Source organism: Polaromonas glacialis (assembly GCF_000709345.1).
Lineage (GTDB): Bacteria > Pseudomonadota > Gammaproteobacteria > Burkholderiales > Burkholderiaceae_C > Polaromonas > Polaromonas glacialis.
This window is the reverse complement of sequence record NZ_KL448324.1, coordinates 210,369-324,659: the sequence shown is the minus strand read 5'-3', so window position 1 is coordinate 324,659 and position 114,291 is coordinate 210,369. Positions and strand designations below refer to the sequence as shown.

Genomic DNA, 114,291 nt, shown 5'->3' with positions numbered 1-114,291 from the left:
CAGATGGCGCTCAACGGTTACGCGATCTCGCTCAAGTCCTGGAACAAACTGACCCCGGACCAGAAAACAAAAATGCAGGCGGCATTCAAGACGCTGACGGACGATATCTGGACCTATTCCCAGGAACTGACGCAGGACGCGCTCAATTGCAACGCCGGCAAGGACCCATGCACTACAGGAAAAAAGTTCAATCTCGTCAATGTGCCCGTCAAGCCTGAAGACCTTACCACCTTGCGCAAGGCCGTGTCCACGGTTTCGCTGCCAACCTGGGCGGAAATCTGCAACAAGTCCAACCCGGGCTGCTCTGATGCCTGGAAGAAAACTGTCGGCAAGGCGATCGGCGTTCAGTAAACATCTCAGTGGTGGCGTGCTATTACGCGCTGCCCACTGAACTGCATTCAACAAGGATGACATGATGAAAGATTTCATCGAGCGCTGGCTCGGAACACTGTTTGGCCTGATTTTCATGGGCCTGTCGTTGGTGGTGACGGTGGAGACCGTGATGCGCAAGGTATTCACCGTGTCGCTTCAGGGGGCCGATGAACTGGGTGGCTACGCGCTGGCCATCGGGGCCACGATCGCTTTCAGTCTGGCGCTGATCGGCCGCACGCACATTCGCGTAGATGTCTTTCACGACCGCTTGCCGGGGTGGTTGCAAACAGCGTTGAACTGGTTGTCGGTCACATCCCTGGCCGCGTTCGCCGGCTTGATGGCCTGGTTGGCCTGGTTTGTGATCCGGGACACACAGGCTTACCAAAGTGTGGCGCAGACGCCCTGGGCGACCCCCTTGGTCTACCCGCAAAGCGCTTGGCTGCTCGGTCTGATCATGTTCGCCCTGGTCTCTGCAGCATTTGCGATCCATGCGTCGATCCTACTGCTGAGCGGCCGTACCGACGAGCTGAACGCCGATTACGGCCCGCGCTCGACCAAGCAGGAAGTCGATGAAGAGGTTGAAGATCTCAAGACGCGCTCAAGCGACGATGCGCCCCATGTCCATCACATTACCGCCCCGGGAGCCCGCGCATGAACGTCACTTACATCCTGCTCGCCTTTGGCCTCATGCTCGGCATGATGCTGCTAGGGCTGCCCATCGCCGTTGCAATGGCGGGGGTTGGAATCGTCGGCGGCCTGCTGGCTTACGGCATGCCATTCATCGACTCCATCGCCCCGGTGCTTTGGGGCGTGCACAACGACAACTTGCTGACGGCCGTCCCGTTGTTTGTGCTGATGGGCGAATTGCTGCTGCGCTCGGGTATCGCCGACCGCATGTTCGGCGCACTGGCTGCCTGGCTGGGCCGGCTTCCCGGTGGCTTGCTGCACACCGGCATCGGCTGCAGCGCCCTGTTCGCGGCCACCTCAGGCTCATCGGTGGCCACTGCAGCCACCGTGGGCACGGTGGCGTTGCCATCGCTGTACAAGCGCGGCTACCGGATGGACATGTCGCTCGGGGCGATCGCAGCCGGCGGCACGCTGGGCATCCTGATCCCGCCATCGGTCAACATGATCATCTATGGCTCGTTGACCGATACCTCTATCGGCAAGCTGTTCATTGCCGGCATCCTGCCTGGACTCTTGCTGACCGGGTGTTTCATGCTCTTCATCATGGGCCACGCGCTCCTGACGGGCAGCACCATCCGTGAGGAAAAGGTGCCGCTGGCGCAGCGCTTGCGCCTGCTGAAAGACCTGATTCCGCCAGCGGTGGTGTTCTTCATCGTGATGGGCAGCCTCTACACCGGTCTGGCAACGACCACCGAATCGGCCGCGCTCGGTGTTGTCACCTCAGTGTTCTTCGCCTGGCACGGCGGAAAGCTGAACTGGACGCTGCTGCAACACTGTTTTGTGCAAACCGCCAAGACCAGCGGCATGATCCTCTTGATCATCACCGCCGCGTTCATCCTGAATCTGGCCATCAGTCTGACGGGCGTTGCCGAGGCGATGACCACCTGGGTGACATCGTTCGGTCTGTCGGCCACCCAGATGCTGCTGGTGCTGGTCGTCTTTTATTTCGTGCTTGGCATGTTCATGGACGTGCTGTCGATGATGGTGGCGACCATTCCGATCACCTTTCCAATCGTCACCCACCTGGGGGTCGATCCGGTCTGGTTCGGCATCTTCATTGTTCTGATGTGCGAGTTGGGCATGATCACGCCGCCGGTGGGCATGAACCTGTTCGTCGTGCATGGCATCCGGCCGGACAAGGGCGGCATCCGTGACGCCATGGTGGGCGCCGTTCCCTACGTCATCATCATGCTCGTGTTCACGCTGCTGATCATCGCATTCCCGGGGATCGTCTCCTGGCTGCCCTCGAAGATGTGAGGCGAATGCAATGACCGAATCACCTGAACTCTGGCGTCTTTCCGCTGTGGAACTGCACCGCCGCTTTCGCGAGGGCTCATTGACGCCGCTGGCGGTGGCGCAGGACTGCTTGGTGCGGCTCGACGCGGTCAATCCGCACCTGAACGCGATCGTTGTCCGCCGCGACGAGCGGTTTCTAGAGGAAGCGGAGGCGGCTACCAGGCGCCACGCTCAAGCGCAGCCCTTGTCAGCACTCGATGGCATCCCCTTGACCGTGAAGGACAGCCTGCTGACGTCTGATATGCCAACGACCTGGGGCACACCAGCCCTGCGCCAGCACCAGACCGGGCACGACGAACTGGCGGTGGCCCGCGCCCGCGCCGGCGGGGCCCTCATCGTCGGCAAGACCAACGTGCCCGAGTTTGCGCTTGAAGGTTATACGGACAACCCGCTGTTCGGTGTCACTGGCAATCCGTGGGCGCCGGCGTTGACGCCTGGCGGCTCCAGCGGCGGCGCCGTGGCCGCCGTGGCCGCCGGTATCGCGCCGCTGGCAATTGGCCAGGACGGGGGAGGGTCGATCCGGCGTCCGGCTTCGCACGCAGGGGTGGTGGGCCTGAAGCCATCGCTCAGTGCATGGCCGCGTGAGCATGTATTGCCCAGTTTGCTGCTGGACTTCGAAGTGATCGGCCCGCTGGCGCGCACTGTGGGCGACGCGCGGCTGCTGTTCGATGCGCTTCGCGGACCGGCGCCGGTCGACCGGTCGTCGCTCGCTGCGGCGCAAGCGGCTGTGCAACCACGCCAGGCCGGGCCATTGCGCGTGCTGTATGTCGAGCGCATGGGAACGGCGCCGCTGGATCCGCAAATCGCCGTCAGCGTTGGCCGTGCCGTCGATCAGCTCGCTGCCTTGGGCCACCATGTCGACACGGGCACACTGCCGTTGGACCTGGACTTCTTCGTCGAAGCCTGGCCCCAGATTGGACAGATCGGCTTGGCCAGCATGTTTGCGCAGCATCCCGAGTGGGAAGCGCAGGCGTCACCCAAGTACCGCGAGTTGGCCGATGCTGGCAGATGCCTGCCGGCATCCCGCCTGTGGCAGATCCTAGAGCGGGTGAAGCAGTTGCGGCGCGACAGCGCGGCTCTGTTTGAGAACCTCGATGTGATCGTGATGCCATCCGCCGCAGCACTACCATGGCCGGCGCAAGAAGCCTTTCCGCGCCGTATCGATGGCCAGGACGTCGGTCCGCGCGGCCACGCCGTCTACACGGGCTGGGTCAATGCGGCGGGGCTACCGGCGCTGGCGCTACCGACTGCGCCATCGGCGGAAGGTCTGCCGATTGGTTTTCAGTTGATTGGCGGATTCGGCCGCGACACGGCGTTGTTAGAGCTTGGGGCTGCCTACGAGGTGATCGCTCCCTGGGCCGACCGCTGGCCCTCACTGTGATGAAAGGAAAATATATTCATGATTGATGAAACAGCGCGCCATCTGATTGAGGCGCGACGCACACAGGACGCGGTTTCTGCGGCAGGTTTGTGCCCGGCTGATGCTCAGGCGGCCTATGCCGCACAAAACGCTGTGGCCCAGGCCTGCGGTTGGTTTGGCAATGTATCGCCAGGCTACTGGAAATCCGGCGGACCCTCACGCCAGGCTGTGCTGACGCACGCGCCGCTGCCGCCGGATGGTGTGTGGTCCAGTCCGGCCGCAGCCGGCGCATGGCCGTTTCACATGCGGGGCATCGAGGCCGAGATTGCATTGCGTCTGGGATGCGACGTGGACCCGGCGCTGGCGCTGAAGCTGGACGTGAATGATGCGGTGAAACTGGTTGACGCCATGTGCGTGTCGATTGAAATCGTCGATTCGCGTTGGGTGGAGGGACTGGAGGCGCCCGCGCTGGCCAAGCTTGCCGACCTCCAGTCGCATGGCGCCCTCGTTCTCGGTCCCTGGGTTCCATTTTCGCAGCGGGACTGGCTTGCGCAGGTGTGTCGGGTCCAGATCGGCGTGCAGCCGCCGGTCGAGCGCCAAGGCACCCATTCGCTCGCCGATCCCGCTTTCCTGCTTGCGGCGTGGCTGCGTCACGCCACGCACGGCGGGCATAGCATCCTAGCCGGAACCGTAGTGACCACCGGCACCTGGGTTGGCATTCTGACCGCGTCAGCCGGTGACTTGGTGACCGCCGAATTTCCTGGAATTGGCAACGCAGCCGTCCAGCTTTAGGCTAGAAAACTTTGTACCTCCAACATCACCTCGCTTACAAGGAATAGAAATCTCCATGATCGCTTTGAACAACCATGCCAGTGGCCGCCATTTCCTGCAGATTCCAGGACCCAGCCCGGTACCAGACCGTATTCTGCGCGCCATCAGCATGCCCACCATCGACCATCGTGGACCTGAATTCGGCGCCCTTGGGACCCAGGTCATCACCGGTCTGCAGCGAATATTCCAGACGCAGCACCCCGTGGTGATCTACCCCGCTTCTGGCACAGGTGCCTGGGAAGCCGCACTCGTCAATATCGCCAGCCCAGGTGACGCGGTGCTCATGTATGAAACGGGTCACTTCGCCTCACTATGGCAAAAGATGGCCGTACGACTGGGTCTTGCACCCGAATTTTTGGCCTTGCCGGGGATCGACAGCATCACCGGATTGCCGCGCAGTTGGCGCCATGGCGTACAGGCTGACATGATCGAAAAGCGTTTAAAGGAAGACACGCTGCACACCATAAAAGCGGTATGTGTTGTTCACAACGAAACGTCTACTGGCGTGACGTCCGACATTGCCGCCGTGCGGCGAGCCATCGACGCGGCGAAGCATCCGGCACTGCTGATGGTCGACACAATTTCCGGGCTCGCCAGTGCCGACTATCGACACGATGAATGGGGCGTTGATGTCACGATCAGCGGTTCCCAAAAGGGATTGATGCTTCCGCCAGGAATCAGCTTCAATGCCGTGTCACCGAAGGCACTTGAGGCAAGTAAAACGGCCAAGTTGCCCAAGGCATTCTGGGCCTGGGACGAGATCATTGAGATGAACCGCACCGGTTACTGGCCCTACACGCCAAATACCAATTTGCTCTATGGCCTGAGCGAAGCACTCGACATGCTGCTGGAACAAGGCCTGGCGACGGTCTTCGCTCGTCACCAGCGGTGGGCTCAAGGCGTACGGGCCGCAGTCCAGGCTTGGGGCCTTGAAATTCAGTGTGCAGACGAAAGCGTGTATTCGCCGGTACTGACCGGCATCGTCACACCACAAGGAATCGACGCCGACGCCCTTCGCAAATCCATACACGGCAGGTTTGATTTGTCACTCGGTGCAGGCCTGGGGAAAGTCAAGGGTCGGATGTTTCGAATCGGACATCTTGGCGATTGCAACGACCTGACACTTCTCGCGGCGATTTCAGGCGTTGAAATGGGCCTCAAACTCGCGAACGTGCCATTAGCGGAAAGTGGTGTCGTGACCGCCATGGAGTATTTCGCGGCCACATCCAGGGTTTGAACTCCCTTGCAATCAGCTAAATTCGTGCATTTTTAGAAGGGAAGTTTTGCCATGAGTGGATCGATCCGGGATTTTGTGGGCTATGGACGAGAGCAGCCCCAGTTTGAATGGCCTGGAGGAAAACGAATGGCGCTCAGTCTCGTGGTCAATTATGAGGAGGGCGGGGAGAACTGTGTGCTCGATGGTGATGAGAGCTCGGAGGCTCTCAACAGTGATGTAGCCGGTGCTCAACCCCGTCGTGGCCGGCGAAATCTTGCGGTCGAATCTCACTACGAGTACGGTAGCCGAGTCGGCCACTGGCGGATTCTTGACCTTCTGCACGAGTGCAAAATTCCAGCAACCTACTTTGCGGTTTCAAGTGCTCTTGAAAAGCATCCTGAGGCGGCACGCTCTATCGTGCAGGAAGGACACGAGGTTGTCTCGCACGGAGCCCGGTGGATTGACTATGACACAGTAGATTGCGAAATCGAGAACCGGCACATGTCGCAGTCGCTGGATGTTATTGAACGATTGTGTGGCGTGCGACCTGTGGGCTGGTACACAGGTCGGGTTAGCCCAAATACCCGCTCGTTGGCACAAAAGCATGGGCTACTGTATGACTGCGATGTCTATAACGACGATCTGCCATATTGGACCCAGACCAACGATAGCCCCCATTTGGTCTTACCCTACAGCTTCGATTGCAATGACATGCGGTATGCGACTGCGCCAGGTTTCAACACCCCGGATGATTTCATCGGTCATTTGCAGCGCACACTCGATTGTTTGCGCAGAGAAAGCAAAACGCACCCCAAGATGATGTCAATCGGTTTGCATCTACGACTCGCGGGGCGCCCTGGCCGTGCGGAAGCATTGCGTGAATTCCTGATGAGGGCGACGAATCATGAGGACATCTGGTTCTGCCGCCGGGAGGATATTGCCCGGTTTTGGATTGAGCGCTTTCCAGCGCATCGGACGCAATCATGAAAACATTGTTTCTGAACCCCAATTCGAACGACGCGATCACAAAAACCTTGCGGCGCCAAATTGCCGCTCAGGGTTTGCCGCCAGCCAGCTTTGAAGTCCGTCAACTGGCTGGTGCACCAAAAATCATCGGATCTCTGCAAGACAACATGAAGGCGCAGAGAATTTTTAAAAAAAATTACAAACAACTGACGCAAGGATTCACACGGTTAGTGATGATGTCGTCTTTGGATACTGGCTTTGATGCTGCGCGTGACGTTGGTGTGATTGAAGTTTATGGTTTTACCCGTAGTGTTTTGGCTTGGCATCGAAGCCAAGCGCAACAGCTGCAGGCTATTACTTTCGACTCCTCTATGACTCCGCTTTATCAGGCGCTGTTTGCAATCAAGGAAAATCAAGGAGTTGTACTGCATATTTCGACACTTCCGCTTGCGCCGGGTGAGGTTGAAAGTGCTTGGGATGCTGTCCTGAATTCGCTGCGAAAGGTATGTCGTGAACTGACCGATACCTCGTCTGCGCCGATTTTCATCGTCGGTGCTGTTGGGCTGGAATTGGGTGAGGCATTGCGCCAAGAAGGGTTTCATCAAGTGATAGATCCAGTCGCCAATCTCATCGCTCACCTGCAGTCGACCGCATCTTCCATTAAGGCTCAATCAGTGAGTCATCCACTGAAGTCCGGCAGCAAGTAGCTTAAGGCTGCGGCACCAGTCCTCTTTGGTGGAACTGGAGTTGGGGGGTTGGCCCCATTTCATGGCCACTGAAGATGACCTCATTTCACGGCAGGAAAAGGTTCTGGTGACATTCGGTACGTGCGTTGTCGCAGTGAACTGACAGCGCCCAGCATCAGCAGTGCCGGCCCCAGCCACAGGCCCGCGCGAAGGGAACCGGTGAAATCCGATAACCAGCCGCCCAGTAAAGGTCCGATGGACTGGCCCAACGAAAACGCAGCTGTAAGCAGAGCCAGTCCCCAGGTCAGCGATGACGCAGGCAACAGCCGTTGGGCGGCCACGCTGACCGCTGCCGGCCCGGCCATAAAGCTGGCGCCGAAAATGAGGGCAGACGCGATTACCGCCCAGGACTCGGCCCAGATCAGCGCCGGCATGGTGCCGATGGCAACAAGCAAGCACACCAGCGCAAAGCCGTCCCCAGTCTTCAGCCGCCCCAGTAATCTGCCCCACAACGGGCTGGCCAGCATCGAAGCTCCGCCGATCAGTCCAAAAAAGACCATAGTGAGCGTGGCGCTGAATCCCAGCCGCTTGAGCAACGCAATCATGAAGGTCATGTAGCTTACATAGCCTGCACCGTAAAACAGGTTGGCTATCAAGCTGGGCCGCAGCGTGGCCCAAACCGGCCGTGCCGGAGCTGCGACGGCGCTGCCCGAAGACCGCATGGACGCGCGCGCCGCAGACCATGCCAGGGCCGACGCCAGCAGTGACGCCAGGCCCATGAATAGCCAGGCCTGGCGCCAGTCCAATGCATCGCTGCTTGCCTGCGCCAGCGGAATCAGCGTGCCCGCCAGCACGATGCCCAGCCCTGATCCAGCAAAGTAGATCGACAGCGCGGTGGCTGTGCGGCCCGGCATGGCGCTGGCAGCCAGCGAAGTGCCGAGTACGAATGCCACGGCGGTCGCAACGCCGCCGCAGGCGCGCACCGCCAGAAGCAGTGAAAAGCTCGATGGCCAGGCCGTCGCCATCAGGGCCAGCGCACTGAGCACCATCGCCCAGGTGAAGGTCTGCAGCGTTCCCCAGCGCCGACCCATCCATGCCGCCAGCAGCGCGCCGGCCAGGTAACCGATGGCATTACTGGTATTGAGCGCGCCTGCCTTGAAAAAGCTCCAGGCAAACTCGTCTTGCATGGGCGGCAGCAGCAGCGCGTAGGCAAAGCGTGAAAACCCGAGTGCCACCAGCGGCGCCAGCGCCAAGCCCAGCGCGGCTGGCAAACCCTGCCAGCGTGAAACAGACGATACGGACATGGCAATGCTCAGGACGGTATGGAGAAAAGCGCGACCAAATCAATCTCTGGCGGGCTGCTGTCGCGCTGCAGCTTGACCTGAGCGCCGTGAAGATGGTCGCCCATCAGCTTGCAGGCGTGCTCGTTGTCTCCTGATTCGAGGGCGTCCAAGATGTGGTTGTGCTCGTCGAAGGAGCAGACGTTGTGACCCAGCGAGTCGTACAGGGCGATCATCAGCGTGGTGCGGGCAATCAGGCTGCGCAGGATGTCTTCGAGTTCGGTATTGCCCAGCAGCCGCGCCACCTGCAGGTGGTATTCGCCGGACAGGCGCACCCACTTGGACCATTCGCCAGCCTTGTAGGCCGCGCTTTCCTGCGCGACCAGCTTGCGCACGGCTTCCAGCGCCTGAGGCGTGGCTTTTTTGCCGAGCGAGCGGACGATGCCGTTTTCAATCAGCTGCCGGGCTTCGAAAACCTGACGCATTTCTTCGGGGCCGGGCTGCGCAATGATCGCGCCCTTGTTGTGCTGCAGCTCAATCACTTTCTCGCCGGCCAGCCGTACAAAGACTCGGCGCAGCAGGGAACGGTTGACGCCGAAAGCTTCACACAGCCGCGTTTCAACCAGTCGCGTGCCTGGCGGCAGGCGGTGCGACAGCACGGCTTCCACGATGGCGTGGCGGACGCGGTTTTCTTCATCAACCTCAAGCTGCGAGGCATCGGGCTGGATTTCGCGGGGCGGTGCCGCGGACTTGTTTTTGCGTGGAGGCGGCATGGTGTCTCGCTTGATTCAGGTACCGATGGTGCCATAAATTTTTTTTAATCGTTACCAGAAAACTATTTATTGTCACAATCATGACAAAAACTGTGGCATTTATTTTTTTATAATTGCGATAAATTGATTGTTTTTTCGTGGTTTTCCCTATGTAGTTAGCTGTTCAATAATTGTCACAATTCATCGAAATGAAAATTCAACTAATCAATCCGAACACCAGCATGGCCATGACCGACAAGATGGCGGTGGCCGCACGCCAGGTCGCTTTCGCAGGCACGCAGATCCTTGCCGTGCAGTCGGCCACCGGGCCGGCATCCATCGAAAGCGCCAATGACGAAGCGCTGGCCTTGCCGGGAATGCTCGCGCAGATCCAGGCGGGTGAGGCGGCCGGCGTGGATGCGCATGTGATTGCCTGCTTTGGCGATCCGGGTTTGCGCGCCGCGCGTGAAATCGCCACGGCGCCCGTGATCGGTATCGCCGAAGCGGCCATGCAGATGGCTTGCCTGGTGGCCTCTTCCTTCAGCGTGGTGACCACCCTGGCGCGGACGGTGCCCACGGCCCAGCGCCTGCTGGTCGATTACGGCATGACCACCCGCTGCCGCAAGGTGCGCGCCACCGGCATCGCGGTTCTGGAACTCGAGGCGCAGTCAGATGGGCTGCTGCGCCAAAGAATTGGCGACGAATGCCGCCTGGCCTTGCGGGACGATGGCGTCGGCGCCATCGTGCTGGGATGCGCCGGGATGGCCGACCTGTGCACCGAACTGACCCGGGAGCTGGGCGTTCCAGTCATCGACGGCGTGACGGCAGCCATCAAGCTGGCCGAAGCCCTGCATGGCCTGGGCCTGCGCACCAGCAAGCGCGGCGACTATGCCGCGCCCGGCCCCAAGCGCTATGCCGGGGTGATGGCCCAGTTCGCGCCGGTCGCCTGAAGATCTTTATCTTCACACCCCTGTTTACCTTTCCAACCATGAAGGACTCCTCAATGAAGCTCTCAACATTCAGGCGCGCGGCCATTGGCCTGGCCACCTGCGCCGCCCTGTCGGCCATGTCCTGCGCCAGCGCCGCCACCTTCACCTGGTCTTCGGGAACGGATGCGCTGTCCATGGACCCACATTCGACCAACCATTCCTTTTCCAACGCTTTTGTCAGCAACATCTATGAGTCGCTGGTCCGCTTCAATGACAAGCTGCAGATCGAGCCGTCGCTCGCCACGTCCTGGAAATTGGTCAGCCCGACGGTCTGGCGGTATACCTTGCGCCAAGGCGTGAAGTTTCACAACGGCGAGAGTTTTGACGCGGACGACGTGGTGTTTTCATGGCAGCGCGTGAACACGCCTGGCTCCCTGGTCAAGGGCAACCTGAGCGACCTCAAGGACGTGCGCAAGGTCGATGCTTACACCGTCGATGTGGAAACCAATGCACCGCTGCCCACGCTGAACAACGAAATGGTGCAGCTGCTCATCATGGACAAGGGCTGGGCCGAGCAGAACCGTGCGGTGGAAGCCAGCGACCTGGGCCGGCAGAAGGAAAACTTTGCCAACCGCAATGCCAATGGCACTGGCCCGTTCAAGCTGGTGTCCCGCGAGGTCGATACCCGCACCGCACTTAGCGCCTATCCGGGCTGGTGGGACAAGCCGAAACACAACCTGACCGAGGTGCTGTTCACGCCGATCAAGTCAGATGCTACCCGCACCTCGTCGCTGATCAGCGGCGGCATTGATGCGTCCATCAGCGTGCCGCTGCAGGATGTGCCGCGCCTGAAGTCCAACCCGGCCCTGGACGTGGTGCAAGGGCCGGAGCTGCGCACGATCTTCATGGGCATGGACCAAAGCCGCGACGAGTTGCTGTACAGCGATGTCAAGGGCAAAAATCCGTTTAAGGACCTTCGCGTGCGCAAGGCGGTGTATCAGGCGATTGATGTGGAGGCGCTCAAGCGCTCGGTGATGCGCGGCGCCTCGTGGCCGGCCGGCAACCTGCTGTCGCCCTACCTCAACGGTTCGCCGGTTGCGTTGAACAAGCGGCTGCTGCCTTTCAGCCCCGACGCGTCCCGGGCGCTGCTCAAGGAAGCCGGCTATCCCAATGGGTTTACCGTGGGCCTGCAATGCCCGAACGACCGCTACGTCTATGACGAGGCGCTGTGCCTGGCCATGTCGTCGATGCTGGCCAAGGTCGGCATCAAGACCAACCTGATGATCGAGCCAACGTCCAAGTGGAGCGTGCGCCTGAATGCCGCCGATGTCTCGCTCTACATGGTGGGCCATGCCGGCCTGCCGATGGCCGACGTCTACGGCCTGCTCAAGGACGTGGTGGCCACCCGCACCGGCAAGGAAGGCTCGCTCAATGCGGGCAAATATTCCAACCCCAAGTTCGACGCATATTTGCCGCAGATCGCCAGCGAGATCGATCCCGCCAAACGCGCCCGGCTGGTGGAAGAGGCCGTGGCCATCGAGCGCGACGATGTGTCCCATGTTCCGCTGCATCAGCAGCCCGTGACCTGGGCGGCCCGCAAGGGCATTACGCTGGCACAGGCACCGGACAACCAGATGCGTCTGTGGCTGGTGAATGTGAACGGCAAGTGATGCAGGCAGGTGCCGTTCGACCCATCGTGCCGCGCGGCACCCCTTCACGGGAGAACAATCTATGATGCGTTTTCTTCTGGGCCGCCTGGCCAATGGCGCCATCGTGATGGTGCTGGTGTCCATCCTCTCGTTTTCCCTGTTCAACTTCATCGGCGACCCGGTCAGCAATCTGGTCGGGGAAACCGCCACGGTGGATGAGCGCGATGCCATGCGCCGTTCGCTGGGACTCGACCAGCCCTTGCCCCTGCAGTACCTGAAGTTTGTCGGGCGTGCGGTGCAGGGTGAGTTTGGCGTGTCCTACCGCAACATCGAACCGGTGTCGCGCGTGATTGCCAGCCGCCTGCCCGCCACGCTGGAGCTCAGCCTGGTGGCGGCCGTGCTGGCGCTAGGGGTGGGTATTCCGATGGGGGTGTATGCCGGGCTCAAGCCGCGCTCGCTGTTGACGCGCGGCTTGCAAGTCGTCTCGCTGATCGGAATTTCCGTGCCCTCGTTCGTGACCGGCATCATCCTGATCCTGGTCTTTTCGATCTACCTGAACTGGCTGCCTTCGTTCGGACGGGGCGACACCGTGCTGCTGGGCGTCTGGAGCACAGGTTTTCTGACGGCCAGCGGCTGGAAGTCCCTGGTGATGCCGGCCATCACGCTGGCGCTGTTCCAACTGACGCTCTTCATGCGCCTGACGCGGACCCAGATGATGGAAGTGCTGCGCAGCGAATACATCAAGTTTGCGCGGGCACGCGGCTTGCGTGAGCGCTCCATCAACTACCGACATGCACTGAAAAACACGCTGATTCCCATCATCACCGTGGCCGGGCTTCAGCTGGGCTCCATGATCGCGTTTTCCATCATCACCGAAACCGTGTTCCAGTGGCCCGGCCTGGGCCTGCTCATCATCCAGGCCATCAATTTCGGCGATGTGCCGGTCATTGCCGCCTACCTCTTGCTGATCGCCCTGCTGTTTGTGCTGATCAACATGGCGGTTGATCTTTTGTATTTTGCCGTTGACCCGCGCCTGCGCGCGCAACGCTAAGGAGCCGGCGATGAGCAACATGATGCTGACCCTGCGCCGGTGGCGCGAAACCGATCTGGTGTGGAGCCTGGGCCGCTCGCCCGAGGCCTGGATTTCTGCGCTGGTTCTGCTGCTGTACCTGAGCATGGCGCTGTTGGCGCCCTGGCTGGCGCCGCAAAATCCGTTCGATATTGCAGCGCTCGACCTGCTTGATGCGCGCCTGCCGCCGGCATGGACTGAAGGCGGCCAGCTGAAATACCTGTTGGGTACCGACGGCCAAGGCCGCGACATGGTTTCGGTGATGCTTTACGGACTGCGGGTGTCGCTACTGGTAGGCGTGATGTCCACCCTGCTGTCGCTGGTGGTAGGCGTGACCCTGGGGCTGGTTGCCGGGTATGTGGGCGGACGCATTGACAACCTCATCATGCGGGCGGCCGATGTGCAACTGAGTTTTCCGGCCATTTTGGTGGCCTTGCTGATCGACGGGCTGTCGCGCACAGTGCTGCCGCGGGCCCTGCACGAACAGCTCTCGCTGGCGATCGTGGTCATGGCGATTGCGCTGGCCAACTGGGTGCAATACGCCCGGACGGTGCGAGGCGTGACCATGATCGAAAAGGACAAGGACTATGTCAATGCGGTGCGACTGATCGGCATGGGCCGGGCGCGCATCCTGTTTCGCCATGTGCTGCCCAACATTTTGAGCCCGGTGCTGGTGATTGCCACTTTGTCCATCGGCCTGGCGGTGTTGACCGAGGCCACGCTGAGCTTTCTGGGCCTGGGCGTTCCGGCGACCTCGCCTTCACTGGGCACGCTGATACGGCTGGGCAACGAGGTGCTGTTTTCCGGCGAATGGTGGATCACCGTGCTGCCGGGCCTGCTGCTGATCGGCCTGGTGCTCAGTGTCAACCTGTTTGGTGACTGGCTGCGCGATGCGCTCAATCCACGATTGAAATAACCATGACCAATTCCAATACATCGCCCGGGGCCGGTCCCCTGCTTTCCGTGCGCGGCCTGCGCGTGCAGATTCCGACGCGACACGGCGTCCTGACCGCGCTCGATGACGTGAGTTTCGACATCGCCCGCGGAGAGATCCTCGGCTTCGTGGGCGAATCGGGCGCCGGCAAATCACTGACCGGCATGGCTGTGCTGGGCCTGCTGGACGCGCCCGCGCATATTGCCGCCGGTGAAATCATCTTCGACGGCCAGCCCCTACACCGGCTTCCGGCAGCGCAGATGCGCAAGCTGCGCGGCCGGCGCATAGGCGCCATATTTCAGGACCCGCTGCTCAGCCTGAACCCCTTGCTCACGGTCGGCGCCCAGCTGACCGAGACCATGCGCACCCACCTGCCCATGACAGGTGCCGAAGCGCGCGCGCGCGCCATCGAGTGGCTGCGGCAAGTCGGCATTCCTTCGCCGGCCGAACGGGTGGATGCCTATCCGCACCAGTTTTCCGGTGGCATGCGCCAGCGCATCGTGATCGCACTGGCGCTGTGCGCCGAGCCCGACCTGGTGATTGCCGACGAACCCACGACGGCGCTTGATGTGTCGGTGCAAGCGCAGGTGCTGGAATTGCTGCGCTCGCAATGCCGCGAACGCGGCACCGCCGTATTGCTGGTCACCCATGACATGGGTGTGATTTCCGAAAATGCCGACCGGGTCGCCGTCATGTACGCCGGCCATATTGCCGAGACCGGCCCGGTGGCCCAGATCGTGAACCGGCCGCGTCACCCCTATACACGGGGCTTGATGGGCTCGATCCCGCCGGTTGACCAGGATGTCCGGTGGCTGCAGCAGATTGACGGCGCCATGCCGCGGCTCGCGTCGCGGCCTACAGGCTGCGCATTTCACCCGCGTTGCAAGCATGCCAGTGCGCAGTGCGTGGCACATCGGCCGCAGCCGCACCAGCTGGATCAGGTGCTGGTGGCCTGCTGGCATCCTCAGCAAAGCCTCGCCATGACGGGAGTTGCCGCATGAGCACGCCTTACCTCAGTGTTAAAAATCTGTCGCGTGAGTTCAAGGCCCAGGGACGCAGGGTGCGTGCCGTCGACAACGTCAGCTTTGACATTCCCGTCGGCACGACCTTCAGCCTGGTGGGTGAGTCCGGTTGCGGTAAAACCACGCTGGCCCGTGTGGTGGCCGGGCTGGACCTGCCGAGTGCGGGCGCTATGGTGTTCGGCGCACCGTCAGACGGCCGCGTTCACCGTACCCAGATGATTTTTCAGGACCCGTATGCCTCACTCAATCCACGCTGGCGTGTTGGCGAAGCGATTGCCGAATCGATCACCTTCCAAAAGCTGCGCCCGTTCGCCGACGTGAGGCAGCGCGTCGAAGACTTGCTGGTCCGCGTGGGCCTGTCGGCGGCCGATACTGCCAAGTTTCCGCACGAATTTTCTGGCGGCCAGCGCCAGCGTGTTTCCATTGCGCGCGCACTGGCCGGTGAGCCGAGTTTTCTGGTCTGCGACGAGCCCACCTCGGCGCTGGATGTGTCGGTACAGGCACAAATCCTGAACCTGCTCAAGCGCCTGGAAAAAGAGGAGGGTCTGACCAGCCTCTTCATCAGCCATAACCTGGCGGTGGTGCGCTTTGTTTCTTCCATGATAGGCGTGATGTACCTCGGACGCCTGGTGGAGGTCGCGCCCACGGCCGAGTTGTTTGCCGCGCCGCGCCACCCCTACACCCAGCTGCTGCTGGAGGCCATTCCGCGCATCGGCCAGGGCCGCCGCGCCGTCAGCCTGCCCACGGGCGAGCTGCCCAGCCCGCTGGCGCCGCCGCCCGGCTGCACCTTTCACCCGCGTTGCCCCATCGCCATGGACATCTGCCGCAAGGAAGCCCCGGCCTTGCTGCCGGTGGCCAACGGCGCCTCCGCTGCCTGCCATGCCGTGGGCAGTGGCAGCCAGCCGGTGCGCTTCATGCCTGGCGCTGCCCATGCCGCCTCTTCCTTTTCACTTGCCTGAATGACCCCATGATTGAACACATAGATCTTTTGATAGAGCACGGCACCGTCATCAGCATGGACGCCGAGCGCCGCGTCATTGAAGACGGCGCCGTGGCGGTCAAGGCTGACCGCATTGTGGCCGTCGGCACCACCGCCGAGTTGCGCGCGCGTTTTACGGCCGCCAAGACCATCAACGCCTACCGCAAGGCGGTGTTGCCGGGCTTGATTGACAGCCATGCCCACGCCGGGCACGGCATGCTCCGCACCATGGGCGCGGGTGATCCGAACGCGTGGATGGCCGCCTGCGCCGTGATTTACACCTCGGCATCGGATGAGCAGTTCTGGCGCGCCGAATCGGCCATGACCTCGCTGGAGCGGCTCAAGGCCGGCGTGACGACGGGCGTGTCGCTGTTTGGCGGCGGCGACTCCATCATGCGTGTTGACGATCCCAAATATGCCAAAGCGCATTGCGATGCGGTGGCGCGTTCCGGCACGCGTTCTGTGGTGGCGGTGGGGCCTTCACGTCCCTCGGCACCCACACGTTACGTGGACTGGGCCACCGAACCGCCAAGCTCGCGCGATATTGATGCGGCCACCATGCTGGAAGTCTGCAACAAGATCATCGATGAGAATCATGGACGGGCCGACGGCCGGCTGAACATCGCCGTGACACTGCCGGTGTTTGCGCCCATGCACGAGCCCGATCACGGCCTGCTGCGCGAGGAATTTCACCGTCAGGCCGGCGATTATTTCCGCCTGGCCAAGGAGCGCGGCCTGACCTTCACCCAGGACGGCCACCGCACCGGCACGCTGGCGCTGGCGCACAGCGAGCTCGGCCTGCTGGGCCCGACCTCCTTCATGTCGCACTGCATCGACCTGAGCGAAGAAGACATTGCGGTGACCCAGGACACCCACACCCGCATAGTGCACAACCCCAGCGCCATCATGTCGATTCGCGGCCGCTGCCCGGTGCCCGAGCTGATCGATGCGGGCGTGATCGTGGCGATTGGCTCCGACGGCTCGGCCCCGGATCGCGGCTACGACATGTTCCGCCACATGTTCCAGTGCATGCACTACCATCGCCGGCATTTCCGCGACGCTGGTGTGCTGCCGCATGGCAAGGTGCTGGAGATGGTGACGATTGATGCCGCGCGGGCGCTGTCCATGGATCATGAGATTGGCTCGCTGGAAGTCGGCAAGAAGGCCGACATCATCCTGGTGGACCTGTTCAAGCCGCACCTGATGCCGCTGAACATGCCGGTCTACCGCATCACCTGCTTTGCCAATGCGGCCGATGTGAGCACCACCATCGTCAATGGCCGCATCCTGATGGAAGACCGCCAGGTGCTGAGTGTCAACGAGGGCGAAATCCTGGAAGAGGTGAATGTTGCCGCCGAGCGCATGCTGGACCGCAGCGGGCTGCGCCATCTGACCGAGTCGCCCGCCCGCTTGTGGGGCGCCAGCCATTATTGAAATTGTGAAGGATTAAGCATGCAAGACCTAGTCATACGGGGCGCTCGCCCCTGGGGCGGCGAGACCACCGACATTGCCGTACGCAATGGCCGCATCGCCGCGATCGGCTCCGATCTTCCGGCCGCGCCGGGCGACGAAATGATTGACGCGCGTGGCTGTCTCGCCATTCCCGGCCTGGTGGACGCGCACGCCCATATCGACAAGACGCTCTGGGGTACGCCCTGGCATCCGCACCAGGCCGGCCCCAGCCTGATGGAAAAAATCAACAACGAGCGGCAGGTACTTGCGGGTCTCGGTCTGTCGCCCGAAGTTCAGAGCGCCCGACTGCTCAGGCGCCTGATCGCCTGCGGCACCACCCATGTGCGGACTCATGTCGATGTCGGCCCCGACGTCGGCCTGGCGCACCTGCACGGCGTCCAGGCGATGCGCGAAAAACACCGCGACTGGATAGACATTGACATCGTGGCCTTCCCGCAAACCGGCGTGATGATACGGCCTGGCACCTTGGACCTGCTGGAGCAAGCCGCGCGCGATGGTGCGGAAGTGATAGGCGGACTCGACCCCGTGGGCGTAGACCGTGACCCCAAAGGCCAGCTCGACGGACTCTTCGCCATTGCCGGCAAGCACGGTTGCGGCATCGACATCCACCTGCATGACCGCGGCGACCTGGGTGCGGTGACGATGGAGATGATTGCCGAACGCACGCGCAGCCTGGGTCTGGCCGGCAAGGTCGCCATCAGCCATGCCTTCTGCCTGGGCGGCGTCGAGCCCGCGCGTCTGGAGTCCCTCATCGCGCTGCTGCTGGAGAATGACATCGCGATCATGACCCACGCACCCGCGGGCGCCACACCCTTCCCGCCGATACGTCTGCTGCACGAGCGCGGCGTGCGGCTGTTCTCGGGTTCGGACGGCATTCGCGATACCTGGAGCCCGCTCAACAACGGCGACATGCTGGAGCGCGCCTTTCTGCTGGCCTACCGCAGCGGATTCCGCGACGATACCGGCATTGAAATCGCTTTGCGCATGGCCACTTATGGCGGCGCGCAGGTGATGGGCGTGGCGAACTATGGCCTGACGGTCGGATCGGCCGCCGACCTGGTGCTGGTCGAGGCCGAAACCGCTGCCGAGGCCGTCGCCTACCACCCGGTGCGCCGGCTGGTGCTCAAGCGCGGCCGTGTGGTCGCCCGTGATGGGCGCTCCTTGTTGCCAGAGAGTGAATGTTTCCCTTCCTGCTTCAACGCGATAGCTTCTTCCCCATCTTGAACACCATTACCCCTGCTTACCTGAGAGGCCCCCTTGTCATCTTTTTTTTCCTCCAAGCGTCATGTTTTGATTCGCGCCTGCATTCTCGCGACCATGACGGTAGCTCCGGCGCTGACAGTCCTGTCCCACGCGCAGGAATGGCCGGGCAAGAAACCCATCACCCTGGTACTGGGGTTTCCTGCAGGCGGCAGCGCCGACATCGTGGCGCGCACCATTGCCGAGCCACTGGGCAAGCGCCTGGGCGCCACCATCATCGTGGAGAACCTCAGCGGCGCTGCCGGCACGATTGCCGGCCAGAAGGTCGTGAATGCCGCGCCTGACGGCTATACCCTGCTCATGGGATCAAGCAGCGAGGTGACGATTGCGCGCATGTTCAATCCCGCCGTCAAGTACAACGGTGAAACCGACCTCTCGCACATAGGACTGATAGGTGTGCAGCCCTTGATGCTCGTTGCCGGCCCCAAGTCGGGCGTGAAGACCCTCGAGGAGGCCTTGGCCAAAGCCAGGCGCGAACCGAACACCATGAGCTTTGCCTCCTCGGGCGTTGGCTCGGCCCTGCATGTGGCCGGCGAGCTGCTGAACCAGAAGGCCGGCATCAAGATCGACCATGTGCCCTACCGCGGCGCTCAGCAAATGACGATAGACATCGCGGGCGGCAACGTGGACTTTGGTTTCCTGGGGCCACCGACCGCCATGCCGCATATCGAGTCGGGCAAGATGATTGCGCTGGCCGTCACGTCCGCCGGTCGCACCCGTGTCGCCCCGCAGGTTCCGGCCCTGTCGGAAGCAGCCGCACTCAAGGGTTTCGAGATCACGCTCTGGAACGGACTGTTCGGCCCGGCCAAGCTGCCGGCACCGATGGTGGCGCGTCTGAACAAGGCGCTAAATGAGGTGATTCAGGAGCCGCAGGTGTGGCAGAAGCTGCAGAAGGCGGGTGTCACGACCGAAGGCGGCACACCGCAGGAATTCAGCCGGCGCATCCGTGATGAAGCGCAGCGCGTGCGCAGTGTGGCGCCGTCGACCATGCCCGCCGGCGCGGGTGCCTGAGCCGGCACAGGGAATGAGTGAACGGATTCGAGGTTTTTTTGTTATTTTTTGAATTCAGGAGTTTTGTATGAGTCAATTTGTTTTCACCAAAAGGCGCTTGCTGCAGCTTGCCGTTGCGAGCGCCGCGCTGGCCAACTCGATGGTCTGGGCGCAAGCCTGGCCCACGGGCCGTCCCATCACGATGGTGGTGGGTTTTCCGGCCGGCGGCAGCGCCGACATGATTGCGCGCACCATTGCCGAGCCCTTGGGCAAGCGCCTCGGTACGCCGGTCGTGATCGAAAACGTCAGCGGCGCGGGCGGCACCATCGCCGGCCAGAAGGTGGTCAATGCCGCCGCCGACGGTTACACCCTGTTCATAGCCTCGGGCAGCGAGGTGTCGATCGCCCGCTTGTTCAACCCGGCCATCAAATACAACGGCGAGACCGACTTCACGCCCATCGGCCTGATCGGCGATGTGCCCTTGGTGCTGGTGGCCAGTCCCAAGTCTGGCCTCAAGACCACGCAGGAGGCGCTCGCCAAGGCCAAGCGTGACCCGGGCGCTCTGAGCTATGCCTCCTCCGGCATTGGCACCGTGTTGCATGTGGCGGGCGAGCTGCTGAACCAGAAGGCCGGAACCCAAATCACCCACGTGCCTTACCGGGGCGCGTCTCAGATGGCGATTGACGTCGCCGGCGGCAACATTGAGTTGGCGTATTTCATGACGCCCACGGCCTTGCCGCACATAGAGACCGGCAAGATGGTGGCGCTAGGCGTCACCACCCCGGGCCGTTCCCGCGCTGCGCCGCAAATCCCCGCGCTCTCGGAAACCCCTGCGCTCAAGGGCTATGACATCAGCCTGTGGAACGGCTTGTTTGGCCCCGCCAAAATGCCGCCCACCATCACGGCGCGCCTGAACAAAGAGCTCAATGAGGTCTTGCGCGAGCCCGTGGTATGGCAAAAACTCCAGAAGGCGGGTGTTGAAACCCAAGGGAGCACGCCGCAGGCGCTGACGCAGCGGATTCGCGATGAGGTTAAAAAGGTTCAAAGTATTGCACCTGTTGAAATGAAGGGCGCCCGCTAAGCTCGGCTACAAGGGCGTCCCCACGTTTGTCAAACAGATTTCCACCGTGGTTGAATCGCGCAGCGATTGACCCACGGAACCTGACTTCTTCATTTCATCGTCACCCTGTCGATGCTGTGTCGTCGCCTGGTGAGCGCAAGGCATGTGGACGGCGAGACTACAACCGGTCATTTCTTGCTGCGTTGACTTGCAGCGGACCCTGATGAAAGACGCGCGCCAAGGGCTCCATTCTTCCACTTTCCCCAAGAGAAGTTCATGCGGTAGAGCCGCTTATGGGCGACTTCAGGCACTCCGCCCCAGAGCGCAGCGCCAGCGCCACCAGCCCGCGGTATGCGGGTTTGTCGCCCCAGCGCGGCGCGGCATCAAGCAGGCTCAGGCCGGGCCATCTTGTCAACAACTGGCCCAGAACGATCCGGGCCTCCATCAGCGTGAGCGCTGCCCCGATGCACACATGCGGCCCAGAGCCAAAGGCGAGCGAGGCAACTTGGTGGCGTTCGATGTCGAGCACATCGGGGTCGTGGTAGCGCGCCGGGTCGCGGCCGGCCGCGCCGATCATGGCCAGCACCAGTTCACCCCGGCGCAACTGCCGGCCATGGAGCACCATATCGGCCGCCACGCGCCGCCCGGTGTACTGCACCGGGCTTTCAAAGCGCAAGAGTTCTCGCACCGCACTGGGCAGCAGTTCGGGCTCGCGCGCTAGGCGCTGCCACTGCGCCGGGTGGGCGAGCAGGGCCTGCACGCTGCTCCCCAGCAGGTGACGCGTGGTTTCATGGCCGGCGAAAAGCAGCATCGCGCACTGCGCGAGCAACTCGGCGCCGCCTTTAATCTCGCCCCTGGACTGGGCCTGCGCCAGACGGCTGACCAGATCGTCGCCCGGCGTTTTACGTTTAAGCACTAAGAGCGACTCAAAATAACGCCCCATCGCCAGCAGGCTAGCCTGCGCGCTTCTCGCCTGCGCGCGCGTAGGCTGCGCCTCGCCGATGAAGCTGGCCAGATCCTCCGACCAAGCCATGAAGTCCTTATGAGGCTGATCAATGCCCAGCACCAGCGCCATCACCTGCACCGGCAGGGGCCGGGCCACGGCCTCGATGAAGTCAAACGTCCCGGCTTGCTCTACCCGATCAACCCGATCGAGCAGCTCGGTGACGACCTGCTCGATGTGCGGAGCCAGCCCCTGCAGGATGTCGGGGCGAAAGCCGGCATTGAGCACCTTACGTATGCGCGGGTGATCGGGCGCATCGAGAAACAGCAGCGCGCGGGCAAACAGCGCCTGGAATCCCTTGAGCTCGCCCGGCGCCGCCTCGCGATCCTTGACCCAGGCGCCGGTGCGCTGCGCCGAAAACCGCGGATCTTGGAGCACCTGCTGGACATCGGCATGGCGCGTGACCAGCCAGGCGCCGCCGAAAAACTCGTCGCTCCAATGGATCGGGCCGGCTTCCTGCCAGGCGCGGTAGGCCGGATAGGGATTGGCCATGAACGCTGGAGTGACAAGCGAGCCTTGCAGCGCCGGGGCACCCGGCCTCAGGACGACACTCACGCGCCCTTAGCCTTGCTGCTGCGCTTCGGGCCGAGCGCCCTGGGCTTTGAGGCCCAGGCGCTCAAACAGCTGGCGGTCGCGCTCGGCCTGCGGGTTGCTCGTCGTGAGCAGCCGGTCGCCGTAGAAAATCGAGTTGGCGCCAGCGAGCAGGCACAGCGCCTGCACGCTGTCGTCCATCTGCTCGCGCCCGGCCGACAATCGCACTATGGTGCGCGGCATGGTGATGCGCGCTGCGGCAATGGTGCGCACGAACTCGAACGGATCGAGCGGCGGCGCATCGGCCAGCAGCGTGCCGGGCACAGCGACCAGGTTGTTGATCGGCACAGATTCGGGGTAAGGCTCGAGGTTGGCCAGCTCGGCGATGAGTCCTGCGCGCTGCAGGCGGCTCTCGCCCATGCCGACGATGCCGCCGCAGCACACGTTGATGCCGGCCTGGCGTACATGGTCCAGCGTGTCCAGCCGGTCCTGGTAGGTGCGCGTGGTGATGATCTCGCCGTAGAACTCGGGCGAGCTGTCCAGGTTGTGGTTGTAGTAGTCCAGGCCCGCCTCCTTCAGGGCCTGCGCCTGGCTGGCCTCCAACATGCCCAGCGTCATGCAGGTTTCCAGGCCCAGGGCGCGGACCTCGCGCACCATCTCGGTCACGTTCTCCATGTCGCGCTCCTTGGGGCTGCGCCAGGCCGCACCCATGCAAAAGCGCGTGGCGCCCTGGTCCTTGGCGGCCTGCGCGGCGGCCATTACCTCGCCAAGGGGCATCAGTTTCGTGGCGGCGACGCCGCTGTCGGCGCTGGCCGCTTGCGGGCAGTAGCCGCAGTCCTCGGCGCAGCCGCCGGTCTTGATCGACAGCAGCGTGGAGAGCTGCACCTCGTTGGCATCGAAGCTCTCGCGGTGCACCTGCTGGGCTTGAAACAGCAGGTCCATGAACGGCAGCGCGTACAGCGCGGCCACGTCGGCGACGGCCCAGCGCAGCGGCGCGGGCGGCGCGTTCGAAGAAGCGTTCACAGGCGCCGGGGTACGGCGCAAGCGGGACACGTCAATGGTAGCAATTGGGGCAAGGGTAGTCATTCAGGCGCTCTTAAATAGGCAGGAGGAAGGCAAGGGAAGGTGGTCAAACACCTTGTGGAGGGCCGCAGCGTCCAGATGGGCGGCCACGGCGGCGGGGGTCGGCGCATCCAGCCAGGGCACGAGCCCCAGGCAGGGCGCCCGGTGGCGGCGCATCAGTTCGTGGCGCAAGCTGGCCAGGTTGCTTTCCCGCTGCGCCATGGCGGGATCAACGGTATTGGCCACCCAGCCGGCCAGCGGCAAGCCGCGCGCCCGAATCGCCTCGGCCGTCAGCAGCGCATGGCTGAGGCAGCCCAGGCGCAGGCCGATCACCAGAATCACGGGCAGTCCCAGGGCCATTGCCAGGTCGGCCGTGTCCCAGCCAGGGCCGAGCGGCACGCAAAAGCCGCCCACGCCCTCGACCACCAGGGCGTCGGCGCGGCCGGCCAGATGGCGCGCGGCCGCCATGAGGGTCGCCGGGTCGATGCGCCGGCCCTCCAGGGCGGCGGCAATCTCGGGCGCGCAGGCGGCCTTGAGTTGCAGCGGCCCGACTTCCGTCTCGGTGAGGTGAACCGAGCCGGCCTGGCGCAGGGCCTGCACGTCCTCATTGACCGGCTGGCCATCTATCAGTGTTGTGCCTGCCGCCACAGGTTTAAAGCCCGCGCTGCGCCAGCCTTGGCTGGCGCACCAGTGCAGGAGCGCCGCGCTGACTTCGGTTTTGCCTACGGCCGTGTCGGTGCCGGCGACAAAGCAGCCGCGCAGCGCTGGCGCTGGCAGGCCAGAGGCGGCTGGGCCCCCACTCATCTCTGTCTTCATGTCCGTGTTCCTGTCATGTCCCGCGCGGCCTGCCCCAGGCCGGCGAGCAGCTGCGCCACATCGCCTGCGCTGTGCGCGGCGCTCAGCGTGATGCGCAGCCGGGCCGTGCCCAGCGGCACCGTGGGCGGGCGGATGGCCGGCACCCACAAGCCTTGCCTGTCGAGCGCGGCCATCAGCGCCAGCGCCGCTTCGTTGCTGCCCACGATCAAGGGCTGGATCGCGGTGCTGGAAGGGGTTACAAGCCAGCCCAGCGCCGGGTGCGCAGCGATCAAAGCCGCCAGCCCGGCGCGCAGCTGACGTATCCGCTGCTGCAAGTGCGCGCGCCGGGCGTCGCCTTCGCTGCTGGCGATCAGGCGCAGGCTTTCGCGCAGCGCATGGGCCAGCGCCGGCGCCGCGGCGGTGGTGTAGAGGTAGGCGCGGGCGGACTGCACCAGCGCGTCGATGATGGCCGGGTGCGCCGCGACAAAGGCGCCGCCCACGCCGGCGGCCTTGCCCAGCGTGCCCATGTAGACCAGGCGCTCGCTGGAGAGGCCAAAGTGCCCCAAGGCGCCCCGGCCCCCTTCGCCCAGCACGCCAAAGCCGTGCGCATCGTCCACGATCAGCCAGGCGTCAAAGCGCTCGGCCAGCGCCAGGAGCGCCGGCAGGTCGGCCACGTCGCCGTCCATGCTGAAGACCGCATCGGTCACGATCAGCTTGACCGGCGCCGTGCAGCCTTGCAGCTGGCGCGCCAGGACCGTGAGATTGCCGTGGGCATAGCGCTGCAGCGGCGCGCGGGCCAGCAGCGCGCCGTCGACGAGCGAGGCGTGGTTGAGCTTGTCGGCAAAAATTGCCGCGCTGGCGCCGCCCAGCGCGGTGAGCAGCGCCAAGTTGGCCATGAAGCCGGTGCCAAAGTACAGGGCCTGCGCCTGCGGGATGCACGGCGCCAGCCAGGCGGCCAGGTCGTCCTCGAGCGCGGCGTGCGCGCGCGAGTGCCCGCTGATCAGGTGCGAGGCGCCGCTGCCCGCGCCGAACCGCCGCGCGCCCTCGGCCAGCGCGGCGACCAGCGCCGGGTGGTTGGCCAGGCCCAGGTAGTCGTTGCTGCCAAAGCCCAGCAGCGAGAGCGCCGCTTCGCCCTCCCGGCTGAACGCTTGGCGCGGCGCGCACGGCGACTCGGCAATGCGGCGCTGGCGCGCCAGGCCCTGCGCCTGGCGCTCAAGCCGTAGGCGGTTCAGGTGCTCGAGCAGCATCGCAGGACTCCGGGGTTTGGCGCAGCACATCGTCCAGTGTGGCCAGCAGCTGCCGGGCCAGCCAGGCCGACAGTTCATCGTCCAGCACATACGGCGGCATCAGGTACACCGTGCGGCCGATCGGGCGGATCAGCAGTTCGCGCTTGCGCCCCGCCAGATGGAAGCGCTCGGCAAAGCGAGGACCGGCGAAGGATTCGCGCACGTCAAAAGCCCAGATCATGCCGATCTGGCGAACGTGCTCGAGGCGCGCATCGAGCCACAGCGGCGCCAGCGCGGCGCTCAGGCCGGCCGCCTGCTGCCGGTTGCGCGCCAGCACGTCGTCCTGCGCGAACCGGTCGAGCACGGCCAGTGCCGCGCGGCAGGCCAGCGCGTTGCCGCTGTAGGAGTGCGAGTGCAAAAAGCCGCGCGCCACGTCGTCGTCGAGAAAAGCCTCGTAGACGCGGTCCCGCGAGAGCACCAGGGACAGCGGCAGGTAGCCCCCGCTGATGCCCTTGGACAGGCAGATCAGGTCGGGCCAGAGGCGCTCCTGCCCGGGCAGCGTTGCCTGCTCGAAGGCAAAGAAGGTGCCGGTGCGCCCGCAGCCCACGGCAATCTCGTCGGCGATCAGCAGCACGTCGTACTCGTCGCACAGCGCGCGCGCGGCGCGCAGGTAGGCCGCATCGTGCATCGCCATGCCGGCAGCGCCCTGCACCAGGGGTTCGAGGATCAAGGCGGCGATGTGCTCGTGGCGCGCGGCAAAAAGAGCTTGGAGGTCCGCGGCGGCGCGCAGCGCGACGTCAAGCGCGCCCTCGCCGGGTAGCGCCTGGCGCGCGTCGGGCGACATCGCCTGGTGCGCGCGCATCAGCAGCGGGTCGTACGCGTCGCGAAACACCGCCACGTCGGTGACGGCAAGGGCTCCCAGGGTTTCGCCGTGGTAACCGTGGCGCAGGCAGACGAACTCGCGCTTGGCCGGCTGGCCCCGGTTGCGCCAGTGGTGAAAGCTCATCTTCAGGGCAATTTCCACCGCCGAGGCGCCGTCGCTGGCGAAAAAGCAGTGGCCGAGCACGCCGCCCGTCAGCGCCGAGAGCCGCTCGGCCAGCTCGACGGCAGGCCGGTGGGTACAGCTGGCCAGCATGATGTGGGGCAGCGTGTCCAACTGGTCCTTGAGCGCGGCGTTGATGCGCGCATCGGCGTGGCCGAAGAGGTTCACCCACCACGAACTGCTGGTGTCGAAGTAACGCCGCCCGGCGTCGTCAAACAGCCAGGGGCCTTCGCCACGCACGATGGCCAGGGGCGGCACGGCAGCCGCGCGCTGCATCTGCGTGCACGGGTGCCAGACCGCTGCCAGGCTGCGCCGGGAGAGGGAAACCAGGGAAGAAGCGGACACGCTGCCGGGAGTTGGCATCACAGCTGCTGGGTTGGCACTTGGTGGCGCAGCGCGGTCTGGCGGTTTTGGTCGTTCACGAACACCAGCTGGGGTTGATGGCTGGCCACCTGGCCCTCATCCACCTGGGCAAAGGCGGCGATGATGAGCAGGTCGCCGCTGCAGGCGCGGCGCGCGGCCGAGCCGTTGACCGAAATCATCCCTGAGCCGCGCTCGCCCTTGATGGCGTACGTGATGAAGCGCTCGCCGTTGTTGATGTTCCAGATGTGGACCTGCTCGTTCTCGGCAATGTTGGCCGCCTCAAGGAGGTCCTCGTCGATGGCGCACGAGCCCTCGTAGTGCAGCTCGCAGTGGGTTACTGCAACTCGGTGAATCTTGGATTTGAGCAAGGTTCGAAACATCATCACATCCGCTCAAAGATCGCCGCAATGCCCTGCCCGCCGCCGATGCACATCGTCACCAGGGCGTAGCGGCCCCCGATGCGCTTGAGCTCGTGCAGCGCCTTGACGGTGATGAGCGCGCCCGTGGCGCCAACCGGGTGGCCCAGCGAGATGCCCGAGCCGTTGGGGTTGACCTTGGCCGGGTCCAGGCCCAAGTCGCGCGTGACGGCGCAGGACTGGGCGGCAAACGCCTCGTTGGCCTCGATCACGTCCAGGTCGTTCACCGTCAGGCCGGCTTTCTTTAGCGCCATCTGCGTTGCGGGCACCGGGCCGATGCCCATGTACTTTGGATCGACGCCGGCGTGTGCGTAGGCCACCAGCCGGGCCAGGGGCTTGAGGCCACGGGCTTGTGCAACGCCGGCTTCCATCAAGACCACGGCGGCCGCGGCGTCGTTGATGCCCGAGGCATTGCCGGCAGTCACCGTGCCGTTTTCCTTGATGAACACGGGCTTGAGCTTGGCCATGTCGGCCAGCGTGCAGTTGGGGCGGAAATGCTCGTCGGTGTCGTAGGCGACCTCGCCCTTGCGGCTTTTCAGCATGACCGGGACGATCTGCTCCTTGAAGTAACCGGCCTCGATGGCCTTCTGGGCCCGGTTGTGGCTTTCGACGGCAATGGCGTCCTGCTCTTCGCGCGTGATGCCCCATTTGGCGGCGATGTTCTCGGCCGTCACGCCCATATGAATGGTGTGGAACGGGTCGTGCAGCGCGCCGACCACCATGTCGACCAGCTTGGTGTCGCCCAGGCGCGCGCCAAAGCGCGTGGCCAGGCTGGCGTAGGGGCCGCGGCTCATGTTCTCGGCGCCGCCGCCAATGGCGATGTCGGCATCGCCCAGCAAGATCGACTGGCTGGCCGAGATGATCGCCTGCAGCCCCGAGCCGCACAGGCGGTTGACGTTGAACGCGGGCGTGCCTTCGGCGCAGCCGCCGTTGATGGCGGCCACGCGCGAGAGGTACATGTCCTTGGCTTCGGTATTGACGACATGGCCGAACACCACGTGGCCGACGTCCTTGCCTTCGACGCCGGCGCGCGCAAGCGATTCGCGCACCACCAGCACGGCCAGCTCGGTCGGCGGCGTGTCTTTGAGGCTGCCGCCGAACGTTCCAATGGCGGTGCGCACACCGCTGACAACGACTACTTCACGGGTCATGGCTAGGTTTTCTTCAATTAGGTTAAGGAATGAAATCTGATCAGCTTCAAGAAGCATGCCCGCGAGGCATCGGTTCAGTCCTGACGTTTCTAGAAGCCAAAAGATAGGCAAAGCCTTAAAGCGTATGGAGTTGGATAAGTCGAATTTCCATTCGGCTTTTATAATTATAAATTATTTATTTTATAAATGATTAATGACTTAAGTCAGTCATGGCGCATTGGGCTCAGTTCAGTGAGGCGGATGAGCGCTACAAGGGAAGAATGCCCGCAGCTTCATCGTGCGCAGTAAGGGAAATCCAGAGTCGTACTGGTCGTGCAGCCACGGCGCGGACCGGATGACGAGCCGAACTACAGCGCGCAAGCGGTTCAGCCTGTCCAACCTAATGGCACAGACCGCTGGTGTCGGTTTACCTTAAGTCTGTCACTTTTGCACCTTAAGTTGGCACAAATGCTACCTTTGCGCTGTCACCGAAGGCAAGCAGCCGCTCAAAACGACTCGGCCTCAAGGCCCACAGGCAAGTATTTGTAGATTCCGGATGCAGCGGCTTGTTCAATCAAATCCAGGGTAATGCACTCGGTTCTTTGACGAATTGCCAGTTCCGCCGCCTGCACCAGCAACGTCGTGACCTTGCCCGTCAAACCAGCACTCAGGCTCATCAATTTCTGGATGATGGCCTTGTCCGCCAATGGCGACGGTTTCTCCAGCGGTAGCAGCCGCCCGAAGCTCACCACGAAGGCCCGGAATTCACTGCTTTCACGCCACTTGGGCAAGGCAAACGGCTCAAAGCATGAGGCGATCTGCGGGTCCGTCTGCATGGCATACAGCGCCTCGTTGGTGCCCAGCGCAACAATGAGAATACGCAACTCGTTGCTGATGAATTTCAACTGGTTGAGCAGCTGGCGCTGCTCGCGAACCGTGCCGGCCAGCAGGTGGTGTACTTCGTCAATGATCATCATTTTCGGTGGCTGTCGATGCAAGAGCCGCAGGCCCAGAAGCTCCATGTCCACGCCCCGGCGGTTGATGGGCGCCTGTATCCCGAGTCCCTCGACGATCTGTGCATAGAGTTTGTCGTCGGACGGTTTGGCTGGCATCTGCAGATGCACGGTTCGCCTGACTTCAACCTCATTCAAGTCATTGCACACGTTGGGATTGTCGCGAAGGAACTTTTCGACAATCATGGTTTTGCCGATGTTGCTGTCGCCGTGCAGCAGCCTGCAGGGCATGCGCCCGCTGGGCGGATGGTTCTAGTCAAATGCCCCATCCTGGCCAGCGCTTCGTTGCCGCGCGCATAGGCAACCCACTTGGGGGAATACAGCCGGGTTACGCGCTCCTCGGTGGAGTCCTCAAGAAATGACCAGACGCCCGCGTGCAAACGGTTCAGGTTCGGTGTCATTCAGTCATCCCAGACTTCTGCGTCAGATGGCAATACCGGCTCGGAATAGTCCACAGCGCTTTCTCCCAAACGTGATCGGTCCATCGTAGCGAATTGGGCATTGCTTTGGCGCTGTGACTGCCGACGGGCGGCTTTTGTCCTGGCCGTGGCATTGGCGATCAAAGCGCGCTGTGCGACCACGGCCTTGAAGATGGCCGCCTGAGCTGGCGCATTGTCACGGTCACCGCGCAAATAGGCCACTGCGGCCCGCTGTTCCCACAAGGTAATCGGCGGCAATGACAGATCGGCGTAGGGAACCGGGTGATATCGCTGGTCCGGGCCAATGACGTAGATCCTGGACAAATTACGCGGGTCATAGCGAACGGTGAGCGGCGCGCCAAGCGGCACGATCGCTGGCAACACGTTGTCCCAGTACCGGATGTTGAAAACATGCAGCCCATCACGGCGCAGTTTGCGTTGCAAAAATGGCAAAAAAGTGATGGTGAATTGATCTGGATGATGAGGCAAGGAGCGTGGGACTGCATCGTCGGCATTGGCCGCCGTCTGCCATGCGGCCAAGGGGCTTTGGCCAATTCCTTTGTGGATGCGCCGGTGGTATTGCTCGCATATTTCAAGTGTCAACCACTGCTCCAACTCGTTCAGGGTCATTCGTGCCTGCGCCTCAGAGGGATAGTCGCCCTTGTCTTGCGGATTGGAGCCGGTGGTTCCTGGCAAAAGATGAACCCGGCCCATCAGGGTTCCGATCAGGCGTTCGATATGCCCACCGTAATGGGGCGTTGCGACCGGGCGAAGTATCAACCGGATGCCGTGTTCGTCACATCCTCGGCGCAGTGCTGCTGCGGTGAAGTCGGCGCCATTGTCGGCATGCACCGCCTGGGGCAGACCCCAGACGGGCCAGTTGCAGTCGAGGCCCCGCTGTTTGAGCCAAAGCTCTTTGGGCAAGGTTGCATGACTCAGGCACAGCGCCACGGAAGTCGATGATGGCGCCTCCAGCGACAGGTAAAACCCGACGATGACACGGGTTGCAACGTCCACGGCCAGCGTCAGCCATGGCCCCCCTATGGGAAGCCGTCTTGCTTCATCAACGACGATCAGATCGACACGCGTGTGGTCAATTTGTACGACGTCAAGTGGCCGGTTGACTCGGTACTGTCCTGGCACAAAGTCGCTCAGCGATGCAGCCTCGCCCGGCTGCAGTCTTGCCTTGGCCACTTCTCTGGGGTCGAGAGCTTTGAGCCGGGCAAGGATGGGTTTACGGGAAGGCGGCTTCAAGCCCTGGGCGGCACAGCGCAAATGCACCATGCGCACGACCTCCTCCTTTTTTGCGCGCACCTTTGTGAGGTAGACATCATTGATGACCTCGGTGATCAAGCGCTCAAGGTGCGCGTCAATGCGCCTGCCTCCAACAGGTGGGCCCATCGGGCGATGCAGCAAGGCAGATGTCTGTGGCGTTTCTCGATACACGGCAAGCCATCGAAAGACGGTGCGCCGTGACACACCGAATTCAGCGGCGACGCGCGAGACATGTTGAGCCACATCGTTGGTCTGGAGAATCGCGATGACGGCTGACTCGCGGCGCCGAGCGTCCTCCCACTGGGAGTCCGTTGCCTCATGAAGGGCTGTAGCGCTATCTGCGTTCAGACCAGATGCAATGGGTGGCGCGCTAAGCGCTACCGCGCTTGTTGTCCGCAATTGACCATTTGCCAGATCACGAATGGCGACTTTGCCATCGCTTTGTATGCGCACGATGGCCACCAGTCGGTCGGCACAAACCGCCACTGCATCGGGTACCACCGACAATTGCCTCATTGCTGATCCTCCGACAGACTGGTCGGCACATGGTGACACACTTAAGGTGCGTTATGCAAGGCATGTGACATGTACAAGGTGCCAATTCTCAAGGCTGATCAATTCACAATCACCCATCGTAGTGAGCAGTCAATCACCAGATAGACTGCAATGATTGGAGGATTTCTCCACGTTGAAGCTATTTTTTTATGCCAAGTTAAGGCGTAAAAGTGACAGACTTAAGGTAAACCGACACTGACCTTCTGCCCCACATTTTCGAGCTGTTCACCCAGGCAGAGCGCACGCCCGACCGGGCCCAAGGCGGACTGGGGTTGGGACTGGCCCTGGTCAAACACATCGTTGCCCTACACGGGGGCAAGGTTGAAGCTCAAAGCGAAGGACTGGGCAAGGGCAGCGTGTTCACGGTCACGCTGCCCTTGTAACCGGTAACCCTGCGGCGTTGTTGACGCGTAAGCCCGAATGCTCAGGAAGGTCGGAGTCAGGGCGCGGCTTGCTTGCCAGAAGAAGGACGGCGCTGAGGTGTGCCGCCGGGCGCGGTGGCGGCGATGCATTCGACGAGATTGAAGGACGCCAGCAGCAGGTATTTCTCGGCATCGCTGCGAACCGCCAGCAAGTCATGATCGCGCAAGTATCCGTGTACGAACGCCAGCAGATAGCGTTGCGCATGACCGTCGACGCGTTGTTGGACGGCTTGCCGCATAAGCTCGGGACTCAAACCTTCGTCGAACCGAATGCTGCCATTGAGGCGCTGCAGGCAGCGCTCCTGGACGTCCTCCGTGATGAGGGGCCAGTCCAGCCTAGAGGCCTTGATGGCCTGGTAGGCCACCATCAGGATATAAATCGGTACTTCCAGCTGCTGCAGGCTCACGCCCATGCGCTCGAGCACCAGCACCGAGGCCAGCAAGTTGGGCTGGCGCAGATAAATTTCGTCGGCCAGCTGCACGCGCTGTGCAGCGCTCATGCGTTCCACAGAAACGACCGCCTGGACGACCTGGGCCTGGGACAGCTCGCTCATGGAGCCAGATCCGAACGCAAGGGACGCTCGGCGAAGTGTTGCTTCCACAGCCGCGGGATGAGCTCATGCACGCGCTGCGCCGGCTGCATGCTGATGCGCTGCAAGACATCGACGAGGTAGGTGTATGGATCGATATCGTGCAGCCGGCATGTCGCGATCAGGCTTTGCACGATGCCGGCATGCTTGGCGCCCACCTCCGTCCAACAAAATAACCAATTCTTCTTGCCCATCGGAATCGGGCGCAGGGCACGTTCGATGTGGTTCGTGTCGATGGCCACGTCAGCGTCTTCGAGGAAGACCGACAACCCCGCACGACGCTCGCGCACATAGGCCAAGGCCTTCGTCAACGGGTTTTTCGGCAACAGGCCCTGCTGTTCAAACTGCTGATCGACCCAGGTGAAGAATGCCTGAACCCGAGGCTTGCTGTGGGTGAGACGATGCACGCGCTTGGCCTCACCCGAGAGCTTGGCCTGGCGGATATCGTCCTCGATCTGGTAGAGCGCGCCGATCTGGCGCAAGGCTTCGGCCGCCCCCTGGGGCTCGGCGCCCTGCGCTTCGAAGAACGCTCGCCTGGAGTGGGCCCAGCATTGAGCGTGGGTGATGCCGCTCTTGCTGGCGTAGCTGGCATAGGCCTCGTAGCCGTCGCTCAGCAGCACGGTGCCCGGTTTGCGTTTGAGGCCCAGGGCCTGCTGCACATGCTCATGGCGACGTGACTCGAAGTGCGGGAAGCACACCTCGTCATGTTCACCGTAAACCGGCCAGAAGTAGCTGGTCTTCATCTTGCCGCCGCCGCCCAGACCGGCCTTGATCGGGGTCTCGTCCATCGTGATGACGCGGCTGGCACGGATCGACTCGAGCTGCGCCGTGTAGATGGGTTCGAGCAACTGTGCCGCTTGCTGCACCAGCTGTGTCAACCACGGCCGACTGGTCTTGAAGCCGGCCTCCTGGAGGCGCTGGTGTTGGCGGTACAGCGGCAGGTGCCAGCGGAACTTGTCCAGCAACACGCCGGCGATGAAGCTGACGTCGGCACGGCTGCCCTCGATGACGCCCAGCGGCGCGCTCGGACAGTGCAGGGTCTGCGTGTCGCGGCGCTTGATCACGGGGCGCACGTACTTGAGCACGACAAAGCTGCCTGGGCGCTGCGCCAGGCGGTGGCTGACCTTCTCGCCGATGACCTCGTACTGCTCGGGCGCCAGACCTTGTGCTTCGGGGTTGGGGACCTCGATGACCTGCACCGGCACCTTGGCCTCGTCGAAGAATGTCGCCGCCGCAGCCCCCTCATCGCTAAAGTCGCTGACGGTCCGGCGGCGCTTGTGGGCGGGAACGATCTGGGTGGTTTCGCTCTGATCGCCAGGCTGTGCAAGATCGCCCAGCAACTGGCCGAGGTGCATCTGCTGCGCATCGACCTGGGGCACAAAGCGCTCGCGCTTGTTGCCGAAGATCTGGCGCTTGAACCACTCGATCTGGCGTTTGAGCTCCTCGATCTGCGCGGCCTGGCTCTGCAGCATCTGCGCTATTTTCGCAGGCCCGAGCGCAGCCACCGCGATGGCATCAGGAACTCGGGGCGTCAGCGTCAAAGACATGGACCTTATGTTACCGAGGGCGCCTGCGGTACGGCACAGGATTGTCCCCAATTGCGCGGGCTGCGATAGCGCTTGTACTGCCGTTTGGGCTCGATGCCCTCGAGCATGAGTTTCAACGCCGTCCAGTCCATCTCGCGGTGAACCACCGCACTCCAGTCACGCAAGAATGTCCCGGCCTCCAGTCGTTTGGCCCACACGCACCAGCCGCTGCGGTCAAAGTACAGCACCTTCATCTGCGTGGCGCGGCGGTTGACGAAGACAAACAGATGCCCGCTCAGCGGGTCCTGATGCAGCCCGTGCCGCGCCAGTGCGTACAGGCCATCGAAGGACAGCCTCATGCTCACCGGTTGACCAAAAAGGAAGACGCGAATCTGGCCTTCGGGGAAGAACATCAGCGCCGAACCAGGGTGAGGGTCAGACCCGCGCCGAGGTCCAGGCGCAACTCCAGCGCCGGGCAGGGCGCGGGCGCACCCGAGCCCATCACACCCAAATCGACGAAAGCCATCGGTGCCTGGCTTTGGGCGTCCTGCTTGAGCTGGCGAGGCACGCCAGCCCCACCAAGCAAGCGCGAACGCCAGCGGGCAAAGCTACTGCGGCACAGACCCTCACGGCGGCAGAACGCCTCTACCGTCAATCCGGCGCCTTCAAAGCGTTTGAACGCTTCGAGCCAGGCTTGCTCGTTCAAACGGTGACGGCGCTTTACGCCCTCGTTGACCATGGCTTGCATCGCTGTTGCTCCTCATCGTAAATCGATGAAGGCATTGTTCCCGGCGACACCTTTGCAAGGAAGGACGCCGTTCAGTTACCGGTTACGGCTGGTCGATACTCGGCAGATGAAGTACGTTCCCGGACGCAAGAGCGACGTGCAGGACTGCCAGTGGCTGCAAAAGCTCATGAGCCGTAGTCGTTTAGAACCCTACGTTCACATCCCCACCAGAGCCCCATGCTGGCCCAGCAATTGCATGGGAATGGGCGGCAGAGTCGGTGCTGGCAGACCGAGCCGGGCCGCATGGATGGCTCGGGCGAGCAAGTCAGTGGCGCTGGCTTTTCGCGCCCGGCAGGTATCGATGACGTCAGGCGGTTTCGAAGGGCAGCGATGCCCTTGGATACCGCTTCCTAAGAATCAGCAGACCGAAGCTGGCTGGCTTCTTTGAAAACCGCCTGCATCGCAGGCTGTCCTGCCATGGCGATCATTGGTCCTTGACCACCGGCCTCCATGTGATCCAAAAAAGGGGCAACCATTTGTGCATTCGTCGTGGCCAGAACTTTGAAATGATCCCGTTCTTTTTGCATGGCCTTCACGGCAGCTTCTGCGTCTCGCGCCCGTTCTTCGACCTCCTGCGCTGAGTCGGCCATAAGCTGGAGCCCCTCTTGCTGTGCAAACAATTTATCATATCGCGCGCTAGCGCTCTGAACTTGCGCTTCGAGTTTGCTTATCTGCTCACACAATTGAACTTTTTCAGCTGAATTGCGGCGTCCTGCTTCTGCGTCTTTTCTCAGCTCATTGCGTTCTTCAGCCCAAGTACCCTTGTCGATGCGATGCAAATCCTTCAGTTCTTCCAGTAGCCTGCGCTGGACATCGGCGTTGACTTCAGCGGTTCTCGTCTGCTCATACAATTTTTGCACGGAAGCAGCCGCGACTTCCAAGCCATTGATCTTTTGAATTGAAACATCGAGCTGAACTGTGCGAGATTGCAAATCAAGTTCAAGCTGGCGCACTTGGGCACGCAGTTGCATCGTTTCAGACGAATTTCGGCGCCCCAACTCTGCGTCAGTCTGCAGTTGCACCCGCTCCCTGGCCCAGTCGTTGCGCTCGTCTTGATGCAGTTCCTTGAGTTCATCAAGCAGCTCATCCGTTTTTTCGCTTACCTGTGCAATTCGTACATTAGCCCGGGTTTCGACCTCGACTGTGCGCCGTTCCATTTCGAGGTGAATGACAGCGGCGACCGTATCGGGCATGAGAAAGATCTTTTGTGCGCTGGCAGCCTTGGTTTCGTGCCATTGTTTAAGGAGTTTTCCAACATCGTCAGTGCTCCGACCCCCGAGAGCAGCCTGGACCACTTTGACAGTCGGCTTCAAGTTTTGCTCAACCAGCTGCTCCGCTTTCTGAGCTACTTCGTCAAATGTCAGTTTTGCCATGGGAAAATTCCTTCGGTATGCAAGCCGCCAGCGGCAATGAAATGAATGGTTGAATGATTGAGCTGCAAGCAGAGATGGGGGGCCGGTAATCTGCGTGATCCATTTCGCCCGGCGGTACGGCCATTCCGGTTCGTTATTCCGGTTCGTCATTCCGGTTCGTCATTCCGGTACGGGATACCGTACCGGGACGCTCGCACCGCATAGAACTCAAGCACAAAGCCCAGGTCGCCGAATGCGAAATGTCTTTCATATGAATACCTTGAGCGGTGACTTACAGGCCACTTTGGAATTCAGGGTGAATGCAAGGTCGCTCGGTGCATAAACAAACATCGCATCCATACTGTCTTCGCTAGTGATGTGAACAATGTTTATCAAATCGTTGTCAATAGAAACAATAGAACTTTCAACAGTGTTCATAGCAGTTCACCAATTAATTTGACTTAGGATATAAATGTCAAATCTAGTAACTTTTGAGATATTCAAGCCTAAATTGAAAATATTTATACTGTGCTAGCTCGCTCACTCAGCTAGGCAAAGTCATTGACAGCGGTTTCACTGCAGAACCGCTTGCAACGCATCGTTTTTGAGTTCTGGACGTCTTTTCAGAAGCAATTGCGGCGCGAAATGTTGGCAAATTCACCTCCTGTCACGTTTACTGCGCATCGGTGGCGGGATACTGCCGACTTAAAAGAAGGAGGCCCGCATGCCTACGCCCAACGACGACCGTAGCCGTGTGAAAGACCCGCTTCAGCCAGACTTCAAGGCCAACCAAGACAACCGCAGCAGGCAACTGAACCCGCAGCAGCAAGAGCAAGAGCCCGCTATGGATCCCGAGGGACAAACTGGCTCAAGTCCGCGGCCAGGCGCCGGCGCTGAAAAAGACAAGTAGCCTCAGGGCATGATGCCCAGCGTCCCCAGTTCGCCCTGCGCTGACAAACGCAGACAGGCTTGCATTTCTTCTTCAATCGGACGGTGCAAGGCGTTGCCTCGAATGAGGCCGTGCTGGTCGGCGATGGCACGGATAAGCCGCAGCGTAAACGGGTCCTGCACCTCGTCCTCGGTCGCCTCTTCGAGCAGGTTGTATTCAGAGACACACAGCAGACCCGGTATGCGGTAAACCGTCCAGCCCAGTTCGTGAAACCGGGCGTCCCGCTGCGCGTCGCTGGCCTTGTCCAGATGAAACTCCAGGCCGTCGCACTCGATGGCTACCTGGGCCACCGGGTTGGCGAAGTCGGCAAAGAACTTGTCCACCGGGTACTGCGGATAAAAGACCGCGCGGGCCTCGCGGATGCGCTCCCACACAGCGCTTTCGATGGGGCTCATGCGGAACAACTCAGCAAAGGCGCTAGGGTCCGCCGCCCATTTGTTTTGCTCCTCAGCAAGTATCAGAGGACTGGCAACCTTGTAAAACTCAAGGACAAGTTTGACTTGATTCATGTCGCGTTCCTCCACAGTGAATTCTCACACGGCGCTGGCCTGCCTGGAGAAAGTGAGCGCGTTAGCGGGGGCGTTTAGCGCTTGCACTAGTCCAGTTTTTTCTTGTCCTGTGGGCAACGCTCGAATCCCTTGCGGGCCGAAGGCGCCTTCGATCCCAAAGAGGTATGGTAACGAAGGGAAGACGCCATGCAAAGCCGCCTTCAGATCAGATCAACCTGGAGCAGTATGCCGATCATGATCAACACGGCAGATCGGGCGGCATGACGCTGTGCATGATGCAAGACCGGCTCATCCAACGGCCGGACTTCAGTCATCGATCAGTAGCCTTGTCCTCAACTCAGTTCCCAGTTTTCCGGTATTCGTCCCTGTTTCCTTTTTTCCTGTCCGCCGTCAACCCTGGCCTCCTGGAGAGCAGTCCCCGCATGCTAGTCCGACAAAGGAAGAGACCTATCTGCGTACCCCGCCTCTCGCGCTCAAAGCATTGGACTACGAAGTCTCCGGGACGACGTTCGTGTGCTCCATCCAATGCGGCCTAGCGGTATGCCTCTAGCCGATCCGCTTTGGGTGCGCACCAGTTTTCGGTGATTTGCGCCCAAGCGCTTCCATTCTCTCAATTTCTTTTAGCGCCTTGAGTGAGCGCAGCACCGTCTGCTCCGTAGATTGTTCGTCCGTGTGCGCCTCGTTGCGGCCCTCGAGCATCTGCCACTCATGGCGGTGCACTTCAAGCTCGGCCGCCTGCAAGTCGCCCGCTGCACTGTACGCAAAGCGCGCTGAGCGCCTGGCGTAGGCGAGCCAGTCACGCGTTTCCAGCGTTTCACGGATGCCGGGGGCGCATTGCCGCAAGGCGTGCGCGATGGCTGCTTGTGCGTGGCCGGTCACGCGCAGGCGCACGGCAATCATGCTGTCCACGCGCGACAGGTTGACCTGCCCCGCGGTATGGCGACTGAGCATATCCTGGTAATGCCGCCAGTAAGCATCAATGGCAGGCGTAGAAGAATGGGTAGGAGTCCCAGCTGTGGCCAAGGCCAGCGTAGAACCTGGCGGCCGCGTGCGCTCAGGCGGCACCACCGCCTTCACGATTTCCTGGCTCACCTGCGGCGAAGCCTGCGACCCGTCCTCGGTGCTGATCTTCAATGCCAGCGCCAGCGTCATGGGACACTCACAGCGCTCGGCCTGGATAAGGCGCACTTCCCAAAAGATGCCATCTGCCTGCCGGTGCGTGACCTCGCGCGCAGGGAATCCCGGAGCCGGATGCGGCTGGATGCAGCCGCCGCGCAGAGCCGGGTTGCCGTATTCAAGGTTCAACTGCCTGGCGAGTTGGCGACCCACCTCCTCGTCGTTCGAAGCGCCTGACTTGTGCACGGTGATGAGGGCTTGAAATCGCTCCGGGCTGGTTTGCAGCACGACTGCAGGACGGTAGCCGCCTCGCAGCAACTCGTCCAGCTGCGCCTGGCTCATCGCGTCGATCAATACGTGATGCTTATCGGCCGACAGCGGCGTGTAGTCAATCCCCTCCCCGCGCTCGCTCAGGCGCTGTATCCCCGGCATGCGCTGGCGCACCTCCTCGGGCGTGAACCCTTTGCTAAGCCCTGCCCTTTTATCCAGCAAGAATGTCATCCGCCCGCCGCCCGGCTTCAAGCGCACCGACGTGACACGGTAGCGCTGCGCATCGACCGCCTGAGCATACCGCTCGAACTGCTCGATCGGGGCCGAAGCCATCGCCCGTGGCGCTGGCTGCGCCACCTCCTCTTGCGCTCGCGCTTGCAGTGACCGCTGTATCCGCTCGCGCTCCTGCGCGATCCTGTCGTGCAACTCCGGATTGCTGATCGTCAAACCATGCGCTGCGGCCAGCCGGACGCACAGGGCCTTGAAGTCCTCGCTGCCCGTCACCTTGATGCAGCCCCACTTGCGCGCCGACAACTGCATGGCAGCCAGTGTCGCCTCCGCATGGCGCCAGTCGTGGACCTCGATGCGTTTACCGAGGTCCACGAAAGCGGCCTGCCCGCCCTTGCCGGCATCTTCCTTGCGAAAGTAGTGCACCTGCCGGCCACGTCGCTCCGCGCGGTAGTCCCCGATGTCTTGCGGCGTTGCTGGCGCGTCCTTTACCCCCTGCGTTACCCTCGCCGTCCCACCATTCCCGCTTTCGATACGCGCGGGCTCGCGCGCGCGGTGTCGCCACTGCTCGGCAAGCTCCGGATGCTGCCCATCTCGGAGCCACTGCTCGAGGTCGGAATAGGGCCGAAACCGCCGGCGCACCTCTTCTTGCGCGGTGCGGTGGCGCGCATGGAGTGCCGCCTTTTCCGCGGCTTGTTCCGCTCCCAGTACGCTGCGCAGGGCGTTGAGCGCGTCGCCCCTTCCCTTCCAGTTGCCACTGAGCACCTCCTGGCGCCTAGCCTGGTGCAGCACAGACATCGCCTGCCGTTCGGCCTCCTGCTGCAGCCGCTCCTCACCCATGGCCGCTTCCTTGTCTGTGTGATGCGCTTTGCGGCCGGCGATGTAGCGCTCCCATCCAAACACATCGTTGCGGATCGGCTCAGGCGCACGCACTGCCGCTTGCTGCAGCAGCGGCGCTGGTGCATAGGGTCCCAGCCGCTTTTGCAGCCGCGGCAGGCTTGCCTGGCGGTCGGCACTGCCGGCCTTGATGCCCACCTCGTTGACAAAAATTACCGCACCGCGCTGCGCCTTTTCGTAGCGCATGCCCCGCGCTGCCAGCGCCAGGTGAAGCTCGGCCCAGCTACCAGACTGCTCGATGAGGGGAGCGCCTTGCTCGATGGCAATGCGCTCGGCGGACTTTTCCCCGGTGCGGTTTTCCATATCCCGCTTGCGCTGGCCGGGCTGGCGAGGTGTATCCGGCTCGACATGCTCACGCCCAAGGTCGCCATTATCGAGCACCAGGTAACGACCATGGTGCTCACGCTGCCAGCCCTGAACATGTTCAATCCGGGCAATGGCCTGGTGCGCCGCCTCTACGTCAAAGCCTTTGTTGATCTCCACCACCGCGAGGGTGTCCGGATGCACGCGGTTGATAGCAAGGTGCAGGTGGATGTTGTCCGTATCCTGATGCAGCCCAAAGATCACCTGATGAGCGTTCAAGCCCAGTTCGTCCAGGAACAGGCCGACAATCTCCTCGACCTGCTCCGGACTGGGCTGCTCGCCTTCGCGCCAGCTCAAAATAAAGTGGGTCATTGGGTTTTTGCTTCGGACCGCTTCGTTGGCCAGGGCGATCATCTCGGCCTGCTGGCTCTTGTGACCGGCGCACAGGAAACCGCACCCTCCGGCATACAGAACTTTTTCCTGCGGGTTGATGGTCTGGGGCGCGCGAATGTAGTCCGTGAGGTGCCGGATGCTCGCGGCCTTGGCTTTGGTTTGGTCCGACTCAATTTTTTTAACGATCATGCGACAGCTTTTCAATGCAGGCGCGAACCTCGGCCAGCGCTGCCGTTGTTGGTTCGCTGGGCTCCGCATTGCTTTGGGCATGGCCTTGCTGGAGCAGTCGGCCGATGCGCCGCAGCTCCCTGATGATCACCGCATCGGCATCGGCGATGAGGGGCCGGCCGAAATAGCGGCGCCGCACGACCTCGGACATGCTCAAGCCCGCAAAGCCCGCATCCTCCTGGAGCCGGGCTTTTTCCTCGGACGTCACGCGCAGGTTGAGCGTTCCGTCCAGCGCTTGCGCGCCCTTGGTTTCGAATGGCATGGCCCTGTCTCCTTCCAACTTGAGAAAGTAAAACGCTCCCGGCGTGGGGCGCCTTCGAGCTGATCAGCAGTCATATGTATTACAAAGCCCATCCTGTTAAAGATTTCGTAAGCTGCTTTATTTGCATATGCTAACAACATTGCGCAATTTTTACAAATTTGCTATGCTGCAAGCTCAACCAGTCAAAAATTCAAGGAGCAAGCCAGTGAGCCACACGACCGAACAGCTCGAAGCCATCGCACTGAAGTTGCGCGCTATGCCGCCAATTGAAAAGAAAAAGCAGCAGCACAACAAGCAAGAAGCCGTCAAGGTGCTGGCCAAGGAAATCACCGCGATGCAAAAGCGTGGCTACACGCTCGACCAGATTTCCAAGGTGTTGCGCGGCGAAGGCCTGGATGTGGCGACGCCAACACTCAAGAGCTATTTGCAGCGCGCCAGGCCGGCGAGCAAGCAGCCCGTAGTGCAGGCCTCGCAGGACCCGCATGCTGTGCGGCCTGCCGTCGCCAAGCCCGTGGATACGCAAAAAGACGCGTCAGCCCTCTGACCGGACAGCAGCCCTTTGCGAGGGCAGTGATCCGGCATGGCACCACACTGTGCTGGACCGCCGGATTGCAAGGAAGGTTAGCCCACCGCCTGGCAGTATTCCAGTCGAGGAGGATTTTGCAGCGCTGAGCAAAAGCGCCTGCTCCGCCATGCGCCCAGCTCAGGGATACCCGGTAGGGGCAACGACAGCGAGCTTGCGCTCAGCCGTATAGGTATCTGCGCCCATACGCTCAAGCATCGCCACGAGGGGTGTGATTTGACTGAAAAAAAATCCGGCGACACTCGCCACTCCTTCGGAATCGTTTTCATACAGCAGCTCGGCTACCTTTTGCATCCCATGGGCCAGACCGTGGCAATATGCGACGCGCTCGTGCAGCGTGCTGGCTTCGTTCAGGATGGCCACCGGCTGCGTGTCAAGATTCCAGTTGTCTGTCGCCCACGCATCCAGACACAGCGGAGCACTGCAATGATTTTTCATGGCTCAAGCCCTTCCGTAGGTGGCTGACGCGGTGCAGGCGTGCTCGAGCAGGGACGCGGCCCGGACGGCCTTCAGCATCGCAGCGTCAAGGGCTTGGTGGTGTTCGATGTTGCCGATGGCGGGCGAGGTGGTGATGGCCGTGGGTGCGGTGGTGTGGTCGGCCTTGCGGGCAGACGGGGAGATGATGCTGGTCATGATTTCGGCTCCTAACTGAGACTGAAAACCACACGCTGTCTGTTTAAGGTCAACGGGTGGACGGGATGTTAAACACACGAAGTTAGTCGTGCGTGCGGCCTTGCGGTTCGCACCATCCCGCCCAAAACCATGAAAGCGGGAAAGCCCCGCATTTGCAAATTCTAGACGTGAAAAAACCTCGTTCACGGAGAGGTTGCCCGCTAACTTTATGGTGTGTTTAGCACCGAAAACAACTTTAGCACAGCGGCGTGATGAGTTCGAGAAATATTATTCACTTCTTGGTTGTCGAGAGAAGTGTCTCAGTCATTCTTGCTGGTCAGCCGTTCCAGCATCACCAGTAGGTCGCAACTGCGCTGGCGTGGGTCAGCCAATTCCAAGCTTGCAGGCACAGCGAGGCCACTGGCGCTCCAGCCCTGAGCAATTGGCGCAAAGCATCGCTGGCAGCACGGCCATTTGCTCCATCGCATGGGCACCTGTGCTGCGGGTTCGATTTCTTCAACGTAGTGCCTTGAGCGAACGTGTAGGGCCTCGCGAACACATCAGGCTTGTGTAGCAGCGTCAATTCGGGGCAGTCGAACACATGAAAACCCACTGCTCATCAGCGCCCGAACACAGCTTTTGCGATGATGCCATCATGCCTTCAGTTAAAAATTTTAGAGCAATCACGCCAGTAAAGGTGGTGGCCACGAATCAAAAACCAATGCTTGGCGGGCAATTGCGGGGCACGATACCGCTACCGGATGCCATCTCGCTTGCGTCAAGGCATGGACGATCTCGATGATCGATTGCGTTCGGGTGCCCTGCCCTGGCGCCGTTCAGAAATTGGACGGATGTTGCCTTGCACGCGAAAGCCAGTATGGTGGCCAAAAAGGTTATCGCTGTTCGGCTCGTTTTTTGCCGCAGCAGCTTGTGCGTCCAGCAGACTCGAGTGGCTCCGTGACAGGTGTGCAATTCACCAGCACGCACCATTCAGGTTAGCCAGAGCAGCTTTGTCGGCGGCAATGGCAATTTTTCGGACCAGACGGCTGACTGGCCGCCAAGAGCCTCACCCGCCCCCCGCATGAACGCCGGCAGAACCTCCGATCTCGCACTGTTTGATGCCGAGACCGAAATTGAACCACGGCAACGGCGAATCTATCGTCCACACACAATCGTTCTCATGAATTATTTTGTCGGTCCCGTATGTTGTTGCGCAGCCGTCAAGGCGGGGCGGGGCCGTTGCTGCCGCCGGGGAGTTGTTCGTGTACGTGGATATGACGCTCGCGCGTGAAAATTCGCCAGCGTGTTCCGTTCCGATATGAGTCCCTCGGATTCGGAAAACCATGTCGCGGGCGGACCATTTTCGGCTTCGATGAACGGGTGGTAGGTCGTGAGTTCCTTGTGCTCATAGCCTTGGCCATCAAGGCACACACGGAAGATAAAGCTGCAGCGCGGGTGTTTTCGTTGGAGTGGTAATGACGGGGGGCAGCAGGACTCGCCAGCGTGTCCGGTTCCGTATACGTTCACCGGAGTGCTCGACAAGAACGCCGCCAGTGAATACTTAACTGACGGGCATTACACCTGATGGATATTTTTGTATTGAAAATGCCCAAGCGCGTGCGTGGCAAGCCGGTTCACGACGCGCGTTTGTCTTTTGCCGTGGAGCCGACATCTGGGAAAGGCGAAGCCGATCGGGCAAGAAACCTGGCACTGCGCTTTTTGCATATGCTGGCCACCTCATGGCCCAGACGCTCAGCCATGGTCTTTTCGGGGTGACCAAAATGGGCCTGAAGCTCCAGGATCGACGCCTCGATGGCCGGATTGATCAGGTCGGCCATTTCCTTGGCCAGCTTAAGCATGTATTTTTCAGACACATTGAGCGAATCAGCGAGGTCTTTCAACTCGCCGGGGCCAATCTCGCCAGGCTTGAATGTCCCGCCAATGCTGAAGGCAAAGTGCGTTGAAAAACCGGGGTAGACCGTGGTGGTCATCAAGTCGTAGAACGGCGCGAGCCGCTCGCCATCGCTGGTGGAGAGCATCGAGACGTTCTTGGCGTGACTGTCGTTGTTGCCAACGTAGAGATTAAAAAACAGCCACTTGAGCAAGTTGGCGCAGTCGATGAGCGGATTCGCGCTGAGGGATTTAACGCGCGCGTAGCACGCAGCGAAACTCGGGCCCCCGTCGACCTCGTATTTGACGCCTGACGCTGTTTTGAGAAGCTGGCAAAGGTCGGATTGGTGGACCCGGATCACCACGCCGTTTTTGGCCAAGCGGTCATAGCGCTCGACCAGGCAGGACTTGACGGCTGCAACGTAGTCAACGTTGGCAATGGGCAGGCCGCATTTGCCGGCTGCGCGCATGATGATGGTCTCGTTGATGGCGGAGGCCCAGATCTTTTGTCCGGTGCGTTCAATGACAGGCTTGAGTATGTGCGTCGACGGGGTGGAGCCCACAGGCAGCAGCGGGTTGGATTGCCCGTCCAGGCAGAGCAGGAGCTTGTATTGCGCCCCCGAAATGGATGCCTTGGAAGACTCCCGGGGCAGGCCATGACCCGCAATGATTTGTGCAATTTCAGTCCAGTTGCTCTTGACATAGGCGGGGACATTTGAGTCCGATCCGCTGGGTTGCAGAACGATGGCCCCTGCGGTGTCCCACCCTGCACTCCAGAGCAAGCCAAAGACCGAAGTCGCGTGATGCTGTTCTTCGAGCGTTCGCCGCTGATCGCCTTCGGGCAACAGGTTCTCAAAGTAAGCCAGAACGGCAGGCGTGGCGATGTCGCCCGGCGCCAAGGCGATGACGCTGGAAAAAGGCGAGCGCAACAGGCCATTGAGGACATCGTCCGAGTACGCAAAGGCCAGCGGGTCCCTGTCGTAAAGGTGGCCAATGAGCTTGCCGTCCACCAGCACATCGAGCGCCCTGGTCATTTCGAGCCTTTCTTGCGGATCACGATTTCCAAACCCAGCCAGCCGATGAGGTCAAAGAGCATTTGAGCCCGCACAGTCGGCTTTCCGCTTTCAACATCGCCAATAAAGCGCCCGCCCCAGTTCGCCATGCCAGAAAGCGTGGCCTGCGTGATGTGCTGCGACTTGCGGACCTGCTTCAAGAGCTGGCCCAGTTCCTGGGTTGACGAGATGGTGACGCCCGCTCTGAGGTCTGTGGAATCCATAAACTCTGCCTTTAATTAAACCGATCGGTAAATTCTAAGATAAACAGCGACCGGGTCAATTAAATATGACCTATCGGTAAAATTTTAGTCGAAATCCAGTAAGTGTTGATAGGACTTTCATTCTCCGCATTTCGGCACTTCCAGGTGCCATTTTGGGACGGGGCGACCATTCATTAAGTCACCCATCGTTGAGCTGCCGGGCATAACGGGCACCCTCGACGAAGACGGAAATCTCCTGCATGCCCAGCCAAATCGTTCTGGCGCCCGGCTCGCCATCGTGCTTTCTTCCCAGAAAGCCACCGCGCTGGGCAATCGAGCGCACCACAGCGTTAAGGATGTGGTCAGAAATAACTTCCCAAGCTCAGCCATTGGCCGGGACGGCACGGTAGTTCCATCGGGGCAGATGCACATCGAAGACGATGCTCATGTTTGCCAGAAAGTCTGCCGCGACCTTTTTGCCTTTGACGTAGAACCCGCCGAGCACCTCGACCTTCACTGTCAGCCCGGCGGCCGTTTTGGCTTTTGCCATGAACTGCCGGGCGATGTCCACCGTGTGAAACGTCACGCCCTGGCAGGCGCGCGTGACATGTGCAAACAATCGGTGCTCGATCGGGTTGTGTTTGGAGCAGTACGGCGGGTAGTGCGCGATGCGTATCTCATCAAGCCCAAGGTGATGGCTGGCTGTCGGGGGCGTGCCCAGTTTGAGTGAGTATTCCGGACCAACGTGACCGGTGATTCCGGGATCGTGACCGACATTCCGGTGAACGTGACCGGAGGGATTCCGGCAACGTGACCGCTGATTCCGACGAACGTGACCGATGTTTTTGGTCACGCCTGTCGGCACGGCGGTAGACACCGTCGGCACGGTGTTGCGCATAAACGAAACCCGGCGTGGCGTGTAGCTTCGATGCTTTTTGCAAAGAGCTTCATGCCCGCCTTAAGGATCAATATGCGCAAACTCAAAGACGCCCTGCGTCTGAAATTCGAGGGTGGACAGTCCCATCAACAAATCGCCAGTGCCCTGGGGTTCTCCAAAGGTGTTGTCACCAAATACGTGGGTCTGGCCGTTGCCGCCGGGCTGGACTGGGCGGCCATTTCAGCCCTGGACGAAGCCGCGCTGGAGCGACGCCTGCTGGCGTCGTCTCGCGCCAGCCAGACCTATGCGCAAGCCGACTTCGGGCGCCTTCACCAGGAGCTGGGCCGCAAGGGCGTGACGCTCATGCTGCTGTGGGAGGAATACTGCGCCCAGGTCGGCGACGAGCACCGTGCGGACTTGCCCCTGAAGCCCTGGCGCTACTCGCAGTTTTGCGAGAACTACCGCCAGTTTGCCAAACGCCTCAAGCGTTCCATGCGCCAGGTCCACCGCGCTGGCGAGAAGCTGTTCATCGACTACGCCGGCCCCACCATTGCACTAGTGGCCGGTGGCCAGGAGGTGGGCCGCGCCAACCTCTTCGTCGCTGCCATGGGCGTGTCGGGCTACTGCTTTTGCCTGGCAACGGCCGCGCAGACGGCACGCGACTGGCTGGGCGCCACCGCGCAGGCGTTGAATTTTTATGGCGGCGTGCCCCAGCTCATCATCCCCGACAACCCGCGCGCCCTGGTGACCAAGGCCGACCGCTACGAGCCGCTGCTGACCGACAGCGTGCAGGACTTTGCCCGTCATTACGGCTGCAGTGTGCTGCCTGCACGCGCTTATCACCCACAGGACAAGGCGTGGACTTCATACTGCACCTTGTGTTGACGGTTGAGCGGGAATAAACGAAGCGCAGTGGCTGGTGTACCGGCCACCGACGCCGCGCACCAGTTGACCACCGTTTGGTGGCTCGTACAAGCAACGGTGGTGGTTGCCGTACAGGTGGCGCGCCAGCACCCCTTTGCGGCCGAGCTGATGGATGGTGGTCGACGACACACCGAGCTGCTCGGCCATCTCCTGGCCCGTGAGCATGCCGTGCGCTCGCAGCCGTTCGAAACGACTGCGCAATCGGTAGGCACGGCGAACGGACATGACCGTTCTCGACGTGAACGACTGCCCCTTCCAGTTGCGGTGGCCCTGTTCGTTGAGCCTGGCGGCGACCTGCCTGTCCGTTGAGGCATCGAGCCATTCATCGATGAGCTTGACGACTTCGCAGGGCGTTTTGCGGATCTGCGCGATGGGGCGTGGCTTGTCCACGCTCAGGCTCTGGGTATGCCCGCCGCGCCAGCGTACATGAACGGCAATGCTGGGGCCGGCCACAAGCGTCACGTCCTCGACCAGGAGCGCGAGCATGCGCTTGCGTTCCTGGGCGCTGGTCCGGGCATCGTTCCAGACGCGGGGAAAGTCGCTTGTCAGCTCGGCGATCCGCTGGCGCGCCGCGTCGTCCAGTTGGGTTTCATCGCTCTGGCGTTGGCGATCTTGAAGTTGTTGCAAGGCATCGAGTTCGCGTAGGCGATGGTTCCAGTCGGCCTCCAGCGCATCGGCTACCAGGCGGTTGTCCGGATCGACCTTGGCGTAGCGGCGCCGGGCCAGCTCGGCTTCGTAGCGTGCGCGCTCGAGCTGCGCCTGGCGCCGCTCGGCGGCCTGCCCGATGCGCTGGGCAATTTCGTCCTGCACGGCCAGCGCCACCTCGATCGCTGCGGGCGCCACGGTCTGCAGCAGCAAGGCACTCACCGCGGCATCGACCGCCGGTCCGTGGACGGCCTGGCATGGCTTGCCGGCACGGCGCACCACCTCTTCGCTGCAGCGGTAGTAGGCACGAAGCCCGGCGCCAAGCGCCTCGTAGTGCACGCGCATGCGCGCACCGCACTTGCCGCACAGCACGCGACCCTGCAGCAAGGCCTGACCTTCGCGCGGCATGCGACCGCGCTCCCCGGGTGCAAAACCCAGGTTCTGACGCAGCCGCAGCGCATTGCGCTCGAACTGCGGCCAGTCGATGTAGCCCGGATGGGCGTCACGGATCAACACCTTCCAGTCCTTTTGCCCGACGACGCGCTGCACCGGATGGAGCTGTGCGTTGCATCCGGTGCGCGAGCGCCCGTAGACGAACGCGCCGGCGTAACGCGGGTTGTGCAGGATCTGCAGCACCCGCGAGACGTCAATCGACCCCCACAGCAGATCGCCCTTGCCGATTCCTCGGCGGATGCGCCGGGGAAACAGCACCTGCTGAGCGCGCAGACGCCGCACCACGGCGCAGGCCGAGCCGACCGCGTCGAACACATCGAAGAGCAGCCGCACCGTGTCCTGGACCTGGCGGTCCGGGTCGAGCACGACCCGGCCGAGGCCGTCGTACGTCAGGCCGATCGGCAAGGGTATCTCCAGCTCCCCGCGGCGAGCTTTGTTGAGAATGCCGCCTTGCAGGCGGGACCTGAGGATATGCAATTCAGCCTCACTCATGGTGCCCTTGAGGCCCAGCAGCAAGCGGTCGTTGAAGTGGGCCGGGTCGTAGACCCCGTCCTCGTCGAGGATCAGCGTATGCGACAGCGCGGCCAGCTCGAGCAGACGGTGCCAATCGGCGTTGTTGCGCGCCAGGCGCGAGACCTCCAGACCCAGCACGATGCCGGCGTGGCCCAGCGCCACCTCGGTGACCAGGTGCTGGAAGCCGTCACGGCCCTGCGCCTGCGCGCCGGACTGGCCCAGGTCGCTGTCGATGACATGCACGCGCTCGATGGGCCAGCCCAGCGCGACCGCGCGCTCGCGCAGCGCGTACTGGCGCTGGGTGCTCTCGGTGTTCTCGAACACCTGGCGCAACGAGGATTGGCGCACGTACAGGAACGCGTCGCGGCGTAGATGGTCGGCATCGATCTTCAAGGCGGACTCACTGGGCATGGATCACCTCCTGTCTGTAAGGCCAGCACCATGTCGGCCAGCAAACGCACGAGCTGGCGATCGGGCGTGCCGGTGGGGGTCGCCGCTGATGGCGGCGACACGGTCGGTGAAGGCAGTGGCAATGGCGAGGCTGCCGTCTCGAGCAGTACCCCAAGCCCTCGCCACATGCCGTGAAAGACGATGGCGCCCACGGCGTCGGGGCGCGCCTGGCCGGCCATCACGTCGGCGCGAATGCGCTCGTATGCCGACGCGGCTTGCGCGGGCAGACCCTTTGCGCAGCACACGACAGCCGCCGATGTCAGCGTTTTTTTTTGCGTGTCATGGCCCGCTCGATGCTGCGCGGGTGCACCTTCAGGCCCAGCTGGCTGAACACCACCCGGGCCATCTCGCGCGCCTGCATCGGGGCGCCCGGGCGATGGTGCGACTCGATCACGCCCATCACCTCGGCAGTGAGCTTGTGCGCCGACTTCGGGCCGCGCGGCTGCGGCAGCAAGCCGGCCACGCCGCCCTGCTCGAACGCGGCTTCGGCCTGATAGAAAGTCGGGCGCGACAGGCCAAAAAGACTCGCCGCCTCGGCCTTGGTGACGCCGTCCTGGCGCGCGTGGCGCAGCATCTCGTATTTGACCTGCACCAGATCGTTGGCGTCGAAGAAGCTCCCCGGCTGGAACCAAGCGGCCTGCACTCGCCCAGGCTGTGCGTTGAGGACGCCGGCCTGGCGCAGTCGATCGAGCTTGGGGGTGGTCTTGGTCATCGTCTAAAGGCGACTTGTGGTGTAAATAATAATATGCCGCTGGCTGCGTGGCGTCAAGGCAGCCATGACCTCCTACTCCTGTGGATGCTATTGCCCAGAAAGAAACCAAGACACCTGAATCGGTGGTTATTTCGGCAACGCCATGCCATGCGGCATTAATGCCTTTACAGATGCGGCAAAATTTACTTGACACGGCGAGGCCTCCTCAAGTGCTGGGTCCTGATCTCGTCGATCAGCGCTGCAAGCCTGAGGAGATCGTCCGAACGAAACGCCGCACGACCAGCGGCTGCCTGCGTGCAAACGTCCGGCGGGTCGATGTCGGTCCACGCCGCAGGCAGCGAACGCAGCCGGCCTTGGGCGTCGAAGTACATCACCCGATCCTCGCCCCAGTTTCGCTTGCGCGTGGCCAGCACAAAGCGCTGGCCACGCCAGGGATGAAAGGGATGCGTGACTTCGATCTCTATGCACGCTCCAGTGGCCGGACAGCCGGCAGTTCTGGACCTATGAGAAACCGAAGGTCGAGCTGAGCGTTTTGCTGGTCGAGCGCTGGATTCTGGCACGCCTGCGCAAGCATCAGTTCGCCAGCGTGGAGGAAGTTAACGACGCCATCGCCCCCTTGCTGCACTGGCTCAACCAGCGTGCGTTTCAAAAGTTGCCGGGCAGCCGCGCCAGCGTGTTCGCGCAGATCGACGCGCCGGCCCTGATGGCCTTGCCGGTGCAGCCCTGGGAATGGGCGGTCTTCAAAACGGTGCGCGTACACATCGACAGCCATGTCGAATACGAAGGCCACCGCTACAGCGTGCCCAACGCCCTGGTGGGCCTGGCGCTGGAGCTGCGCGTCACCGCCCATGCGGTGGAGATTTTGCACCGTGGCAACCGGGTGGCCAGCCACATGCGCTGCGTCTACAAAGGCGGTTTCACCACCGTGACTGAGCACCTGCCCGAGCGCCACCAGCACCAGGCGCAATGGACACCTGAGCGGCTCATCGCCTGGGGCGCGCGTATCGGGGTGGCCTGTGCGGCCACGGTGCAAAAGATGCTGCAGCGCCAACCCCATCCCGAGCACGCCTACCGCGCCTGCCTGGGCCTGCTGTCCCTGTCCAAGCGCTACGGTGATGCCCGGCTGGAGGCGGCCTGCACCATGGCCCTTGGCCTGGGCACCAGCAAATACACCCACATCCGCGACATCCTGCTCAACCGGCGCGACCTGTTGCAGGCCAGCACCACACCCGAGTGGACCAGCCCGACTCACGCCCATGTGCGTGGCGCGAACTACTACCAATGAAACCCAACACGACAGAGCCCAACATGATGATGAATACCACCCTGAACCAGCTGCGCGGCCTGCGCCTGGAGACCATGGCCCAGGCACTGGAGCAGCAGCTTGCGCAAAGCGGCATCGGCGCCATGAGCTTTGAAGAACGGCTGGCCTTGCTGGTAGACCGTGAGGTGCATGGCAGGCAAGACCGGCGCTGTGCGCGATTGCTCAAGACCGCCAAACTCAAATATCCGCAAGCGGCCATTGAAGATTTGGACAGCCGCAGCACCCGGGGCATTGAACGCAGCGCGGTGATGAGTCTGGCCCTGGGGGAGTGGGTCAATGCCGGGCACGCCGTGCTGATCACCGGAGCCACCGGCGCTGGCAAGTCCTGGCTGGCGTGCGCGCTGGCCCAGCATGCCTGCCGGCGTGGCCACAGTGCGCTGTACCTGCGGGTTCCTCGCCTGGGTGAGGAACTGCGCATTCGCCATGCCAACGGCACCTTTACGCGCTGGCTGGACACGCTCAAAAATACGGACGTCTTGCTGCTGGACGACTGGGGCATGGCCGCCATGGACAGTCAAACTCGGGCCGATCTGCTGGAGATCATTGACGACAGAGCCAGCCAGCGCGCCACCATCATCACCAGCCAGTTGCCCATTGAGCACTGGCACGAGTGGATAGGTGACCAAACTGTGGCCGATGCCATGCTCGATCGCCTGATGCAAAACCATCACCGCTTCACCCTCACCGGCGAATCTCTGCGCAAAAAAAGCCCGCCAGCACAAGGGAGCACCGACCACTAATCCACCACGCTCAGGGACCTCGGGCGGCCTGGCAGGGGCCTATTCGTTCAAAAACAATTCAATTTCAGAGAGGGCAAAACAGCCGGGAAAGCAGGCCGGCATAAAATCAAAACGCGCAACACCAACCTTCGGTCACGTTCGCCGGAATGCCGGTCACGTTGCCGGAATCAGCGGTCACGTTTACCGGAATACGCAGTTTGAGGTGTTGGTGCTGGGCCTGCCTTGGGCGCGCATGGGCGAGGCGGGCATTATCACGAGTACCTGAAGCGGCTGTGCATTACCTGAAGCGGCTGTGCAATTGGGGCATCCGCCAATGGCCAGACGCCACCGGGTTGGGCAAACAGCTGCCCATGGTCAATGCACAGCACCTGGACAGCCTGAACGCCGAGCAACTGCGCGCGCTGGCCAAGGCATTGATTGATCAGGCGGCCAGCCGCAAAGAACTGCTCGCGGGCAAAAACCGCGAGCTCAAGGTATGCGGTCAATTAACAGCGTACCTTGCGCCGCTGGCCGGGGTGTGATTGAAATGGCTGAGGAGCGTTGCCCGGCCGCTGCTCAGCGGCCGGGCAATGTAATGCGCCAAGGCAGTAGCGCCTCGTAGTCGTCTGCCGTTTGCGCGCTGGGCAGCGCGGTGAGCAATGCGCGCAGGTACGCGTAGCCGTCGACGCCGTTGACCACGCAGGTCTGCAGCAACGAATACAGGTTGGCGCTGGCCTGTGCGCCGGCTACCGTATCGCTGAAGAGCCAGTTGCGTCTTCCAATACAAAACGGACGAATCGAATTTTCGGCAGCATTGTTGTCAATCGGGTAGGCGCCATCGGTGACATACAGCGCCAGCTTCGTCCATTGCGAAGCCAGGTAATGCAGCGCCTTGCCCAGCAAACTGCCCGGCAGCACGGTGTGCACGTTGGCCAGCAGCAACGCCTCTATCTGGCCAAGCACGGGCACGCTGTGCTGTTGCCGCTGGACCAGCAATTCCTGGGGAGGAAGCCGGTGCTCGCGTGCGCGCGACTCTACCGCATACAACTGGGCGATGAGCGCGAGAAACCGCGCAGCGAGCTGCTCGGGGCCGCGCGCATTCCTGGGCAGCGCCTGCAGCGCCTCATGGAACCCGCGCCTGCAATGCGCCCAGCATCCCAGATGCACGAGGTGGTGCGCCTGCGCGATGGCGTCATAAACCGCGTAGCCATCCGTCATCAGCACGCTGCCTTCTTGCACCCCGGCATACAGGATTTGTGCGGCCGCCGTGCTGCGCGAGGGCGCGTAGCCAAACAGCCGGATGGGTGGCCCCGCTCCCTGCACCCCGGAGCACGGGGTTGTCTGCACCCACATGTAGCTTTTGGACTGCGCGCTTTTGCCGGCTTCTTTGAGTACCTGCACATGGGTTTCGTCGCCATGGATGAGGGGCGAGTCCAGCAAATGGTCGCGCAGCACATTGATGATGGGCTGCACCTCCCGGCCCACGCGCACGACGCTGGCGGCCAGGGTGTTGCGCGCCAGGTCGCCGCCGCCAAAGCGCGAGAGCAGCGCCGTCTGGCGGTACAGCGGCAGGCCGTCGCAATACTTCGACGTAATCACCCAGGCCAGCAGGCCTTCGCTGAACAAGCCCTTGGGGATGATTTGCGCCGGCTTGGACGCCAGGCGCAAGGCGCCATCGCAGCAGGGACAGGCATATTTGACGCGTTCATGGCGAATCACGCGAACCTGCTGGGGAATGATGTCGAGCTGCTCGCTGGTCTCCACGCCAATTTCCACCAGCGCCGTGCCATCGTGCGGGCACACCCGCTGGTCTTCGGGCAGTTCGTGGCGCACCACCTCCCGGGGCAAGGCCGCATCGAGCGGCTTGCGTCCGCGCGGCACGCGCTGATGGGCGCGGACCTCCTGGCTGCCATCTTCGTGGCCGTCGCAAGTGGCCGGTTCGCTGGCCGCGCCCAGCGCCTCGGCCTCGTTGAAGAACAGGTCCCTTTGCTGCGGGCTGCCCGCTTCGCTGCGGGCGGCAAAGAGCTTGCGCATGAACTGCTTGAGCCGCTCCTGGAGCAGGTCACGCTCGGCGCGCACCATACGCAACTCCCCCGCCAGGGCGTCGCTGCGCTGCAAAGCCTGCGCCAGCGCCTCTTTCAAGGCGTCTATTTCTTGGGCATCAGGCACAGCGAGCATGCCCGTTTAGACAAGGCGGCGCGGGTGAAAGTTCCCAAAAATCCGAGTCTGAGCCTTGCCTTCCAAGCCAGAATTTGTCCCCCTTACGCTGCGCGCTCGTAGCGCACGGCCTGGTGTCCGCGCAGGGCCTGGATGTCGATACCCTTGAGCAGCCAGTGCAGCTGCTCCACGCTGAGCGTCACGACGCCGAGTTCGCCTCGCGGCCAGATGAAGCGGTCCTTCTCCAGGCGCTTGTGCAGCAGCCAAAACCCGTTGACATCCCAGCCCAGAATCTTGATGCGGTCGCGCCTGCGGTTGGCAAAGACAAACAGTGCCTGGGCAAACGCGTCCAGGCCCAGGCCATGCTCGACCAGGCTGGCCAGACCGTTGATGCTCTTGCGAAAATCAATGGCCTCCTGGTGCAGGTACACCGCACGGGTGGCGTTCAGCGTGAACACGCCAGTGTGCCCAGCAGTTGCAGCACGGGCGCCATCGCCTCCAGCGGGACCTGGCCCACATCGAGCGCCACCCCGTTGGGCAGGCGCACGTGCAGGCAAAGTGCGACTGGTGCGGTTGTTGCAGCCGGCGCTGCCGGCTCGCTAACCTGCACGGCCACGAAAGCCGCTGGCGACGCCAGCGCTTTGCCATGGTTGGGCTGGCCTGACTTGGCAATCCAGGTGCGCAGCAAATTGGCGTTGATGCCGTACAGCATCCCCACGCGCGCCACCGACACGCCAGGCTTGAGGCATTCGTCAATTAGCGCCTGCTTGGCCAGCGGGTCGTAAGTGCACCGTCCGTCGCGTTTGCGCCCGACCACCAGCCGGGCCAGCAACTCTGCGTTCATCTCTGTCATAGGTGTCCATGTAGTTGTAGATGGACACATAGCATCATCGAATCAGCTCACGAATAAAAGGGCGTGGTTCGCGGACCGCTTACAGCTCAAGTACCGCCAGGCCAAAATTGATCAGCTCACGCACGAGATGGCTGTGCTCAAGCGCTGGAAATTCGGGCGCAACGGCGAGCGGCTGGACCCGCGGCAGCGCAGCTCGACGAGATCATCGATGCGGACATCTCCGCTATCGAAGTGGAACTCCAGAGCCTGGCACCCACGACCCGAGCCGTCACCGAGGCGGGCAAGCCCAGACCCACCCGAACCACCCCGGGTGGAGATCACTCACAAGCCCGAGTCCACTGTCTGCACCACGCCGAGATGCGGCTGCACGCTCAAACGCATCCAGTCCAAGTTTTGTCCGCACCCTCCGAGCGCGAACACAGGACTGGGTCCAAAGCGTGAAAGAAGAATCGGCCTGAAGGTGTTCCTGTATGGGGTCTACTGTCTACCCGTAAAGCTGTCTGTTACCAATGAGCACTCAGGTATGGTTCCTCTTCGTCAAAACATGGTTTGCGCAAACTCGAGCAAATCCTCCGTACTGGGCTGGCCCCAGGTTTCCTGCGCAAGCCAGCGCAAGAAAGCAGATTGAGCGCCCTTGAACGGTTTGCTCTTTTTAATTCGAAAGCCACGGATTTCCTGCTGCGCGTTGTACCGCTCGACCAGTGCGTCCTGGTCTGCCCGACCTAGCTCATTGAAATAGGCCTGTGCGTCCTTGAACTGTTTCATCATAAAAGCATCGACAAGCTTGTTCTGACTGGAGGACTTTTCAGCGGCACCACCGGGAATAGCTCGCATCGAAAGCTCGCGCTTGATCTGTGCATCGGGCATCTCACCGGCAAGCGCCAGATCCTCGCTGGCCTCGTACCCCCTAGCAATAGCATTGCGAAGGTAAGCGGCAGGATTTTCGATCACGGAAGCTTTTTTATTGGCAATCCTGCCCTTTGTGTAGGCTAGCGCGGCAAGGACGCGCTGAGCAGGATATGCCTTAAGCATTTTCTTAGCTTCCGATTGAGAAAGGCCAAAGAGCACTAGCTCGCCAATCGCTTTCATGGCCTCCTCGTTGGAAGGGTCCATATCCTGACGCGCAAAATCATCTTTTCTGCTCACGATGAACTGCACGGTCGTCACCTGGCGCCCCTCCTTCGTCAGTTTCATTTCCACATCGATGTCGGCCAGTGCGTTCATCTCCACCACAGAGGGCCTGAGTATCTTGTTGTTGAAATGCTTGAATTCCTCGTAAGTCTTGGGAACCTCGGCACGCCCCAGAACAATGCTGCGCAAGACGGTCCAGTGAACCGGCGTTGTTGCGCCTATGTTCACAAAACGTACGCAGTGCTCGTAAATCGCAACCGATGAGGAGCGCTTGAACCTACCTATGACATTGAGGTCAATCATGGCGTACATCTTGGGCTGAAGAACGCGCTCCTGAAGCTCATGGTTGATCTGATAGAGCAGCTTGCCACTTCTTTGCTTGACGTTGGGAAACAGTGTTGCTGCGTCCCAGTCGGTGAGTTTTCTCAATTTAGGTGTGGGATGCTGCGTTGCCAACACATCGAACTCAAAGACGATCTTCATCAGCTCCATGGCAGCTTGTCTGAGATGCTGGTGGTTGTTGCTATCAAAGCCCAGATCGCTGGCCATTTCAGCAATGTTGATACTCCAGTAGCCGTCCTTGTCCACCTCGGTGTCAATGGCGTTCTTGATCCATGCATTAAGCATTTTTCTTAACACCAGGGTCATGTTGTTCAGCGGGATGCTGTGGACAACTTGTACAGCCTTTCGGTACGCGTTGGGCAATTCAATTGCCGGAAAGAGCGAAGCCTGAAACTCAGCCTCGTTGATGAGCAAGGCGTTCTCTTTCAAGTCGCTGCTTTGCAGGGATGCAGCTTTGGCTTTCAAAGTCATGGTCTTAAGTGTTTTATAGGTCACTGAGGCATGTCTGGATTGTGACCTATCTTGTTCATAGATGCACCTGCAAACTGCATTTCCTGACTTTGGATGTTTTGCTAAATTGAACAACAGCACCTGTTGTGTACTTTAACCAAAACACTTTCTTCTTTAATACATTTAGGCCTCGAAAAAAGCCCTTTTACAGAGGAGAGCTGCCATTCATTAGTCACCAACAGTGGGAGGGTAGGTCATAACTTGTGGGATTTGAGGTCTGCAGTTATGGGAGATGGGTCACTATTTATGGGATTTGAGGTCTGTGGTTATGGGATTTGAGGTCACCATTAATGGGAGAGAAAACACGCAGCCGACCTCGGACCTGTAAGGTCACCACCAATGGGAGAAAGAACTGCGCAAAGTTAAAGATTTGCTTGCAAAGTCACTTGGATTTGAGCCAGGTAACTGCCCTGGCACAGAATGAGCGGCTGTTCCAAAGGACATGGACGTTCAAGCGCTGTTGGCTGTAAGGTGCAGGCATAGCGCACAGGAACTGGCTGAGCCGATCGGGCCTTGTCCCGCTCGCCCAGAAGGCCGGCAACTGACCAATGGTTATTGGCCAGGCCACTGCCGGTGGCGGTGCATCGTTTGCTGGGCGGCTCGGTCTAGAGCGCCGATACGCTGCGCGATGAACTCGATGCCGCTGGCCGTGTGCGAGAACCTAGCGCTATCCAAACGCTACAAGGACTTCAAGGACATTGCTCAGCGGGGCAAATCCTCCACCGGCTGGTTCTACGGCTTCAAGCTGCATGCGATCAATCAACCATGAAAGCGAACTTCTGGCCATCGTCTCGGTTGTGTGCGGCAAGATATACGAAGACAAGGGCTGCATCGGCAAGGAGTGTCAACGCCGGATGAATACCCCCAAATGGGGAAATTTAAACCGGTATTGATAAGGAGTTTGCGCAGAAGGTGAGGGACAAGGGCATCGAGATCATCACGCGAGTGCGCAAGAACATAAAAGAGGCTTGCACTCTGACTTGACCGCGCTTTGCTACGCAAGCGCTCATTGGTCGAGACGGTCTTCGATGAACTCAAGAATCTGTGCCGGATCGGGCACACCCGACATCGCTCACTGACGAATTTCACTGTCAACTCGATTGCCGGTATCGTGGCCTACTGCCTGCAACCCGTCAAACCTCGCATCCAGTTGCACCCTTGCCAGAACACCATGACCGTGCATTGAGTTTTTGCTGATCCAAAACTCAGGGTGCTTCCAGCAACCGGGCCGAGGATGCCCAGCGCTGCCATTAAGCCGCAACTCGCGCGCAGCCGGTGCACTATCGAGGTCAATATCCTCCCTAACAGCGTCTAAGGTAATGATCGCCGATACTGATCGGTCCCGCGCAAGAGGATTGCTCGTAGGTGCTGATCATTGCCAGCCATGCAGCACCTGTGATGCGAGGATGCGCATTAACGTGAAAGAACCCAACCTCTGGGCGGGCATGATCTTGACCCCAGCCCGTCTTGGCGCTGCATGAGGCACCTTGGAGAACGCTCCATCCTATACGGGCTCGGCTCAGAAAAATATGTACAGCTGTAGTGACCAAAAATTCCCCTAAATAAAAGTTAGTTAATAAGTCACCAGCAATGGGATTGTTGGAAAATTTGAAATAGCTGGGCCTTATCCTATTCAAGCGTTTGGATATCTGGCGCCAACATCTTCCTGATATTCGGCGTGACTTGACCATACTGCAAAGACAGCACGTCGGTCTCTATGAATGTCTCATCTGCATCTTCATTGACCAGCTCATTCATCTGACTGACTCGGAACCGCTAATGCATTTCAGGCATGAAGTCTTCATAAATCACTTAATTCCAGGGTTGCCATAGGTTGCAAGCGATGAAAGAAGTGGACGGCTTACAGTCTGAGGTCCGTAGGTTTGGATAAGTAACCGGTAGTGGGATTCCCATAGGTCACTGGCAATGGGAGGTGGCTGTGAAGTCCTAGTGGGTCAATTGACAACCGGATAGTAATTTTTGCAGCGCCGAGGGCCGACGTCGCAGGGGACGGCGTGTGCAGGCGCCCGAGCCGGCCAGGGCGTGCTGTCGTTGGCGGCTTCGCAGACGCCGCGCCTGGCGCTTGCCACCCCAGTGAAAAGGCGTTGGATCCTTGTTCCAGCCTCTGACCGTCGCTTCCAGGGTATCGATGATCTGTTGCGCTGTCTGCAGATACTGCCCGGCCAGCGCCCGGCGGCCGATGATGCGTTGAATCGACTCGGCCATGTTCAGCCAGGAGCCGCTCAGCGGCGTGTACAACGGCATCACGCCGTGACTGAACAGCCACAACACCAGTGTGGGCGTCAAATGCCCTTTGAGGTTGTCCCACACCAGCAGCAGGCGCAGCTGCGGCAAGATGGCCGGCAGCGTGATGCTAATTTTGAGCCCCCGCTGCCACGTCTCCCACGCGCCATGGTTGCTGGCCGTATCGGTCACAGGCGGCGCCGCTGGCAACTGATCGAGCACCGCGGTCAGTTCCTGCTGCAGCCACGGGTGCAGCACCACATTGGGCGCAGCGGTGACGCCCTTGGCCCGCAGCTCGCCGCTGCCCGGGCAAAACAAGGTCAGCAGCTTGGCCGTGCCATTGCGCACGTATTCATGGGGTTGACGCTGCGCCTGGCCTTGCGCGGCCCAGCTTTGCCCGGGCATGGGGCGGGTCGAGTACGGCCCCGCCTCATCTTGCGTCCATACCGCCAGACAGAGCTGAGCGCCCTCGTGGTAAGCACGCTCGATCAGATTTTTTTTTGGCCTCGCTATCGGGGTCCGTGACCTTGACCGTGCCGGCGCGGCGCTTTCGCACCGCCCGGCCCGTCTCGCACCAGCTGCGCGCGGCCAGCCAGCGGTAGCCCGAGGCATGGAGCACCTGACCGATCGTGTAGGTGCTGACACGGGGCAGACCATCGGGCGCGCGGCGCAAGGCCCGGCGCAGCGTCATCAACGACCAGCTCGCCGTTCCATCGCGCGCGGGATCGGGCGCGCGCCGCGCTTCGGCCAGGATCCGCTCGCGCGCCTGCGCATCGTATTGCGGCTTGGGGCCGCCCCGGCCGTGTGGTTCGAGTGCCACCAAGCCCTCACGGTTAAAGCGCGCTACCAGCTTTGCGACCGCCTCGGCGGACCGGCGGTGCGCGCCATCTGCGGCAGCGCGGTAGCTCGCTCCCAACGCCACGGCCAGCACCTCCCTGGCCCGCGCTACCACATCGGCTCGCTCGCTGCCTGAACGCACAATTCTTTGCAGCGCTTGCCGCTCGTGTTGCGTCAGCGGCCGTAACGACTCTTTTGGGCATCGACTCATGGCTTCGCTCCTGTCCGTTTTTACCTCTTGGCTACCGCCTTTTTGCTTTAGTTGCCAAGTGACCCACTAGTGTCGCGTCACGAGAATTTTGACGCGGACAATGGGGAATGGAACATTACAAAGTCACCTTGTCAGAGCAAGAAAGAGCCGAACTGCAAGCCATCGCAGGCAAAGGCACGCACGCCGCGTCCAAGGTGATCAATGCCTTGATACTGCTCAACTGCGACCAAGCCGGGGGACGTGCCGAGCGATCCCGGACTTGCGACATCGCGGCCATGCTGTGCGTGAGCGAGCGCAAGGTGGACCGCATCAAGAAGAAGTTTGTTCTCGAAGGGTTGGAACTGACGCTGAACCGCCAGAGCGCCAAGTGCGAGTACGACTTGAAGATCGACGGCCGCCTGGAGGCCCAGCTGCTGGCGCTGAGCTGCTCGGCGCCGCCCGAAGGCCAGGCGCGCTGGTCGCTGCGGCTGCTGGTTAACCGGCTGGTCGAGCTCGAATTGATTGACACCGTCTCGCACGAGACGGTGCGCCGCACGCTCAAAAAAACGAACTCAAGCCCTGGAGGAAAGTCGGCTGGGTGATCGCGCCCCAGGCCAACGCTCAATTCGTGGCTGCCATGGAACAGGTACTGGTGCCCATTGACGCCAAGCACCCCGTGGTGTGCATGGACGAGACGCCTCGCCAGCTCATTCGTGAGACGCGCGAGCCTGTTCCAGCGGAGCCCGGCCGCCCCGAGCGCCATAACTACGAATACGAACGCTGCGGCGTGTGTAACGTGTTCATGGCCAGCGAGCCGGTGGCCGGGCGGCGCTTGAGCAAAGTCACCGAGCGCCGGACCAAACTGGACTGGGCGGAGTTCGTGCAGGACATCGCGGCAAACTATCCCGATGCCGAGCGCATCACGCTGGTCATGGACAACTTGAACACGCACACCCCGGGCTCGCTGTACGAGGCGTTTACCCCTGAGGAGGCCAAGGCGCTGTGGGATCGTTTCGAGTTTGTCTACACGCCCAAGCATGGCAGCTGGCTGAACATGGCAGAGATCGAGATCAACGTCATGGTGGCTCAGTGCCTGAGCCGGCGCATTGACAGCATCGAGACCGTGCGCAGCGAGGTCGCTGCCTGGCAGGTCCGGCGCGACCACCTTCAGGCCAAAGTCAACTGGCAGTTCACGACCAAAGATGCCCGCGTCAAGCTCAAACGCCTTTATCCGACAACTTCTTCATGACGCGACACTAGGCCACAGTCACAACACTAGGCAACATGTGCTCATCAGTGATAGGTAACCGATTCGAAAAATGTTTGCCATCATAGCCAATCGTTTTTTGTAAGTCCTTGATTTTGTTTGGGTTTCAAATTGAAACTCGAATAAAAGAGAATTTTCGGTGTCAATGTCGCTCTGTTTTTAGTGTTATTTTCGCGCCTCGCTGAGTTCCTTCAGTGTTTTTTCGATGGCCGCATACACGACCGTGGCTTCGCTCTCGTCTGCCAGATTTATGATCATTCTTTTCTGGCGAAGCGACAGCTCTGCGTATTTTTTCTTGCCGGAACGGATCATTACCCTGTGGGTTTCTACAGAGGACAAGGGCTTTTCTTCACCCCCCGCCTTAAGCCAGTCAAGAGCAGCTTTCTGCGTCATCTCGCCAGCCACTATGCGATAGACGGCTTTGGTTGCTAAGGCTGGATCGGCCACGGAATGCTCAACCAAGGCTGGCGCGAAGCTCGAACCGACGGCTGAGGGATGTTCTTTCAACACGGCATGAACCGATTCAGGAAGTCCTTCAAAAGACATCAGCTTGGAGATCACGGACGGATTGACTCCAGCCTCCTGGGCCAACTGGTCGTTCGTAAAACCCTTGCTCCGTTTGCGCTGAGAAAATCCCAGGTACTTCTGGTAGTCCGTGAGGGACGGCGCCAGCAAGTTGTCGAAAAAGACGAGACGCTCAGCTTCATCATCCGTGAGGTCGCGCAAGGACGCTTCGATTTCGCTGCGGCCCAATCGCCTGTAGGCTTCCCACCGGTGACGCCCTGCAATGATCTCTAGGGCACCGTCGGTGCGGCGACGCACAACGATGGGCGAACTCAGCTGGTTGTTGCGCAGGTTCTCGACTAGTTCGGCTATCTTTTCTTCGGATAACTCGCTGGTCTGGTAGGGACTGGCCTCGATCAGGCCAAGCTCTACCAGCACCGGCTTGCCCAGGTGCTGGGATGAGGCGCTGAAATCAAAAGAGGGCAGCTTTCGGCCTGCTGCGTCAACCTCTTCTTGGGAGTAGCCGAGTAGTCCGGTTTTCTTGGTGAATCGCTTTTCCGCGCTCATCGGGCCACTCCCTGCGCAGCGACGCGCTGGGAAGCGCTTTTGCGCGCAGCCCGAACCGCCGCAGTGCCACCGGGTTTTCTCGGGATGACGATCGGAATCATGCCGGCAAGCTGAACATCGTAGGCACCAAGGAGCGAGCGCGAAAGATCAATCATTACCTGGGCCGCTGGGCTGGTGGGTTCACGCTCGATCACAGGCCCGCTGTCGGAGTCGTCCGTCAAGGATACTTGTCTGAGAAACGATGCTAGTCTGGGAATGACGACAGGGTCTAGCTTGCCAGGATAAGCCGACTTCAAGGTGTCCAGTGCTTTCTGGCAATTCGTGATGCTCGGGACATAGCCGTTGGCGACGATCCGAACATCAAACGTACGATCAGGAAACGCTTCATTCATCTCTTCAAGATTGGCCGCCAGCACTTCCATTGCCTTAAGGGATTGGCCATCGAGCATGACAACGGCAAGCATGGCTTGCGTTGCATAGGTGAGCGCCACCGAGAGTTGTGAAGAGCCTGGCGCCCCATCGACCACGATTACGTCATAACGGCTGAAAACGTCAATGTGCGAGTTGAGCAGTTTAGCAACCGTCAGTTCTCGCCGAACGAGGCTTGTCAGCCAAGACTCGATGTTGGTGAGCGTGATGTCCGACGCAATTAAATCGAGCATGTTATCGGCATAGATGGGGCGGATGGCTTTTTCCAGTTGCGCGACTGTCAGCTTGTCGGTCTTAGCCTCGTTGGCTTTGAGCAAGTCCCCGATGTGCGTCACCTCTTCAGTCGCCCAGTCGATACCGAACATGGTGGTGAGGGAGGCTTGTGGATCTGCGTCGATCATGAGGACTCGGTAGCCTTGGAGAGCCATGCAGGCGGCAAGATTGGCTGTCACGCACGTTTTCCCTGTCCCGCCTTTGGAAATTCGCGAATAGATGATGGGCGGCAGCACTTTTTGCCGCCGAGGCTCTTCATAGATATCCATCAGCGCCAATCGCACCCGCCTGATGTCATAAGCACTGTAGAGGTTGTGATAGCGCTCATCCTTCTGGAATTCTGAGTCAGGAACCAAGCTTCTGAAGGTGGAAGAGGGGCCAGCCCAGCGGCAGAATTCTTGGGCCAATTTTAGCTTGATGAAGCCTCGCGTCATATCGGTGTCTTGAAGTTGTTTGTTTGTCGCAGTGTACATTAATCAATAAATTGAGCAATTAATGTTTTGTACTGGTATGAATCAGAGATTTAAATGAACTGAGGAGGTAGCGACATACTTCAATGCAAGAGCCTGTCTTGGCCGATCCGCTCGCTGTATACATCACATTGTCCAATGCTGATGGGGCAACTTTTAAAAGCTGGATATGTATTGCCCAGAGCTTGGCGTTTATGCCCCTCCTCTAAGCCTGTCTGGACCGAACTAGCGTTGAGGCTGACAAATATCGGTCTCATGGGTCGAATGTCTCGAGAGTTTTCCCCGCACGCTTGGGTGCACGGCTTGGGTATGGTGCTGCGGCGGGGAAGGCGTAACGCTGGCCCTGTGCGGCTCGCCTGAAAGCGCATGAGGAGCGTGTCGGGCATGAAGGTGTCCTTATTGAGGCGGCGGGTGGGCGCGCGGGAACTGTTTTTCTGGTCGACAGAACAGTCTATGCGGGCCGAGCGCAAGGGCGCCCAGGGGTAGGGGGGGGTGAGGCCCTCTAGGTCGTTGGCAGCGCTGCAAATCGCTCGGCTCTACTGCGGCGGGCCGGCCGCAGCGCCGCTAAGCGCTTGTCAGGCTTGAGGTTTTTCATTCAGTGCGGGCAGGCGGGTGTTTTGACCTCCAGATTTTACCCTGAGATAATGCGACTTATCTTAGGGCACTACATGTAGAGTCTTGCGCATTTTTTGATCGGCGCCATTTTGCAAACATCTCACCTGCTGTTGAGGCAAAAATGAAGCAATGCCGGATGACTTCGCCATACTTTGAACGCTGTAGTCATAAATCACGTCGGTCGCTGATAGGCGCATGCTGCGCCATCAGCTCGGCAACCCACTCGATGAACACGCGGAGCTTGGCGCTGACATGCCGGTTCGGTGGAAATGCCACGTACAGCGGCATTGGGTCAAGGCGCCAGCCCTCGAACAGCGGTACCAGTTCGCCGCGTGCCAGGTGCGGCTTGGCCATGTAGTCCGGTAGCCAAAGCACGCCCAGCCCGGCCAAGCCGGCCGCAAGGTAGGCATTGCCGTCATCGACCGCCAGCACGTAGCGGCCTTGCACTTTGACAGCTTCGTGGCCGTAGCGCATGGTGTGCGAAAAGGCCTTGCCGGCGCGCTCCCACAAAAAACACACGATGCGGTGATGCAAGCCCTCCAGCTCATGCGGATGCAGGGGCGTGCCGGCGCGCTCCAGGTAGCTCGGCGCCGCGTAAACCCTGATCTGCAGGTCGCACACGCGGCGAGCCACCAGCGACTGGTCGGTGAGCTCGCCGCCGCGCACGACGCAGTCCACGTTGTCGCCAATGATGTCCACCATGCGATCGCTCACGCCCATGTCGAGCTGGATGTCAGGGTATTGCGCGTGGAATGCCGGCAGTGCGGGTATCAGGATCATGCGCGCCAGTGGGCTGGGCACATCCACCCGCAGCCGGCCCCTGGGCGCGGCCGAGGCGCTCGACAGGCTGGTTTCAGCATCGTCCAGGTCGGCCAGCATGCGCAGCACGCGCTCGTAATAAGCGGCACCATCAGCCGTGACGTTGACCTTGCGGGTGGTGCGGTTGAGCAGCTTGACGCGCAGCCGCGCCTCCAATTGCTGCACCAGTTGCGTCACGGTGGTTTTGCTCATACGCAGCGTCTCGGCCGCCTTGGTGAAACTGCCTGCCTCCACGACACGAGCGAATGCCTGCATGGCGTCGAAACGGTCCATCTCTGCTCCAGATACTTTTGGGATTGTTTGGATTTTACAAACAGTGATGAACAAGCTTGCCCGTTTATCCGGGAGGCATTGCCCTTTAGAGTTGCCTCATCGTTAACCAAGGGTCGGCTTCGACCCTTTCATGAAGGACACCCATGACAACATCCATCGCAAAGCGCGACGTCGTTTTTCCGCCCGGGCGCCAAGCGCTCTATGAACGCAACCGCTACTCGCCGGCGGTCCGCTCCAATGGTTTCCTGTTCGTTTCAGGGCAGGTTGGCAGCCGCGAGGACGGATCCCCCGAGCCCGACCTGGAGGTGCAGGTCCGCCTCGCTTTCGACAATCTGAACGCGATTCTGAAGGCCGCGGGCTGCACGTTCGACGACGTGGTGGACGTGACCGTGTTCATCGTCGATCCCGAATCGGTGTTCGAGACGATCTGGAAGGTAATCCCAGAGTACTGGGGCAGCGCGCCGCACCCTACACTGACGGGTGTCGGTGTGACATGGCTCTATGGCTTCCAGTTCGAGATCAAGGTGATTGCCAAGCTTCCAGAACCCAGTCAAGGTTGATCTGACCGGCGGTAGCAAGAAATTACTGCGCTTTCACAAGCCCACGCGCACAACAGGCCGGGGCTCATGCGCGGCGCCGGCTTTGCCGAGGCGGCGGCGGCGATCCTGGCGGCGCGGGGCTAGGGCGTGTTAACGCTATCGAAGCACCTCGGCAATGAGTGCAACGGTAATAAAGGCAGCAAACATCACGTCAAGCTTGTCGTAGCGAGTGAACACTCGACGCCAGGCCTTGAGCCGGCGAAACATGCGCTCGACCTCATTGCGCCGGCGGTAAAGCGCCTTGTGCAGCTCCCAGGGCTCGCGCCGCTTCGGGTTCGGGGGCACCACCGGCACGAAACCCAGCTGCCTGGCCAGCTCGCGCGTGGCGTCGCCCTCATAGGCACTGTCCATCAGCAAGGCGACTTCGCCGGCCTCCTGCGGCCCGCCCATGGCCTCGATCAGCCTGCGCCCTTCAGGCGCATCGCCGTGCTGCCCCGGCGTCAAGCTCCACGTGATAACGTCGCAGGCACCTGCGGCAACCAGATGAAGTTTGGTGCTCCAGCCGCCCCGGCTCTTGCCAATGGCCTGGGGACCGTTTTTTTTTTGCGCACCCGTGCCGTCCGGATGCACCTTGATGATGGTCGAGTCCAAGCTGACCGCTTCAATGCGCACATGCATCAGGCGCTCGCGCTGGAGTTTCTCGAACACCGTGCTGAGCACGCCAGCCCTGGCCCAGCGGCTCATGCGCGTGTAGATGGTGTGCCAGCAGCCGTAGTGCGTCGGCAGCGCGCGCCATTTGCAGCCATTGGCCGCGACGTACAAGATGGCGTTGAGCACCTCAAAGCTGTCGAGCAAAACATTGCCACGCTGACGCGGCAACAACGGTGCGATCAGTTCGAATTGTTCACGAGTCAGTTGCATTCCCACAGTTTTCCAGCAACCCCTCAGCTTGTCAAGTTTGAGTTAACACGCCCTAGCGCAGCGGCCTCAAGGCCGGGCCGGCCGGGCCAGCGCCCGCCACTGAACGCCGGCGCCCACGGACGCGACCAGGATCAGCAGGCCGGCATAGCCCTCCACCGTTGCCAGCAGGCCCAGCGGCGCAATCAGCGTGCCCGCCAGCATGGCCGGCACGCTGAACGCCAGGTAGCTGGCGGCATACAGCGCGGCGAACAGCTCGGCGCGCTCGTTCGGCTGCGCCAGCGGCGCCAGCGTCTGGACCAGCGCTGAAAACGCCGCGCCGAAGCCGATGCCCGCCACCACCGTGCCGGCAAAGAACACCGGCACCGAATGGCTCGCCAGTGAAACTAGCAGCAGGGCCAGGCCGGCCGCCATGCTGCTCATGCCGACGGCGCCGGCCTTGGCGGCCGGCAGGCTTTTGGGCAGCGTCGGCGAAACGGCGCCCATGCCGAACAGGGTGGCAATCGCCAGGCCGTTGACGATGCCGCTGTGGATGCCGAAGACCTGCTGCATCAGCGAAGGCACCAGCGACAGGAACAGCCCGCCCAGCGCCCACACCGCCAGCATCACCGGCAGGCCGCGCACGAATTCGGCCCGCGCCCTGGCAGGCACCGAGATGCGCGGCACCAGCGACGCCAGCGCGCCCGGCCGGCGGGTGGCGCTTTCAGGGATGAACAGGGTGGCCAATGCGCCCATCACGCAGATGGCCGAGAGCAGGCCGAACACCAGAGGCACCGGATGCGCCAGCCCCTGCACGGCCAGTCCGGTCAGCAAGGCGCCGACGGCCAGCCCGGCCAGTGGCGACACGCTGCTGATCATCGCGCCCAGGCGCTTTTGCGAGGCCGGCGCGGCCTCCACGATGGCCGCCGTCAGGGCGCCGCTGGCCATGCCGGTCGCCACGCCCTGAATGACGCGCGCGGCAATCAGCCCGCCAATCCCCTCGGCCAGCAAAAACGCCACCATGGCCGCGGCCTGCAGCAGCAAGGCCGCGAACACCACCGGGCGGCGGCCGACATGATCGGACAGCGAACCAGCCACCAGCAGTGACAGCAGCAGCGCCAGCGCATAAATCGCAAATGCCACCGTCAGCAGGGCTGGCGAAAAGCCCCACATCTGCTGGAACACCACGAACAGCGGCGACGGGGCGCTGGCGGCGGCGAAAAAAGCGAACAGCAGCAGCGCCAGCATCGGAAATGCCGCGCTGGCGGGCAATCGCCAGCGCGGCGCAGACGCTGCGGCGCCGGGAATCTGACTGGAAGTGGCAGGGTTGTTGGCGGGGCAAGTGGCAGGCATAGAGTCCTTAACGCAAACATTTTTGCTTTTGTAATTGTAGGCTGAATAGTCTTTTAACGCAAATACCTTTGCATTAAGCTAAAATTGCAGCCATGAACACAGTCCAGCTCAAACGCCCCGGCGGACGCAGCGCGCAGGTGCAGGCGCTGGTGCGCACCGCGCTCGAAGAATTGGTGGCGGAACAGGGCCGCGAGCGCGTCACGGTGCCGGCGGTGGCCGAGCGAGCCGGCGTCAGCGCGTCGAGCATCTACCGGCGCTGGGGCGACCTGTCCAGCCTGCTGTCCGAGACCGCCATCCACAGGCTGGACCCGAACCGGCCGTTGCCGGACTCGGGCAGCCTGAAGGACGACATTGCAGCCTGGGCCAGGGAATTCATCCTCCACGTCGCCAAGCCGTGCAACACCTCGCTGCTGAAGGCGGCAGCGGCGCTGGCCCGCGACAAGGACTCCGACTGCCTGCACAACCGCAAGGCCGAAGCCGAGGTGCTGGTCCAGCGGGCGCGCTTGCGCGGCGAGTCCACGCCCGAGCCGCAGCAGGTGATCGACCATGTGGTGGCGCCCATCGTGTTCCGCCTGCTGTTCGGCGGCGATGCCGTCACGCCCGCGCTGGCCGCCCAGCTGGTGGACGAGCTGTTCAGGCTGGTCTTGCCAACGCCAGCGGCCGCAGATCGCGTTGCAGAGCGCTGAAAAGCCACGCGCATCGTTGCGTTTCCAAAGCTGAAGCGTCAAGACTTGTTGCCATACTTCGCAAATCTGCCCCCCGTGTGTTGTTGCCATGGAGGCGTGCGGCAGTTCACACCACTGGGCCAGGCAGTTAGGCAAGCTTGGGCACCAGGTTCGGCTGATTGCAACCAAATTTGTACGGCCGTTCGTCAAGGGCATCAAGACCGATGCTGGCGATGCTCGGGCGATCTGGGAAGCGGCGCAACGACTTGAGATGCGATTTGTTCCCCCTAAGACGCAAGCAGCAACAAGGAATTCTCATGCTGCACTCGATGTGTGATGGCTTGGTCAAGGCCCGGACAGCGCAGGTTCATCAGATCCGGGCAGCCTTCTGTGAGTTCCGTATCGATCTGCCGGAAGGTCGTCACTGGTGCATTAAGATCTTGGCCGCCACGTTCGAATGGTTGGAAGACAAGCTTCCAGCCCTGATCATTGAAGCATTGCGCACGCAGTTGTGTTTGATTCTTGACATTAATGCTGAAATCGATGATCTCGAGCTTAGGCTGGAAGCGCTACAAGCGCAGCGATGACCCGTGTCACAGGCTGCTGAAGGTGCCTGGCGTTGGATTGCTGACAGCTACTGCCGTAGTCTCTGCCGTGGGTGCGCAAGCTCAATATGTCCGTAGAAACGGGGCAACTTCATACAACATCACGACATATTTCAGTATATTTGAACAGTCCAGTTTAAAAATCAGGCCGCTTTGTTTGAGGTCGCGAATTCAGGAAAGCATTCAGCATAGACGAGCAGGCGGCTTACCCGTCAATGCGACACAACCAGCTAAACCGGCATCGCTCATCGCAGGTCATAAACAAACTGCCCGGCGCTCAGGGTGTTCACCGATTCGCCAGGAATTTCCATCAGGATGCGGCTGCGCTCGGGCGGCAGGTAGGCGGTGAGATGCAGGACAGGGCGGGCATCGACATCGTGCATGACCCGCACGAGCTTGAGCAAGGGACCGCCGCTCTCAGTCTGGAGGTGTCCGGCGCGTACCGGGTCAGCCACCACGGCCGTAATTTCTTGCACCACCCTTCCGAATCTGACGCCCTGCGCCATCAGGATTTCATACAGTGCGCGTTCGCGCAGTGCGCCAAACGATACCTGCGCAGCAAAGCTGGCGGGCACCCACGCTTCAGTCAGCATGACAGGCATGTTGCGAATGCTGCGCAATCGCACGGCGTGAACGGCTTTTTCGGCTTGCTCTAGCTTCAGGAGCGCAAATACGTCCGCCGGTGGATCGCCCTGCGTGACCTCAATCACCTTGACCTCTGTGGCCATTGCGGTCTTTAGCAGCTCGTCGATCAGGCCGAGATTGGGAAGCTCCCTGGCCAAGGAAAAGTCCTGGCTGACGAAGGTTCCAAGGCCGTGACGCCTTTCCACCAAGCCAAGCGCAGCAAGGTCGGCCAATGCCCGGCGCACGGTGATGCGCGAGACACCAAAGCGCTCACACAGCGTTTCTTCCTTCGGCAGGGCGCCCGTGGCACCGAACAAACCGCGCGAGATCTCGTCCCGTAACACCAGAAACAGTTGCCGGTGCAAGGACGTTCCTTTTGAAAACATGGGTGGCGGCGGCGAGGCAGGGTGGGGCAGTTGAGTTTTCATAATTATTTTGACCGTGTACAGCCTGCCATCATAATTAATTTGACATGTGATTATGTTGTGATAATATTAATACAACATAAGCGCAAGGCAGCTTTGTGACCTTGGTCAGAACGGTGAAATTTGCGCCCCCCAAAAGACTGGACACCCCCTTGAACACAACACTCAAACAACAACTTCTCCGGCCCGGCATGATCGTGGCGCCCGGTGCCTACGACGCCATAGGCGCACGCTTGATAGAACAGGCTGGTTTCAGCGCGGTTTATATGACGGGTGCCGGCACCTCGGCGGCACGCGGCTATCCTGACTTTGGCCTGCTGACCATGAGCGAGATGGTCGAGAACGCTGCCGTCATGGCGCGTTCGATCGGCATTGCGCTGATCGCCGATGCGGATACCGGCTATGGCAATGAGCTCAACGTGACACGGACCGTACGCGAATTCGAGGCACGTGGCGTTGCGGCCATCCACATTGAAGACCAGGTCGCGCCCAAGCGCTGCGGCCACCTCGACGGCAAGTTGGTGGTTTCGCGCGAGGAGTTCGTCTCCAAAATCCGCGCCGCGGTGGAAGGGCGCCGCACCAAAGAGTTCGTGATCATTGCGCGCACCGACGCGCGCGCCATGATGAGCCTGGACGAAGCGATCTGGCGCGCCAACGCCGCCCTGGAGGCCGGTGCCGACATGGCATTCGTCGAAGCCACGCAAACGCGCGAGGAGGCTGCGGCTGTGCCCCAACGTGTGCATGGGCCCTGCCTCCTGAACGTGGTGCCAGGCGGTCGCACGCCGGTCTTCGATATGCGCGAAGCCGAAGCGATGGGCTACAAGCTGGCGATACTGCCGGGCCTGATGCTCAAGGCCGCGATCGAAGCCGGCGATGCCGCACTGGCCGAACTCAAGGCCACCTCCATGGCACCCACCGCAGACCGCAGCGTGGCCGAAACCTTCCGCCGCTTCGGCGCGGACGAATGGGATGCGCTGCGAACCCGTTTCAATGCCGGCGCCACCATGCAAACGAAGTAAGCGCCATGGCCGCCGGAACTCTTTTCGACAAGCTGTGGGATGCGCACGTGGTGCGCGACCTCGGTGACGGCTGGGCGCTGCTGCACATCGACCGGCATCTGCTGCACGACCTGTCCGGCCCGCCCGCATTGGCCGAGGTCGTCGCGCGCGGCATGCCGCTTCACAATCCTGAGTTGGCGTTTGCCACGCCCGACCATGCGGTATCGAGCCAGCCCGGGCGCATCGCAACGACTTTTGCACTCGGCGGCAAGCTGCACGGGGCGCTCAAGAGCCTCAGCGCCAAAATGGGTGTGCAGCTGTTTGACCTCGGCCAGCCAGGCCAGGGCATTGTCCATGTAATGGGGCCGGAGCTCGGCATCGTGCTGCCAGGCCTCACCGTGATCTGCGGCGACAGCCACACCTGCACCAACGGCGGACTCGGCGCAATGGCGTTCGGCGTCGGCTCGTCCGAAAGCACGCATGCGCTAGCGACGCAGACGCTGCGCCTGCAAAAACCCCGTCAGCTGCGCATCCGCTGCGAAGGCGCTTTGCGCGCCGGCGTCACCGCCAAGGACCTGGCGCTGCACATCATCGGCAAGCTCGGCGCCGCGGCGGGCGGCGGCTACGCCATCGAGTTCGCTGGCCCGGCCATCGAGGCGATGGAGGTCGAAGGCCGGCTGACGATGTGCAACCTGTCGGTGGAACTGGGCGCGCGCTTCGGCATGATCGCGCCCGACGAGCGCACGTTCGACTACCTGCGCGGCCGGCCTTTCGCGCCGCAGGGCGCGGCCTTCGATGCGGCGGTGGCCGACTGGCGGCGGCTGCCCTCGGACGCGGATGCCGTCTTCGACTGCGAGGAAGTCATCGACGCCTGCGCCATCCGCCCGACCATCACCTGGGGCACCAGCCCCGAACACGCCATTGCCATCGACGGCCGCGTGCCCGACCCGCGCAACGCCGCCAACGCGGCCGAGCGCGACACGCTGGCCGCCGCGCTCGATTACATGGGCCTCGTCGCCGGCCAACCCATCGCCGGCACGCCGGTTGACTGGGTCTTTATCGGCTCATGCGCCAACTCGCGCCTGTCGGATTTGCGCGCCGCAGCCGACGTGGCACGCGGCAGGCAGGTCGCGCCCGGCGTCACCGCCTGGGTGGTTCCCGGCTCCGAAAGTGTCAAGCGCGCGGCCGAGGCCGAAGGCCTGAAGGACGTGTTCGAAGCGGCCGGCTTTGCCTGGCGCGAGCCCGGCTGCAGCATGTGCGTGGCAGCCAACGGCGAGCAGGTGCCGCCACAGCAACGCTGCGTGTCAACCTCGAACCGCAACTTCGTCGGCCGCCAGGGGCCTGGTGCGCGTACGCACCTTGCCAGCCCGGCGATGGCAGCGGCTGCTGCCATCGCCGGCGTCATCACCGATCTGGAGCCCGCATGACTACTCACCCACCCATCGCTTCCCCCGCCCAACCCGGCGACGGTGACCTTCCCCAGCCGGCTGGCAATCAGCCTTTCACCGTTGTCACAGGCGCTGCCGCGCACCTGCCGCGCGCCAATGTCGATACCGATGTCATCATCCGCATCGAGCGCCTGACCGCCCTGCCCAAAGAGCAACTTGGTGCCTACGCTTTCGAAGCGCTGCGCTACCTTGAAGACGGCAGCGAGGATCCCGATTGCGTGTTCAACCAGACCCTCTTTCGCAACGCCCCCATCTTGCTGGCCGGCGACAACTTCGGCTGCGGCTCGTCGCGCGAAGGTGCCGTCACCGCGCTGCAGGGCCTGGGCCTGCGCTGCGTGATCGCGCCGAGCTTCGGCGATATTTTCTTCAGCAATTGTTTTCAGAATGGCGTTCTGCCCATCCGCCTGTCCGCGCCCGAGGTCGATGCGCTGGCGGCGGCTTGCGCCCACGGCGAGTTGCTGAGTGTTGACCTGGAGCGCCAGACGATTCGCACCGCCGCCGGCGCCGAGACCGTTTTCAGCGTCGATCCGATGCGCCGCGAGGGCCTGCTGCATGGCCTGGATGATATCGACCTGACGCTGAAGGACGATGCGCTTATCAACGCCTGGCAACAGGCCGACCGTCAACGCCGGCCCTGGGCCTGGCCAGTCGGCACAACCACCGTCGTCTAAACGCCATCGCGCCCCTCACTGGAAACAAAATGATCCGAAAAAATGCATCAAATTTGCCTTTTACGCACGTCCTGCATGCGTTGACAGCTATTGTTTTAATAGCGTCTTCAGCGCAGGCGCAATCTGCTCCCTGGAAGCCCGACCGCGCCGTCACGCTGGTGGTGCCCTACGCGGCCGGCGGCGGCACCGACGCCACAGCGCGCGCTGTCTCAAGGCAGCTCGGCGTGCTGTGGGGTCAGCCGGTGGTCGTCGAGAACGTTCCCGGCGCCGACGGCCTGATCGGCACGCGGCGCGTGATGGACGCCAAGCCCGACGGCTATACCTTGCTGCTGCAGGTGCCGGGAATCGTCGTGACCAAGTACACGCCAGGGCTTAAGGGTATAGACCCGCTGGCGCGGCTGGAGCCGGTCACCGCCGTGTCGCAATCGCCTGCCGCCATCGTCGCCAGCGCCAAACTGCCGGTCAAGACGCTGGCCGAGTTCGTTGCGTACTGCAAGACGTCGGTGCAACCGTGTTCGCTGGCCACCGGCGAGAGCCTGGCGCGCATCTCGGGCCGGCAGCTGGCGGCAGAAGCCGGCATTCCCAACCTCATCGTCGTCAATTACCGCGGCACCGGCGCGATCGTCACCGACCTGGTGGCCAACAACGTCAACCTGTCGTTTACCGGCATCACCGCCGCGTTGCCGCACTACCGGGCCGGCACGCTGAAGATTCTGGCCACCCAGGGCAAGACGCGCGCGGCCGCGCTGCCCGACGTGCCGACCACGGCCGAAGCGGGTTTTCCACAGTTCCAGTCCGTCACCTGGTTCGGCCTGTTCGCGCCCAAGGGCACGCCCGCCGCCGTGACGCAGGGCATCGTCGCCGCGCTGCGCGAAGCGGTGAAGGATGCCAACGTGAAAAAGACGATTGCCGCCGCCGGCGCAGAGCCGGTGGTCAATTCGCCGGCCGAATTCGCTGCTCAGGTGCGCACTGAGAGCGACCGCCTGGGCGCGCTGGTCAAGCTGTACCCGCTTGAGTGAATCACCAGCGTCATCGCCACACGTGCCACGCTCCCTGAACGCATTGAAATCGAAACGCCCATGACCGCACCATCCCAACCCGAACAAACTGCAGTGCCCTGCGTGCTGATGCGCGGCGGCACCAGCAAGGCGCTGTTCTTCCATGAAGCCGACGTGCCTCCCGCCGGCCCGGCGCGCGACCGTCTGCTCAAGCGCGCCATGGGCACGCCTGACGTGATGCAGATCGACGGCCTGGGCGGCTCGCGAGCGGTCACTTCCAAGGTCGCCATCATCCGGCGATCAGCGCGCCCGGATGCTGATGTGGACTATACCTTCGCGCAGGTCGACATCGACCGCGACCAGGTCGGGTATGACGGCAACTGCGGCAACATTTCGTCGGGAGTCGCGCCGTTTTCCATCGATGAGGGCTTGGTGGACGCGGTCGAACCGGTCACCACCGTGCGCATCTACAACACCAACACCGACAAGCTGCTGGTGTCGAGGGTTCAGGTACAGGGTGGCAAAGCGCGTGTCCTGGGCAACTGCGCGATTGCCGGCGTCCCTGGTACCGGCGCCGAGATTCTGATGGACTATTGCGGCACCGTCGGCGCCAAGACCGGCAAGCTGCTGCCGACGGGGAATAGGGTCGATACCGTCACGCTCGAAGACGGCCGCCGCATCGAGGTCACGGTCTGCGACACCGCCAACCCTTGCGTCTTCATCGCCGCCGCGTCGCTGGGCCTTTCCGGCAGTGAACTGCCGCAAGCCATCGCGGCCGACGCCGGGCTGATCGAGACGATCGGCGAAATCCAGTCCAAAGTCGGCCAGCAGATCGGCCTGTACAAAGACTGGCGAGACGTGCACCTGCCAGGCCTGCCGCTGGCCGTGCTGGTGGCGCCGCCGGCGGACTTCACCGACATGAACGGCGCGGCGCAAAACGCCGCCGACATGGACTTGCGCGCGCGCCTGGTCTTTATCGGCCAGTGCCACGAAAGCATGGCCGGCACCGGCTCGATGTGCACCGCCGCCGCATCGCGCGTGCCGGGCACGCTGGTCAACCGGGCGGTGGGCGCCCGCGCCGCGACCGGAACACTGCGCATCGGCCACCCGCTCGGTGTGATGGAGGTCAAGGTCGTCGCCCAGCCTGGTGTGGACCCGGCGCAAACGACTTTCCTGGCGCTCGGCCTGACGCGGACCGCACGGCGGCTGATGGCCGGCATCGTCTATGTGCCGAACGACGACGCCTGATATTCCCACCCCATTCAAACCAGGAAACATAGAAATGACTCATTTATTCAAACGTCGCGTTGTGCTTGGAGCATGCACAATTGCCATCGCCCTCACGGCTGTCGGTGCTGCCGCTCAAACAGCCAGCGGCCTGCCCACCAAACCGGTGCGCATCGTGGTCGGTTACCCGGCTGGTCAGACTGTGGACATCATCGCGCGCAGCTACGCCGCGGCGCTGACCAGGGAACTCGGTCAGCCGGTCTATGTCGATAACCGTGCCGGGGCGAACGGCAGCCTGGGCGCGCAGGAGGCCAAGAAAAGCGCGCGGGACGGCACCACGCTGCTGCTCGGAACGCTGGGCCAGATGGCCGTAAACCCGGCGCTTTACAAGAAACTGCCCTACGACACCCTGAAGGACTTTGCGCCGGTGTCGCTGGTCAGCTTCGGGGCCTTGTATCTGGTGGCCAACCCGGCGTTTCCGCCCAACAACATCGCCGAGCTGCTGGCCTATGTGAAGTCGCATCCCGGTGCCGTCGATTACGCCTCGGGCGGCAACGGCATCACCGCACACTTGGCAATGGAATTGTTCCAGTCGCAGGCCGGCATCAAGCTCAATCACATCCCGTACAAAGGCACACCGGTGGCGCTCAACGATGTGATGGGCGGACAGGTGCCCATCATGTTCGACGCCGGAGCGTCGGCGCTGCCGCATGTCAAGTCGGGCAAGCTGAAGGCGCTCGGCGTGACCAGCCTCAAACGCAATCCGGAGGCGCCGTCCGTTGCCACGCTGGACGAGCAGGGTGTCAAGGGTTTCAACGTGCTTTCCTGGGTCGGCTTTCTGGCGCCGGCCGGCACCCCGCCGAACGTCGTTTCCGCGCTTAACGCCGCCATCGGGCGCGCGTCGGCCAGTCCTGCGCTCCTGGCGTCTATCCGGGCCTCGGGCTCGGAGCCGGTGCTGGAGTCGCCCGCGTACTTCGGCACCTTCCTGCAGGCCGAAATGAAGAAATGGGGCAAGGCGGTGGCCGATAGCGGTGTCCAGATCGACTGAACTTGAAACATCAAACTGGAATGACATGAAAACAACGACCCTGACAGCAAGCCCTTCGACTGGCACCTCGGCGACGCAAGCCACCGACCCAACCGGCCCGACCGGCCAGCTCTGCGACTGGCTCGCCGGCTTCCACCTCGGCGACGCGCCCGATTCGGCACGCGAACGCGCCAAGGCGTTGACGCTCGACGGCATTGCCTGTGCCATCGTCGGCGCCCAGTTGCCATGGTCGCGAACGGCGGCGAACATCGTGCAGAAGTTTGAGGGGCGCGGCGACCGCACCCTCGTCGGTTGGGGCGCCAAAACCAGCGCGCCGGGCGCTGCGCTTCTCAACGGCACCTTCATCCAGGGCTTCGAGCTCGACGACTACCACCCGCTCGGGCCGTTGCACAGCGCATCTGTCGTGTTGCCCGCGCTGTGGGCCGCCTCCGAAGGCGATGCGAAAGTCAGCGGCCGCGAGTTCCTGCAAGCCGCGCTGGTCGGCTACGAGGTCGGCCCGCGCGTTGGCATGGCGCTGCATGGCGCGCAGATGCTGTCGCGCGGCTGGCATTCGGGCTCGGTGTTCGGCACGCACGCGGCGGCGGCAGCGGTCGGCAAGCTGATGGGGCTGGACGCGGCGCGCTTCGAGGATGCGCTGGGCCTGGCAGGAACGCAGTCGGCCGGACTCATGGCGGCGCAGTACGAAGCCATGTGCAAGCGCATGCACCACGGCTTTTCGGCGCGCAACGGCCTGTATGCGGCGGTGCTGGCCGAAGGCGGCTACACCGGCATCAAGCGCGTGTTCGAGCGCGAATACGGCGGCTTTCTGTCGACCTTCGGCGAAGGCCACGATCCCGATGCGTCGCAGATCACCAGCGGCCTGGGTCAGCGCTGGGAGGTCGAGCGCATTGTCATCAAGCCCTATGCAGCGATGGGCGGCATTCACTCGCCGCTCGATGCGCTGTTCGAGATCGGCCGCCAGCGCGCGCTGAACGCCGGTGACATCGCACGCATCGAATGCGACGTCTCACACGCGGTCTTCCACCACGGCTGGTGGGTGCCCGAGCGGCCACTGACGCCGATCGGCGCGCAGATGAACATTGGTTATGCGCTGGCGGTGGCGGCGATCGACGGCGCGGCGATGGTGGCGCAGTTTTCACCGGCGCGCATCGACGCCGACGACGTGTGGGCGCTGCTGGCGAAGGTCGAGGTGCGGCACGACCCGGCTTTCGACGTGGGCGGGCCGATGAAACGGGGCCAGACACGGGTGGCCGTGACCTTTACCGACGGCCAGCGCATCGTCGTTGAACGCGCTGCGTCGCGCGCCATTGAATCGCCGCAGAACAGCGACGAAGTGGCCGCCAAGTACCGCACGCTGACCGACGGCCTGATCGACGCGCCGCGCCAGCAAGCCATTGAGCAGATGGTGCGTTCACTTGAAGACCTGGGCGACATACGCGAACTGCTGGCGCTGCTAGCGCCGCCCGTCAACGCCGCATTCGATTAACTCAGGATATATCCATGCAAGCGTCAAAGACTTCTCTCGCCGCGCCGTTTCGGCGCAACGCACTGGCCCGTGGTGCATCGCTGTTGCTCGGGATCACGCTCGCTAGCAACGTGCTGGCACAAACGACCGACGCCAAATGGCCAGCGCGGCCCATCAGGCTGGTGACACCCTTTTCCGCCGGCGGTCCCGGCGACGACACGGCGCGCCTCATCGCCCATGGTCTGTCAAAGGCGCTGGGCCAGTCCGTCGTCGTTGACAACAAACCCGGCGCAGGCAGCATCATCGGCGCCGATGCGGTCGCCAAGGCCGCGCCGGATGGCTACACGCTGCTTGCGGCCGCCAACGGCACATTGATCAACAGCCTGATCCGAAACAAGATGCCCTATGCCGCGGCCGACCTGGTGCCGGTGACGGGTGTCTCTTCTTCGCCTTCGCTGCTGGTCATCGATCCACAGATCAAGGCGACCAATCTCAAGGAATTGCAGGCCTTTGCCAAGTCAGACAAGAACGGCCTTTTCTTTGCGACAACAGGCATTGGCAGCACCAGCCACTTCTCGGGCGAAATGCTCAAGGCAAGCATGGGTGTGCCATTGACCTTCGTGCAATACAAGAGCGGTGGCGAAAGCAGTCTAGCGCTGCTGGCACGCCAAGTGCAGTTGCTATCAGAGGTGCCTTCCGTCGGCATGGTGGCGCTGGCCAAGTCCGGTAAAGTGCGTGCGCTTGCCGTGGCCTCCGACAGGCGGCTGCCGCAATTGCCGGAGGTACCCACCACCGCTGAAGCCGGGTTTCCTGAGATACGCATGACCCACTGGCTTGGGCTGATGGCACCGAAGGGTACGCCACCCGAGGTGCTCGACCGTATCAACAGTGCAGTGCAAAATTTCATTTCGAGCCGCGAAGTGCGGGAAACCATGGCAGCGAGCAATTCGGAGCCGATGCTCGGCGACCGTGCGCAGTTCACCCGTTTTATCGACATCGAAAACAAACGACTTGGCAAGATCGCCACCGATCTGAAGATTCTTGCGCAATGAATAAGCACGGAAAAATCCCCGCTGTCTTCATGCGCGGCGGTACCAGCAAGGCGCTGATGTTTCATGAGCGCGACCTGCCCGCTGACCGCAGCGCCTGGGACGCCATCTTCCTGGCCGCAATGGGCAGCCCCGACCCAAATGGCAGGCAGCTCAACGGCATGGGCGGCGGCGTGACCTCGGTGTCCAAAGTCTGCGTGATCGGGCTGCCCAGCCGTGATGATGCAGATGTCGACTACACCTTCGCCCAGGTGCTCGTGAAGGAAGCGCGCGTCAGCTACAAAGGCAACTGCGGCAATATGTCTGCGGCTATCGGTCCATTCGCAGTCGATGAGGAACTGGTGGCGGCATTCGATGGCGAAGCGGTGGTTCGGATTCACAACACCAATACCAAGAAGATCATCCGGGCGACATTCAGCGTGATGGACGGCCGGGCAGCCATCGACGGCGACCTGGCGATTCCCGGGGTTGCGGGCACGGGCTCGCCCGTCAAACTGGATTTTCTTGACCTTGGCGGCGCAGACACCGGCCGACTCTTGCCCACCGGCAACGTGGTCGACCGCCTGTCCGTCGATGGCCTGGGCGAGGTCGAGGTATCGATCGTGGACGCGGCCAACCCTTGCGTGTTCATCGATGCCACCAGCCTGGGTATGAGTGGCGTAGAGATGCCTGAGCTGCTCGAGCGCGATGCCGTCACGATGGAAAAATTGATCTCGATTGGCGCGCATGCGGCGATCGCCATGGGTTTTACGGGGAACGCCCAGGAAGCGCGCAAGCGTTTACCCTTGATTGGCGTGGTCACGTCGCCGCAGGACAACCCGACATTGTCCGGCGAAGTGGTCCCTTCCGCATCTGCGGACCTGGTTGTCCGCATGCTGTCGTCCGGACAGCCGCACCGTGCGCTGCCAGTAACGGGATCGATTTGCGCAGCGGTCGCGGCCCGCATTCCCGGGACGATTCCGCACCGCTTGGCGCAGACCACGGGGGGTGCGGCCGTCCGCCTGGCGATGCCATCGGGCGTGATCACGGTCGATGCGAGCGTCCATGATGACGCGGGAACCTGGCGCGCCGGTCACGGGACGGTGTTCCGTACAGCGAGAAGGCTGTTCGACGGATCGGTGTATTTCTGAGACAAAAAGCAATGCTGGCCCAACGCATCAATTTATTAAAAAAGGAGACATCCATGAAATTCAAGCTGCTACGGCACATTTTGCCCATTTCGATACTGGTCACAGCCTCGGCAAGCGCCTTCCCGCAATCGGCATGGCCTGCAAAGCCAATTCGAATTGTGGTTGCCTTAACCGGCGGTGGCGCGCTGGACGCGAGCAGAGTATGAACTTTCTAGTTAACCGCCGCCTCGCGGTAACTTTTCTCGGCGCCTGTGCGCTACCGGCTTTCGCTCAAAGCGGATGGCCCGGCAAGCCGATTCGCCTCGTGCTGCCGTTTTCCGCAGGCGGCCCCGGTGACATCACGACGCGTCAGATTGGGCAGGCGTTGTCGCTGCAGCTCAAGCAGCCCGTCATCGTTGACAACAAGCCCGGCGCTGGCGGCATCATTGGTTCCGACTTTGTCGCCAAGAGCCCGGCCGACGGCTACACGCTGCTGATCGCGGGTAACGGCGCCATTGCCAACGCCCTGCTACGTCCGAAGATGCCCTATGCCGAGACCGACTTCGTGCCGGTAATCGGCACCAGCAACAGCCCTTCGGTCATCGTCATCAACGCGTCGAGCCCGATCAAGAATTTGAAGGACCTGCAGGCCTACGCCAAGACCCGCCCCGGCGGCATTACCTTTGGCACGGCCGGGGCCGGCAGCACCGGCCACTTCGTCGCCGAGATGCTCAAGTCGGCGCTCGGCGTGTCCGTTACCGTGGTGCATTACAAGAGCGGCTCGGAAACCGTGGCCGCCATTATTGGCGGCCAGATCGACCTGGCTTCGGAATCTCCCGTAGCAGTGCAGGGCTACCTGCGCTCCGGCAAGCTGCGCGGGCTGGCTATCACCAACGACAAGCGGCTGGCCTCGCTGCCTGATGTAGCAACAACCGCCGAGCAGGGCTTTGCAGTGATCCTCATGCAGCACTGGGGCGGGATCTTCGCGCCGCGCGGCACGCCGCCAGCAGTGCTGGACCGCATTGGCGCGGCCTGGAACGCAGGCTTCCTGGCCGACGCCAAGCTGCGCAGCGATTTCGAGGCCAACGGTTCTTTTCAAACGGGAAGCGGCACGCGCGCCGAGTTCGAGCAATTCCTGCGCAGCGAGAAGCAGCGCCTGGGCAAGATCGTGGCGGATTCGAAGATGACGCTGGAATAGGCCGCGCGCCGGGCAGCCTACTGTCGCCATCTCAAACGCGGCACCCAACATCCCCCGGAACATGTCGCCAGCCGGTGCGCCCTCATGCGCGGCGGTATCAGTAAAGCACTGTTTTTGTGCCAGAACACATTGTGTAAACGCAAAACGTGAAGACACCCACTGAAAGTAAACGATGAATAAATTATCGATGTCTGAGTCTGCTGCCTGGACTGCCCGCAATCTGGACGAGAGCTGCTGGACATCCCGCGCGTCACCATCTGCTGAACTGGGCGTGAACATGAATGGAAAGGTTTCGTGATGCTGCAAGGCTTGATGCAAAACCAGCCATTATTGATTTCATCGCTGATCGATTTTGCGCAGCGCCATCATGGCGATGCAGAGATCGTGTCGCGCCGGGTCGAAGGCGATATTCACCGCTACACCTACAAGGATGTGGCGCGCCGCTCGCATCAGGCGGCCAGGGCACTGGATGCGCTCCAGCTCAAGTTCAGTGACCGCGTCGCCACCCTGGCCTGGAACGGTTACCGCCACCTGGAGCTGTATTACGGTGTCAGCGGTTCAGGCCGCGTGCTCCACACCATCAACCCGCGCCTGCACCCCGACCAGATCGCCTGGATCGCCAACCACGCCGAAGACCAGGTGCTGTGTTTTGATTTGTCTTTTCTGCCGCTGGTGCAGGCGGTTCATGCGAAGTGCACAAGCATCAAACATTACATCGCGCTGTGTGATGCCGACAAGCTGCCCGAGGGCAGCGGCATCCCCGGGCTGTGCAGCTACGAGTCCTGGCTGGCCCCGCACGCGCCGGAGTACGAATGGCCCAGCTTTGACGAGAACTCGGCCTCCAGCATGTGCTACACCAGTGGCACCACCGGCCATCCGAAAGCCGCGCTGTACAGCCACCGATCGTCGGTGCTGCATGCGTACGCAACGGCCCTGCCCGACGTGATGTGCCTGTCGGCGCGCGACTCGGTGCTTCCTGTGGTGCCGATGTTCCATGTCAACGCCTGGGGCATTCCGTATTCGGCCGCCTTGACCGGCTGCAAGCTGGTGTTTCCCGGCCCGGCGATGGACGGCAAGTCCATCTTCGAACTCATCGAAGCCGAGGGCGTTACATTCGCCGCCGGCGTGCCAACGGTGTGGCAGATGATGCTGGGCCACATGCAGGCCAACGGTCTCAAGTTCTCGCGGCTAAACCGCACGGTGATCGGCGGCTCGGCCTGCCCGCCCGCAATGATCCATGCCTTCCAGGAAGACTACGGCGTCGAAGTGCTGCACGCCTGGGGCATGACGGAAATGTCACCGCTGGGAACCTTGTGCACGCTGAAGAACAAGCACCTGTCGATGTCCAAAGAAGAGCAGATGAAGATACGCCTGAAGCAGGGCCGGGCCATCTATGGCATGGACATGAAGATTGTTGGCGAGGACGGCAAGGAAATCGTCTGGGACGGCAAGGCCTATGGCGATCTGCATGTCAAGGGCCCATGGATCATCGCCGAATATTTCAAGGGTGAGGGCGGCAATCCCCTGGTGGACGGCTGGTTTCCGACCGGCGACGTGGCGACGATTGATGCCGATGGCTACATGCAGATAACCGATCGTAGCAAGGACGTGATCAAGTCCGGCGGCGAGTGGATCAGCTCCATCGACATCGAAAACATCGCTGTGGCGCACCCGGCAGTGGCCATGGCAGCTTGCATTGGTGTGAAGCACCCGAAATGGGACGAGCGGCCCATTCTGGCCGTGGTGAAAAAGCCGGGCGCAGAAGTCACGCGCGAGGAACTCATCAAGTTCTACGAAGGCAAGACGGCCAAATGGCAAATCCCCGACGACGTCGTGTTTGTCAATGCTATTGCATTGGGCGCCACCGGAAAAATGCTCAAGACACGGCTGCGGGAAATGCTCAAGGACTACACGCTGCCAGCGCATTGACGAGGACGTCGAGAGAACCGCGTTCTGTCCCTGCTTAAGCGCCTTGGCTGTGCGGACGCAAGAGATTGCCTCAGATCGATCAACACGGAGACCACAAACACCCTAATCCTGAACAACCCTCCGTTCCAAACCTCCGTTCCCTGCGTTCTCATGCGCGGCGGCATCCGCAAGGCGCTCTTTGTCCATGACCGCGACGTTCCCGCCGCGGAGACTGAACGATGGCAGCGCCGTACGTGCCTGCGCTTTAAGCAACCCGAATTTCAACTTTCATTCACCAAAGAGACATATGAAAATCACAAAAAAATCAACTCATTCCCGCGCATTCACATGCGGTGCTGCCGCTGTTGTGGCAATGTTTGGGCAGTCGGCGCTGGCGCAAAGCAGCGTCACCTTGTACGGCACGGTCGACGGAGGCTTCGCGCTGCTGCGCAGCGGCGCGCCGGGAGTGGGTACGGTGAAGGCCGTCACCTCGGGCATCAGCAGCGGTTCGCGCTGGGGACTTCGTGGTAGCGAGGATCTGGGCGGCGGCCTGAAGGCCATCTTCCAGCTGGAAGCCGGCCTGGAACTGGACACCGGTGCGGCGAAGGCGTTCTCGGGCAACCCCTCGACAGCAACGCCCACTGCGCCCAACGGCGTATCGGCTACTGGATTTAACCGGCGCTCGTATGTGGGCCTTCAAAGCGACTACGGAACGCTTACGCTGGGTCGGGACTACACGCCGCTTTATCACGCAGCCCTGGCCACAGACATCTTTAGATTAGGCATGTTTGGCAATCTTCAGACGTTTGTCGGGCCAGCAGGCGGCTCCGAGCGCTTTGCCCGTGTGAGCAATGCCGTGTTCTATACATCACCCGAATTCAACAGCATCAAGGCGCGCGCCGTGTACAGCCTGGGTTCGGAAAGCACAGGCGCGGCAGGCGGTCTGCCCAAGGATGCCAATAGATTTTTAGGCGTCGGCGCCGAGTATGCCAACGCAGGCCTGGTTCTGACGGCTTCTTTTCAGGAATTGAAGTACCCGGTGGTAGGTGGCACTCCGGCCGCCTTCACCGGTGCGACCGCCAACCGACGCGATGGGCTGATCGGCGCCAAGTACAGCTTCGGCGACTTCGCGCTCGCGGGGGGTTACTGGAAAATCACTGCGCCGCAGAACGCAACCGATGCGTGGGTGGGCGCGTCAATGAACATCGGCAAGGGATCGGTGATGGCTCAAGTGCAACGATTGAAGCAGGACAATCCGACGGGCGCACAGCGCAAAGGGACGGCTTTTGGGCTTGGCTACATGCACAACCTGTCCAAACGGACCGCCCTGTATGCGAGCTACGGCAGCGTTTCCAACAATGCCACCGGCGCATTCGCCGTGGCTTCCAGCGACGTGTCCGTAGCTGCGGGTGTTACGGGCGCCAACCCGAGTGCGCTGGGCTTGGGCATCCGTCACAACTTCTAATAGTTTGACCTCGTCTAGGAACCGGCCATCGTCAAGACGGGTTCACCGGAGGCATACTCTTACTTAACTTTGAATACTAGAGAACTGATGAGACTTGCTGTATGCGAACTGCCTGATGGCCTCGAACTTGGTAGTCCGACGTGGCTCACATTCATAGAGAGAGTGGGCGACTTAGACCCTGACCTGCTGGTTCTCAATGAAATGCCACTGGGCGACTGGATCGCGGACCGCCGTGGGCCAAACGCCGCCGTTGCAGAACGATTCGCGAAGCCGTATGACGAGCTCGTGAAGGAGCTTCTCTCCCTGCCGTGGGCAACCTTTGGATCGCGCCCGGTCCAGCGTGGCGAGTTGCTCGCAAATGAGGCGTTCTTAGTCGACGAGGGACACTACAGGCCGGTGCATCACAAGCAATACTTTCCACAAGAAGCTGGTTGGTACGAGCAGGATTGGTTCGCGCCGGCGATAAATGGTTTTGACGTTGTGGACCGTGGAAACGTCCACATTGGCGCACTTCTCTGTACTGAGTTAATGTTCAATGAGTGGGCAAGACACTACAGGCGGCGCGGTGCCAACGTCATTGCGGTTCCGCGCGCTACGGGCGCTCTCGACACCAAGTGGCGCGCTGCGGGTGCCATGGCCGCCGTCGTCTCGGGTTGCTATGTGGCGAGTTCCAATCGGTCTGCCCACGAAGGTACCAGACCCAGCCAGTTCGGCGGCGGCGGCTTCGTGTTCGCCCCGAGTGGAGAGCTTTTAGCGCAAACCACGGCATCCGAACCTATTGCGGTTGTAGAGGTTGATCTCGACCTCGTGGTCGAGGCGCAGAGGGCTTACCCCTCGTATGTGCCAGAAATTGGCTAATGGGCGAGGGCGCATCTCGGTGGATGTAGGCTTAAGGCGAATGGCACTTACTTTGGCTCGTAAGCATGACCATGCTTCTCGACATGTTGGCGGGCTTGGGCGCGCGGCACCTTCAACCAGGGGTAGGGTTTGGGCCTTCGTTTTCGCATTCGCGGCTCGATGCGTCCGGGTCGATGGCCGACCCGGCATTGAGCGATCAACGCGAACAACTGCCCGCAATCCTTGGTGGCTGAGAGGCCTCGCGAGACCCACTCTAACCACAGTTGCACCGTGTGCTTAAAGCTCAGGCCGCGCGGGTCTATCCCGGCATTGCAGGCAGCCTGCGCCATGAGCAGTCGGATCACGTTGTAAGCGAGCAGATGGACCCACAGTTGCTTTTCGTTCATCTGCGGCGTCTGACAGCTCAGTACATCCATGCCCGTGGTGGTCTTGAGGTTGCGCAGGTCCAGCTCAACGTTCCAGCGACGCGCGTACAGCGCCGAGAGGTCGCGCTTGGTGACCTGGCGATGGTTGAGCAGCGTGGTGACCAGCACCTGATGATCGACCTTGACTTCACGCAGCGTGATCTCATCGGGAAAGCGCGCGTACTGCTCGGGCGTCATCCACTCTGGACGGGCTGCGGGCTTGGGCCAGCGCACGATGTGATCGCGTGTGCCCAGCGACTGGCCGCGTCGAAAGTCGGTGATTCGTGCTCCGTTTTGCTCGAACAGCGCATCCACACCGGCGGCCATCAGCGTGGCGATCAGAAAATAGTTGCAGTACAAGGCATCGGCAAGCATTACATCGCCGGGGCAAAAGCCTGCGAGCAGACGGCGTACCAGCCCAAGCTCGCCACTGCCTTTGCCGCGCTGTGGCCCTATCGCCGCGTCCAGCGCCGCGCCGGTGGCCAGGCAAATCACCATGACCAGCCGCGCCAGGGGAAAGCCGACCCCGGGCGCCTGCGTGCTGGGCTGGGGATACAAGGCTTGGTTCTGCGCGGTATCGGGCATCGACAGGCAGGTGCCGTCCACCAGCTTGACCGCGCGACCGCGCCAGAGCCATTGCGCCAGCGCTTTTTCGCCGAGCAGGCGGCCTGTTTTGCGCGCGAGCGTGCTGACCATCTCCAGTGGCAGCCGCTGACGAGCCCTGCAGTACCCGCCAGTGCGAACGCTGCACGCGCTCAAACCATCGGCTGCGCGCTGCGCCGCCCAGCCGTTGACCGCTTTCTGGCATGAGCCATCGGCCTGCAGCGCCTGGCGCATGAACATTGACAGCGTCACCGTTGGCGGATACAGCCGCTCGCGGTGCTCGGGCAGCAGCGCTTCGCTCGCGTGCAGCAACTCCGGACTCGTCAGCACGTTGAAGAACTCCACCGCTTCGGTCGATCGCGCGCGCCGTTCAATGCCTCTTTGACGTTGATGCAAACCGCTTCGGGCATTACGATCCATGGTGGCAGGCCTTCGGAAAGATGGTTTGGGTGCTTCGTAAACAACCATCCTATCGACCCTTGGTCAGCCACTTCCCTTTGCATTCAAGCACTTACGCCCGTCGCTCAATGCCAAACAGCCAAAGTAAGTGCCATTCAGCTTAAGGCCAGTTTTTGATATGGAAATATTGGAGCATCATGTTTAAGAATGGTATGCGTCCCGTCCACCCTGGAGAAGTTTTGCTGGAGGACTACATAAAACCCATGGGTACCAGTGTTCGTGCCCTGTCATTGGCTCTGCAGGTTCCGAATTCGCAATTGCGCGAAATCGTTGATGGCCATCGTGGTGTGTCAGTGGACATGGCCCTTTGCCTGGAGCGCCATTTCGGCAGCGAGGCCCAAGGGTGGCTGAATCTGCAAGCAGCCCATGACCTGCGGGTTGCTGAAAAGTTGAGCGCCAAAGTCAGGTTGCAGCCACCAGATTAGTGTCATTCGAGCGGGTGTGCAGCCTGCAAACACAAATGGCGTCCACCACTTCTCAACTAATGATAACGCTTTTTATCAGTAGTTGAGGGCTGCACAAAAGTTGATGAGATTCGGCGCCATGTGTCATGTTCATTTATGCCTCAAAAAGAGAAATTGACTGCAAGCGGGCGAGCAGCTGCCTGAGACAGTGGCGTTGAAAGCCACCCAGACCATCAAAAGATCCGTTTTCATTAAATGCGAACGGCCTGGCCTTGAGTCAGAATGGATCTAATTCTCCACCTTGTTTACAGCGACCACAGCACTGCCGCGATGAATGTTCGTTGGAGGGCTTGGAATTTCCTTTTCAGTGACTCCTCCCAGGAACCAGTTGCGCAATGCTCTGGCAGATATGCGCGACCGTCGCAGGTTTTGAAAGGTGGGCATTAAAGCCATTCTGCAAGGCGCGCACCTTGTCCACCTGCCGTCCGTAGCCGCTGAGCGCAATCGCCTTGAGGTTGAGCCAGTCGGGGCGCTTGCGTACCTTGCGAATCAGCTCGTAGCCGTCCATGTAGGGCATGCCCAGGTCCGAGATCAGCAGGTCGTAGCTGTTTTTGTCCAACATTTCCAGCGCCTGCTGGCCGCTGCTGGCCATGTCTACGGCAGCGCCCTCCATACGCAGCAAGGCTGAAAAGGGCGTCAGCAAGTTGATCATGTCATCGACCGCCAGAATCCGCAGACCCTTGAGGTGGCCGATTGGCAGGGCAGGGGGAGGTTCTTGCACTTTTTCCTGCGCCAGTGGCAGCCAGATGGTGAAGCAAGTGCCCTTGCCGATGCCCTCCGAATCGGCCAGCACCCGGCCGCTCTGGGCCACCGTCAGGTCGCGCACCAGCGTCAAGCCCACGCCCAGGCCGGTGTTGGTGTTGGTGTTGGTGTTACAGATTTTTTGATCAGACGCCTGGACAAACATGCCGAAGATGTGCGGGAGGACCGCCGGGTCGATGCCCTGGCCGGTATCGACCACGCTCACCGTGGCAAACGTGCCGTCGCGTCCCAGCCGCACGGTGATGCTTCCCCCGGTAGGCGTGAACTTGATGGCGTTGTTGATCAGGTTCCACAGGACCTGCTCCGTGAGGACACGGTCGCACAGGGCGATGACCTCCTGGTCCTGGCATTCGAAGTTCATCCTCAAACTTTTTTTGCTGGCTGCTTCCTGCTCTGCGGCGGCAATCGATCTGGCCATTTCAGCCAAATCGACCGGCGCCAGCCGCAGCGTCAGCTTGCCGGTACGGGCGCGCGAGAGGTTCAGCAGGTCGTCGATGATCTTGGTCTGGCTGACCACGGCGCTCCTAATGGTCTCGCCGACCCGCGCCACCTCGGGCAGCGCGCGCACCTCGGGGTGGCTCAGCAGCAATTCGGTGTTGACCTGGATCAGGTTCAGCGGGTGCTTGAGTTCATGCGACATCACGGCCAAAAACTGGTCCTTAAGTTCGTTGGCCTGCTTTTCCATGGCCAGTAACTCGTCGCGACGCACCTGCTGCGAGCGGCTTTTGGTCATGTCCCGGGTAATCTTGGCAAAGCCGCCGGCCTTGCCTTCCAGCCGGGTGACCACGCCGCTGCCAAAAAAGGTGCTGCCGTCCTTGCGCAGGTGCCAGCGCTCGTCCAGGCTGCGGCCTTCCTCGCGCGCGCCGCGCAATTCCTCCTCCGGCGCCCCGACGGCGCAGGCTTCGGGCGTGAAAAGCATGGCATATGGCTGGCTGACAGCATCCTGCTCCAAATACCCGAACAACTGCTCGGCACCTTGGTTCCAGGTCGTGATCAAGCCTTCCTCATCAAGGGTCAAGATGGCGTAATCCTGGGTGGTCTCGGCAGCAATGCGCAGCCGATCTTCGCCGGCGCGCACACTTTCCTCGGCCTTGCGCAATTCGGTGACATCGACAAACGTCAGCACCACGCCATCGATGTGGTCGTCCGTCGTGCGGTAGGGACGAAGATGGGCCAGGTATTGCCTTCCGTCGCTGCTGCTGACCGGCCGCTCCACCAGGGCCAATGTTTTGAGAATGGCAGTGACATCGCTTGCAAGCGACGGGTAGTCCAGCTTGTGGGCGATGTCCATCAAGGGACGGTTGATGTCGGACTCGATCAGGTTGAAGAGGCGGGTGGCCTGGGGAGTGAAACGCTTGATGTGCAGGCTGGGGTCGACGAATATCGTGGCAATGTCCGACGATGCCATCAGGTTTTTCAGGTCGTCGTTCATCATGCTGACTTCATCGACCTTGCTCTTGAGTTCAAAGTTGACGGTGCTCAGTTCCTCATTGGTCGACTGGAGTTCCTCCTGGCTGGTTTCCAGCTCTTCGCTCGCCGAGCGAAGTTCTTCATTGACGGCCTGCTGCTCCTGGTTCGATGACTTGAGCTCTTCGTTCGACGTTTCGGACTGCTCGATGATCTGTTGAAGATTTTCCTTGAGCTGCCTGATTTCGGTTTGCAGCAGCTCGACCGGCGCCTGGTTTGCCTGATCGGCACTGCTGGGCAGCGAGCCGACTCGTTTGTCAAGCACCTCTTCAAACATCACCAGCGCCTGTGCCGACTGCTGGCCTTCCTCCCCGAAAAACCAAACGGTCAGCTGCACCCATATCGAGCTGCCGCCGCGTTGGACCGAGAGCGCACGGGTCTTGACGGGCCCAACCGCCTGCGCGGCCTGGTAGAGCGCCGTGCGCAACTCGGTGCGCAACTCGGCTGGCGTGTTGTCAAGAAGATTGACCGATGGCGTGTCGCTGCCCAGCAGCAGGAATTTTCCAACATTCTCGGACAGGTGCAGGATGCTGTGGTTGCCGTCGATCAACGCACTGGGCGAGACCATCTGGCTGATGAGCTTGTGGTGCAGTTCCGAAAACGATGCGGGCTTGGGCGCGCGCCGGTCCAGCCCGCGCTGGTTGAACACCAGGCGATCGGGTGGCGGGTCCTTTGCCAGCAACAAGTGGCGGATCGACTTCCCATTTGGGTTGAGCTTGAAGAACCGGCTCTTTGTATCCAGCATGGCAAACAGGTTCGGCGCTGCATCCACCGCTTCCGAACTGCCCAGGAACAAGATCCCTTCAGGCTTGAGCGCAAAGCGAAAGGTTCCCAGGACCCTGGCCTGCGCCGACGTGTTTAGGTAGCTCAGCAGGTTGCAGCAGCACATCAGGTCGATGCGGGAAAAAGGTGGATCGCGCAGCACATTGTGGTGGGCAAACAGCACGCTTTCCCGCAGGGGCTTGACCACCCGGAACTGCTCTTTTTCCGGGAGGAAAAACCTTTTCAGCCTGGCTGGCGACACATCGTTCGCAATCGATGCCGGATACAGTGCGTTGCGGCCGAAGTTGACAGCCCTTTCATCCATGTCGGTGGCGAAAATCTGGAGTTCGGACGTGCAGTGGTTCAGTTCCATCTGCTCTTTGAGCAAGATGGCCACCGAATAGGCTTCTTCCCCCGTGGCGCAGCCCGCCACCCAGACCCGTACCGGCTCGTCTGGCGAACGATCGAACAGCAGGCCGGGCAGCACCTCGCGCTCAAGCGCTTCGAAAGCCGCCGGGTCGCGAAAGAAGTTCGTCACGCTGATCAAGAGGTCCTGCAGCAGCGGCTGGACTTCTTCAGGATGCGCGCGCAGGTAGTCGCGGTAGGCGGGCAAATCCGGCAGACAGCGAATTTGCAGCCGGCGCTCGATGCGGCGAAGGACCGTGGCCCGCTTGTACTGGCGGAAATCATTTTTGGTGTGAGTGCGCAGCAGCGCCAGGATGTCGCGCAGGGCTTCTTCGCCCAGCCGCAACGCTTGCGCATCCTGGGAAGCCATGACCTCCTGTGATGCCTCAGCCATTCCGGGCAGCCTGATGCGGCAGGCATTGGCCCACAGTGCCACCAAGCGCTGCGGCATGTCAGCCGCCTTCTCGATGAAATCGACCATGCCCGTGGCAATGGCGGCCTGGGGCATGCCGCCCGATTTGGCCTCTTCGGGCAGCTGCGCCAGGCTGATGCCGCAGCATTCCTTGATCCGGCTCAGCCCTGCCGCGCCGTCCTGGCCGGTGCCCGACAACACAATGGCAATCGCCCTTTCCTGGTGCGCCTGGGCAAGGCTGCGGAAAAACTGATCAATCACCACTGGCCTGGCGCCGATGTGCTCAAGCTCGCTCAAGCGCAGTTCGCCGCCCTGCATTGTCAGGCCGTGGCCGGGCGGTATGACATAGACATGGTTGGCTTCAAGCGCCGTTGGTGCCTGCACCTGTTGCACCGGCATGCCGGTGGTGCGCTGCAAAATATCGGCTGCGCTGCTTGCCTGCGTGGGGGCCAGATGCAAGATGACCACGAACGCCATGCCGCTTTGCGCCGGCATGGCCTGGAAAAAGCGCATCAAGGCTTGCAGGCCACCGGCCGAGGCGCCCAGGCCCACCACAGGGAAATCCGGGGCGTGCGGCCCGGGGCCTTGGGGCGCTGAAAAATCACACGGTTCTTCCAGCGGATGTTCAAGCGGCTCAGACATAGGACTGCCCCCTGGGTGATGCATCAACCCATGGTACGGCCAGATGAGGCACAACTATTGATCCGGCCCGATGAAGTATCAAGCGGCATAGCGAACACGCCGATCCTGGAAATAGGCGATAACTCGCTCAGGCGTGCGTTCGAGCAACGTCATGTGCTCATTGGCAGCATCGCGTAATTTGGCTTTGCTGCGCACCGGTACGCGCTTTCCCAACTCTTGCTTGAGGTCCGCGTTCAGGCGTTCCTCCGGGTTGAGTTGCGGGCTGTAGCTGGGCAAATAGAACAGTTCGATGTCCTCCTTATGTTCAGCCACCCACGCCTTGACGATTTTGCTGTGATGAACCCGCAAGTTGTCCAGAATCAAAAACACCTTTTTTTCCGCATCCTTGATCAGCGCTTGCAAGAATTCGATGAGCTTGTCCGCGTCAAACGCATCGTCAATGATCATCCAGCGGGTCTTTCCCTGGTTGGTCACCGTGGCAATCATCGAGAGTTTTTGCCGGGTGCCGCCGATGGTCCTGGCCACGGGCGTTTTCCCAGCGGGCGCAAAGCTTCTGCCGCGCACATCCGTGTTGACAAGCGCCGTCTCGTCACCCCAATGGATTTCAGCGCCCTCCTGACGGGCACGTTGCTCTATCGCCGGGTACTCCCCTTCGAGCCAGGCTTGCACAGCTTCAGGGTTTTGTTCGTAGGCGCGCTTGATAGGCTTTTGAGGGGTAAAACCCCAGCGGGCCAGGTATTTGCCAACGCTGCGCACCTGCAGCTTGACCCCGTACTCCTGCTCGATGAGTTGGCCCACGGCCGCCCGGCTCCACAGGAAGAAATCCATCTTGAGCTGCTCAGGGCGTTGGTCGATGATGCTGCGCTGAATGCTGTCCTCCTGGGCTTGGCTCAGGGTGCGCCCAAGACCCTGGCTGCGCCCTCGCAAGGCCGGTCGAATCGCCGGCCAGCCGCCCGCATCAAAGAGATCGATGCACCTGCGCACAGCCGGGTAGCTCAGACCCGTCATGGAAACAATTTGCATGATGCCTATTGCCCTTTTATGCAGCCTCACGACTTGCTTGCGCCGCTCGTGAAGCTGCTCCAGCGTCTGCTTTCTTGCATTTTCTTTTTCCATCTTTCTTCGATAGAGAAAATTCAATAAAGTTGATACTTCATTGGGCCGGATCAATAATAGATGACCGGTTACCCATACATTGATTTAATAAGGCTTGGTCGCAGGCAATTCAGAGCCAGAGCCCTTATGAGCTGAACAGGTATATTGTTGGCATAGATGCCGAACCACGAGGGGACTGCGCACGATGGCAGTGTTTTCTCAGAAGCCAATATCGTCATGAAAAGCGAGTCACCCCTATGATCGAGGACGACCTTGCACCGGCCATGCCAGACTTTTTAGCGCAGGGTGGCGCCATGGCCACGCGCATCCGGGCGCTGGACTGGGAAAAAACCCGGCTGGGCGTGCTTGATGGCTGGCCCAACAGCCTGAAATGTATGCTCGCGACGGTCCTGGGCAGTCCCAAGCCCATGTATGTCCTTTGGGGCCCGGAGTTTGTCTTCTTTTTCAACGACGCCTACGCGCCGATGCTGGGAAAACACCTGGACGGTGCGATGGGCCGGCCGTTTGCCCAGGTCTGGCCCGAGCTGTGGGCCGACTTCGAGCCGATGCTGCGCCAGGCCCTGAGCGGCCAGGGGTCTTCCTACGACAACATGGCGCTCACCCTGGCGCGCCACGGCTACCCCGAGCCGACCTGGTGGACGTTTTCCTTTCTTTGCTTGCGCGACGAGCGCGGCGCGGTCGTCGGCGTGCACTGCATCTGCATCGAAACGACAGAACTGGTGCGCGCGCAGGCGCACCAGGCGTTTTGGCTCGATCTCGCAGGCGCGCTGCGCGCGGCCCACACACCGGAGCAGCTGAAGGCGGTGGCGGCCGAAAAGCTGGGCCGCTACCTCGCGGCGAGCTGCGTCGGTTATGGGGAGGTTGATGCGGCGGGCGACCACGGCGTGGTTCCTCAGGATTGGACAGCCGAGGGTTGTCCCAGTGTGGTGGGAATGCACCGGCTGGACGACTTCGGGCCTTTGATGGCGCAGCAGCTGCGCGCAGGCCGGACCGTGGTCGTCCATGGGATCGACCAGGACCCGCTCACCGCCGGGCCAGCTTACGCCGCGAGCTACCAGGCCATAGAATGCCAGGCATTCATCAACGCGCCGCTGGTCAAGGAGGGGCGCCTGGCCGCGATCTTCTTTGTGCTCAATGCCGAGCCACGCGCTTGGGCTGAAGGCGAGCAGGCGCTGGTCGAGGAAGTGGCCGAGCGCACCTGGTCGGCCCTGCAGCGGCTGCAGGTAGAACTCGACCTGCGCCAGACACACGAAGTGCTCGACCACCGCACGACCGAGCTGCTGCACTCGGAAAATGCGCTGCGCCAATCGCAAAAGCTCGACGCGCTGGGCCAGCTCACCGGCGGCGTAGCCCATGATGTCAACAACTTGCTGGCGGTGATCGGCGCCTCGGCCGAGCTGCTGCGCAGTCCCGGCCTTGCGCAGGACCAGCGGGGCCAGTACCTGGACCGGATTTTCGACACAGTGGCGCGCGCCGCCAAGCTCACCGGCCAGCTGCTCGCTTTCGCCCGGCAGCAGTCGCTCAGGCCCGAAGTGTTCGACGCGAACGAGCAGGTGCAAGGCGTGCTCGATCTGGTGCGCCCGCTCTTGGGGACGCAGGTTGAAATCGATCTGCAGGGCTGCGAGGAACAAAGCTGCCTGGCCGAAGCCGACATCAATCAGTTTGAAACTTCGCTGGTCAACCTCGCGGTCAACGCACGCGACGCCATGGACGCCAAGGGCCGGATCACCGTGCAGGTCCAGCAGGTCGATCGCATCCCGGCTGGCCCGGGCCGAGATGTGCGGCCAGGCGATTTCGTGTCCATTTCGATTCGTGACACCGGGGTCGGCATTGCCGCCGACCAGCTCGAAGCGATCTTCGAGCCCTTTTACACGACCAAGGCGGTGGGCAAGGGCACCGGCCTGGGCCTGAGCCAGGTGTTTGGCTTTGCCCGGCAGTCGGGCGGCGAGATCGCGGTCACGAGCGAGCCGGGCCAGGGCGCGGTCTTTACGCTGTACTTGCCGCGCGCCGAGGGCGCCCCGGCGCCACACCCCCGGGCAGCGCTGCCCGAACAGAGCAACGCGCAGGCGCCGGGCGCCAAGGTGCTGGTGGTGGAAGACAACGACGTCCTGGGAGAGATGACGTGCGAGATCTTGGCGGCACAAGGCTACCGCGCGGTCTGGGCGGCCAGTGCCACAGCGGCGCTGGCGCTGCTGGGCACAAACGGCAGCGGCTTTGACCTGGTGTTTTCAGACGTGGTCATGCCCGGCATGAACGGTATGCAGCTGGGCCTGGAGGTGCGCCGGCGCCATCCCGGCCTGCCGGTGGTGCTGACCAGCGGGTACAACGCTGTCACGGCCAACGAGGGACAGTACGGGTTCGAACTGGTGTTAAAGCCCTACACGCTCGATACCCTGGCGCGCGTCTTTGGCAAGGCTCTGGCAGGCCGAGCAGGCCAGGCCAGCAAGGGGTAATGGCGCCATGGATCGGCGTTCATTTCCAGGCCAACTAGGCCGCGTCTTCGGTCGCACAAGGGGGGCGTGACATGCGCAGGGCTCGCAAAATTGAGCACGATCTGTCAGGAGTGGCCAACGCATTTCTCGCCCTTGTGGTGGTCATGATGCGCCAATGAGCATGCTGATGTATGCAGGCGTGAGTTTTTATCGTTGAGGACAACCCGTTCATCCTGGAGTGGCTGACCCAAGCGTTGTATGACTTGACGTTGGCCCAGGTGGTGGGGGTCCGCTGCCACCGAGAACCAAGCCTGCGACTGGTTGCTCACGCATCACGCGGACTGGGATTTGGCGGTGGTCGACATTGGCCTGGCCCAGGGCAATGGCGTCAATGTGATCATGCGCCTTCGCAGCAGGCGCGCCGCGCAACGACATGGTGGTGCTGACCAAGTACAGCGCCACGCACGCTCGGAGCACCTGCATGACGGCCGGTGCTAATGCGTTTTTTGACAAGTCCACACAAATTGAGGAGTTCGCCCAGTACGTGAACGACGGATCCTTCTGTATTTGATGGGGTCAAGCCACCGCTCAGAGCCTGCTTCAATGCGTCTCAATACAGGTTTTGAAAGGCTCTGCACGCATCGCCCTGAGGCCAGCTATGTGCGGCACCGTACCGACCATGTCGTCCCAAGGTGTTATTTTGGATGGGCAAACATTCAAGCGACAGACCTCTCTGCTGCGCGTTTGACGCGGCTGCCTGTTGGGTCATCAAGACACCGGCGTGCTAGTTCCTTGTCAGTGAACGGCCTCAAACGCCAGGAAAGTTGAACCCATGCTGTACCAGTTTTTAGCCAACAACCGCGGCATCCTGATTGACAGGTGCATTGAAAAGGTCGCCAAAAGACCGAAACGGGCCGCTTCCGCCGAGCAGTTGAAAAACGGCATTCCGATGTTCATCGACCAGTTGACCAGAACACTCAAGGCCGAGCAGCGTAATGAAGACGCGACCAGTCTTGAGATTTCCGGCCCGGCGGGCGGCGATGCGTCTAACTTGTCTGAAATGGGGCTCACCGCGACTGCGCATGGCAAGGCGTTGCTGCACCTGGGCTACAGCGTGGACCAAGTCGTGCATGATTATGGCGACCTGTGCCAGGCCATCACCGATTTGGCTTTCGAGCGGGATGCGCCGTTCAGCATCGACGAATACCGAACCTTGAACCGCTGCCTGGACAATGTCATGGCCGACGCCGTGACCGAATTCAGCGCCCAGCGCGACGCAGCCCTGGCGCTGCAGCAAGGCATGCACGAGAATGAGCAGCTCGGCTTTTTGATGCACGAGCTGCGCAATGCGCTTGGAACGGCAAGCCTTGCGGTCAGAGCCCTGGAGATGGGCAACTTGCCCCTGGCGGGGGCCACCGGCGCGGTGTTAAAGCACAGTCACGCGTCGATGGCCCGGCTTATCAGCCATTCCCTGGCCGAAGTGGCCATCAAAGGAGCAGCGCCCGGTCGGCGCCACAGACTCGCGCTGGCCGATTTCATTGCCGACGCCAAAACTGGCGCCGACCTGGAGGCGACTGCGCGGGGATGCCTGCTTACCGTGCCCGAGGTGGACGGGAGTCTGGGCATCGAGGTCAACCGTGACCTGATGCTGGCGGCCTTGATGAACCTGCTGCACAACGCCTTCAAGTTCACGCACCCGCATACCGAGGTGACGCTCAAGGCGCATGCGCTGGCGGGACGTATCCTGATCGACGTGAAAGACCACTGCGGCGGCCTGCCGGCTGGAAACACTGAGAAAATGTTCACGCCCTTCACGCAGCGCAGCGGTGACCGGACAGGCATGGGTTTGGGCCTGTCGATTGCGCGAAAAAGCATCGAGGCCGACGGCGGCACCCTGAGCGTTCGGGACGTGCCGGGCACGGGATGCATTTTCACCATCGACCTGCCGTGCCATTCACTGGGATAAGCCGCTCAGGTTCTTCACCGTTTTTTCGGCTCTTGAGAGTTTGCCGTGCGGTGCTTTTTGCGCAGCTACCTGTATCGCGCCTTGGGCCTCATGCGGGGCCTGCGCACAAAAAGGCAATCAATGGCCTGATCATGCCGCAAGCCCGACTGGCAGCAGGCGGTCATATTCCTTCTTGACCACGGCATAACACTCGCAGCTGCGTTTTTCCAGCGCCGGGCGGTCGAGCACCGTGATGCGGCCGCGTGAATAGCAAATCAGGCCAAGCTTTTGCAGCTTGGACGCACTTTCGGTCACGCTTTCGCGGCGTACGCCGAGCATGTTGGCGATCAGTTCCTGCGTCATCACCAGCTCGTTGCACTGCAGGCGGTCCAGGCTCAGCAGCAGCCAGCGGCACAGTTGCTGGTCCAGCGAATGGTGCCGGTTGCATACGGCGGTTTGCGCCATCTGCGTGATCAGCGCCTGAGTGAAGCGCAGCAACAGGTGCAGCACCGGGGCGCGCCTGAACTCGTCCTTGATCGCCCGCCCGCCCAGCATGAACCCTTGGCCGGCGCTTTGCACGACCGCGCGGTTGGGCGTGGACTCGCTGCCCATGAACAGGGCGATGCCGACCAGACCCTCATTGCCTACGACGGCGATCTCGGCCGAGGCGCCGTTTTCCATCACGTACAGCAACGAGACGATGGCAGTGGTCGGAAAGTACACGTGGCTTTGCTGAGCGCCCGACTCGTAGAGCACTTTACCCAATGGCAGCTCGATCCACTGCAGTTGCGGGAGCCAGCGCTGCCACTCGGCATCGGGCAGCGCGGCGAGCAAGTGGTTGACTTTGGGGTCGATGATGAGGGCCATCAGGCAATCCCCGGCAGGCCTGGACTGAGTGCCTGTTCCTGCGCTGCCATGCCTGGCAATGGACCTGCCCTAGGAGGCCTGCTGGTGAGGAAGCAGTCGGTCGTATTCATTTTTGACCACCAGGTAGCATTCGCACGTGCGCTTTTCCACGCCTGACCGGTCAATCACCGTGATTCGGCCGTCCACATACCGGATGAGCCCGGCAGCCTGAAGATTGAGGGCGCCTTGCGTCATTTTTTCATCGGTCGCGCCGAGCATGTTGGAGATCAGCTTTCGCGTCATCACCAACTCGTTGCCTGAATGGCGGTCCAGGCTCAGCAGCAGCCAGCGGCACAGCTGCTGGTCCAGCGTGTGGTGTCGGTTGCAGGCCGCCGTTTGCGTCATCTGCGAAATCAGCGCCTGCGTGTAGCGCAGCAGCAGGTGGGAAACGGGGAGTGATCGTTCAAACTCCGCTTTGAGCGTTTGTGCCTTCATCCGAAAACCCTGGCCCGCATTTTGGACAACGGCCCGGCTCGGCGTGGAGCCGCCGCCCATGAAGAGCGAAATGCCGACCACGCCTTCACAGCCAATGACAGCGATTTCGGCCGAGTCACCGTCTTGCATCACGTAGAGCATTGAAACGATGGCGGTGGTGGGGAAATAGGCATGGCTGAGCGTTCCCCCGGACTCGTAGATCACCTGGCCCAGCGCCAGGTCGGCAGGCTCCAGGTGAGGCAGCCAGCGGCGCCATTCCGCATCGGGCAAGGCGGCAAGCAACCGGTTGTCCCTGGGATCAGACAGCGTTTTCATGCGCACCAATATAAACACTTCCCGGCTCAGTGTCTGGTTGATTTTGTGAAATCAGTGCGCTCGTGACTCGCTAATTTCCAGGAGGATCTTTAAGATCAATGCCTTCGTGCCCATGGTCAGGACAACGGGAAAAAGAAGCCCAGTGTATTAAATTGGGCTCAAAGGGAACTCCTTAGGAGTTCCAGGGAGACTTTCACAACTGTCTTATAAATTGAGCGGCCTTGCAACTCAACAACGGCGCAAGTTCTGTAAACAGTCGAACATAAAGTCCAACCACTTCACCTATTTTGAGAAGATAGCATGGGCGTTCCCCGCAAGGAAATCCCATCCGCTGCGACCCTGGTCATTGCCGCCTTATCCACCCAAGATGAGCATTCGAAACCTCGACCCATTGTTCGATCCGGTATCGGTGGCTGTGTTTGGCGCCTCGCAGCGCCCAGCCAGCATGGGCGCTGCGGTATGGCGCAACGTTCGCAACAGCCACTTCAAGGGCCCGGTGTACGCGGTCAACCCGAAGTATCGCAAGCTTGGCGGCGAGCCAGTCTTTGCGCGCGCAGCCGATTTGCCGACCGTGCCCGAACTGGCCGTGATCTGCACGCCACCTGCCACCGTAGCGGGCTTGATTGCAGAGCTGGAGGCCATTGGCACGCGCGCTGCGGTGGTGCTGACCGTCGGGTTGAACATTGCGCAGAAAGCCGCCTTGCTTGCAGCTGCCCGTCCTCACCTGCTGCGCATCCTGGGGCCGGACTGCAGCGCTTTGCTGGCACCCCACATTGGCCTGAACGCCAGCTTCGCTCCCACCAATGCGTTAAAGGGAGAACTGGCGTTTGTTTCCCAATCGGGCGCACTGGTTGCGGCGATGCTCGACTGGGCGCATGCGCGTGCGATCGGGTTTTCGCACGTGGTTTCGCTGGGATCGCAGGCCGATGTGGACCTGGGCGACATGCTGGACTACCTGGGCAGTGATTCCAGGACCCGCGCCATCATGCTCTATATCGAAGCGGTCGAGTCGCCGCGCAAGTTCATGTCGGCCGCGCGCGCCGCGGCGCGCAACAAGCCGGTGATCGTGGTCAAGTCCGGGCGTTCACCCCAAGGCCAGCGGGCTGCAGGCGCCCACACCGGCGCACAGGCCGGCTCTGACCTGGTCTATGACGCAGCCATCGCACGCACCGGCATGCTTCGCGTGGACACGCTGCAGCAGTTGTTCCTGGCGGCCGAGACGCTGACGCGCTTTCGCACTAACCCCTGCGAAGAACTCACCATCCTGAGCAACAGTGGGGGGGGGCCGGCGTGATGGCCGCCGACGCCGCGTCGCATGCCGGCGTGAAACTGGCTGATCTGGACGAAGACACGATGCGGTGCTGCCGGGCAACTGGTCACGCGCCAACCCAGTCGATATCGGCGGTGACGCGCCGGTGGAGCGCTATGTGCAGGCCCTGCAGGCCTTGAGCGACGGTCCTGCGGCCAGTGCCGTGCTGTTAATCCATGCGCCTTTTGTCATCGTACCGAGAGCCGAGATTGCACAGGCGCTGCTCCCCTTGGCCCACAGCGCACCCCCGCGCTTGATCGCTTGCTGGCTCGGCGAGGCGGCGGTCGCCCAGGCGCGCCAGACCTTCCAGAACGGCGGAATCGCCTGCTACCCGACCCCCGAAGAAGCCGTGCGCGCATTTGCGATGCTGGTGACCTACCGCCGCAACCAGGCACAGTTGCTGGAGGCGCCTGCGGCGGCGCTGCCACCCCCTCCTGCCAGATCCTGCGCCGATGGCTGGGCCGTGCGAGAACTGCTTGCAAAGGTACTGGCCGATGGCCGCGACCGGCTCAGCGAGCCCGAAGCCAAGGCCTTGCTGGCCGCCTACCGCATCCCCGTGGTGGCCACCCGAAGCGTCGGTCTGCAGCCGACTGATGCCGCCAGCGCCGCTGAAGCCATCGGCTTTCCGGTGGCATTGAAGATGCTGTCATCCGACATTTCGCACGCGTCCGATGTCGGCGGCGTGGCGATGAACCTGGACAACGCGGCTATGGTGGGCGACGCTGCCCACGAGATGCTGGCGCGGGTGCGTCGGGCCCGACCCGACGCACGCCTCGACGGCTTCACCGTGCAGGCAATAGTGCGGCACCGCCATGCGCACAAGCTGTTCGTCGGCGCCCACATCGACAGCGTGTTCGGCCCGGTCATTCTGTTCGGCCAGGGCGGCACCTCGGCCGAAGTGGCGGCCGATTGCGCTGTAGCCCTGCCGCCTCTCAACGCGACGTTGGCCCGCGCGTTGGTACAGCGCACCCACGTGGCAAGGCTACTTGAGGGAGAAGGCGACACCGTAGCCAGCTCAGACCGGCACCCCGCAGCGCTCCATCAGCCAGAGTGGTGCATCCTGCAAGGCCACCGGGCGCAGGAAGCGGTCACTGGCGGTGAAGCCGACCGAAGTGAACAGCGGCTGGGTCGAGGCTGGCCACGGGCCGCCATGGTGCTGGGCATGGGTGACGGCCACGCCGGTCGGCATGCCCTGGAACAGCACCCGGCCCGATATTTTTTGAGCGATGCGAAACACCCGGCGGTCGCGTTCGCCGCCACCATCGGCCCCCAGGAGCGTGGTGGTGAGGGATCCGCCGACGGCCGCCAGCACGGCGCACAGCTCGTCCAGCGACGTGGCCAGCACGCAGACGCACGCGGCGCCAAACACTTCATGCCGCAAGGCCTGGTCCGCCAGGAATGCGGCCGCGCTGACCAAACCGACAAAGCCATTGCCCGCACCTTCAGTTGATGCTGCCGACGTCAGCGTCCGCACCTCGGGATGGCGCTTCAGCGCCGCCACGCCTTGCACGTAACCCTGATGAATGCGCTCGGACAGCATGCGGTGCAGGCCGATCTGATCGATTTCCACCGCCAGCTGCCCGACCAGCGCCCGCGCGTCAAGGCTGTCCAGCATCATCAAGAGGCCAGGGCTGGTGCAAAACTGGCCTGAGCCCTGGGTAATGGAGGCAGCCAGCGTCTTGGCCAGGCTGCCCCTGTCCGCTTCAAGGGCTTCGGGCAACACCACCACCGGATTGACTGAACCCAGCTCGCCGTAAAAAGGAATCGGCTGGCTGCGAGCCTGCGCCTGCCGGCCCAGCGCCTGGCCGCCCGCCAGGGAGCCGGTGAACGCTACCGCCTGGATGCCGGGGTGGGCCACCAGTTCAAGGCCGGCGGCATGGGTGTCGAGGTCGATGTGGCCAATCAGGCCTTCGGGCAGTTCCAGGCTGCGCAGCACGCCCTGCGCCAACTGGTGCACCCGGCGCGACAGGCCGATGTGCGCCGGATGGCCCTTGACCACCACTGGGCAGCCGGCGGCCAGGGCCGATGCGGTGTCGCCGCCCAGCACCGAGAAGGCAAAGGGGAAATTGCTCGCGGAAAACATTGCCACCGGCCCGAGGGGCACCCGCACCCGGGTCAGGTCCGGCCGGCCTGCAGGCGGCGGGCCGGCAACGGCGGGGTCGTCGATGCGACCGTAAAAACCACCGTCCCGGGCCAGCGATGCAAAGCCCCTCAGCTGGAAACAGGTGCGGTCCAGTTCGCCGTTCAGCCGGGCGGCGCCCAAATGAGTTTCGCTGTCGGCCAGCGCCACCAGCGCCGGCCGGTCGTTCTCCAACGCCTCGGCCAATCGGTCCAGTAGCGCCGCGCGGCGCAGACCGTCCGAGCCGGCCCAGGCATCTGCGGCATCGCAGGCCAGGGCGACAGCGGTATCGACATCAGGATGAAGGGTCATGATTTTTTCCAAAAAAAGGGTGAATGCCTGCAAAGTGGCTGAACACAGCCGCAGGCGGTTTTGAGATGGGAGCGCGCCGCACCCGTCAAGGCTCACGTCATCGGACGGTGCCGAGTTCACTGTGACATGCCACGTTATTAAACATTAAATATTTTATAAAATCTATTTTTTTAGTTTAAAGTAGCGTCATGTCTGCCATCAACACCCCCACCTACATGCGTTTGCGCGACCAAGTCCGCGTTGACATCGTCTCCGGCATCTGGCCCCTGGGCAGCCACGTCACGCTGGCGCAGTTGGCGGAGCATTACCAGGTCAGCGCCAACCCGGTGCGCGAGGCATTGCTGCAGCTCCAAGGCGAAGGCGTCATCGCCATGCGAATGAACCGCGGCGCGGTCATTCCGTTGGTTGATGAGCGCTACATCGACAACCTGTACCGGCTGCGCGGCGCCGTGCAGTCGATGCTGGTGCGCGATGCGGCGCGCATGGCGGTTCCCGAGCAGGTCAACCGCATGATGGAACTGGCCGCCGCGTATGAAAGCGCAGCCCAGTCCAATGACCCCGCCGCCTGCGTCGAGGCCAACCGCAACCTGCACCGGCACATCGACGTGATCGCCGACAACCCGCTGGCGGTCGATCTGCTGCAGGGCCGCTCCACGCTGGTTGATGCTTACCGCCGCTCGGTCGGCTACGGCACCGGCCGCCTGGACCTGGTGGTGGCGCAGCACCGCCAGATCGTTCGTGCCATTGCAGCGGGCGACGAGGAAAAAGCTGCGCAGGCCATGCTGGAGCACACCGATTCCTCCCGGCTTGACCTGCTGGCCATCTGCCGGGCCGCGCGCGGCTGACCGAAAAACCTCGGGCGCCTGCCCCGGGCGTCCATTTTTGACTTAGAAGAACTGGAGACACACCCCATGAAACATCCGCTGTTGCCGTCAAGCCTTGTCCGCCGCCAGCTGCTCGCAGCATGCGCCGCAGGGGCGCTGTTGAACGCCGTGCCGCTCACCGCGCAGGCGCAAGCCGCCTACCCGAACCATCCGATCCGCTTCATCGTCGGCTTTGCGCCAGGCGGCTCGGCCGACGTGGTGGCGCGGGCCGTGGCCCAGGAGCTGGGCAAGGACCTGGGCCAGCCGGTGGTGGTAGACAACAAGCCCGGGGCGAGTGCCCACATTGCCACGCAGGCGCTGCTCTCGGCGCCGGCCGACGGCTACACCATCTTGTTCGCCGGGCTGACGCTGGCCACCAATCCGGCGCTGATGGCCTCGGTGGGCTACGACCCCGAAAAAGACATCACCATGGTCTCGCAGATGACGGCCATGCCTATCGTCGTGTTCGTGCCCGGCAAGTCAGAGATCAACAGCCTGCAGGACCTGATTGCCGTGTCGAAGAAAAGTCCCAGCGGCCTTAACTTCGCCTCCGGCGGCACGGGCACCTCGTCCCACCTCGGCCCCGAGCTGTTCACCCGCACCGTCGGCATCAAATACACCCATGTGCCCTACCGGGGCGGCGCGCCGGCCCTGCAGGGCCTGCTGGGCGGCGAAACCGACGCCATGTTCGACACGGCGGTCACGCCTTTGCACCGCGTCAATGTCGAGGCCGGCAAGATCAAATTCATCGGCGTGATGCAGAAAGACCCGATTGCGAGCTACCCGTCGATCAAGCCGGCCGGCCAGCAGGGCATTGCGCCTGCGGCCTTCATGCGCAGCTGGCAGGGCGTCGCGGTGCGCACCGGCACGCCGCCCGAGATCGTCCAGAAACTGCATGCCAGCATCTCGAAGGCGCTGAAGAACAAGGAGGTCATTGACCGCCTGGTCGGCGCCGGCACCGAGGTGCAGGGAAGCGCCAATCCGGGTGAATTCCAGAAACTGTACCGCGACGAGCTGGTGCGCTGGACGGCGCTCATCAAGGCGGCCGGCATCAAGGCGGAATAAGCCAGGTGTGAATCGCGCAAGGCAACTGGCGTGCTCGGCTACCGTGCCGGCGCAGTTCAAACATCAAACGGAAACCTGCAGTGGCTGACTATCTGTCCGACGACTTCTTATTGCACTCTAAGGTGGCGCGCTCGCTCTACCATGACCATGCGGCCGCGCTGCCGGTCATCGACTTTCACAGCCACATCGACCCGCAGGCCGTGGCCGATGACCGGGTGTTCGGAAACCTGGCCGAGCTGTGGATCAGCGCCGACCCGTACAAATGGCGCGCCATGCGCATGAACGGCATCGCCGAGCACGCCATCACCGGCGGCGCGTCAAGCCGCGAAAAGTTCGGCGCCTGGGCGCACACCGTGCCCTACACCGTCGGCAACCCGCTCTATCACTGGACTTCGCTCGAACTCAAGCGCTATTTCGGCGTTGATGCGCCGCTGTCGCCAACAACCGCCGACGCCATCTGGGCCGACTGCAACCGCCAGCTGAAGGAACCGCGCCTGTCGGCGCGTGGCTTGCTGAAACAGGCGCGGGTCGAGCTGCTCTGCACCTCCGACGACCTGCTGGATTCGCTGGCGCCGCACCGGCGGATGCAGGCCGAAGGCGGAACCCTGACCATGCTGCCGTCGCTGCGGGCCGACCGCATCATCGCCGTGGACGCGCCGGGCTTCATGGCATTTTGCAGTGCGCTGCAAGCAGCCACCAGCATCCCAATCGACGGACTCGATGCCTTCAAGGCTGCCGTTCGCATCCGGATGGACGTATTTCAGGAAGCGGGTTGCTGCGTGGCAGATGTCGGGCTGGACCGACCCGTGTTTGAACTGGCTGATGACGCACGGGTGGCGGGCATTTTCAACCGGCTGATGGCGGGCGGCACCCTTGATGCGCACGAAGTGCGGCAACTCAAGACCGCGCTGCTGCTTTTTTTGGGTGGCGAATACCACTGCCGCGACTGGACCATGCAGCTGCACATCGGTGCGCAGCGCACCACCAGCGAGCGCCTGCAGCGTATCACCGGGGGCGCGGGCGGCTATGCCTGCATCGGCACCTCGTCGGATGTGGCGCTGGTCTGCGGCGTGCTGAACCAGCTCGAATGCCAGGGGGCGCTGCCGCGCACGATTCTGTTCACCCTCAACCCGTCGGACACCGACATGTTCGCCTCGGTGACCGGCTCGTTCACCGGGGAAGGCATTCCGGGCAAGGTCCAGTTCGGGCCGGCCTGGTGGTTCAACGACAACCGCGACGGCATGGTGCGCCAACTGAAAGCGCTGGGCAACATGGGTCTGCTCGGGCGGCACATCGGCATGACGACCGATTCGCGCAGCCTGCTGTCGTATTCGCGGCACGAATACTACCGGCGCATTCTCTGCAACCTGGTCGGTGAATGGGTGGAGTCGGGCGAGCTGCCGCGCGATCAGGATTTTCTGCAGAACTTCATCCAGGACCTGTGCTATTTCAATGCCCGCCGCTGGCTGCGTCCCGACACCAAGCCAGTTACTCAACAACGCATGCAAGGAAACCCATGAAAATCACCGCCATCCACGGCCACCTGATGCAGGCTGGCGCCCCTGGCCACACCGGCTGGTCGGCCACCGGCAAGAGCGCGCTGGCGACCGGCCGCAACTGGTTTTTCGTGACGATTGAAACCGATGCCGGCCTGGTCGGCACCGGCGAAGGCTCGGGCTGGCCGCGCGTGGTGGCCGCCGCCGTCGAAGACCTGAGCCGCCTCCTGATCGGCGAGACGGTGCGCGATGTCGAGCGCATCGGCCAGAAAATCCGCGTCGCGCTGATGGGCCACGGCCAGACCGGCGTGGTCGGCATGGGCGCGCTGGCCGCCATCGACATGGCGCTGTGGGACCTGAACGCGCAGGCGCTCGGCGTGCCGGTGTCCGCGCTGCTGGGCGGCACCACCCGCCCCGCCGTTCCCTACTATGTGCATGCCTCGAATGTCGAAACCGCTAAAGCCGCCGTGGCCGATGGCGTGCGGGCGCTCAAGGTCGGCGGCACCAAGGACATCGTCGAACGCGCCTTTGCGATCCGCGCCGCCGTGGGCGACGACATCGACCTGATGGTCGATCTGCACGGGCCGCCGTGGCTGACCACCGGGGACGCGGTGGCGATTGGCCGCGCGCTGGAGCCGCTGCACCTGCTGTTCCTTGAAGAAGCCGTCGCGCCCGATGACCTGGCCGGCTGGAAGCGGGTGCGCGACAAGGTGGCGCTGCCGCTGGCTGGCGGCGAGCGCCTGGCCACACTGGCCGAGATGCGGCCCTTCCTGGAAAACGGCCTGTTCGACGTGGTGCAGCCCGACACCGGCCGCTTCGGCGGGCTGACGCAGATGAAAAAGCTCGCCGCCATGGCCGAGGCCTGCGGCATCATGGTCGCGCCGCATTCCGGCTCGCTCGGGCCGGTGGCCGAGTTCGCCGCCACCCATTTCCTGTCGGCCATTCCCAACGGTCTGATCCTTGAGCGGCTTGAGCCCGACTGGGCAGGGCGCGCCAAAACCATCACCACTGCTCTCGCCGCCAGGGACGGGCTGATCGACGTGCCGCAGGGCGCCGGGCTGGGCGTCACGCTCGACCTGGACTTCGTCGCCAGCCACCCGAGCGAGCGAAACATCTCGATCGCCACCGGCGGCTGGAACGCCGGCACCGAAGACCAGACCGTGCTGACTCAGGCTCGCCGCCCGCGCGCCCCCCAATTTCAAACCCGAAAGACGCCCCCACCATGAACGACACCACCCGAGCCCGCTTGATGCGGGTCTCCACCGCCACCCTGACCACCGTGCTGTTCAAGCGCGGCTTTCACAACACCTTTCTTCAGCAGGTCAGGCTGGTGGGCGGCACCCAGGCCAACATGGTCGGCGCGGCCTACACCCTGCGCTACATTCCGGCCCGCGAAGACCTCGACGGCATCGACGCCTTCAACGACCGCAGCCATCCGCAGCGCGTGGCGGTGGAAGAATGCCCTGAAGGCCAGGTGCTGGTGATGGACAGCCGGGGCGATGCAAGCGCGGCCTCCAGCGGCGGCCTACTGCTGACGCGCCTGCTCAAGCGCGGCGTGGCCGGCGTGGTGACCGACGGCGGCTTTCGCGACACACCGGAAATCGCGCTGATGGACTTTGCCGCCTACCACCAGCGGCCGTCGGCGCCGACCAACCTCATCAAGCACCATGCGATGGACCTGCAGCTGCCGATAGCCTGCGGCGGCGTGGCGGTGTACCCGGGCGATGTGATGGTGGGCGATGCCGAAGGCGTGGTCTGCATTCCGGCACACATTGCCGACGCGGTGGCGGTGGAGGCCTACGACCAGACGCTGTATGAAGACTGGGTGGCCAAGCGCATTGGTGAAGGCGCGGGCCTGTTTGGCGTGTACCCGATGACCGATGCATCCGAGCAGGCAGAGTTTGCCGCGTGGCGCGGCGCGCAGGCGGCGCACTATCCGCTGGCGACCGGGATGAACTGACATGGCGCTGATCGACTGCATTGTGCTGACAGGTGCGGCCGGCCGCCTGGGCCGGTCGCTGCGCCCTGGCCTGGCGGCCAGTTGCAGGGAACTTCGGGTGCTCGACCAGGCGCCGCTGACGCCTGAGCATGCCAACGAAACCGCCTTCCAGATCGACCTGAACGACGAAACGGCGCTCAAGGAAGTGTTGCAAGGAGCTTCGGCGGTTGTTCACTTCGCCGGCTACCCGCGCGAGGCGCAGTGGAACGTCCTCTTGCCGGCCAACATCGAAGGCACGATCAAGCTCTGGGATCAGGCACACACTGCCGGCGTCGACCGCATCATCTACGCGACGTCCAACCACGCGGTAGGCCTTTATCCCCGAGACAGGCCACTGGATGAACTGGTGCATCCGCTGCCGGACTCGCGCTACGGCTTGAGCAAGGTCTTCATGGAGGGTCTTGCCAGTCTCTACGCGATCAAGCACGGGGTGCGCGGTTTTGGCATGCGGATTGGTCACTGCGCACCGGAGCCAACGGACGCACGGATGTTGTCGCACTGGATTCACCCCGAAGACCTAGCGGCATTGGTGAGCGTTGGCTTGCATGCTGACTACGAGAACGAGATCGTCTACGGTGCCTCCGACAACATGCGCTCCTGGTGGCCCAATGCGAGAGCACGTGAGTTGGGCTACCACCCGCGCCACAGTGCTGACGCTTTTATCGAGCAACTCAAGGGATGCGTGAGCAACGACCCTGTCGCGGAGCGATTCCAGGGCGGTTCTTTTGCGTCAAACGGATTCTCCAATGTACGCACCACGCAGCGTTGAGTACGTCATCTCGTCGGCGCTGGCGCATCCTTCGCTCGAGCAACTGACCGTTTGGCCTGTCGGATGCAAGGTCGGCGAGTCGCCGGTCTGGCATCAAGGAGAAGAAGCGCTGTACTGGGTCGATGTCCGCGCGCCCCAGCTGTTGCGCCTGCACCCTCAAACGGGTGAACTGTCACGATGGCAGTTGCCCGAAGTGGTCGGGGCGCTAGCGCTTTGTGGCGGGTCGCGCGCGTGGCTTGCACTCAAGCATCGCCTGGTTCAAATTGATCTGCTGACAGGTGAGCTGCAGGTGGTCGCGAATGTCGAGCTTGATATTGCCGGCAATCGGCTCAATGACGGCAAGGTTTCCCCGAGCGGGCGCTGGTTCGTGTTCGGGTCAATGGACGATGGCGTGGACAAGCAGCAAACGGGTGCGCTCTACAGAGCTGGCGTAAAAGGCGGCTTTGAGAAAATTCACGCCACCCTTGGCGTGGCCAATGGCATTGCCTGGAATTGTGATGCGACAGCGATCCACTTCTCGGACAGCTTGCGCGGCCAGCTGTTTGTCGCGCCCTGGGACGAAGCAACCGGCATGATGGGTCCACCGCGGATCCTGGCGATGCTCGACGAGCAGGCTGGAAGGCCCGATGGCGGTATGGTCGACTCGCAAAACATCTACTGGTCGGCGGGCGTTTCTGCGGGGGTGCTGAACCGTATAGACCCTCATGGCAAAGTCATCGAGCGCATTCGAATGCCGTGCATGGCACCCACGATGTGTGCCTTCGGGGGACGGAACGCTGAAAGCATTTTTGTGACGTCACTCGTGCGTCCCCAGTGGAATTCGCCTGGCGCCATGGAAGGTGCGCTCTTCCAATTTCGCAGCCCAGTGCCAGGCGTATGGTCGCCTTTCCTTGATGTTGCCATGGACCAGCATCTTCCCGCTTCATCCCATCTGTGATGATCAAATAAAGCGCATGCCCAGCGTCACGATGCCTTCTCAGCCCTCTATTCCAAGCTTCGGCTACCAAGCGCAAGATTTCAAGACGAGTCCGTTCGTCTTCGAGATGTCCAGGCTTGGCAGCCGGTCCGGCGGACCGCGCGGCTTTGCCCATCGGCATACCTATTTTCACATCCTGTGGCTCATGCAAGGAACGGGCACACACATCATTGACTTCGAGGCGTTCGACCTAAAACCACCCTCGGTTTTCTTCATCTCACCGCATCAGGTCCATCTGTGGAGTTCTGAAACGCCTGTCGATGGTTATTCGATCAAATTCAGCGTCGATTTTTTCCAGCGCTTGATGGCCCGAAGTGAAGCTCTGTACAGCCTTCCATTCGGCCCCATTGGCTGCGAACCGGTGTTGTATCTCGGTGAAGCTGAGACGCGCGACTTCAAGCCTCTGCTGCAAAACCTCTTGGACGAGGGCAACATCCAAGATCGATGGTGGCAAGACATGATCGCAGCGATGCTGCAGGTGATCTTGTTGAGGCTTTGCCGGCTGCACCCCGCACCTTTGCAAACTAACGAAGCGAATCACTACTCCCTGAATCCGTGATCTCGTTGTCAGATTTTGGTGGTTTCCTTATTGAAATCAAGCACTTGTCCGCCAAGTTCAGTTCACCCTGCAGTTGAGCGAAAACATGACCGATTTTCTTATCAAGCGACTTCCCTACGACCTCAGTTCCCATGCCGGACTGGCGTTGATTGGCAGATATCTCAAGCGCATCAATATCAACGCGCTGATCGATCCGGCCTTCCCGGTCCGCTCGGGCATTGCCAACAGCGACATCCTCAAGAGCTACCTCGGGCTGCTGTGCCTGGGCAAGAACGACTTTGACGCCATCGAGAGCTTTCGGGGTAACGCTTTTTTCATGCGCGCGCTGGGGTTGCAGGCGGTGCCGTCGAGTCCGACGCTGCGCCAGCGCCTGAACACCCAGGCCAGCGACTGGTTTGAACTGGCCGCGCAGATCAACCAGGCGCTGCTGGGCAGCCGTATTGAAGGGCGGCCCATTGATTTTGGCGCGCTGGGCTGCGGCTACACGCCAGTGGATCTGGACACCTTCGCGATGGACAACAGCGACACGCAAAAGGAACTGGTCGGGCGTACCTACGCGGGGGTTGATGGTTACTGTCCGCTGGCGGTGTACCTGGGCCGCCTGGGTTACTGTCTAGAGTTGGCGCTGCGCCCCGGCGTGCAGCATTCGGCCCGGGAGAGCGAGTACAACCTCGAACGCGCGCTGCCCCTGGCGGCAAGCCTGGTCAAGGGGCCTTTGCTGGTGCGTGCCGATTCGGGCTTTTGCTCTTTGAAGCTGATGCAGGAAATCTCGGCCCAGGGCGCGGCTCTTGGACGCGAGATAGCTCCTCAATCATCAAGTGGAACCCGCGCAAGACCCCAGTTGAGACGGTGGCAGTGGGAAAGGCGGGCGATCCGAACAATGCCTGGCAGACGCTGCGCCCGGGCAAACGCGAGTGCGTCTGGCAGGATAGGCTCGATCTGGTCGATGTCGGCAACCCAGCGAATCCGGCCCGGCGCGTTTACCGCCTGACCGAGCGCACGATCGACAAGTACGGCAATGCTTTGTTGCTGCCCGAATATGTGCTCGACGGCTGGACGACGACGCTGCCCGAGCGCTTTGAGGCGAAAGACATCATTGCGCTGTACGCCGACCACGCCACGCACGAGCAGTTTCACGCCGAGTTCAAGTCCGATATGGACCTGGAGCGCCTGCCCAGTGGCAAGTTTGACACCAATTATCTGGTCTGTCGGCTCAGTGCGGTCGCCATGAACCTGCTGCGCCTGATTGGACAAAACACCCTGAACGAGCCCGATGCGCCCGTGCGCCACCCGGCCCAGCGCCGGCGTATCAAGACGGTGTTGCACGAGATGATGTTCAAAGCCGCCCGCATGATCCGCCATGCTGGGCGTTGGGTGCTCGGCCTGGGCGCGAACGACAGTGGCTTTGCGGTGTTTGACCGGCATTACGGGCAACTCGCAACCGCGTAGCAGCGCAAATCCTCGCGCTGCCCCATGCTCCATTTACCTGGCCTGCGCGCAGCGCGGCATGTTCAGCCCTGGGCTGGAAAATCTTCATGCTGCTCAAAACCTGGGAAAACCGCCTTGCCCGCCCTCATGGCGTCGCCATAAACCGCTTCAGTACGCGACAGCACGGCATATTCCACCGGGATTTGTCCACTCCAGTTTGAAAATCAGGCCGCGTTTTTTGAACTCACGGATTCAGGTACTCGGCAATCACGCGCCGGTTCGTGAAGCTTCTAGAAATGCATTTTCTGACAACGAAAAAGGTGGATGAGTATGCTCGGATGCTCGATGTCACCTTGGGCTTTCTGAATGATGCCCTCAAACGCGTCCGGGGTCGCACGGCCTTGCAACTCATTGCCGAACGCCTGCTTCTAGAGGCCAAGCGCCGGCTCATGTTCTCCGATGCGACGATTGCTGAAGTCGGGTTCGAGCTCGGATTTGAAGATCCTGCTTACTTCGCCCGGTTTTTCCGCAAAGGGGTCCACTTGTCTCCGGGAGAATTCCGCCGGTCCCACGAGCAATTCAAGTGAGTCTTGCGGTCTCATCGCGCTAAACCTTCAAAAAGTACCAGCCGACGCACAGTCTGTCCTAACAGGAAAGCATCGCTGAAACCTAACATTTGCGTTCATTCACAACGCACACAGATGTAGGAGACAAAGATGCACAAAGGTACCCGCCTTACTTCGTTCATTTCGCGCTCGATCAGGTCGCTCTGCTTTCTGGCGGCAGTGACAGCCACTTGGGCTCAAGCCCAGAACTTTCCCGACAAGCCGCTGTCACTCGTCCTGGGGTTTCCGCCAGGCGGTGCCACCGACAGCTCGATGCGGGCTGTCGCCGACGAGCTGTCGAAGGTGCTGGGCCAGGGTGTGGTCGTTGACAATCGGCCGGGTGCCGGCGGCGCCATTGCAACCCAGTATGTGGTGGGGGCAAGGGCGGATGGCTACACCTTGTTGACCGCCGGACTCCAACTGGCCACGGGGCCGCACCTCAACAAGGTGCCCTACAACCCATTGAAGGATCTGACCATGATCGGGCAACTCGGCAACGTGCCCGTTCTTCTTCTTGCCAAGGGCGACAGCACCATTCAGTCAGCGGCGGACATCGTTGCACTGGCTGCATCCCGTGGAAATGGCGTGTCGATTGCTTCCGGCGGTGTGGGAACAACGGGTCATTTCGGCAGCCTGATTCTGGGAAATGCGCTGAAGTTCAAAACGGTCCATGTGCCTTTCAAAGGCGGGACACCTGGACTCCAGGCACTGGCTTCCGGCGACGTCGATCTGATGTTTGACCAGATGTCCGGCTCCATGCAGGGCTTGATCCAGGCAGGCAAGGTTCGAGTCGTTGCGGTA

General features: G+C 61.9%; 105 protein-coding genes and 6 pseudogenes (2 of these 111 running past the window's edge). 63 read left to right on the top strand and 48 right to left on the bottom strand.

The features are described from left to right. The 8 genes from EC86_RS0121810 to EC86_RS0121775 form a co-directional block, all read left to right on the top strand. Positions 1-351 carry the end of a TRAP transporter substrate-binding protein gene (locus EC86_RS0121810; protein ID WP_232230002.1) on the top strand. Its footprint begins 786 nt before the window's first position, so 351 of the gene's 1,137 nt are visible here — the last part of the coding sequence; the start codon falls outside the window, past its left edge; the stop codon is at positions 349-351. 64 nt (positions 352-415) lie between these two features. Further along, on the top strand, positions 416-1,027 hold the full coding sequence (locus EC86_RS0121805) for a TRAP transporter small permease subunit (protein WP_051676264.1): 612 nt from the start codon (positions 416-418) through the stop codon (positions 1,025-1,027). Beyond that, the gene (locus EC86_RS0121800) at positions 1,024-2,316 is read left to right on the top strand and encodes a TRAP transporter large permease (protein ID WP_029523712.1); all 1,293 of its coding nucleotides are present in this window, start codon (positions 1,024-1,026) and stop codon (positions 2,314-2,316) included. Before EC86_RS0121805 ends, EC86_RS0121800 begins: the two co-directional genes overlap by 4 nt. A 10-nt stretch (positions 2,317-2,326) precedes the next feature. Further along, positions 2,327-3,736 (top strand): amidase, encoded by a 1,410-nt coding sequence (locus tag EC86_RS0121795; protein WP_029527966.1) that lies wholly within the window; start codon positions 2,327-2,329, stop codon positions 3,734-3,736. Positions 3,737-3,754: 18 nt separating this feature from the next. Next, complete coding sequence (locus EC86_RS0121790; RefSeq protein ID WP_029527965.1) at positions 3,755-4,507, top strand: fumarylacetoacetate hydrolase family protein; 753 nt, start codon at positions 3,755-3,757, stop codon at positions 4,505-4,507. 55 nt (positions 4,508-4,562) lie between these two features. After that, positions 4,563-5,783, top strand: coding sequence for a pyridoxal-phosphate-dependent aminotransferase family protein (locus tag EC86_RS0121785; protein ID WP_029527964.1), 1,221 nt, complete (start codon positions 4,563-4,565; stop codon positions 5,781-5,783). 51 nt (positions 5,784-5,834) lie between these two features. Then, positions 5,835-6,749, top strand: a complete 915-nt coding sequence (locus EC86_RS0121780) for a polysaccharide deacetylase family protein (RefSeq protein ID WP_029527963.1) — start codon at positions 5,835-5,837, stop codon at positions 6,747-6,749. After that, positions 6,746-7,435 carry an aspartate/glutamate racemase family protein gene (locus EC86_RS0121775; RefSeq protein WP_029527962.1) on the top strand — a complete coding sequence of 230 codons (690 nt, stop codon included), beginning with the start codon at positions 6,746-6,748 and terminating at the stop codon, positions 7,433-7,435. Before EC86_RS0121780 ends, EC86_RS0121775 begins: the two co-directional genes overlap by 4 nt. A gap of 80 nt (positions 7,436-7,515) precedes the next feature. Here the strand turns inward: EC86_RS0121775 and EC86_RS0121770 are convergent, their stop codons facing one another. Together EC86_RS0121770 and EC86_RS0121765 are read right to left on the bottom strand one after the other, a co-directional pair. Next, positions 7,516-8,718 (bottom strand): YbfB/YjiJ family MFS transporter, encoded by a 1,203-nt coding sequence (locus EC86_RS0121770; protein WP_084181659.1) that lies wholly within the window; start codon positions 8,716-8,718, stop codon positions 7,516-7,518. An 8-nt stretch (positions 8,719-8,726) separates the two neighbouring features. After that, positions 8,727-9,467, bottom strand: a complete 741-nt coding sequence (locus EC86_RS0121765; protein ID WP_051676247.1) for a GntR family transcriptional regulator — start codon at positions 9,465-9,467, stop codon at positions 8,727-8,729. Between the two features lie 188 nt (positions 9,468-9,655). Here EC86_RS0121765 and EC86_RS0121760 point away from each other — a divergent pair, with 188 nt between their 5' ends. The 10 genes from EC86_RS0121760 (at position 9,656) to EC86_RS0121715 (ending at position 20,832) form a co-directional block, all read left to right on the top strand. Continuing rightward, complete coding sequence (locus tag EC86_RS0121760) at positions 9,656-10,396, top strand: aspartate/glutamate racemase family protein (protein ID WP_029527959.1); 741 nt, start codon at positions 9,656-9,658, stop codon at positions 10,394-10,396. A 53-nt stretch (positions 10,397-10,449) separates the two neighbouring features. Continuing rightward, the gene (locus tag EC86_RS0121755; protein WP_029527958.1) at positions 10,450-12,045 is read left to right on the top strand and encodes an ABC transporter substrate-binding protein; all 1,596 of its coding nucleotides are present in this window, start codon (positions 10,450-10,452) and stop codon (positions 12,043-12,045) included. 61 nt (positions 12,046-12,106) lie between these two features. Further along, a complete protein-coding gene (locus EC86_RS0121750) occupies positions 12,107-13,075 on the top strand; it encodes an ABC transporter permease (RefSeq protein WP_029527957.1) in 969 nt (322 codons plus the stop codon). Positions 13,076-13,094: 19 nt separating this feature from the next. Further along, entirely contained in the window at positions 13,095-14,009 is a 915-nt protein-coding gene (locus EC86_RS0121745; RefSeq protein ID WP_029527956.1) for an ABC transporter permease, read from the top strand. Positions 14,010-14,011: 2 nt separating this feature from the next. After that, the gene (locus tag EC86_RS0121740) at positions 14,012-15,028 is read left to right on the top strand and encodes an ABC transporter ATP-binding protein (RefSeq protein ID WP_029527955.1); all 1,017 of its coding nucleotides are present in this window, start codon (positions 14,012-14,014) and stop codon (positions 15,026-15,028) included. Continuing rightward, positions 15,025-16,008 carry an ABC transporter ATP-binding protein gene (locus EC86_RS0121735; RefSeq protein WP_084181658.1) on the top strand — a complete coding sequence of 328 codons (984 nt, stop codon included), beginning with the start codon at positions 15,025-15,027 and terminating at the stop codon, positions 16,006-16,008. The genes EC86_RS0121740 and EC86_RS0121735 overlap by 4 nt, the downstream gene beginning before the upstream one ends. A gap of 8 nt (positions 16,009-16,016) precedes the next feature. Further along, positions 16,017-17,462, top strand: coding sequence for an amidohydrolase family protein (locus tag EC86_RS0121730; protein ID WP_029527953.1), 1,446 nt, complete (start codon positions 16,017-16,019; stop codon positions 17,460-17,462). Between the two features lie 18 nt (positions 17,463-17,480). Further along, positions 17,481-18,725, top strand: coding sequence for an amidohydrolase family protein (locus tag EC86_RS0121725; RefSeq protein WP_051676246.1), 1,245 nt, complete (start codon positions 17,481-17,483; stop codon positions 18,723-18,725). 93 nt (positions 18,726-18,818) lie between these two features. Beyond that, complete coding sequence (locus EC86_RS0121720) at positions 18,819-19,772, top strand: Bug family tripartite tricarboxylate transporter substrate binding protein (RefSeq protein ID WP_084181667.1); 954 nt, start codon at positions 18,819-18,821, stop codon at positions 19,770-19,772. A gap of 67 nt (positions 19,773-19,839) precedes the next feature. Next, positions 19,840-20,832 carry a Bug family tripartite tricarboxylate transporter substrate binding protein gene (locus tag EC86_RS0121715; protein WP_029527950.1) on the top strand — a complete coding sequence of 331 codons (993 nt, stop codon included), beginning with the start codon at positions 19,840-19,842 and terminating at the stop codon, positions 20,830-20,832. Positions 20,833-21,085: 253 nt separating this feature from the next. On the opposite strand, the gene EC86_RS0121710 is transcribed toward EC86_RS0121715, so the two are convergent. Genes EC86_RS0121710 through bktB form a run of 7 tightly spaced genes read right to left on the bottom strand, consistent with a single transcriptional unit; the run spans position 21,086 to position 28,400 of the window. Continuing rightward, a complete protein-coding gene (locus EC86_RS0121710; protein WP_029527949.1) occupies positions 21,086-22,369 on the bottom strand; it encodes a cytochrome P450 in 1,284 nt (427 codons plus the stop codon). A gap of 6 nt (positions 22,370-22,375) precedes the next feature. Beyond that, positions 22,376-23,431 (bottom strand): biotin synthase BioB, encoded by a 1,056-nt coding sequence (bioB, locus tag EC86_RS0121705; protein WP_029527948.1) that lies wholly within the window; start codon positions 23,429-23,431, stop codon positions 22,376-22,378. Beyond that, the gene (bioD, locus tag EC86_RS0121700; RefSeq protein ID WP_232230001.1) at positions 23,432-24,223 is read right to left on the bottom strand and encodes a dethiobiotin synthase; all 792 of its coding nucleotides are present in this window, start codon (positions 24,221-24,223) and stop codon (positions 23,432-23,434) included. Continuing rightward, the gene (locus EC86_RS0121695; RefSeq protein WP_029527946.1) at positions 24,220-25,449 is read right to left on the bottom strand and encodes an 8-amino-7-oxononanoate synthase; all 1,230 of its coding nucleotides are present in this window, start codon (positions 25,447-25,449) and stop codon (positions 24,220-24,222) included. The genes bioD and EC86_RS0121695 overlap by 4 nt, the downstream gene beginning before the upstream one ends. Next, positions 25,415-26,833 (bottom strand): adenosylmethionine--8-amino-7-oxononanoate transaminase, encoded by a 1,419-nt coding sequence (gene bioA, locus EC86_RS0121690; protein ID WP_084181657.1) that lies wholly within the window; start codon positions 26,831-26,833, stop codon positions 25,415-25,417. The genes EC86_RS0121695 and bioA overlap by 35 nt, the downstream gene beginning before the upstream one ends. Next, positions 26,833-27,213: an aspartate 1-decarboxylase gene (gene panD / locus EC86_RS0121685; protein WP_029527944.1), complete on the bottom strand. Its 381-nt coding sequence runs from the start codon at positions 27,211-27,213 to the stop codon at positions 26,833-26,835. The genes bioA and panD overlap by 1 nt, the downstream gene beginning before the upstream one ends. Before the next feature lie 2 nt (positions 27,214-27,215). Further along, positions 27,216-28,400 carry a beta-ketothiolase BktB gene (gene bktB, locus EC86_RS0121680; RefSeq protein WP_029527943.1) on the bottom strand — a complete coding sequence of 395 codons (1,185 nt, stop codon included), beginning with the start codon at positions 28,398-28,400 and terminating at the stop codon, positions 27,216-27,218. A 271-nt stretch (positions 28,401-28,671) separates the two neighbouring features. On the opposite strand from bktB, the pseudogene EC86_RS28020 reads away from it, so the two are divergent. Then, positions 28,672-28,815 (top strand): annotated as a pseudogene (locus EC86_RS28020) (RtcB family protein); the annotation flags it as partial. 70 nt (positions 28,816-28,885) lie between these two features. On the opposite strand, the gene EC86_RS26495 reads toward EC86_RS28020, so the two are convergent. Both EC86_RS26495 and EC86_RS29605 read right to left on the bottom strand, forming a co-directional pair. Continuing rightward, complete coding sequence (locus EC86_RS26495; RefSeq protein ID WP_051676243.1) at positions 28,886-29,623, bottom strand: TniB family NTP-binding protein; 738 nt, start codon at positions 29,621-29,623, stop codon at positions 28,886-28,888. A gap of 170 nt (positions 29,624-29,793) precedes the next feature. After that, positions 29,794-31,602 (bottom strand): Mu transposase C-terminal domain-containing protein, encoded by a 1,809-nt coding sequence (locus tag EC86_RS29605; protein ID WP_051676242.1) that lies wholly within the window; start codon positions 31,600-31,602, stop codon positions 29,794-29,796. A 245-nt stretch (positions 31,603-31,847) separates the two neighbouring features. Between EC86_RS29605 and EC86_RS28010 the strand changes: the two are divergent. Continuing rightward, positions 31,848-32,021, top strand: a pseudogene (locus EC86_RS28010) (ATP-binding protein); the annotation flags it as partial. A gap of 59 nt (positions 32,022-32,080) precedes the next feature. Here EC86_RS28010 and EC86_RS0121665 read toward each other — a convergent pair. The 5 genes from EC86_RS0121665 to EC86_RS0121645 form a co-directional block, all read right to left on the bottom strand. Then, the gene (locus tag EC86_RS0121665; protein ID WP_029526680.1) at positions 32,081-32,617 is read right to left on the bottom strand and encodes a hypothetical protein; all 537 of its coding nucleotides are present in this window, start codon (positions 32,615-32,617) and stop codon (positions 32,081-32,083) included. Next, entirely contained in the window at positions 32,614-34,200 is a 1,587-nt protein-coding gene (tnpC, locus tag EC86_RS0121660) for an IS66 family transposase (protein ID WP_051675644.1), read from the bottom strand. The genes EC86_RS0121665 and tnpC (EC86_RS0121660) overlap by 4 nt, the downstream gene beginning before the upstream one ends. A gap of 5 nt (positions 34,201-34,205) precedes the next feature. Then, a complete protein-coding gene (gene tnpB, locus EC86_RS0121655; protein WP_029528140.1) occupies positions 34,206-34,592 on the bottom strand; it encodes an IS66 family insertion sequence element accessory protein TnpB in 387 nt (128 codons plus the stop codon). After that, complete coding sequence (gene tnpA / locus EC86_RS0121650; RefSeq protein ID WP_029523700.1) at positions 34,592-34,927, bottom strand: IS66 family insertion sequence element accessory protein TnpA; 336 nt, start codon at positions 34,925-34,927, stop codon at positions 34,592-34,594. The genes tnpB (EC86_RS0121655) and tnpA overlap by 1 nt, the downstream gene beginning before the upstream one ends. Positions 34,928-35,316: 389 nt before the next feature. After that, positions 35,317-36,339, bottom strand: a complete 1,023-nt coding sequence (locus tag EC86_RS0121645) for a DNA-binding protein (protein WP_029527941.1) — start codon at positions 36,337-36,339, stop codon at positions 35,317-35,319. Positions 36,340-37,042: 703 nt separating this feature from the next. On the opposite strand from EC86_RS0121645, the gene EC86_RS29080 reads away from it, so the two are divergent. Beyond that, complete coding sequence (locus EC86_RS29080) at positions 37,043-37,228, top strand: hypothetical protein (protein ID WP_156955439.1); 186 nt, start codon at positions 37,043-37,045, stop codon at positions 37,226-37,228. A gap of 2 nt (positions 37,229-37,230) precedes the next feature. Here EC86_RS29080 and EC86_RS27255 read toward each other — a convergent pair whose 3' ends face one another. The 3 genes from EC86_RS27255 to EC86_RS0121620 form a co-directional block, all read right to left on the bottom strand. Beyond that, a complete protein-coding gene (locus tag EC86_RS27255; protein WP_198026869.1) occupies positions 37,231-37,662 on the bottom strand; it encodes an endonuclease domain-containing protein in 432 nt (143 codons plus the stop codon). 660 nt (positions 37,663-38,322) lie between these two features. Next, positions 38,323-41,172: a TraI/MobA(P) family conjugative relaxase gene (gene traI / locus EC86_RS27250; protein ID WP_051676240.1), complete on the bottom strand. Its 2,850-nt coding sequence runs from the start codon at positions 41,170-41,172 to the stop codon at positions 38,323-38,325. Then, positions 41,162-41,473, bottom strand: a complete 312-nt coding sequence (locus EC86_RS0121620) for a plasmid mobilization protein (protein ID WP_029527937.1) — start codon at positions 41,471-41,473, stop codon at positions 41,162-41,164. The genes traI and EC86_RS0121620 overlap by 11 nt, the downstream gene beginning before the upstream one ends. Positions 41,474-41,678: 205 nt before the next feature. Between EC86_RS0121620 and EC86_RS0121615 the strand changes: the two genes are divergently transcribed. Further along, entirely contained in the window at positions 41,679-42,017 is a 339-nt protein-coding gene (locus EC86_RS0121615) for a hypothetical protein (protein WP_029527936.1), read from the top strand. A gap of 159 nt (positions 42,018-42,176) precedes the next feature. On the opposite strand, the gene EC86_RS0121610 is transcribed toward EC86_RS0121615, so the two are convergent. The 6 genes and pseudogenes from EC86_RS0121610 to EC86_RS0121585 form a co-directional block, all read right to left on the bottom strand. After that, a complete protein-coding gene (locus EC86_RS0121610) occupies positions 42,177-42,494 on the bottom strand; it encodes a hypothetical protein (RefSeq protein WP_029527935.1) in 318 nt (105 codons plus the stop codon). A gap of 3 nt (positions 42,495-42,497) precedes the next feature. Continuing rightward, positions 42,498-42,689, bottom strand: coding sequence for a hypothetical protein (locus tag EC86_RS0121605; RefSeq protein WP_029527934.1), 192 nt, complete (start codon positions 42,687-42,689; stop codon positions 42,498-42,500). Between the two features lie 1,613 nt (positions 42,690-44,302). Beyond that, on the bottom strand, positions 44,303-45,574 hold the full coding sequence (locus EC86_RS0121600; protein WP_198026868.1) for a type II toxin-antitoxin system HipA family toxin: 1,272 nt from the start codon (positions 45,572-45,574) through the stop codon (positions 44,303-44,305). A 14-nt stretch (positions 45,575-45,588) separates the two neighbouring features. Continuing rightward, the gene (locus tag EC86_RS0121595; RefSeq protein WP_029527932.1) at positions 45,589-45,834 is read right to left on the bottom strand and encodes a helix-turn-helix domain-containing protein; all 246 of its coding nucleotides are present in this window, start codon (positions 45,832-45,834) and stop codon (positions 45,589-45,591) included. 178 nt (positions 45,835-46,012) lie between these two features. Continuing rightward, a pseudogene (locus EC86_RS28005) lies at positions 46,013-46,156 on the bottom strand (IS4 family transposase); the annotation flags it as partial. A gap of 39 nt (positions 46,157-46,195) precedes the next feature. Next, a complete protein-coding gene (locus EC86_RS0121585) occupies positions 46,196-46,711 on the bottom strand; it encodes an ISAzo13-like element transposase-related protein (protein WP_156955437.1) in 516 nt (171 codons plus the stop codon). A 72-nt stretch (positions 46,712-46,783) separates the two neighbouring features. Here EC86_RS0121585 and istA point away from each other — a divergent pair. Then, a pseudogene (gene istA, locus EC86_RS0121580) lies at positions 46,784-47,548 on the top strand (IS21 family transposase); the annotation flags it as partial. Positions 47,549-47,554: 6 nt separating this feature from the next. Here the strand turns inward: istA and EC86_RS0121575 are convergent. The 4 genes from EC86_RS0121575 to EC86_RS30610 all read right to left on the bottom strand — a co-directional run bounded on the left by EC86_RS0121575 (position 47,555) and on the right by EC86_RS30610 (position 50,947). Continuing rightward, complete coding sequence (locus tag EC86_RS0121575; protein ID WP_029525308.1) at positions 47,555-49,636, bottom strand: recombinase family protein; 2,082 nt, start codon at positions 49,634-49,636, stop codon at positions 47,555-47,557. Continuing rightward, positions 49,615-49,920 (bottom strand): hypothetical protein, encoded by a 306-nt coding sequence (locus EC86_RS28000; protein ID WP_198026769.1) that lies wholly within the window; start codon positions 49,918-49,920, stop codon positions 49,615-49,617. Before EC86_RS28000 ends, EC86_RS0121575 begins: the two co-directional genes overlap by 22 nt. A gap of 14 nt (positions 49,921-49,934) precedes the next feature. After that, complete coding sequence (locus tag EC86_RS0121570) at positions 49,935-50,387, bottom strand: helix-turn-helix domain-containing protein (protein ID WP_029525307.1); 453 nt, start codon at positions 50,385-50,387, stop codon at positions 49,935-49,937. Between the two features lie 182 nt (positions 50,388-50,569). Next, positions 50,570-50,947 (bottom strand): DUF5372 family protein, encoded by a 378-nt coding sequence (locus tag EC86_RS30610; protein ID WP_408633931.1) that lies wholly within the window; start codon positions 50,945-50,947, stop codon positions 50,570-50,572. On the opposite strand from EC86_RS30610, the pseudogene EC86_RS0121560 reads away from it, so the two are divergent. The 3 genes and pseudogenes from EC86_RS0121560 to EC86_RS0121550 all read left to right on the top strand — a co-directional run. Continuing rightward, positions 50,896-51,672: pseudogene (locus tag EC86_RS0121560) on the top strand (Mu transposase domain-containing protein); the annotation flags it as partial. The gene EC86_RS30610 and the pseudogene EC86_RS0121560 sit on opposite strands and share 52 nt — an antisense overlap. Positions 51,673-51,695: 23 nt before the next feature. Continuing rightward, a complete protein-coding gene (gene istB / locus EC86_RS0121555) occupies positions 51,696-52,451 on the top strand; it encodes an IS21-like element helper ATPase IstB (RefSeq protein WP_029527928.1) in 756 nt (251 codons plus the stop codon). A 272-nt stretch (positions 52,452-52,723) separates the two neighbouring features. Beyond that, positions 52,724-52,972, top strand: coding sequence for a hypothetical protein (locus tag EC86_RS0121550; protein ID WP_029527927.1), 249 nt, complete (start codon positions 52,724-52,726; stop codon positions 52,970-52,972). Between the two features lie 34 nt (positions 52,973-53,006). Here the strand turns inward: EC86_RS0121550 and tnpC (EC86_RS0121545) are convergent, their stop codons facing one another. From tnpC (EC86_RS0121545) to EC86_RS0121530, 4 genes are all read right to left on the bottom strand, one after another. Continuing rightward, positions 53,007-54,608, bottom strand: a complete 1,602-nt coding sequence (tnpC, locus tag EC86_RS0121545; protein WP_029524734.1) for an IS66 family transposase — start codon at positions 54,606-54,608, stop codon at positions 53,007-53,009. An 83-nt stretch (positions 54,609-54,691) separates the two neighbouring features. Then, complete coding sequence (tnpB, locus tag EC86_RS0121540; protein WP_029524733.1) at positions 54,692-55,045, bottom strand: IS66 family insertion sequence element accessory protein TnpB; 354 nt, start codon at positions 55,043-55,045, stop codon at positions 54,692-54,694. After that, the gene (locus EC86_RS0121535) at positions 55,033-55,440 is read right to left on the bottom strand and encodes a transposase (protein ID WP_029524732.1); all 408 of its coding nucleotides are present in this window, start codon (positions 55,438-55,440) and stop codon (positions 55,033-55,035) included. Before EC86_RS0121535 ends, tnpB (EC86_RS0121540) begins: the two co-directional genes overlap by 13 nt. Positions 55,441-55,977: 537 nt before the next feature. Further along, on the bottom strand, positions 55,978-57,384 hold the full coding sequence (locus tag EC86_RS0121530; RefSeq protein ID WP_029527926.1) for a replication initiation protein: 1,407 nt from the start codon (positions 57,382-57,384) through the stop codon (positions 55,978-55,980). A 667-nt stretch (positions 57,385-58,051) separates the two neighbouring features. Here EC86_RS0121530 and EC86_RS29595 point away from each other — a divergent pair. Next, positions 58,052-58,192: a transposase gene (locus tag EC86_RS29595; protein WP_198026867.1), complete on the top strand. Its 141-nt coding sequence runs from the start codon at positions 58,052-58,054 to the stop codon at positions 58,190-58,192. A gap of 222 nt (positions 58,193-58,414) precedes the next feature. After that, the gene (locus EC86_RS30605; protein WP_084181651.1) at positions 58,415-58,609 is read left to right on the top strand and encodes a transposase; all 195 of its coding nucleotides are present in this window, start codon (positions 58,415-58,417) and stop codon (positions 58,607-58,609) included. 443 nt (positions 58,610-59,052) lie between these two features. Here the strand turns inward: EC86_RS30605 and EC86_RS30425 are convergent, their stop codons facing one another. The 3 genes from EC86_RS30425 to EC86_RS27985 form a co-directional block, all read right to left on the bottom strand. Beyond that, a complete protein-coding gene (locus tag EC86_RS30425; RefSeq protein ID WP_269635751.1) occupies positions 59,053-59,181 on the bottom strand; it encodes a hypothetical protein in 129 nt (42 codons plus the stop codon). Between the two features lie 189 nt (positions 59,182-59,370). Continuing rightward, a complete protein-coding gene (locus EC86_RS0121515; protein WP_156955434.1) occupies positions 59,371-60,072 on the bottom strand; it encodes a transposase in 702 nt (233 codons plus the stop codon). 25 nt (positions 60,073-60,097) lie between these two features. Next, the gene (locus EC86_RS27985) at positions 60,098-60,715 is read right to left on the bottom strand and encodes a helix-turn-helix domain-containing protein (protein ID WP_084181650.1); all 618 of its coding nucleotides are present in this window, start codon (positions 60,713-60,715) and stop codon (positions 60,098-60,100) included. A 107-nt stretch (positions 60,716-60,822) separates the two neighbouring features. On the opposite strand from EC86_RS27985, the gene EC86_RS27980 reads away from it, so the two are divergent. Beyond that, positions 60,823-61,943 (top strand): IS630 family transposase gene (locus EC86_RS27980; protein WP_156955433.1). Its coding sequence is split into 2 segments (ribosomal slippage): positions 60,823-61,255 and positions 61,255-61,943, totalling 1,122 coding nucleotides; the frame shifts between segments, so codons are not numbered across the junction. A 183-nt stretch (positions 61,944-62,126) separates the two neighbouring features. Here EC86_RS27980 and EC86_RS0121495 read toward each other — a convergent pair. From EC86_RS0121495 to EC86_RS0121480, 3 genes are all read right to left on the bottom strand, one after another. Next, the gene (locus EC86_RS0121495; protein ID WP_029527921.1) at positions 62,127-63,032 is read right to left on the bottom strand and encodes a ParB/RepB/Spo0J family partition protein; all 906 of its coding nucleotides are present in this window, start codon (positions 63,030-63,032) and stop codon (positions 62,127-62,129) included. Then, positions 63,029-64,207 (bottom strand): ParA family protein, encoded by a 1,179-nt coding sequence (locus tag EC86_RS27245; protein WP_029527920.1) that lies wholly within the window; start codon positions 64,205-64,207, stop codon positions 63,029-63,031. The genes EC86_RS0121495 and EC86_RS27245 overlap by 4 nt, the downstream gene beginning before the upstream one ends. 777 nt (positions 64,208-64,984) lie before the next feature. Then, positions 64,985-65,911 carry a LysR family transcriptional regulator gene (locus EC86_RS0121480; RefSeq protein WP_029527919.1) on the bottom strand — a complete coding sequence of 309 codons (927 nt, stop codon included), beginning with the start codon at positions 65,909-65,911 and terminating at the stop codon, positions 64,985-64,987. A 155-nt stretch (positions 65,912-66,066) separates the two neighbouring features. Here EC86_RS0121480 and EC86_RS0121475 point away from each other — a divergent pair, with 155 nt between their 5' ends. Beyond that, entirely contained in the window at positions 66,067-66,471 is a 405-nt protein-coding gene (locus EC86_RS0121475) for a RidA family protein (protein WP_029527918.1), read from the top strand. Positions 66,472-66,606: 135 nt separating this feature from the next. Here EC86_RS0121475 and EC86_RS29075 read toward each other — a convergent pair whose 3' ends face one another. Both EC86_RS29075 and EC86_RS0121460 read right to left on the bottom strand, forming a co-directional pair. After that, positions 66,607-67,371, bottom strand: a complete 765-nt coding sequence (locus EC86_RS29075) for an IS5 family transposase (RefSeq protein ID WP_156955432.1) — start codon at positions 67,369-67,371, stop codon at positions 66,607-66,609. Positions 67,372-67,437: 66 nt separating this feature from the next. After that, positions 67,438-68,700 (bottom strand): MFS transporter, encoded by a 1,263-nt coding sequence (locus EC86_RS0121460; RefSeq protein WP_029527916.1) that lies wholly within the window; start codon positions 68,698-68,700, stop codon positions 67,438-67,440. A 92-nt stretch (positions 68,701-68,792) separates the two neighbouring features. Between EC86_RS0121460 and EC86_RS0121455 the strand changes: the two genes are divergently transcribed. Together EC86_RS0121455 and EC86_RS27240 are read left to right on the top strand one after the other, a co-directional pair. Further along, positions 68,793-69,386 (top strand): TetR/AcrR family transcriptional regulator, encoded by a 594-nt coding sequence (locus tag EC86_RS0121455; RefSeq protein ID WP_029527915.1) that lies wholly within the window; start codon positions 68,793-68,795, stop codon positions 69,384-69,386. A 296-nt stretch (positions 69,387-69,682) separates the two neighbouring features. Further along, entirely contained in the window at positions 69,683-69,952 is a 270-nt protein-coding gene (locus EC86_RS27240) for a hypothetical protein (protein WP_156955431.1), read from the top strand. A gap of 263 nt (positions 69,953-70,215) precedes the next feature. Here EC86_RS27240 and EC86_RS0121445 read toward each other — a convergent pair whose 3' ends face one another. After that, on the bottom strand, positions 70,216-70,959 hold the full coding sequence (locus EC86_RS0121445; protein ID WP_232229999.1) for a GntR family transcriptional regulator: 744 nt from the start codon (positions 70,957-70,959) through the stop codon (positions 70,216-70,218). A 212-nt stretch (positions 70,960-71,171) separates the two neighbouring features. Between EC86_RS0121445 and EC86_RS0121440 the strand changes: the two genes are divergently transcribed. The 14 genes from EC86_RS0121440 (at position 71,172) to EC86_RS0121370 (ending at position 86,461) form a co-directional block, all read left to right on the top strand. Continuing rightward, positions 71,172-72,038: an isocitrate lyase/PEP mutase family protein gene (locus EC86_RS0121440; RefSeq protein ID WP_029527913.1), complete on the top strand. Its 867-nt coding sequence runs from the start codon at positions 71,172-71,174 to the stop codon at positions 72,036-72,038. A gap of 5 nt (positions 72,039-72,043) precedes the next feature. Then, positions 72,044-73,444 (top strand): 3-isopropylmalate dehydratase large subunit, encoded by a 1,401-nt coding sequence (gene leuC / locus EC86_RS0121435; protein WP_029527912.1) that lies wholly within the window; start codon positions 72,044-72,046, stop codon positions 73,442-73,444. Next, entirely contained in the window at positions 73,441-74,136 is a 696-nt protein-coding gene (gene leuD, locus EC86_RS0121430; RefSeq protein ID WP_084181647.1) for a 3-isopropylmalate dehydratase small subunit, read from the top strand. Before leuC ends, leuD begins: the two co-directional genes overlap by 4 nt. Before the next feature lie 29 nt (positions 74,137-74,165). Further along, the gene (locus EC86_RS0121425; RefSeq protein ID WP_051676235.1) at positions 74,166-75,155 is read left to right on the top strand and encodes a Bug family tripartite tricarboxylate transporter substrate binding protein; all 990 of its coding nucleotides are present in this window, start codon (positions 74,166-74,168) and stop codon (positions 75,153-75,155) included. 60 nt (positions 75,156-75,215) lie between these two features. After that, positions 75,216-76,382: a 2-methylaconitate cis-trans isomerase PrpF family protein gene (locus EC86_RS0121420; RefSeq protein WP_036773737.1), complete on the top strand. Its 1,167-nt coding sequence runs from the start codon at positions 75,216-75,218 to the stop codon at positions 76,380-76,382. A gap of 34 nt (positions 76,383-76,416) precedes the next feature. Next, entirely contained in the window at positions 76,417-77,409 is a 993-nt protein-coding gene (locus EC86_RS0121415) for a Bug family tripartite tricarboxylate transporter substrate binding protein (protein ID WP_029527908.1), read from the top strand. A 25-nt stretch (positions 77,410-77,434) separates the two neighbouring features. Beyond that, positions 77,435-78,895, top strand: a complete 1,461-nt coding sequence (locus tag EC86_RS0121410) for an MmgE/PrpD family protein (protein WP_051676234.1) — start codon at positions 77,435-77,437, stop codon at positions 78,893-78,895. A 14-nt stretch (positions 78,896-78,909) separates the two neighbouring features. After that, positions 78,910-79,926, top strand: coding sequence for a Bug family tripartite tricarboxylate transporter substrate binding protein (locus EC86_RS0121405; RefSeq protein WP_051676233.1), 1,017 nt, complete (start codon positions 78,910-78,912; stop codon positions 79,924-79,926). Next, on the top strand, positions 79,923-81,053 hold the full coding sequence (locus tag EC86_RS0121400; RefSeq protein WP_029527905.1) for a 2-methylaconitate cis-trans isomerase PrpF family protein: 1,131 nt from the start codon (positions 79,923-79,925) through the stop codon (positions 81,051-81,053). Before EC86_RS0121405 ends, EC86_RS0121400 begins: the two co-directional genes overlap by 4 nt. Before the next feature lie 53 nt (positions 81,054-81,106). Then, complete coding sequence (locus EC86_RS0121395; protein WP_156955429.1) at positions 81,107-81,259, top strand: hypothetical protein; 153 nt, start codon at positions 81,107-81,109, stop codon at positions 81,257-81,259. Continuing rightward, complete coding sequence (locus EC86_RS0121390; RefSeq protein WP_029527903.1) at positions 81,256-82,230, top strand: Bug family tripartite tricarboxylate transporter substrate binding protein; 975 nt, start codon at positions 81,256-81,258, stop codon at positions 82,228-82,230. Before EC86_RS0121395 ends, EC86_RS0121390 begins: the two co-directional genes overlap by 4 nt. A 297-nt stretch (positions 82,231-82,527) precedes the next feature. Beyond that, positions 82,528-84,159, top strand: a complete 1,632-nt coding sequence (locus EC86_RS0121385; protein ID WP_408633932.1) for a 3-(methylthio)propionyl-CoA ligase — start codon at positions 82,528-82,530, stop codon at positions 84,157-84,159. A gap of 184 nt (positions 84,160-84,343) precedes the next feature. Beyond that, a complete protein-coding gene (locus tag EC86_RS27235) occupies positions 84,344-85,603 on the top strand; it encodes a porin (RefSeq protein WP_084181646.1) in 1,260 nt (419 codons plus the stop codon). A gap of 87 nt (positions 85,604-85,690) precedes the next feature. Then, the gene (locus EC86_RS0121370; RefSeq protein WP_029527900.1) at positions 85,691-86,461 is read left to right on the top strand and encodes a carbon-nitrogen hydrolase family protein; all 771 of its coding nucleotides are present in this window, start codon (positions 85,691-85,693) and stop codon (positions 86,459-86,461) included. A 47-nt stretch (positions 86,462-86,508) separates the two neighbouring features. Here EC86_RS0121370 and EC86_RS0121365 read toward each other — a convergent pair whose 3' ends face one another. Then, complete coding sequence (locus tag EC86_RS0121365) at positions 86,509-87,888, bottom strand: IS4 family transposase (protein WP_029527899.1); 1,380 nt, start codon at positions 87,886-87,888, stop codon at positions 86,509-86,511. A 176-nt stretch (positions 87,889-88,064) separates the two neighbouring features. Between EC86_RS0121365 and EC86_RS0121360 the strand changes: the two genes are divergently transcribed. Then, on the top strand, positions 88,065-88,352 hold the full coding sequence (locus EC86_RS0121360; RefSeq protein ID WP_029527898.1) for a HigA family addiction module antitoxin: 288 nt from the start codon (positions 88,065-88,067) through the stop codon (positions 88,350-88,352). A gap of 343 nt (positions 88,353-88,695) precedes the next feature. Here the strand turns inward: EC86_RS0121360 and EC86_RS0121355 are convergent, their stop codons facing one another. Both EC86_RS0121355 and EC86_RS0121350 read right to left on the bottom strand, forming a co-directional pair. Next, positions 88,696-92,841, bottom strand: coding sequence for a chemotaxis protein CheB (locus EC86_RS0121355; RefSeq protein ID WP_029527897.1), 4,146 nt, complete (start codon positions 92,839-92,841; stop codon positions 88,696-88,698). A gap of 78 nt (positions 92,842-92,919) precedes the next feature. After that, a complete protein-coding gene (locus EC86_RS0121350; protein WP_029525640.1) occupies positions 92,920-93,957 on the bottom strand; it encodes an IS630 family transposase in 1,038 nt (345 codons plus the stop codon). Positions 93,958-94,193: 236 nt separating this feature from the next. Between EC86_RS0121350 and EC86_RS0121345 the strand changes: the two genes are divergently transcribed. Both EC86_RS0121345 and EC86_RS0121335 read left to right on the top strand, forming a co-directional pair. Beyond that, positions 94,194-96,410 carry a GAF domain-containing hybrid sensor histidine kinase/response regulator gene (locus EC86_RS0121345; RefSeq protein WP_051676231.1) on the top strand — a complete coding sequence of 739 codons (2,217 nt, stop codon included), beginning with the start codon at positions 94,194-94,196 and terminating at the stop codon, positions 96,408-96,410. A gap of 811 nt (positions 96,411-97,221) precedes the next feature. Then, a complete protein-coding gene (locus EC86_RS0121335; RefSeq protein WP_029527895.1) occupies positions 97,222-98,355 on the top strand; it encodes a sensor histidine kinase in 1,134 nt (377 codons plus the stop codon). A gap of 129 nt (positions 98,356-98,484) precedes the next feature. Here the strand turns inward: EC86_RS0121335 and EC86_RS0121330 are convergent, their stop codons facing one another. Then, on the bottom strand, positions 98,485-99,201 hold the full coding sequence (locus tag EC86_RS0121330) for a Crp/Fnr family transcriptional regulator (RefSeq protein WP_029527894.1): 717 nt from the start codon (positions 99,199-99,201) through the stop codon (positions 98,485-98,487). A 69-nt stretch (positions 99,202-99,270) separates the two neighbouring features. Further along, positions 99,271-99,990 (bottom strand): Crp/Fnr family transcriptional regulator, encoded by a 720-nt coding sequence (locus EC86_RS0121325; protein WP_029527893.1) that lies wholly within the window; start codon positions 99,988-99,990, stop codon positions 99,271-99,273. Between the two features lie 367 nt (positions 99,991-100,357). Here EC86_RS0121325 and EC86_RS30085 point away from each other — a divergent pair, with 367 nt between their 5' ends. After that, positions 100,358-101,284: an acetate--CoA ligase family protein gene (locus tag EC86_RS30085; RefSeq protein ID WP_051676230.1), complete on the top strand. Its 927-nt coding sequence runs from the start codon at positions 100,358-100,360 to the stop codon at positions 101,282-101,284. Positions 101,285-101,663: 379 nt separating this feature from the next. Continuing rightward, positions 101,664-102,239 (top strand): annotated as a pseudogene (locus EC86_RS30080) (acetate--CoA ligase family protein); the annotation flags it as partial. Between the two features lie 75 nt (positions 102,240-102,314). Here the strand turns inward: EC86_RS30080 and EC86_RS30075 are convergent. After that, positions 102,315-103,730 carry an aldehyde dehydrogenase (NADP(+)) gene (locus tag EC86_RS30075; RefSeq protein WP_029527892.1) on the bottom strand — a complete coding sequence of 472 codons (1,416 nt, stop codon included), beginning with the start codon at positions 103,728-103,730 and terminating at the stop codon, positions 102,315-102,317. 188 nt (positions 103,731-103,918) lie between these two features. Between EC86_RS30075 and EC86_RS0121310 the strand changes: the two genes are divergently transcribed. The 12 genes from EC86_RS0121310 to EC86_RS0121255 form a co-directional block, all read left to right on the top strand. Further along, positions 103,919-104,575, top strand: a complete 657-nt coding sequence (locus EC86_RS0121310) for a GntR family transcriptional regulator (RefSeq protein WP_029527891.1) — start codon at positions 103,919-103,921, stop codon at positions 104,573-104,575. Positions 104,576-104,641: 66 nt separating this feature from the next. Then, complete coding sequence (locus tag EC86_RS0121305; RefSeq protein WP_029527890.1) at positions 104,642-105,658, top strand: Bug family tripartite tricarboxylate transporter substrate binding protein; 1,017 nt, start codon at positions 104,642-104,644, stop codon at positions 105,656-105,658. 80 nt (positions 105,659-105,738) lie between these two features. Further along, positions 105,739-107,178: a glucuronate isomerase gene (uxaC, locus tag EC86_RS0121300; RefSeq protein WP_198026863.1), complete on the top strand. Its 1,440-nt coding sequence runs from the start codon at positions 105,739-105,741 to the stop codon at positions 107,176-107,178. Beyond that, positions 107,175-108,380, top strand: a complete 1,206-nt coding sequence (locus EC86_RS0121295; protein WP_029527888.1) for a mandelate racemase/muconate lactonizing enzyme family protein — start codon at positions 107,175-107,177, stop codon at positions 108,378-108,380. Before uxaC ends, EC86_RS0121295 begins: the two co-directional genes overlap by 4 nt. Continuing rightward, positions 108,377-109,114 carry a ribonuclease activity regulator RraA gene (locus EC86_RS0121290; protein WP_051676227.1) on the top strand — a complete coding sequence of 246 codons (738 nt, stop codon included), beginning with the start codon at positions 108,377-108,379 and terminating at the stop codon, positions 109,112-109,114. The genes EC86_RS0121295 and EC86_RS0121290 overlap by 4 nt, the downstream gene beginning before the upstream one ends. Position 109,115: 1 nt before the next feature. Continuing rightward, positions 109,116-109,922, top strand: coding sequence for an NAD-dependent epimerase/dehydratase family protein (locus EC86_RS0121285; protein WP_029527886.1), 807 nt, complete (start codon positions 109,116-109,118; stop codon positions 109,920-109,922). Beyond that, positions 109,900-110,859: an SMP-30/gluconolactonase/LRE family protein gene (locus EC86_RS26450; RefSeq protein WP_051676226.1), complete on the top strand. Its 960-nt coding sequence runs from the start codon at positions 109,900-109,902 to the stop codon at positions 110,857-110,859. Before EC86_RS0121285 ends, EC86_RS26450 begins: the two co-directional genes overlap by 23 nt. Then, the gene (locus EC86_RS0121275; RefSeq protein WP_084181642.1) at positions 110,816-111,457 is read left to right on the top strand and encodes an AraC family ligand binding domain-containing protein; all 642 of its coding nucleotides are present in this window, start codon (positions 110,816-110,818) and stop codon (positions 111,455-111,457) included. The genes EC86_RS26450 and EC86_RS0121275 overlap by 44 nt, the downstream gene beginning before the upstream one ends. Before the next feature lie 85 nt (positions 111,458-111,542). Then, positions 111,543-112,448, top strand: coding sequence for a transposase (locus tag EC86_RS26445; protein ID WP_232229911.1), 906 nt, complete (start codon positions 111,543-111,545; stop codon positions 112,446-112,448). 32 nt (positions 112,449-112,480) lie between these two features. Beyond that, on the top strand, positions 112,481-112,906 hold the full coding sequence (locus tag EC86_RS30600; RefSeq protein ID WP_232229998.1) for a transposase: 426 nt from the start codon (positions 112,481-112,483) through the stop codon (positions 112,904-112,906). A gap of 260 nt (positions 112,907-113,166) precedes the next feature. After that, positions 113,167-113,472, top strand: a complete 306-nt coding sequence (locus EC86_RS0121260) for a helix-turn-helix domain-containing protein (RefSeq protein ID WP_156955428.1) — start codon at positions 113,167-113,169, stop codon at positions 113,470-113,472. A 129-nt stretch (positions 113,473-113,601) separates the two neighbouring features. Further along, positions 113,602-114,291: the 5' portion of a Bug family tripartite tricarboxylate transporter substrate binding protein gene (locus tag EC86_RS0121255; RefSeq protein WP_029527882.1), read on the top strand. Its footprint extends 309 nt past the window's final position; 690 of the gene's 999 nt are visible here — the first part of the coding sequence; the start codon lies at positions 113,602-113,604; its stop codon lies beyond the right edge, outside the window.

Coding starts and splice junctions, on each gene's coding strand:
- EC86_RS0121645 (WP_029527941.1), bottom strand. CDS start 36,339: ATGGCAAAACTGACATTTGACGAAGTAGCTCAGAAAGCGGAGCAGCTG.
- EC86_RS0121785 (WP_029527964.1), top strand. CDS start 4,563: ATGATCGCTTTGAACAACCATGCCAGTGGCCGCCATTTCCTGCAGATT.
- EC86_RS0121780 (WP_029527963.1), top strand. CDS start 5,835: ATGAGTGGATCGATCCGGGATTTTGTGGGCTATGGACGAGAGCAGCCC.
- bktB (WP_029527943.1), bottom strand. CDS start 28,400: ATGACCCGTGAAGTAGTCGTTGTCAGCGGTGTGCGCACCGCCATTGGA.
- EC86_RS0121350 (WP_029525640.1), bottom strand. CDS start 93,957: ATGGAAAAAGAAAATGCAAGAAAGCAGACGCTGGAGCAGCTTCACGAG.
- EC86_RS0121745 (WP_029527956.1), top strand. CDS start 13,095: ATGATGCTGACCCTGCGCCGGTGGCGCGAAACCGATCTGGTGTGGAGC.
- EC86_RS0121585 (WP_156955437.1), bottom strand. CDS start 46,711: ATGCGCAACACCGTGCCGACGGTGTCTACCGCCGTGCCGACAGGCGTG.
- EC86_RS29605 (WP_051676242.1), bottom strand. CDS start 31,602: ATGAGGCAATTGTCGGTGGTACCCGATGCAGTGGCGGTTTGTGCCGAC.
- panD (WP_029527944.1), bottom strand. CDS start 27,213: ATGTTTCGAACCTTGCTCAAATCCAAGATTCACCGAGTTGCAGTAACC.
- EC86_RS0121725 (WP_051676246.1), top strand. CDS start 17,481: ATGCAAGACCTAGTCATACGGGGCGCTCGCCCCTGGGGCGGCGAGACC.
- EC86_RS0121620 (WP_029527937.1), bottom strand. CDS start 41,473: ATGCCATTCGAAACCAAGGGCGCGCAAGCGCTGGACGGAACGCTCAAC.
- EC86_RS0121760 (WP_029527959.1), top strand. CDS start 9,656: ATGAAAATTCAACTAATCAATCCGAACACCAGCATGGCCATGACCGAC.
- EC86_RS0121735 (WP_084181658.1), top strand. CDS start 15,025: ATGAGCACGCCTTACCTCAGTGTTAAAAATCTGTCGCGTGAGTTCAAG.
- EC86_RS0121385 (WP_408633932.1), top strand. CDS start 82,528: ATGCTGCAAGGCTTGATGCAAAACCAGCCATTATTGATTTCATCGCTG.
- EC86_RS30425 (WP_269635751.1), bottom strand. CDS start 59,181: ATGAATGAGCTGGTCAATGAAGATGCAGATGAGACATTCATAGAGACC.
- EC86_RS0121330 (WP_029527894.1), bottom strand. CDS start 99,201: ATGGCCCTCATCATCGACCCCAAAGTCAACCACTTGCTCGCCGCGCTG.
- EC86_RS29595 (WP_198026867.1), top strand. CDS start 58,052: ATGAACTCGATGCCGCTGGCCGTGTGCGAGAACCTAGCGCTATCCAAA.
- bioD (WP_232230001.1), bottom strand. CDS start 24,223: ATGAAGACAGAGATGAGTGGGGGCCCAGCCGCCTCTGGCCTGCCAGCG.
- EC86_RS0121805 (WP_051676264.1), top strand. CDS start 416: ATGAAAGATTTCATCGAGCGCTGGCTCGGAACACTGTTTGGCCTGATT.
- EC86_RS0121665 (WP_029526680.1), bottom strand. CDS start 32,617: ATGAGCGAGCTGTCCCAGGCCCAGGTCGTCCAGGCGGTCGTTTCTGTG.
- EC86_RS0121285 (WP_029527886.1), top strand. CDS start 109,116: ATGGCGCTGATCGACTGCATTGTGCTGACAGGTGCGGCCGGCCGCCTG.
- EC86_RS0121595 (WP_029527932.1), bottom strand. CDS start 45,834: ATGGATTCCACAGACCTCAGAGCGGGCGTCACCATCTCGTCAACCCAG.
- tnpB (WP_029528140.1), bottom strand. CDS start 34,592: ATGTTCTTCCCCGAAGGCCAGATTCGCGTCTTCCTTTTTGGTCAACCG.
- EC86_RS0121400 (WP_029527905.1), top strand. CDS start 79,923: ATGAATAAGCACGGAAAAATCCCCGCTGTCTTCATGCGCGGCGGTACC.
- EC86_RS0121360 (WP_029527898.1), top strand. CDS start 88,065: ATGTTTAAGAATGGTATGCGTCCCGTCCACCCTGGAGAAGTTTTGCTG.
- EC86_RS0121390 (WP_029527903.1), top strand. CDS start 81,256: ATGAACTTTCTAGTTAACCGCCGCCTCGCGGTAACTTTTCTCGGCGCC.
- EC86_RS27255 (WP_198026869.1), bottom strand. CDS start 37,662: ATGAGCCCCATCGAAAGCGCTGTGTGGGAGCGCATCCGCGAGGCCCGC.
- EC86_RS30075 (WP_029527892.1), bottom strand. CDS start 103,730: ATGACCCTTCATCCTGATGTCGATACCGCTGTCGCCCTGGCCTGCGAT.
- EC86_RS0121305 (WP_029527890.1), top strand. CDS start 104,642: ATGAAACATCCGCTGTTGCCGTCAAGCCTTGTCCGCCGCCAGCTGCTC.
- EC86_RS0121800 (WP_029523712.1), top strand. CDS start 1,024: ATGAACGTCACTTACATCCTGCTCGCCTTTGGCCTCATGCTCGGCATG.
- EC86_RS0121365 (WP_029527899.1), bottom strand. CDS start 87,888: ATGGATCGTAATGCCCGAAGCGGTTTGCATCAACGTCAAAGAGGCATT.
- traI (WP_051676240.1), bottom strand. CDS start 41,172: ATGATCGTTAAAAAAATTGAGTCGGACCAAACCAAAGCCAAGGCCGCG.
- EC86_RS0121695 (WP_029527946.1), bottom strand. CDS start 25,449: ATGCTGCTCGAGCACCTGAACCGCCTACGGCTTGAGCGCCAGGCGCAG.
- EC86_RS0121515 (WP_156955434.1), bottom strand. CDS start 60,072: ATGCCCGGGCAAAGCTGGGCCGCGCAAGGCCAGGCGCAGCGTCAACCC.
- EC86_RS0121460 (WP_029527916.1), bottom strand. CDS start 68,700: ATGCCTGCCACTTGCCCCGCCAACAACCCTGCCACTTCCAGTCAGATT.
- EC86_RS0121455 (WP_029527915.1), top strand. CDS start 68,793: ATGAACACAGTCCAGCTCAAACGCCCCGGCGGACGCAGCGCGCAGGTG.
- EC86_RS0121355 (WP_029527897.1), bottom strand. CDS start 92,841: ATGTCTGAGCCGCTTGAACATCCGCTGGAAGAACCGTGTGATTTTTCA.
- EC86_RS26445 (WP_232229911.1), top strand. CDS start 111,543: ATGACCGATTTTCTTATCAAGCGACTTCCCTACGACCTCAGTTCCCAT.
- EC86_RS0121335 (WP_029527895.1), top strand. CDS start 97,222: ATGCTGTACCAGTTTTTAGCCAACAACCGCGGCATCCTGATTGACAGG.
- EC86_RS0121530 (WP_029527926.1), bottom strand. CDS start 57,384: ATGACTTTGAAAGCCAAAGCTGCATCCCTGCAAAGCAGCGACTTGAAA.
- tnpC (WP_029524734.1), bottom strand. CDS start 54,608: ATGCTCGCTGTGCCTGATGCCCAAGAAATAGACGCCTTGAAAGAGGCG.
- EC86_RS0121790 (WP_029527965.1), top strand. CDS start 3,755: ATGATTGATGAAACAGCGCGCCATCTGATTGAGGCGCGACGCACACAG.
- tnpC (WP_051675644.1), bottom strand. CDS start 34,200: ATGTCTTTGACGCTGACGCCCCGAGTTCCTGATGCCATCGCGGTGGCT.
- bioB (WP_029527948.1), bottom strand. CDS start 23,431: ATGACTACCCTTGCCCCAATTGCTACCATTGACGTGTCCCGCTTGCGC.
- EC86_RS0121325 (WP_029527893.1), bottom strand. CDS start 99,990: ATGAAAACGCTGTCTGATCCCAGGGACAACCGGTTGCTTGCCGCCTTG.
- leuD (WP_084181647.1), top strand. CDS start 73,441: ATGACTACTCACCCACCCATCGCTTCCCCCGCCCAACCCGGCGACGGT.
- EC86_RS0121370 (WP_029527900.1), top strand. CDS start 85,691: ATGAGACTTGCTGTATGCGAACTGCCTGATGGCCTCGAACTTGGTAGT.
- EC86_RS27985 (WP_084181650.1), bottom strand. CDS start 60,715: ATGAGTCGATGCCCAAAAGAGTCGTTACGGCCGCTGACGCAACACGAG.
- EC86_RS0121425 (WP_051676235.1), top strand. CDS start 74,166: ATGATCCGAAAAAATGCATCAAATTTGCCTTTTACGCACGTCCTGCAT.
- EC86_RS0121750 (WP_029527957.1), top strand. CDS start 12,107: ATGATGCGTTTTCTTCTGGGCCGCCTGGCCAATGGCGCCATCGTGATG.
- EC86_RS0121770 (WP_084181659.1), bottom strand. CDS start 8,718: ATGTCCGTATCGTCTGTTTCACGCTGGCAGGGTTTGCCAGCCGCGCTG.
- EC86_RS0121755 (WP_029527958.1), top strand. CDS start 10,450: ATGAAGCTCTCAACATTCAGGCGCGCGGCCATTGGCCTGGCCACCTGC.
- EC86_RS0121410 (WP_051676234.1), top strand. CDS start 77,435: ATGAAAACAACGACCCTGACAGCAAGCCCTTCGACTGGCACCTCGGCG.
- EC86_RS0121775 (WP_029527962.1), top strand. CDS start 6,746: ATGAAAACATTGTTTCTGAACCCCAATTCGAACGACGCGATCACAAAA.
- EC86_RS0121415 (WP_029527908.1), top strand. CDS start 76,417: ATGACTCATTTATTCAAACGTCGCGTTGTGCTTGGAGCATGCACAATT.
- EC86_RS0121535 (WP_029524732.1), bottom strand. CDS start 55,440: ATGACAGAGATGAACGCAGAGTTGCTGGCCCGGCTGGTGGTCGGGCGC.
- tnpA (WP_029523700.1), bottom strand. CDS start 34,927: ATGCAAGCCATGGTCAACGAGGGCGTAAAGCGCCGTCACCGTTTGAAC.
- EC86_RS0121730 (WP_029527953.1), top strand. CDS start 16,017: ATGATTGAACACATAGATCTTTTGATAGAGCACGGCACCGTCATCAGC.
- EC86_RS0121275 (WP_084181642.1), top strand. CDS start 110,816: ATGTTGCCATGGACCAGCATCTTCCCGCTTCATCCCATCTGTGATGAT.
- EC86_RS27240 (WP_156955431.1), top strand. CDS start 69,683: ATGCTGCACTCGATGTGTGATGGCTTGGTCAAGGCCCGGACAGCGCAG.
- EC86_RS0121605 (WP_029527934.1), bottom strand. CDS start 42,689: ATGACCAGCATCATCTCCCCGTCTGCCCGCAAGGCCGACCACACCACC.
- EC86_RS0121405 (WP_051676233.1), top strand. CDS start 78,910: ATGCAAGCGTCAAAGACTTCTCTCGCCGCGCCGTTTCGGCGCAACGCA.
- EC86_RS0121575 (WP_029525308.1), bottom strand. CDS start 49,636: ATGCCCAGTGAGTCCGCCTTGAAGATCGATGCCGACCATCTACGCCGC.
- EC86_RS0121420 (WP_036773737.1), top strand. CDS start 75,216: ATGACCGCACCATCCCAACCCGAACAAACTGCAGTGCCCTGCGTGCTG.
- EC86_RS26450 (WP_051676226.1), top strand. CDS start 109,900: ATGTACGCACCACGCAGCGTTGAGTACGTCATCTCGTCGGCGCTGGCG.
- EC86_RS30085 (WP_051676230.1), top strand. CDS start 100,358: ATGAGCATTCGAAACCTCGACCCATTGTTCGATCCGGTATCGGTGGCT.
- EC86_RS0121570 (WP_029525307.1), bottom strand. CDS start 50,387: ATGACCAAGACCACCCCCAAGCTCGATCGACTGCGCCAGGCCGGCGTC.
- EC86_RS0121495 (WP_029527921.1), bottom strand. CDS start 63,032: ATGAGCGCGGAAAAGCGATTCACCAAGAAAACCGGACTACTCGGCTAC.
- EC86_RS0121795 (WP_029527966.1), top strand. CDS start 2,327: ATGACCGAATCACCTGAACTCTGGCGTCTTTCCGCTGTGGAACTGCAC.
- EC86_RS29080 (WP_156955439.1), top strand. CDS start 37,043: ATGCCTACGCCCAACGACGACCGTAGCCGTGTGAAAGACCCGCTTCAG.
- istB (WP_029527928.1), top strand. CDS start 51,696: ATGATGATGAATACCACCCTGAACCAGCTGCGCGGCCTGCGCCTGGAG.
- bioA (WP_084181657.1), bottom strand. CDS start 26,833: ATGCCAACTCCCGGCAGCGTGTCCGCTTCTTCCCTGGTTTCCCTCTCC.
- EC86_RS0121345 (WP_051676231.1), top strand. CDS start 94,194: ATGATCGAGGACGACCTTGCACCGGCCATGCCAGACTTTTTAGCGCAG.
- EC86_RS27245 (WP_029527920.1), bottom strand. CDS start 64,207: ATGTACACTGCGACAAACAAACAACTTCAAGACACCGATATGACGCGA.
- EC86_RS0121740 (WP_029527955.1), top strand. CDS start 14,012: ATGACCAATTCCAATACATCGCCCGGGGCCGGTCCCCTGCTTTCCGTG.
- EC86_RS0121765 (WP_051676247.1), bottom strand. CDS start 9,467: ATGCCGCCTCCACGCAAAAACAAGTCCGCGGCACCGCCCCGCGAAATC.
- EC86_RS0121310 (WP_029527891.1), top strand. CDS start 103,919: ATGTCTGCCATCAACACCCCCACCTACATGCGTTTGCGCGACCAAGTC.
- EC86_RS0121290 (WP_051676227.1), top strand. CDS start 108,377: ATGAACGACACCACCCGAGCCCGCTTGATGCGGGTCTCCACCGCCACC.
- EC86_RS26495 (WP_051676243.1), bottom strand. CDS start 29,623: ATGCCCTGCAGGCTGCTGCACGGCGACAGCAACATCGGCAAAACCATG.
- EC86_RS0121715 (WP_029527950.1), top strand. CDS start 19,840: ATGAGTCAATTTGTTTTCACCAAAAGGCGCTTGCTGCAGCTTGCCGTT.
- EC86_RS0121395 (WP_156955429.1), top strand. CDS start 81,107: ATGAAATTCAAGCTGCTACGGCACATTTTGCCCATTTCGATACTGGTC.
- EC86_RS0121720 (WP_084181667.1), top strand. CDS start 18,819: ATGACGGTAGCTCCGGCGCTGACAGTCCTGTCCCACGCGCAGGAATGG.
- EC86_RS0121480 (WP_029527919.1), bottom strand. CDS start 65,911: ATGGACCGTTTCGACGCCATGCAGGCATTCGCTCGTGTCGTGGAGGCA.
- EC86_RS0121295 (WP_029527888.1), top strand. CDS start 107,175: ATGAAAATCACCGCCATCCACGGCCACCTGATGCAGGCTGGCGCCCCT.
- leuC (WP_029527912.1), top strand. CDS start 72,044: ATGGCCGCCGGAACTCTTTTCGACAAGCTGTGGGATGCGCACGTGGTG.
- EC86_RS0121610 (WP_029527935.1), bottom strand. CDS start 42,494: ATGAAAAATCATTGCAGTGCTCCGCTGTGTCTGGATGCGTGGGCGACA.
- EC86_RS29075 (WP_156955432.1), bottom strand. CDS start 67,371: ATGCAACTGACTCGTGAACAATTCGAACTGATCGCACCGTTGTTGCCG.
- EC86_RS27235 (WP_084181646.1), top strand. CDS start 84,344: ATGACCGCGACGTTCCCGCCGCGGAGACTGAACGATGGCAGCGCCGTA.